This is a genomic window from Arthrobacter sp. ov118, assembly GCF_900116495.1.
In the GTDB taxonomy this organism is placed as follows: domain Bacteria; phylum Actinomycetota; class Actinomycetes; order Actinomycetales; family Micrococcaceae; genus Arthrobacter.
In genome coordinates, this window is sequence record NZ_FPAY01000007.1 from 1 (window position 1) to 114,509 (window position 114,509).

At 66.0% G+C, this 114,509-nt stretch carries 105 protein-coding genes, 1 tRNA gene and 2 pseudogenes (1 of these 108 running past the window's edge); 44 read left to right on the forward strand and 64 right to left on the reverse strand.

Going from position 1 to position 114,509, the window contains the following annotated elements:
• The 5 genes and pseudogenes from BM372_RS20870 to BM372_RS13395 form a co-directional block, all read right to left on the reverse strand.
• Positions 1-279 (reverse strand): annotated as a pseudogene (locus tag BM372_RS20870) (hypothetical protein); the annotation flags it as partial.
• Between the two features lie 157 nt (positions 280-436).
• Positions 437-2,125 carry a cytochrome bc1 complex cytochrome b subunit gene (locus BM372_RS13380; RefSeq protein WP_090955952.1) on the reverse strand — a complete coding sequence of 563 codons (1,689 nt, stop codon included), beginning with the start codon at positions 2,123-2,125 and terminating at the stop codon, positions 437-439.
• The gene (locus tag BM372_RS13385; protein WP_090955953.1) at positions 2,103-3,176 is read right to left on the reverse strand and encodes a cytochrome bc1 complex Rieske iron-sulfur subunit; all 1,074 of its coding nucleotides are present in this window, start codon (positions 3,174-3,176) and stop codon (positions 2,103-2,105) included. Before BM372_RS13385 ends, BM372_RS13380 begins: the two co-directional genes overlap by 23 nt.
• Positions 3,177-3,275: 99 nt before the next feature.
• Positions 3,276-4,064: a cytochrome bc1 complex diheme cytochrome c subunit gene (locus BM372_RS13390; RefSeq protein WP_090955954.1), complete on the reverse strand. Its 789-nt coding sequence runs from the start codon at positions 4,062-4,064 to the stop codon at positions 3,276-3,278.
• Between the two features lie 86 nt (positions 4,065-4,150).
• The gene (locus tag BM372_RS13395; protein WP_256214250.1) at positions 4,151-4,825 is read right to left on the reverse strand and encodes an aa3-type cytochrome oxidase subunit III; all 675 of its coding nucleotides are present in this window, start codon (positions 4,823-4,825) and stop codon (positions 4,151-4,153) included.
• Between the two features lie 112 nt (positions 4,826-4,937).
• Between BM372_RS13395 and trpD the strand changes: the two genes are divergently transcribed.
• Complete coding sequence (gene trpD / locus BM372_RS13400) at positions 4,938-5,996, forward strand: anthranilate phosphoribosyltransferase (protein WP_090955956.1); 1,059 nt, start codon at positions 4,938-4,940, stop codon at positions 5,994-5,996.
• A gap of 164 nt (positions 5,997-6,160) precedes the next feature.
• On the opposite strand, the gene BM372_RS13405 is transcribed toward trpD, so the two are convergent.
• Both BM372_RS13405 and BM372_RS13410 read right to left on the reverse strand, forming a co-directional pair.
• A complete protein-coding gene (locus BM372_RS13405) occupies positions 6,161-6,442 on the reverse strand; it encodes an Lrp/AsnC family transcriptional regulator (protein ID WP_090955957.1) in 282 nt (93 codons plus the stop codon).
• A gap of 87 nt (positions 6,443-6,529) precedes the next feature.
• Positions 6,530-6,973: a DUF3054 domain-containing protein gene (locus BM372_RS13410; protein ID WP_090955958.1), complete on the reverse strand. Its 444-nt coding sequence runs from the start codon at positions 6,971-6,973 to the stop codon at positions 6,530-6,532.
• A gap of 115 nt (positions 6,974-7,088) precedes the next feature.
• Here BM372_RS13410 and BM372_RS13415 point away from each other — a divergent pair, with 115 nt between their 5' ends.
• The 3 genes from BM372_RS13415 (at position 7,089) to BM372_RS13425 (ending at position 8,484) form a co-directional block, all read left to right on the forward strand.
• Positions 7,089-7,301 carry a hypothetical protein gene (locus BM372_RS13415; protein WP_090955959.1) on the forward strand — a complete coding sequence of 71 codons (213 nt, stop codon included), beginning with the start codon at positions 7,089-7,091 and terminating at the stop codon, positions 7,299-7,301.
• 256 nt (positions 7,302-7,557) lie between these two features.
• Positions 7,558-7,932 (forward strand): PLDc N-terminal domain-containing protein, encoded by a 375-nt coding sequence (locus tag BM372_RS13420; RefSeq protein WP_090955960.1) that lies wholly within the window; start codon positions 7,558-7,560, stop codon positions 7,930-7,932.
• A gap of 159 nt (positions 7,933-8,091) precedes the next feature.
• Positions 8,092-8,484, forward strand: coding sequence for an SHOCT domain-containing protein (locus BM372_RS13425; RefSeq protein ID WP_090955961.1), 393 nt, complete (start codon positions 8,092-8,094; stop codon positions 8,482-8,484).
• A gap of 148 nt (positions 8,485-8,632) precedes the next feature.
• Here the strand turns inward: BM372_RS13425 and BM372_RS13430 are convergent, their stop codons facing one another.
• Entirely contained in the window at positions 8,633-9,382 is a 750-nt protein-coding gene (locus tag BM372_RS13430; RefSeq protein WP_090955962.1) for an SRPBCC family protein, read from the reverse strand.
• A gap of 249 nt (positions 9,383-9,631) precedes the next feature.
• Here BM372_RS13430 and BM372_RS13435 point away from each other — a divergent pair, with 249 nt between their 5' ends.
• Complete coding sequence (locus BM372_RS13435) at positions 9,632-9,925, forward strand: YqfO family protein (protein WP_371261742.1); 294 nt, start codon at positions 9,632-9,634, stop codon at positions 9,923-9,925.
• A 34-nt stretch (positions 9,926-9,959) separates the two neighbouring features.
• Here the strand turns inward: BM372_RS13435 and BM372_RS13440 are convergent, their stop codons facing one another.
• From BM372_RS13440 to BM372_RS13485, 10 genes are all read right to left on the reverse strand, one after another.
• Positions 9,960-12,674, reverse strand: coding sequence for a PEP/pyruvate-binding domain-containing protein (locus BM372_RS13440; protein WP_090955964.1), 2,715 nt, complete (start codon positions 12,672-12,674; stop codon positions 9,960-9,962).
• Between the two features lie 241 nt (positions 12,675-12,915).
• Positions 12,916-14,292, reverse strand: coding sequence for an MFS transporter (locus tag BM372_RS13445; protein WP_090955965.1), 1,377 nt, complete (start codon positions 14,290-14,292; stop codon positions 12,916-12,918).
• A gap of 144 nt (positions 14,293-14,436) precedes the next feature.
• Positions 14,437-15,177 carry a FadR/GntR family transcriptional regulator gene (locus BM372_RS13450; RefSeq protein WP_090955966.1) on the reverse strand — a complete coding sequence of 247 codons (741 nt, stop codon included), beginning with the start codon at positions 15,175-15,177 and terminating at the stop codon, positions 14,437-14,439.
• A gap of 10 nt (positions 15,178-15,187) precedes the next feature.
• A complete protein-coding gene (locus BM372_RS13455) occupies positions 15,188-16,315 on the reverse strand; it encodes an L-talarate/galactarate dehydratase (protein WP_090955967.1) in 1,128 nt (375 codons plus the stop codon).
• A gap of 121 nt (positions 16,316-16,436) precedes the next feature.
• Entirely contained in the window at positions 16,437-18,257 is a 1,821-nt protein-coding gene (locus BM372_RS13460; RefSeq protein ID WP_090955968.1) for an HNH endonuclease signature motif containing protein, read from the reverse strand.
• Between the two features lie 83 nt (positions 18,258-18,340).
• Entirely contained in the window at positions 18,341-19,261 is a 921-nt protein-coding gene (locus tag BM372_RS13465; RefSeq protein ID WP_090955969.1) for an AEC family transporter, read from the reverse strand.
• Between the two features lie 150 nt (positions 19,262-19,411).
• Positions 19,412-20,740, reverse strand: coding sequence for an enolase C-terminal domain-like protein (locus tag BM372_RS13470; RefSeq protein WP_090955970.1), 1,329 nt, complete (start codon positions 20,738-20,740; stop codon positions 19,412-19,414).
• Positions 20,737-22,356, reverse strand: a complete 1,620-nt coding sequence (locus BM372_RS13475) for an aldehyde dehydrogenase (NADP(+)) (protein ID WP_090955971.1) — start codon at positions 22,354-22,356, stop codon at positions 20,737-20,739. The genes BM372_RS13470 and BM372_RS13475 overlap by 4 nt, the downstream gene beginning before the upstream one ends.
• Before the next feature lie 65 nt (positions 22,357-22,421).
• Positions 22,422-23,336: a 5-dehydro-4-deoxyglucarate dehydratase gene (gene kdgD, locus BM372_RS13480; protein WP_090956151.1), complete on the reverse strand. Its 915-nt coding sequence runs from the start codon at positions 23,334-23,336 to the stop codon at positions 22,422-22,424.
• A gap of 160 nt (positions 23,337-23,496) precedes the next feature.
• Positions 23,497-24,381 (reverse strand): LysR family transcriptional regulator, encoded by an 885-nt coding sequence (locus tag BM372_RS13485; RefSeq protein ID WP_090955972.1) that lies wholly within the window; start codon positions 24,379-24,381, stop codon positions 23,497-23,499.
• 143 nt (positions 24,382-24,524) lie between these two features.
• Between BM372_RS13485 and BM372_RS13490 the strand changes: the two genes are divergently transcribed.
• The 6 genes from BM372_RS13490 (at position 24,525) to BM372_RS13515 (ending at position 30,494) form a co-directional block, all read left to right on the forward strand.
• On the forward strand, positions 24,525-25,526 hold the full coding sequence (locus BM372_RS13490; protein ID WP_090955973.1) for a Bug family tripartite tricarboxylate transporter substrate binding protein: 1,002 nt from the start codon (positions 24,525-24,527) through the stop codon (positions 25,524-25,526).
• 98 nt (positions 25,527-25,624) lie between these two features.
• Positions 25,625-26,152: a tripartite tricarboxylate transporter TctB family protein gene (locus BM372_RS13495; RefSeq protein WP_256214273.1), complete on the forward strand. Its 528-nt coding sequence runs from the start codon at positions 25,625-25,627 to the stop codon at positions 26,150-26,152.
• 9 nt (positions 26,153-26,161) lie between these two features.
• Positions 26,162-27,691 carry a tripartite tricarboxylate transporter permease gene (locus BM372_RS13500; RefSeq protein ID WP_090955974.1) on the forward strand — a complete coding sequence of 510 codons (1,530 nt, stop codon included), beginning with the start codon at positions 26,162-26,164 and terminating at the stop codon, positions 27,689-27,691.
• On the forward strand, positions 27,688-28,095 hold the full coding sequence (locus BM372_RS13505; RefSeq protein WP_090955975.1) for a universal stress protein: 408 nt from the start codon (positions 27,688-27,690) through the stop codon (positions 28,093-28,095). Before BM372_RS13500 ends, BM372_RS13505 begins: the two co-directional genes overlap by 4 nt.
• Positions 28,096-28,205: 110 nt before the next feature.
• Positions 28,206-29,162: a D-2-hydroxyacid dehydrogenase family protein gene (locus tag BM372_RS13510; protein ID WP_090955976.1), complete on the forward strand. Its 957-nt coding sequence runs from the start codon at positions 28,206-28,208 to the stop codon at positions 29,160-29,162.
• A 579-nt stretch (positions 29,163-29,741) separates the two neighbouring features.
• Positions 29,742-30,494: a C2 family cysteine protease gene (locus tag BM372_RS13515; RefSeq protein ID WP_090955977.1), complete on the forward strand. Its 753-nt coding sequence runs from the start codon at positions 29,742-29,744 to the stop codon at positions 30,492-30,494.
• Positions 30,495-30,565: 71 nt separating this feature from the next.
• Here the strand turns inward: BM372_RS13515 and arr are convergent, their stop codons facing one another.
• The 5 genes from arr to BM372_RS13540 all read right to left on the reverse strand — a co-directional run bounded on the left by arr (position 30,566) and on the right by BM372_RS13540 (position 36,281).
• Positions 30,566-30,991, reverse strand: coding sequence for an NAD(+)--rifampin ADP-ribosyltransferase (gene arr / locus BM372_RS13520; protein ID WP_090955978.1), 426 nt, complete (start codon positions 30,989-30,991; stop codon positions 30,566-30,568).
• Positions 30,992-31,091: 100 nt separating this feature from the next.
• Entirely contained in the window at positions 31,092-31,355 is a 264-nt protein-coding gene (locus BM372_RS13525; RefSeq protein WP_177236009.1) for an antibiotic biosynthesis monooxygenase family protein, read from the reverse strand.
• Positions 31,356-31,604: 249 nt separating this feature from the next.
• Positions 31,605-32,345 (reverse strand): WD40 repeat domain-containing protein, encoded by a 741-nt coding sequence (locus tag BM372_RS13530; RefSeq protein ID WP_256214275.1) that lies wholly within the window; start codon positions 32,343-32,345, stop codon positions 31,605-31,607.
• Positions 32,346-32,350: 5 nt separating this feature from the next.
• On the reverse strand, positions 32,351-35,602 hold the full coding sequence (locus tag BM372_RS13535) for an nSTAND1 domain-containing NTPase (protein WP_090955981.1): 3,252 nt from the start codon (positions 35,600-35,602) through the stop codon (positions 32,351-32,353).
• 46 nt (positions 35,603-35,648) lie between these two features.
• Positions 35,649-36,281, reverse strand: a complete 633-nt coding sequence (locus BM372_RS13540; protein ID WP_177236010.1) for a hypothetical protein — start codon at positions 36,279-36,281, stop codon at positions 35,649-35,651.
• Positions 36,282-36,601: 320 nt separating this feature from the next.
• Here BM372_RS13540 and BM372_RS13545 point away from each other — a divergent pair, with 320 nt between their 5' ends.
• From BM372_RS13545 to BM372_RS21285, 3 genes are all read left to right on the forward strand, one after another.
• A complete protein-coding gene (locus BM372_RS13545; protein WP_090955983.1) occupies positions 36,602-37,102 on the forward strand; it encodes a DUF4231 domain-containing protein in 501 nt (166 codons plus the stop codon).
• A gap of 143 nt (positions 37,103-37,245) precedes the next feature.
• Complete coding sequence (locus tag BM372_RS13550) at positions 37,246-37,707, forward strand: phage tail protein (protein ID WP_090955984.1); 462 nt, start codon at positions 37,246-37,248, stop codon at positions 37,705-37,707.
• Between the two features lie 84 nt (positions 37,708-37,791).
• The gene (locus BM372_RS21285) at positions 37,792-37,980 is read left to right on the forward strand and encodes a DUF5956 family protein (RefSeq protein WP_371261743.1); all 189 of its coding nucleotides are present in this window, start codon (positions 37,792-37,794) and stop codon (positions 37,978-37,980) included.
• A 150-nt stretch (positions 37,981-38,130) separates the two neighbouring features.
• Here the strand turns inward: BM372_RS21285 and BM372_RS13555 are convergent, their stop codons facing one another.
• The 4 genes from BM372_RS13555 to BM372_RS13570 form a co-directional block, all read right to left on the reverse strand.
• Positions 38,131-38,769, reverse strand: a complete 639-nt coding sequence (locus BM372_RS13555; protein ID WP_090955985.1) for a hypothetical protein — start codon at positions 38,767-38,769, stop codon at positions 38,131-38,133.
• A 44-nt stretch (positions 38,770-38,813) separates the two neighbouring features.
• Complete coding sequence (locus tag BM372_RS13560; protein ID WP_090955986.1) at positions 38,814-39,518, reverse strand: DUF2306 domain-containing protein; 705 nt, start codon at positions 39,516-39,518, stop codon at positions 38,814-38,816.
• Positions 39,519-39,630: 112 nt separating this feature from the next.
• The gene (locus tag BM372_RS21090; RefSeq protein WP_371261744.1) at positions 39,631-40,503 is read right to left on the reverse strand and encodes a DUF4389 domain-containing protein; all 873 of its coding nucleotides are present in this window, start codon (positions 40,501-40,503) and stop codon (positions 39,631-39,633) included.
• A gap of 287 nt (positions 40,504-40,790) precedes the next feature.
• Positions 40,791-41,393, reverse strand: a complete 603-nt coding sequence (locus BM372_RS13570; protein WP_256214251.1) for a TetR/AcrR family transcriptional regulator C-terminal domain-containing protein — start codon at positions 41,391-41,393, stop codon at positions 40,791-40,793.
• 272 nt (positions 41,394-41,665) lie between these two features.
• On the opposite strand from BM372_RS13570, the gene BM372_RS13575 reads away from it, so the two are divergent.
• Both BM372_RS13575 and BM372_RS20500 read left to right on the forward strand, forming a co-directional pair.
• Positions 41,666-42,634 (forward strand): NAD(P)-dependent alcohol dehydrogenase, encoded by a 969-nt coding sequence (locus BM372_RS13575; RefSeq protein ID WP_090955989.1) that lies wholly within the window; start codon positions 41,666-41,668, stop codon positions 42,632-42,634.
• Positions 42,635-42,737: 103 nt separating this feature from the next.
• A complete protein-coding gene (locus BM372_RS20500) occupies positions 42,738-42,911 on the forward strand; it encodes a DUF4386 family protein (protein WP_143111486.1) in 174 nt (57 codons plus the stop codon).
• A gap of 819 nt (positions 42,912-43,730) precedes the next feature.
• On the opposite strand, the gene BM372_RS13585 is transcribed toward BM372_RS20500, so the two are convergent.
• Positions 43,731-44,228 (reverse strand): hypothetical protein, encoded by a 498-nt coding sequence (locus BM372_RS13585; protein ID WP_177236011.1) that lies wholly within the window; start codon positions 44,226-44,228, stop codon positions 43,731-43,733.
• Between the two features lie 492 nt (positions 44,229-44,720).
• Here BM372_RS13585 and BM372_RS13590 point away from each other — a divergent pair, with 492 nt between their 5' ends.
• The 4 genes from BM372_RS13590 to BM372_RS13605 all read left to right on the forward strand — a co-directional run bounded on the left by BM372_RS13590 (position 44,721) and on the right by BM372_RS13605 (position 48,680).
• On the forward strand, positions 44,721-45,887 hold the full coding sequence (locus BM372_RS13590) for an NAD(P)/FAD-dependent oxidoreductase (protein WP_256214253.1): 1,167 nt from the start codon (positions 44,721-44,723) through the stop codon (positions 45,885-45,887).
• Between the two features lie 4 nt (positions 45,888-45,891).
• A complete protein-coding gene (locus BM372_RS13595) occupies positions 45,892-46,782 on the forward strand; it encodes an RNA polymerase sigma-70 factor (protein ID WP_090955991.1) in 891 nt (296 codons plus the stop codon).
• A 100-nt stretch (positions 46,783-46,882) separates the two neighbouring features.
• Entirely contained in the window at positions 46,883-47,488 is a 606-nt protein-coding gene (locus tag BM372_RS13600) for a dihydrofolate reductase family protein (protein ID WP_090955992.1), read from the forward strand.
• 94 nt (positions 47,489-47,582) lie between these two features.
• Positions 47,583-48,680, forward strand: a complete 1,098-nt coding sequence (locus tag BM372_RS13605) for an ATP-binding protein (protein WP_090955993.1) — start codon at positions 47,583-47,585, stop codon at positions 48,678-48,680.
• A gap of 51 nt (positions 48,681-48,731) precedes the next feature.
• Here BM372_RS13605 and BM372_RS13610 read toward each other — a convergent pair.
• From BM372_RS13610 to BM372_RS13625, 4 genes and pseudogenes are all read right to left on the reverse strand, one after another.
• Positions 48,732-49,157 (reverse strand): annotated as a pseudogene (locus tag BM372_RS13610) (HIT family protein); the annotation flags it as partial.
• Positions 49,158-49,201: 44 nt separating this feature from the next.
• Positions 49,202-51,592, reverse strand: coding sequence for an ATP-binding cassette domain-containing protein (locus tag BM372_RS13615; RefSeq protein ID WP_090956153.1), 2,391 nt, complete (start codon positions 51,590-51,592; stop codon positions 49,202-49,204).
• 140 nt (positions 51,593-51,732) lie between these two features.
• Complete coding sequence (locus BM372_RS13620; protein ID WP_218160883.1) at positions 51,733-52,152, reverse strand: VOC family protein; 420 nt, start codon at positions 52,150-52,152, stop codon at positions 51,733-51,735.
• Positions 52,149-52,598 carry a helix-turn-helix transcriptional regulator gene (locus BM372_RS13625; RefSeq protein ID WP_090955995.1) on the reverse strand — a complete coding sequence of 150 codons (450 nt, stop codon included), beginning with the start codon at positions 52,596-52,598 and terminating at the stop codon, positions 52,149-52,151. The genes BM372_RS13620 and BM372_RS13625 overlap by 4 nt, the downstream gene beginning before the upstream one ends.
• 151 nt (positions 52,599-52,749) lie before the next feature.
• Here BM372_RS13625 and BM372_RS13630 point away from each other — a divergent pair, with 151 nt between their 5' ends.
• Genes BM372_RS13630 through BM372_RS13650 form a run of 5 tightly spaced genes read left to right on the forward strand, consistent with a single transcriptional unit; the run spans position 52,750 to position 57,732 of the window.
• Positions 52,750-53,991 carry a type III polyketide synthase gene (locus tag BM372_RS13630; RefSeq protein WP_090955996.1) on the forward strand — a complete coding sequence of 414 codons (1,242 nt, stop codon included), beginning with the start codon at positions 52,750-52,752 and terminating at the stop codon, positions 53,989-53,991.
• A 26-nt stretch (positions 53,992-54,017) separates the two neighbouring features.
• Positions 54,018-54,764, forward strand: coding sequence for a class I SAM-dependent methyltransferase (locus tag BM372_RS13635; RefSeq protein WP_090955997.1), 747 nt, complete (start codon positions 54,018-54,020; stop codon positions 54,762-54,764).
• Complete coding sequence (locus BM372_RS13640; protein ID WP_090955998.1) at positions 54,757-55,920, forward strand: FAD-dependent oxidoreductase; 1,164 nt, start codon at positions 54,757-54,759, stop codon at positions 55,918-55,920. The genes BM372_RS13635 and BM372_RS13640 overlap by 8 nt, the downstream gene beginning before the upstream one ends.
• A gap of 51 nt (positions 55,921-55,971) precedes the next feature.
• On the forward strand, positions 55,972-57,015 hold the full coding sequence (locus tag BM372_RS13645; RefSeq protein WP_256214254.1) for a hypothetical protein: 1,044 nt from the start codon (positions 55,972-55,974) through the stop codon (positions 57,013-57,015).
• A gap of 9 nt (positions 57,016-57,024) precedes the next feature.
• Positions 57,025-57,732: a peptide deformylase gene (locus BM372_RS13650; RefSeq protein ID WP_090955999.1), complete on the forward strand. Its 708-nt coding sequence runs from the start codon at positions 57,025-57,027 to the stop codon at positions 57,730-57,732.
• Here BM372_RS13650 and BM372_RS13655 read toward each other — a convergent pair.
• A complete protein-coding gene (locus tag BM372_RS13655; protein ID WP_090956000.1) occupies positions 57,693-59,819 on the reverse strand; it encodes a S9 family peptidase in 2,127 nt (708 codons plus the stop codon). The genes BM372_RS13650 and BM372_RS13655 overlap by 40 nt on opposite strands.
• A 174-nt stretch (positions 59,820-59,993) precedes the next feature.
• Between BM372_RS13655 and BM372_RS13660 the strand changes: the two genes are divergently transcribed.
• The 4 genes from BM372_RS13660 (at position 59,994) to BM372_RS13675 (ending at position 63,396) form a co-directional block, all read left to right on the forward strand.
• Positions 59,994-60,935 carry a putative RNA methyltransferase gene (locus tag BM372_RS13660; RefSeq protein ID WP_090956001.1) on the forward strand — a complete coding sequence of 314 codons (942 nt, stop codon included), beginning with the start codon at positions 59,994-59,996 and terminating at the stop codon, positions 60,933-60,935.
• 206 nt (positions 60,936-61,141) lie between these two features.
• Positions 61,142-61,603 (forward strand): NfeD family protein, encoded by a 462-nt coding sequence (locus BM372_RS13665; protein ID WP_090956002.1) that lies wholly within the window; start codon positions 61,142-61,144, stop codon positions 61,601-61,603.
• A 92-nt stretch (positions 61,604-61,695) separates the two neighbouring features.
• Positions 61,696-62,652, forward strand: a complete 957-nt coding sequence (locus BM372_RS13670; protein WP_090956003.1) for an SPFH domain-containing protein — start codon at positions 61,696-61,698, stop codon at positions 62,650-62,652.
• 396 nt (positions 62,653-63,048) lie between these two features.
• Positions 63,049-63,396 (forward strand): RNA polymerase-binding protein RbpA, encoded by a 348-nt coding sequence (locus tag BM372_RS13675; protein ID WP_090956004.1) that lies wholly within the window; start codon positions 63,049-63,051, stop codon positions 63,394-63,396.
• 127 nt (positions 63,397-63,523) lie between these two features.
• Here BM372_RS13675 and BM372_RS13680 read toward each other — a convergent pair whose 3' ends face one another.
• The 18 genes from BM372_RS13680 to BM372_RS13765 all read right to left on the reverse strand — a co-directional run bounded on the left by BM372_RS13680 (position 63,524) and on the right by BM372_RS13765 (position 84,741).
• On the reverse strand, positions 63,524-64,258 hold the full coding sequence (locus tag BM372_RS13680; protein WP_090956005.1) for a polyprenol monophosphomannose synthase: 735 nt from the start codon (positions 64,256-64,258) through the stop codon (positions 63,524-63,526).
• Positions 64,259-64,745: 487 nt separating this feature from the next.
• Positions 64,746-66,446: an amidohydrolase gene (locus tag BM372_RS13685; RefSeq protein ID WP_090956006.1), complete on the reverse strand. Its 1,701-nt coding sequence runs from the start codon at positions 66,444-66,446 to the stop codon at positions 64,746-64,748.
• A 120-nt stretch (positions 66,447-66,566) separates the two neighbouring features.
• A complete protein-coding gene (locus tag BM372_RS13690; RefSeq protein WP_090956007.1) occupies positions 66,567-69,494 on the reverse strand; it encodes a DEAD/DEAH box helicase in 2,928 nt (975 codons plus the stop codon).
• 24 nt (positions 69,495-69,518) lie between these two features.
• The gene (tatC, locus tag BM372_RS13695) at positions 69,519-70,313 is read right to left on the reverse strand and encodes a twin-arginine translocase subunit TatC (protein WP_177236015.1); all 795 of its coding nucleotides are present in this window, start codon (positions 70,311-70,313) and stop codon (positions 69,519-69,521) included.
• 48 nt (positions 70,314-70,361) lie between these two features.
• The gene (tatA, locus tag BM372_RS13700) at positions 70,362-70,631 is read right to left on the reverse strand and encodes a Sec-independent protein translocase subunit TatA (protein ID WP_090956009.1); all 270 of its coding nucleotides are present in this window, start codon (positions 70,629-70,631) and stop codon (positions 70,362-70,364) included.
• Between the two features lie 35 nt (positions 70,632-70,666).
• Positions 70,667-71,044, reverse strand: a complete 378-nt coding sequence (locus BM372_RS13705) for a hypothetical protein (RefSeq protein WP_090956010.1) — start codon at positions 71,042-71,044, stop codon at positions 70,667-70,669.
• 5 nt (positions 71,045-71,049) lie between these two features.
• Positions 71,050-73,068 carry a helix-turn-helix transcriptional regulator gene (locus BM372_RS13710; RefSeq protein ID WP_090956011.1) on the reverse strand — a complete coding sequence of 673 codons (2,019 nt, stop codon included), beginning with the start codon at positions 73,066-73,068 and terminating at the stop codon, positions 71,050-71,052.
• 247 nt (positions 73,069-73,315) lie between these two features.
• On the reverse strand, positions 73,316-73,711 hold the full coding sequence (locus BM372_RS13715; protein WP_090956012.1) for an FKBP-type peptidyl-prolyl cis-trans isomerase: 396 nt from the start codon (positions 73,709-73,711) through the stop codon (positions 73,316-73,318).
• 39 nt (positions 73,712-73,750) lie between these two features.
• On the reverse strand, positions 73,751-74,686 hold the full coding sequence (locus BM372_RS13720; protein ID WP_090956013.1) for an FKBP-type peptidyl-prolyl cis-trans isomerase: 936 nt from the start codon (positions 74,684-74,686) through the stop codon (positions 73,751-73,753).
• Between the two features lie 111 nt (positions 74,687-74,797).
• Positions 74,798-76,162, reverse strand: a complete 1,365-nt coding sequence (gene pafA / locus BM372_RS13725) for a Pup--protein ligase (protein WP_090956014.1) — start codon at positions 76,160-76,162, stop codon at positions 74,798-74,800.
• Between the two features lies 1 nt (position 76,163).
• The gene (gene prcA / locus BM372_RS13730) at positions 76,164-76,871 is read right to left on the reverse strand and encodes a proteasome subunit alpha (protein WP_090956015.1); all 708 of its coding nucleotides are present in this window, start codon (positions 76,869-76,871) and stop codon (positions 76,164-76,166) included.
• A 1-nt stretch (position 76,872) separates the two neighbouring features.
• Complete coding sequence (gene prcB, locus BM372_RS13735) at positions 76,873-77,715, reverse strand: proteasome subunit beta (RefSeq protein WP_090956016.1); 843 nt, start codon at positions 77,713-77,715, stop codon at positions 76,873-76,875.
• An 83-nt stretch (positions 77,716-77,798) separates the two neighbouring features.
• Positions 77,799-78,002, reverse strand: a complete 204-nt coding sequence (locus tag BM372_RS13740) for a ubiquitin-like protein Pup (protein WP_090956017.1) — start codon at positions 78,000-78,002, stop codon at positions 77,799-77,801.
• Positions 78,003-78,093: 91 nt separating this feature from the next.
• The gene (gene dop / locus BM372_RS13745; protein ID WP_371261745.1) at positions 78,094-79,767 is read right to left on the reverse strand and encodes a depupylase/deamidase Dop; all 1,674 of its coding nucleotides are present in this window, start codon (positions 79,765-79,767) and stop codon (positions 78,094-78,096) included.
• Positions 79,764-81,563 carry a proteasome ATPase gene (gene arc, locus BM372_RS13750; protein WP_090956018.1) on the reverse strand — a complete coding sequence of 600 codons (1,800 nt, stop codon included), beginning with the start codon at positions 81,561-81,563 and terminating at the stop codon, positions 79,764-79,766. Before arc ends, dop begins: the two co-directional genes overlap by 4 nt.
• A gap of 84 nt (positions 81,564-81,647) precedes the next feature.
• Positions 81,648-82,685 (reverse strand): tRNA (adenine-N1)-methyltransferase, encoded by a 1,038-nt coding sequence (locus BM372_RS13755; protein ID WP_090956019.1) that lies wholly within the window; start codon positions 82,683-82,685, stop codon positions 81,648-81,650.
• A gap of 114 nt (positions 82,686-82,799) precedes the next feature.
• Positions 82,800-83,987 (reverse strand): site-2 protease family protein, encoded by a 1,188-nt coding sequence (locus tag BM372_RS13760; RefSeq protein WP_090956020.1) that lies wholly within the window; start codon positions 83,985-83,987, stop codon positions 82,800-82,802.
• A complete protein-coding gene (locus BM372_RS13765; protein WP_090956021.1) occupies positions 83,980-84,741 on the reverse strand; it encodes an HAD family hydrolase in 762 nt (253 codons plus the stop codon). Before BM372_RS13765 ends, BM372_RS13760 begins: the two co-directional genes overlap by 8 nt.
• A gap of 153 nt (positions 84,742-84,894) precedes the next feature.
• On the opposite strand from BM372_RS13765, the gene BM372_RS13770 reads away from it, so the two are divergent.
• Positions 84,895-85,800, forward strand: coding sequence for a PAC2 family protein (locus BM372_RS13770; RefSeq protein WP_090956022.1), 906 nt, complete (start codon positions 84,895-84,897; stop codon positions 85,798-85,800).
• A gap of 9 nt (positions 85,801-85,809) precedes the next feature.
• On the opposite strand, the gene mshC is transcribed toward BM372_RS13770, so the two are convergent.
• Both mshC and BM372_RS13780 read right to left on the reverse strand, forming a co-directional pair.
• Positions 85,810-87,111 carry a cysteine--1-D-myo-inosityl 2-amino-2-deoxy-alpha-D-glucopyranoside ligase gene (mshC, locus tag BM372_RS13775; RefSeq protein WP_090956023.1) on the reverse strand — a complete coding sequence of 434 codons (1,302 nt, stop codon included), beginning with the start codon at positions 87,109-87,111 and terminating at the stop codon, positions 85,810-85,812.
• Between the two features lie 15 nt (positions 87,112-87,126).
• Entirely contained in the window at positions 87,127-87,960 is an 834-nt protein-coding gene (locus BM372_RS13780) for an undecaprenyl-diphosphate phosphatase (RefSeq protein WP_090956024.1), read from the reverse strand.
• 52 nt (positions 87,961-88,012) lie between these two features.
• On the opposite strand from BM372_RS13780, the gene BM372_RS13785 reads away from it, so the two are divergent.
• Positions 88,013-88,948, forward strand: coding sequence for an aldo/keto reductase (locus BM372_RS13785; protein WP_090956025.1), 936 nt, complete (start codon positions 88,013-88,015; stop codon positions 88,946-88,948).
• Positions 88,949-88,986: 38 nt separating this feature from the next.
• Here BM372_RS13785 and BM372_RS13790 read toward each other — a convergent pair whose 3' ends face one another.
• Positions 88,987-89,262 carry a hypothetical protein gene (locus BM372_RS13790; RefSeq protein ID WP_090956026.1) on the reverse strand — a complete coding sequence of 92 codons (276 nt, stop codon included), beginning with the start codon at positions 89,260-89,262 and terminating at the stop codon, positions 88,987-88,989.
• A 39-nt stretch (positions 89,263-89,301) separates the two neighbouring features.
• On the opposite strand from BM372_RS13790, the gene BM372_RS13795 reads away from it, so the two are divergent.
• Positions 89,302-89,535 (forward strand): DUF5703 family protein, encoded by a 234-nt coding sequence (locus tag BM372_RS13795; protein WP_018772920.1) that lies wholly within the window; start codon positions 89,302-89,304, stop codon positions 89,533-89,535.
• Between the two features lie 18 nt (positions 89,536-89,553).
• On the opposite strand, the gene BM372_RS13800 is transcribed toward BM372_RS13795, so the two are convergent.
• Entirely contained in the window at positions 89,554-90,717 is a 1,164-nt protein-coding gene (locus BM372_RS13800; protein ID WP_090956027.1) for an acyl-CoA dehydrogenase family protein, read from the reverse strand.
• A 16-nt stretch (positions 90,718-90,733) separates the two neighbouring features.
• Positions 90,734-92,050: a M20/M25/M40 family metallo-hydrolase gene (locus tag BM372_RS13805; protein ID WP_090956028.1), complete on the reverse strand. Its 1,317-nt coding sequence runs from the start codon at positions 92,048-92,050 to the stop codon at positions 90,734-90,736.
• Positions 92,051-92,214: 164 nt separating this feature from the next.
• Between BM372_RS13805 and BM372_RS13810 the strand changes: the two genes are divergently transcribed.
• Positions 92,215-92,297, forward strand: a tRNA-Leu gene (locus tag BM372_RS13810).
• Positions 92,298-92,556: 259 nt separating this feature from the next.
• On the opposite strand, the gene malQ is transcribed toward BM372_RS13810, so the two are convergent.
• On the reverse strand, positions 92,557-94,785 hold the full coding sequence (malQ, locus tag BM372_RS13815; RefSeq protein WP_090956029.1) for a 4-alpha-glucanotransferase: 2,229 nt from the start codon (positions 94,783-94,785) through the stop codon (positions 92,557-92,559).
• 158 nt (positions 94,786-94,943) lie between these two features.
• Between malQ and BM372_RS13820 the strand changes: the two genes are divergently transcribed.
• The 4 genes from BM372_RS13820 (at position 94,944) to BM372_RS13835 (ending at position 98,410) form a co-directional block, all read left to right on the forward strand.
• Entirely contained in the window at positions 94,944-95,297 is a 354-nt protein-coding gene (locus tag BM372_RS13820; RefSeq protein WP_090956157.1) for a TraR/DksA family transcriptional regulator, read from the forward strand.
• Positions 95,294-96,100 (forward strand): M50 family metallopeptidase, encoded by an 807-nt coding sequence (locus BM372_RS13825; protein ID WP_090956030.1) that lies wholly within the window; start codon positions 95,294-95,296, stop codon positions 96,098-96,100. Before BM372_RS13820 ends, BM372_RS13825 begins: the two co-directional genes overlap by 4 nt.
• A 9-nt stretch (positions 96,101-96,109) precedes the next feature.
• Positions 96,110-97,177 carry a glutathione S-transferase family protein gene (locus BM372_RS13830; protein ID WP_090956031.1) on the forward strand — a complete coding sequence of 356 codons (1,068 nt, stop codon included), beginning with the start codon at positions 96,110-96,112 and terminating at the stop codon, positions 97,175-97,177.
• A gap of 156 nt (positions 97,178-97,333) precedes the next feature.
• Positions 97,334-98,410 (forward strand): FUSC family protein, encoded by a 1,077-nt coding sequence (locus BM372_RS13835; RefSeq protein WP_256214282.1) that lies wholly within the window; start codon positions 97,334-97,336, stop codon positions 98,408-98,410.
• On the opposite strand, the gene BM372_RS13840 is transcribed toward BM372_RS13835, so the two are convergent.
• The 3 genes from BM372_RS13840 to BM372_RS13850 are packed head-to-tail and all read right to left on the reverse strand — an operon-like array spanning position 98,407 to position 102,099.
• The gene (locus BM372_RS13840) at positions 98,407-99,321 is read right to left on the reverse strand and encodes a MaoC family dehydratase (RefSeq protein WP_090956033.1); all 915 of its coding nucleotides are present in this window, start codon (positions 99,319-99,321) and stop codon (positions 98,407-98,409) included. The genes BM372_RS13835 and BM372_RS13840 overlap by 4 nt on opposite strands.
• Positions 99,318-100,658, reverse strand: a complete 1,341-nt coding sequence (locus BM372_RS13845) for a 3-oxoacyl-ACP reductase (RefSeq protein WP_090956034.1) — start codon at positions 100,656-100,658, stop codon at positions 99,318-99,320. The genes BM372_RS13840 and BM372_RS13845 overlap by 4 nt, the downstream gene beginning before the upstream one ends.
• Before the next feature lie 10 nt (positions 100,659-100,668).
• Complete coding sequence (locus BM372_RS13850; protein ID WP_090956035.1) at positions 100,669-102,099, reverse strand: acetyl-CoA C-acetyltransferase; 1,431 nt, start codon at positions 102,097-102,099, stop codon at positions 100,669-100,671.
• A 61-nt stretch (positions 102,100-102,160) separates the two neighbouring features.
• Between BM372_RS13850 and BM372_RS13855 the strand changes: the two genes are divergently transcribed.
• Positions 102,161-102,907, forward strand: a complete 747-nt coding sequence (locus BM372_RS13855) for a TetR/AcrR family transcriptional regulator (protein ID WP_371261746.1) — start codon at positions 102,161-102,163, stop codon at positions 102,905-102,907.
• Positions 102,904-105,039, forward strand: a complete 2,136-nt coding sequence (locus tag BM372_RS13860) for an acyl-CoA dehydrogenase family protein (protein ID WP_090956036.1) — start codon at positions 102,904-102,906, stop codon at positions 105,037-105,039. Before BM372_RS13855 ends, BM372_RS13860 begins: the two co-directional genes overlap by 4 nt.
• 121 nt (positions 105,040-105,160) lie before the next feature.
• Here the strand turns inward: BM372_RS13860 and glgA are convergent, their stop codons facing one another.
• The gene (gene glgA, locus BM372_RS13865; protein ID WP_090956159.1) at positions 105,161-106,369 is read right to left on the reverse strand and encodes a glycogen synthase; all 1,209 of its coding nucleotides are present in this window, start codon (positions 106,367-106,369) and stop codon (positions 105,161-105,163) included.
• A gap of 102 nt (positions 106,370-106,471) precedes the next feature.
• Here glgA and glgC point away from each other — a divergent pair, with 102 nt between their 5' ends.
• The 4 genes from glgC to BM372_RS13885 all read left to right on the forward strand — a co-directional run bounded on the left by glgC (position 106,472) and on the right by BM372_RS13885 (position 110,886).
• Positions 106,472-107,878, forward strand: coding sequence for a glucose-1-phosphate adenylyltransferase (glgC, locus tag BM372_RS13870; protein ID WP_090956037.1), 1,407 nt, complete (start codon positions 106,472-106,474; stop codon positions 107,876-107,878).
• A 61-nt stretch (positions 107,879-107,939) separates the two neighbouring features.
• The gene (locus BM372_RS13875; protein WP_090956038.1) at positions 107,940-109,433 is read left to right on the forward strand and encodes an SDR family NAD(P)-dependent oxidoreductase; all 1,494 of its coding nucleotides are present in this window, start codon (positions 107,940-107,942) and stop codon (positions 109,431-109,433) included.
• Between the two features lie 116 nt (positions 109,434-109,549).
• Positions 109,550-110,017, forward strand: a complete 468-nt coding sequence (locus BM372_RS13880) for a pyridoxamine 5'-phosphate oxidase family protein (protein ID WP_090956039.1) — start codon at positions 109,550-109,552, stop codon at positions 110,015-110,017.
• Between the two features lie 137 nt (positions 110,018-110,154).
• Complete coding sequence (locus BM372_RS13885; RefSeq protein ID WP_090956040.1) at positions 110,155-110,886, forward strand: response regulator; 732 nt, start codon at positions 110,155-110,157, stop codon at positions 110,884-110,886.
• Between the two features lie 107 nt (positions 110,887-110,993).
• Here the strand turns inward: BM372_RS13885 and BM372_RS13890 are convergent, their stop codons facing one another.
• The gene (locus BM372_RS13890; protein ID WP_090956160.1) at positions 110,994-112,694 is read right to left on the reverse strand and encodes a GAF domain-containing sensor histidine kinase; all 1,701 of its coding nucleotides are present in this window, start codon (positions 112,692-112,694) and stop codon (positions 110,994-110,996) included.
• Between the two features lie 157 nt (positions 112,695-112,851).
• On the opposite strand from BM372_RS13890, the gene BM372_RS13895 reads away from it, so the two are divergent.
• The gene (locus BM372_RS13895) at positions 112,852-113,349 is read left to right on the forward strand and encodes a pyridoxamine 5'-phosphate oxidase family protein (RefSeq protein WP_090956041.1); all 498 of its coding nucleotides are present in this window, start codon (positions 112,852-112,854) and stop codon (positions 113,347-113,349) included.
• An 83-nt stretch (positions 113,350-113,432) separates the two neighbouring features.
• Here the strand turns inward: BM372_RS13895 and BM372_RS13900 are convergent, their stop codons facing one another.
• Both BM372_RS13900 and BM372_RS13905 read right to left on the reverse strand, forming a co-directional pair.
• The gene (locus BM372_RS13900; RefSeq protein WP_090956042.1) at positions 113,433-114,284 is read right to left on the reverse strand and encodes a transglutaminase family protein; all 852 of its coding nucleotides are present in this window, start codon (positions 114,282-114,284) and stop codon (positions 113,433-113,435) included.
• On the reverse strand, positions 114,281-114,509 hold the end of the coding sequence (locus BM372_RS13905; protein WP_090956043.1) for an alpha-E domain-containing protein. The gene runs 698 nt beyond the window's last position; only the last 229 of its 927 coding nucleotides appear in the window; the start codon falls outside the window, past its right edge; its stop codon occupies positions 114,281-114,283. Before BM372_RS13905 ends, BM372_RS13900 begins: the two co-directional genes overlap by 4 nt.

Consider the following 114,509-nt stretch of genomic DNA (forward strand, 5'->3'; position numbering starts at 1 on the left):
GGTGCGCGGGTTAACGCCCACCGCGCTGGCAGCTTCCCTGCGTGTGCTGCCGGCCTTGCGCAGCCGGAAATACTCCCCGAGCCCGGGATGAACCGGGCCGCCGGGCCTGCCCCGGAACCCGGCACGCCTTGCCCATTTCCGGCACGTGTACCGGTTAAAGCCCAGTGACTCGGCAGCCCGGGCCACATTACCCAACCGATCCAGAACCGAGAAGAACTCGTCCTTCTGCTCCTGCGTGTATTTCCTGCTGGTTCGTGGTGCTTCCGCTAAAGACGACACGGTCGTTGCAACTCCCAATTTTCATTGAGTGTTGCAACGACCGCTAGAACTCGCCGGGTCGGACGGGCGCGAAGTGACCCCGCGTTTTCCTTTGGAGACGCAGGAAGGCCCGGTCCCTTTGGGGACCGGGCCTTCCTGCGTGACTATGCTTTGCCGGTTAGTGGCTCAGCGTCTTCCGCGACTCTGCCGCTTCGATCGTCTCGATCGGCTCGGGGGCGGCGTGGTGGCCGTGAGCGGCCTCCAGTTCAGCCGGAGTAGCCGGGGCAACCCGGTCCTCGAAGAACCAGCGGGAGAGGGCAGCGCGCCGCTTTTCCTTGCGGTCCACGACGCCGTGTTCGTTCGGCACGGCGGGCAGCGGCTCGGGGGACTCGAAGCCCACCAGCCGGTAGCGCTTGTACTCGTCCAGCGGGGCGTGGACTTCGATGAACTCACCGTGCGGCAGCCGCACGATGCGGCCGGTTTCGCGGCCGTGCAGGGCGATCTCGCGGTCCTTGCGCTGGAGAGCCAAGGCAACGCGCTTCGTCACGATGAATGCGATCACCGGGCCGATGAAGAACAGTGCGCGTAGCCAGTAGGTCACATCGTTCAGAGCCACGTGGAAGTGGGTGGCGATGAGGTCCGAACCAGCGGCGGCCCACATCACGCAGTACCACACGAAGCCGGCCATGCCGATCGCCGTCCGGGTAGGAGCGTTGCGCGGACGGTCCAGGACGTGGTGCTCGCGGTCGTCTTTGGTGATCCAGCGTTCGATCCACGGGTAGGCGAACATGACCGTGAACAGGATGCCTGCAGGGACAAGAGCCGGAAGCAGGACGTTGAACGTGAAGACGTGACCGAACCAGATCTGCTCGACCTTCCAGTCCCCGATCGTGCCAGGCATCAGGCGCAGGGCGCCGTCGACGAAGCCGATGTACCAGTCAGGCTGCGTGCCTGCCGAAACGGGGGAGGGGTCGTACGGGCCGTAGTTCCAGATCGGGTTGATGGTGAAGAACGCCGCCATAATGGCGACCACACCGAACACGATGAAGAAGAAACCGCCAGCCTTGGCTGCGTAGACAGGTCCCAGGGGATAGCCGACGACGTTGCCGTCATTGCGGCCGGGGCCGGGGTACTGCGTGTGCTTGTGCACAACCACCATGAAGAGGTGCATGACGATCATCAGCAGGATGAGCGCGGGAACCAGGAGGATGTGGAGCGTGTACAGGCGGCTGATGATCATGGTGCCGGGGAACTCGCCGCCAAAGAGGAAGAACGAGATGTAGGTACCGATGACCGGGATGGACTTGATGACGCCGTCGATGATGCGCAGGCCGTTGCCGGAGAGCAGGTCATCGGGGAGCGAGTAGCCGGTAAAGCCCGCTGCCATGGCCAGGATGAGCAGGACGCCGCCTACCACCCAGTTCATTTCGCGGGGCTTGCGGAACGCGCCGGTGAAGAACACGCGCAGCATGTGCACGGCGACGGAAGCCACGAACAGCAGGGCTGCCCAGTGGTGCACCTGGCGCATGAAGAGGCCGCCGCGGATGTCGAAGGAGATGTTCAGCGAGGAGCTGTACGCCACTGACATTTCAACGTTCTTCAGCGGCGTGTAAGAGCCCGCGTAGTGGGTTTCCGCCATGGACGGATCGAAGAAGAACGTCAGGAAGGTGCCCGAGAGGAGCAGGATGACGAAGGAGTAAAGCGCAACTTCGCCGAACATGAACGACCAGTGGTCAGGGAAGACCTTCCGGCCGAATTCGCGGAGGATTCCGGAGCCGCCAACACGCTGGTCGACGAAGTCGGTGATGCGGCCGCCCGAAGTCTTGGCGACGAAGACGGGGGCATCAGGAGTTAGGGATGAGGACATGCTGCTCACGCTCCCAGTAGCTCGGTCCAACGGGTTCATGGAAGTCGCTCGTGGCGACCAGGTAGCCCTCGGCGTCGACTGAGATCGGCAGCTGCGGGAGAGGACGGCTGGCCGGGCCGAAGATAACCTTGCATTCCTGGGTCAGGTCGAAGGTTGACTGGTGGCACGGGCACAGCAGGTGGTGGGTCTGCTGCTCGTACAGGGCAACAGGGCAACCAACGTGGGTGCAGATCTTGGAGTACGCGACGATGCCGTTGTAGCCCCAGTCCTCGCGACCCGGGGAAGGGTGCAGCTCCTCCGGGTTCAGGCGCATGAGAAGAACGACGGACTTGGCCTTTTCGTTCAGTTTGCCTTCGCTCAGTTCGTTCAGCCCTTCCGGGATGACGTGGAAAGCGGAGCCCAAGGTGACATCCGCGGCCTTGATGGGAGTGCCATCGGGGTCGCGGGTCAGGCGCTTGAGCTTGCCGTCCTCCGGTGCCCACATCGTGTGGGCCAGCTTGTCGTCCGGGCGTGGACCGAGGTCACCAAAGATGGCCAGGGCCGGCAGGGGCGCGAGGGCGACGGCGCCGAGCAGTGTGTTGCGGATCAGCGGCCGGCGCTTGATGCCGGTTTCTTCCACAATGTCATCGACGATCCGCACGGCCGCCTGGCGGTCGTCCTCGGTGCGGATGGCGTGGCGCTCTTCCGAGACCTCGTGGTCCGGCATGAGGGCCTTGGCCCAGTGAACGATGCCGGTGCCGATGCCCAGCATCGCGAACGCGGTGCCGATGCCCAGCAGGGCATTTTGGAGGCGGATCGTGGCGATGGAGGAATCGGGTCCCCCCAGATCGATCGCGAAGTACGCCACCAGGAATATCAGGGTGCCAACGACCGAAACACCGAACAGAAGGGCTACCTGCCGTTCTGCTTTCTTTGCGGCCCTCGGGTCCGTGTCAGCCAGGCGCAAACGGTGCGGGGGAATTCCAGGATCCTGGAACTTCTCCACCTCATTCTGACCAGCCGTAGCTACGGTGCCCGAGTGGTTCGGACTGCCGTCACTATGGTTGCCCATAATTCGCCTCATCCTTCTCTCGTCCCGGCTATGCCGGGTTAGGTTTCAATTCAAACTGCTGACGTGCCAGCAGAAAATTCTTACAGGTGCAAGGTCCGCTTAGGAGGTGCGGGATGTGAGCCAGATCGTGAACGCGATGATGACGCCCAGGCCGGCAATCCAGACAAACAGACCTTCGGAGACCGGACCCAAAGCACCAAGATCGGCGCCGCCGGGTGAACCGTTGGTTTCAATCTGCTTCAGGTAGGTGATGATGTCGCGCTTGCCCTCGGGAGAGATGTTCGCGTCACTAAAGACCGGCATGTTCTGAGGGCCGGTGACCATGGCTTCGTAGATGTGCTGGCCGGAGACATCCGCAAGGGCCGGGGCGAACTTGCCCCGGGTCAATGCGCCGCCGGCGGCAGCAGCGTTGTGGCACATAGCGCAGTTGGTGCGGAAGAGCTCGCCACCCTTGGCGGCGTCGCCCTTCTCATCGAGGACTCCCGCCTCGGGGATGGCCGGGCCGGGGCCGAGCGAGGCAACATAAGCCGCCAGCTGCTTCGTCTGCTCTTCATTGAACTGGGCGGGCTTCTTGTAGGCCTGCGGGCCATTCATCTGCATGGGCATACGGCCAGTGCCGACCTGGAAGTCAACAGCAGCCGCGCCGACGCCCACAAGCGACGGTCCGGACTGCGAGCCGCTGGCACCCATCCCGTGGCAGGTGGCGCAGTTGGCGGCGAAGAGCTTGCCGCCCTCCTCTACGTCGCTTGCGCTATAGGTTGTGGTGTCGGCCTTGGCCTGGTTGACGGTGGTGGCAACGGCGTACAGCCCACCCGTGACCAAGAGGCCCATCAGCAGCAGTGCAATCGCTGCCAGTGGGTGACGTCGCTTCTGCGAGAGTGCCTTCACGTGGTGGTTCCTTTATTCGATCCTGCGGTGGCTCCGGGAGCCGCTTCTGAAATTCTGCCTCTTGTAGAAAAAGAGTCAAGTCGGGGCTACTTGAGGACGTAGATGACCAGGAAGAGGCCAATCCAGACGACGTCCACGAAGTGCCAGTAGTACGAGGTGACGATCGCCGAGGTTGCTTCAAAGTGGCCGAACTTCTTCGCCGCGAAGGAACGGCCCATGATGAGCAGGAAGGCAACCAGCCCGCCGATGACGTGCAGGCCGTGGAAGCCCGTCGTTATGTAGAAGGCTGAACCGTAGGCGTTGGAGGACAGCGAGACGTGCTCGGACACGAGCATGGTGTACTCGGTCGTCTGGCCGGCCACGAAGAAGGCACCCATGAGGAACGTCAGGATGAACCATCCGTTCATCCCCCAGCGGGTGAAGCTGAAGACTCCGCCGGTCCGGCGCGGCTGGAGCCGCTCGGCAGCGAAGACGCCCATCTGGCAAGTGAAGGAACTTGCCACGAGGACGATCGTGTTAACGAGCGCAAAGGGGAAGTTGAGCTTGGCTGTCTCTTCGGCCCACATCTGTCCGGAAGTCGAACGGAGTGTGAAGTACATGGCGAAGAGACCGGCGAAGAACATCAACTCACTGGACAGCCACACAACGGTTCCAACAGAAACCATGTTCGGGCGGTTCAGCGTCGGGTGCGCCGGGGTACTGGGGGCATGGGTCGCAGATGTCACATAGACATTATGTCTATAAAAGTCCGTCCTGCCCAACGCAAACCGCCATTTCGGAGGACTTTTTCTACAAAGACGCGAAATCGCGCGGAAAAGTTCCCGGAGGGGTTCACATTGGTCTTAGCGGGGGCGACCTCGATAGCATCGGGAGGTGACTTCTCCGGCATCTGCACAGGCGGCAGGCAACACCTGGCCGCGCCTCATTAACGCACTCATCAGTGGCGTGGACCTCACCGCCGGGAGCACCGAATGGGCCATGAACTCCATCATGTCGGGCGAGGCGACGCCGGTCCAGGTCGCCGGATTCCTGGTGGCGCTGCGCTCCAAGGGTGAGACCGTGGATGAACTGTCCGGTTTGGTGGAGGCGATGATCGCCAACGCTAGCGCCGTCGAGATCGCTGGCGAGAAGCTAGACATCGTAGGCAGTGGCGGCGATCAGCAGAATACGGTGAACATCTCAACGATGGCAGCGCTGATCTGCGCCGGCGCGGGCGCCAAGGTGGTCAAGCACGGAAACCGGGCGTCGTCGTCGTCCTCCGGATCCGCCGACGTCCTGGAGGCGCTCGGGGTCAGGTTGGACCTGCCCATTGAACGCGTGGCGCTCAACGCCGAGGAAGCCGGGATCACGTTCTGCTTCGCCCAGGTGTTTCACCCTTCCATGCGGCATGCCGCCGTCGCCCGCCGCGAACTTGGCGTCCCGACGGCATTCAACTTCCTGGGCCCCATGATCAACCCGGCCCATGTCCAGGCCTCGGCGGTGGGGGTGGCCCATGAGCGGATGGCCCCGCTGGTGGCGGGTGTGCTGGCCAAGCGTGGGAGCCGCGGGCTTGTGTTCCGCGGAAACGACGGGCTGGATGAGCTCACCACCACCGGCCCGTCACGGGTGTGGGAGATCCGCAACGGCGAAGTCACCGAAAGCGTCTTTGATCCGGGCAGCCTCGGGATCCGGCGGGCCACCATCGAGGAACTGCGCGGCGGCGACGCCGTGGCCAACGCTGCCGTCGTCCGCGCCGTCCTTGCTGGCGCCCCAGGGCCGGCCCGCGACGCGGCGCTGCTCAATGCCGCCGCCGGGCTGGTGGCGTTCGACCTCGACGCCGTTGGTCCGCTCGCCGAGCGGATGGCAGCGGCGTTGAAGCGCTCCGAGGAATCAATCGAGACCGGCGCGGCCGCGGCGGTCCTGGACCGTTGGGTGGCCTTGTCCCAGGCCTGAGCGCGCCGGCCTCGCTTGCGGTGCTCGGAACGAGGAAGTACTGAAAAGGACGTACCAAAAAGCGTAGTGAAACTGCGGGCCCGGCAGATTGAACTGGTCAAATCTGCCGGGCCCGCCGCTTCAATACCTCTGGTACTTCTGGTACTTCTGGTGCTTGCTGCGGGCTACTGCTCAAACCCGAGGGCAAAGGCCGCGTCGAGATCGTGCTGGGAGTACGCCCGGAAGGCAATCTGGGTAGTGGTGTGCACCACGCCCTGAACCTTGGAGAGCTTGTCCGCAATGGCGTCGGCCAGGTCTTCGTGCTTGGCGACGCGGGCGATGGCGATCAAGTCCCATTCGCCGGTGACGGAATAGACCTCGCTGATGCCCGGGATGGCGGAGATCTCCTCGGCGGTTTCCGGGATGCGTGAAGCGTCTGTCTTGATCAGGACGAATGCGGTGACCACGTATGAGCCTTTCCGGATCGGTTGCGCCGTGTGCGGCCTGTCGGCGGCCCCATCGCGGGCCCTGCCATGTCCTGCAAGCCTAGTGCATCAGGCCCGGGCGCGGCGTGAGCGCAACCGGCGGACACCGGCGACCACAAGACGGTAGCCGAGGAGGAAAACGGCGAGGCTCACCAGGGCAACAATTACGAAGGCCAGCACCACGGTCTGCCCGGTGACGGCCCGCAGGATCATGCCGACGCCTACGGTTCCGAGCCACACCGCGACGCCGGCCGGCCACACCCGGAGGGGTGCGCGCCACAGGCGCAGCGCGAGCCAGGTAAGCGCCGCGCCGGCCAGGAACGGCCACGCGGTCGCGAGGACTCCTGCGACGGTCTCCCCGCGCTGGTGCGCGTCACGGCCAATCGCCGCGAAGAGCAGAATCAGCAGGGCATCGGCGCAGGCGGCCAGGACCACTGTCTGCCCGGGCCGCAGACCCGGTCCGGAAGCGTCCCGGGCAGCCGGGCGGGGGAGTTGGGGGGTTGAAGAAGGCATACATCCAAGCCTAGTCCCGTCCTGACGAGCCCATGCCACTGGTGCCCCCGGTGGTCCATCGTCCTGGTCGGCGTGGCCGCCTCGCCCGGGGACGATCCGCACATATGATCGTGGCATGAGTACCGATGCCGTCCCGGAGACTGCTGTTCCGGAGGCTGCCCCGGAGGCCGGTGCCCCGGAAGCTGATCTCCTGAGCGCTGCACTCCCGGCGCGACTGGATCCGCAGTTGGACGGCCAGCTGAGCATCAATGACATCCTTCTCGAACTCGGTCAGGCTCCGGTGGTCCATCCGTCTCCGGATGCGGCCAGCGAACTCCACTTCTTTTAAGTGCTGCTATGCGTTCTAAGTGCTGCTAGGCGCCGTCTGGGCCGACCGCTCGTGGGGTGCACTGAACAGGCGCGTTATTTTGTCTTCTCGTTGACAAAGCAGCCCCTGTGCGTAGGCTTGTGGCGAGCTGAGTCGGTGGCCCGATTTGGCCCGCCCGGGTATCCCATTTGCGTGCAGCGGAATGGCACGCAGCGTTTGCCCGGCATCGCCGCTTAACAGCGTTGCCACATCACCGGTGTCGTGAAAGGCGAAGGTAATGGGATTCTGGGATGTCTTTTGGCTCATGTTTTGGTTCGTCATGTTCGTGGCGTATCTGATGGTGCTGTTTCGCGTCATCACGGATATTTTTTCGGACAGCCTGCGGCCGGGGTGGGTAAAAGCGGTGTGGGTACTCGGTGTCCTACTGTTCCCGTTGCTGGGTTGCCTTGGCTACCTGTTGTTTTACGGGCAGCAAATGGCCATCCGTCGTTCTGCGCGGCAGGATGTGGCCAAGGACGACATGGCCGACTATATTCGCCGGACCGCCAATGCCAATCCCTCGGAACAGATCGCCGCGGCGAAGAAACTCCTTGACGACGGTACGATCACCGGCGAGGAATTCCAGATGCTCAAGGCCAGGGCGCTGGGATAGGAACCGGCGGCGGTGCCCCGACCGGCCCGGGAAATTTTACCGGAGCAGGAGAGCGGCTAGGCCCGGCCCAATACAGGACTTATGGTCCTAATTGCGGCGGACCGGGCAGGGTTACCTTGACGTTAGGGAATGCCAGCAGGGCTTCCTCGGAACGAAAGGATGGCTCCCGTGGAGCAATTCTGGAGCGTCATATGGCTATTCTTTTGGTCATTCGCGTTCATCGCGTACCTTTTCGCACTGTTTGCGGTTATCGGCGACGTTTTCCGCGATCATGAGCTCAACGGCTGGCTCAAGGCCGTGTGGATTATTTTCCTGATCTTCGTGCCGTTCCTTACGGTTCTTGTCTATCTCATCGCGCGCGGGCGCAGCATGGCCGAACGCCAGGCCAAGAGTGCGCAGCAGGCGGAAGCCGCAACGAGCGAGTACATCCGTTCCGTTGCCTCTGCGTCGCCGACCCAGGAAATCGTGAAGGCCAAGGAGCTCCTCGATGCCGGCACGCTGACCCAGGGTGAATTCGAAGCTATCAAGGCTAAGGCGCTGAGCCGGGCCTGACTGGCGCATTCGGCATCCGGCCCGACAAAGCGGCTTCAGCGCTCAGCTGGGCTTCTTAGGTGGGCTTCTTAGGGTGCGAACTCCGGCGCTTGCGTCAGAAGATGAAGTGGCCACGAGCACAATCGTTCAGGTGATCGGAAGGCTGCGCTCAGGACCGGCGATCAGTGTCATCCGAAGTCGAGTCCTGGGGCAGGCCCTCCCCGGGGAACACGCTGCCCGTAGTGCCCGTGGGTGGCAGGGGCGTCGGTAGCCTGACTTCCGCGGTTTCGGTTTCGGTCTCGGTCTCGTCGGCGGGGCCTTGGCGTCCGGCTGCTGCCGCAACGCCCGCGGCCGCCGCGGCAGCGAGTCCGGCTCCGGCAATGACTTTGCCCGAAAGGCCGGCTTTGCCGCTGTCCCCGCGTGACTTTGCCGCAGCGTCAACGCTTGGTGTGCCAGCCGGGGCGCCTTCGCTGACAGAACCGCGCCAGGCGCCTGTAGCGTAGCCTGCATCCTCGATGAAGGCCTTGAACCGGTTGAGGTCATTCTCAACCTGCCTCTCCAGGATGTTCAGCTTGTCGCCGACCTTCTCCACAACGCCCTCGGGCTCAAATTCGAGGGACAACCGCACGGACGTCTGCCCGCCGCCGAGGTCTTCGAACACTACGGACCCTGCGTTGGTGGCGCCTTCGGTCGCGGCCCACGCGACTTTCTGGTCCGGTACCTGCTCCAGGATTGCTGCCTGCCACTGCCTGCGCACCCCGCCGATTTCTGCGACCCATTCGAGCCGGTCGTCGCTGAGTTGCTTGACGCTTTTCACCCCGCCCATGAAGTGGGGAAATTCCTCGAACTGGGTCCACTGGTTGTAGGCCACGCTAACGGGCACATTGACAAGAACTTGCTTTTCAACCCTTGTGCTCACGGTGTCTCCTAATGACTGGCATGAGAACTGACATGCGGCCAACAAATAATCAGTATGCTTACTTTACCCGCCGGTGCCCCGCTCTACCAGAGGCGCCACGGGCCAGTGAGACGTACGTCCCGCCGTCGTGCGGGAGGGGCGAGCGCAGGGGCGTGGGCTCGCCCGTCGTCGGTGCCCGGTGGCAGACTTTCTGCCATGGAGCCCATGGACTGTCTGGTCATATACGTTCCGACTGAATCTGCTCGAGCTGTGCGGCAGGCCATTGGCGACGCCGGGGCCGGCCGGCTAGGCCACTACTCGCACTGCTCTTTCAGCCTCGACGGCACCGGGAAATTCACGCCGCTGCCAGGTGCGAACCCGGCCGTCGGCGTCGTCGGTTCCCCCGAGGAGGTGTTGGAAACCCGTATCGAGGCGATTTACCCGCGCTCCCGGCGCAACGCCGTCGTCGCGGCCGCCCTGTCCGTGCATCCCTACGAGACGCCCGCGTTCATGACCTTCCCGGTCGATGCCAGCCTGCCGGACGGAGCAAGCAGCCTTGAATAGCCATCTCAGAGCCCTGCCGTTCCAGAACCGGCCGTCAGGGCCGCCGGGCGTCGACCGGACGCTCGATCACGACCGTGCCGGCGTCCCCATCTACGCGGATCTGCTGGTCGCTGGTCAGCCGCTGCGTCGCGACACCAGTGCCGAGCACGGCCGGGATGCCGTACTCCCGGGCCACGATCGAGCTGTGGCTTAAGGGGCCGCCGACGTCGGTCACCACGGCCGAGGCCATCGCGAATAGCGAGGTCCAAGCGGGGGTGGTGATACGGGCGACCAGGACCTCTCCAGGCACCATCAGGGCGAAATCCTGAGGCCCTCTCAGGACGCGGGCCGGAGCAGTGACGCGGCCCGCGCTGGCGCCGATGCCCTTGATGGTGTCGCCGACTTCGGTCTGTGAGCCTGCCGGCATCATTTTCCCGAAAGCCCGTTCCATCCATTTGGCTTCCGGAAGCAGTTGCGGGGCTGCGGCCCTTGCCTGGCCGCGCCAAAGCATTTTGCGCTCCTCGACGGCGGCGGCGCGGACGGGCTGGTCTGCTCCGGTAATGGCCACGGTCGCCGGTGCCGGTTCGGGAACGTCCCCGGTTATCCGTCTCTCGGGCGCTTTTCGGGCAGCAGGTGCGGCGAGACCGAACTCGACGGCGGTTTGCAGCTCCTCGCGGCGCAACCAGAACACATCGGCTGGCCGGGCGATGACACCGGAGTCAACCAGCCGCCGTCCAAGTTCGAGCAGCATCCGCCGCAGCAGCGGCCACGCCAGGCCGACGTCTGCCAGCGCATCCTCCCGGATAGGGGCGGCGCTCTGTGCCCACCGGAGCAGCCGGATAAACGTGGCCCGGCGCCGCGGCCCGAGCCGGGTGATCATGCGGCTGGTTTGGTCCTCCCTGCGGGCGGCCGACTGCTGCTGGCGCTCGTGCGGGTCGTTGCCCTGTCCTCGAAGGTAAAACTTCACCGTCTCCAGCAGGGCCGAGGGATCGTCCGCCGGGACCGGGCTGACGAAATCCAGATTGTAGACAGCATGGCCGAACCGGCCGAGATGGTCCTGGAAGCGTGGATGCCACTGGTGCCACAATGCCTGGTCGAAGCCGGCAGGCGGGGACCCTGCGCCTTGCGACTGGACCAGTGCCGCCGTGGGTTCATTAAGGAGGGCTGAGGCCAGCCCCGGCACTCCCCGTGCCCACGCTGCTAGCCCGTACAGCGACTTCTCCGCCCGGATGGGTTCGCTATCGTAACCGAGCAGGAACGTCTGGGCGGGGGGATCTCCGTCGCGCCGAACGACTTTGTCGTAAAACGCCCGGAAGGAGATTTCGCTCGTCGCGGCAATCGGAATGATGGACTGCACGGCTGTGTAGTACACGGTGGCGGCGTCCAACAGCGCCTTTACGCCCTCAAGCAGTTCCTCTCCGGAGAGCTCCGCGACGGGCTTCGCCGACCAGTCCTCGATCACCCTCTCATACCGGGGATGCGAAAACTCCCGCCAGCCGGCCACTCCCATGTGCGCCTTGCCGCGGAGCAACGCGCGGAAGGCGGTCAGCGACTTGCCCATGATCCGCCACATGCCCGAAGTGCGGTAGTAATAGTAGGCGTAGCCGTTGATGGTGGGCAGTCCCACGTCGCCCTCCCGGACGACGTTCTTGCCGACGGCGTCGGCCATCAAGGTCCGCAGCGACCGGGCCACCGAGCCGTCAATGAGGTCGGCGAACAGCGGCGAGAGCGGGTCCGGCAGCTGTTCCACGATGCTCGCCCGGAAGTAGAGCCCGTTCGCGTAGGGCACCGTCCAGGAGTCCGGGGTGTCAGCCACCGGTTCGGGCAGTGCGGTGATGGGCCGGGACTGCAGGATGAAGTACTCGTCACGGGCCAGTGCCCACTCGATGTCCTGCGGTGCCCCGAAATGAGCCGCAATCCGTGTTCCGTAGCTGGCCAGTGCGGTTGCCGCGCGGTCGTCCAACACGGGCTGATGGCGGCGCGCTGCCGGCACCGGCTGTTCCCGGGTGCCGCGGTCGGCGTAGACAGTCATGACTTCCTTGTCAGCTGTCCGGCGTGACAGCACACGACCCGTCCCTGCTTCGACAACGACGTCATCCGTGGTGACCGTTCCGCTGACCACGGACTCGCCCAGGCCCCACGCGGCGCTGATCACGATCTGGTCGTGGCGACCGTTAGCCGGATTGGCAGTGAACATGACCCCGGCTGCCTCGGCCTCGACCATCTGCTGGACCACCACCGCGAGGCGCACTGTGTCCGGGGCAATGCCTTGGCGGGCCCGGTAAGCCATGGCCCGGGCTGTCCACAGGGAAGCCCAGCAATCCGTGACGGCCGCGGCCAGGGCCTCCAGCCCAAGGACGTTAAGGTACGTGTCCTGCTGCCCCGCGAAACTGGCCGAGGCGAGGTCCTCGGCCGTCGCGGAGGAGCGAACCGCGACCGCCGGCTCCCCGTCACCAAGGCGGCCGTAGGCAGTACCGAGTTCTGCTGCGATCAAAGCCGGCATGATGCCTCCGGCGAACAGGGCACGGATCCGCTTCGAGGCGTCCTCGTATCTTTCGGGCGGCGCCTGCGGGGGCAGCGAGGCCAGCTCCTTGATGCCGGACTCGAGGTGATTGGCTTCCACAAAATCCGCATAGGCCGCCGTGTTCAGCACAAACGCCGGGGGAACAGGCAGTCCTGCCGCAATGAGACTGCCCAGTCCGACGCCCTTGCCGCCAGCCATTGCCACGTTCCCTTTTCCCACATCGGCGAGGCTGTTGATGTAGGTCATGACCGTGGCGTCCTTTCTGCCCGGAGTGGCGGCCCCCGGCGAGCTTGGTTCCCAACATACTGGCACTGCCGCCGGCAAGAGGCCATAGGTGCGCGGCGGGTGCTCCTAGCCGCAACTCCGCGACGAGAACCCTTCGCGCACGAGAAGAACCGCACCCCGAAGGCCGGTCGCTCCCTTGGAGGTCCAGCTTTCGGGGGTGCAGTTCAGAAGGTGCCTGCCCTTCCCCTGCTGCGGCAGGGGCTTATCTGGAGGTCACGGCGTATGGGGAGGCTTGCTCAGAGGTGGTCGCCTCAACAGAAGCTTCCTCGACCGTGGCTTCGGTTTCCGGCCCGGTCTTGCGTTCCTTCAACCAGTACACGAGCCCCGCCGCGATGGCCGAGGTTGCCGCCAGGGCGAAGAGCCCGGGGACGACACTGCCCGTCTGCTCCTTGATGATTCCGAAGCCAAACGGGGCCACGAATCCGCCGAGGTTGCCCAAGGAGTTGATGATGGCGATGGCCGGCGCCAGGACCATGGGGTGGAGCCCCGACTGTGGAATGGTCCAGAACAGCGGGGACGCGCTCTTGAATCCCATCGCCGCGATGGCCAGGAATACGAGTGCCGCAACGGGGGAGGCGATGGCCGCGGCAAAGGTTCCCGCAGCCGCGACCAGCAGGGCAAGGGCGAGTAGGGGCCGTTTGGACTTGGCCCGGTCCTGCCACTTGGCGGCGAAGTACATGGCGAAGACGGCGCACACCCAGGGGATGGAGGACAGTAGTCCCACGGTCAGATCGGTGGTGCCGGGAATGTGCTTGACGATGCTGGGCAGCCAGAAGGTGTTTGCATAAATGGAGAGCTGAACGGAGAAGTAGATCCCGCACAGGAGGAGGATCTGCGGGTTGAGGAGCATCTTCCAGCGGTTGAGTTTCCCGCCGGCAGCGGTGGCGTGCTCCGCATCCTCGGCAGCAATGGCCGACAGGAGCGCGGTCTTCTCGTTCCCGTTCAGCCACTTGGCGTCCTGGATCTTGGCATCAAGGAGGAAAAACACGATCACGCCAACAACCACGGACAGCACGCCTTCGAAGCCGAACAGCCACTGCCAGCCGCGGAAGCCCAGAACGTCGTTCAGGCTGAGGAGCAGTCCTGCGATCGGTCCGGAGAGGGCGGCGGCAACGGACGAGCCGGCGATGAAAATGGCGGTGGCCTTTCCGCGATGGCCTGCGGGCACCCAGCGGGCGAAGTAGAAGATCACTGCCGGGAAGAAGCCGGCTTCGGCCGCGCCAAGGAGGAACCGTAGCATGTAGAACATCACGTCGTTCTGGACGAAGGCCATTAGGAAGGACACGATGCCCCAGCTGACCATGATCCGAGCCAGCCAGACCTTGGCGCCGTACTTCTCCATCATCACGTTGCTGGGCAGTTCGAAGATCGCGTAGGCGATGAAGAACAGGCCAGCGCCGAAGCCGTATGCTGCGGCACCGATGCCGACGTCGGCCTGCAGGTGCTCCTGGGCATAACCGATGTTGGAGCGGTTGAGCTGGTTGCACACCAGCATGATCAGCATGATGGGCAGGACGCGTTTGAAAAATTTCTTCGTGGCTGCGGCCACGTCCGTGACAGCGGTGTCTACAGACTGCATGGGGTAATCCTCTTTGAATTGGCGAAGCGGGCCGGGGGACGGCCGGGGCGGGGCGGGCGATTGTGGCCCGCGCCACTACAACTCCTCCACTTTATTCGTGGCCGATCATGCACGTCCAACACACTTTTGGCATGGCCGGATACCTTACGGGACTTGTTCGGTTGCTGGACGGCCTGTGTCGGGCCTGCTGCCGGTCGTGACGGCGCGGAGCCGCCGTCGTGAGTTTGCCAAATGGGTGCGAATGGCGGCCGCCGCCGACGCCGGGTCGCCGTCGGCGATGGCAGTGACGACGGACTCGTGCTCGTGCACCACCTGGTTAAAGTGTCCAGACGCGTAGTGCTCTGCGTCCGCGAGCAGGCGGGCGCGCGGCATGGCGATCATGGTCGGGCCCAGCGAGGCCAGGCAGCTGGAATAGAAGGGATTGCCGGAGGCTGCCGCGACGGCCTGATGGAACTCGAAGTCGGCCTTCAGTGCGTGGGCGGGATGTCCGGCGCTGGCAGTGAAGTCAGACAAGGCCTTTCGCACTGCCTGCAATTGCCGTTCAGAACGGTGGAGGGCTGCCAGTGCTGCTGCTTCCGACTCAACGCCCATGCGGAATTCGAGGAGTTGGACCCGGTCCTCCAAGGTCGCTACAGCCCGTCCGCCGGGTCCAGGCTGCAACCCCTCCGGGGGCGGGGTCAGCACGAAGCTGCCCCGCCCGCGCTCCGTCTCCACGAGACCTTCAGCCTGCAGGCGCGTCAGGGCTGAACGCACCACGGTCCGGCTCACCCCGAACTCACTGATCAGCGCATTTTCACTGGGCAGCTTGTCGCCGGGCTGGATCACGCCGTCGACGATGCGCATGCGAAGGTCGGCGGCGAGGTCCGCGGTCAGGTTCCGGCTCATGGGTTTAAGGTTACTTGCCGAATTCCACCGAGTCGGTCGTCCAGGCGCGGGCCTGGTCGCTGAGGGTGATGCCGAGTCCGGGGCGGTCCGGAACGAGCATCCGGCCGTTTTTGGTCTCAAGGCGCTCGTTGAAGAGGGGGTCCAGCCAGTCGAAGTGTTCCACCCAGGGCTCGCGCGGGTACGCCGCTGCCAGGTGCAGGTGGATTTCCATGGCGAAGTGCGGGGCGAGGCCGAGCCCGCGCTCGTCCGCAAGGGCGGCCAGGCGGAGGAACTGGGTGATGCCGCCGACGCGGGGTGCGTCCGGTTGGATGATGTCGCAGCCCTCGGCGTTGATCAGGCCCTTGTGCTCCGCCACCGAGGCCAGCATTTCGCCGGTGGCAATGGGGGTGTCCAGGGCACGGGCCAGGTGGGCGTGGCCCTCGAAGTCGTAGGCGTCCAGCGGTTCTTCGATCCAAATGAGGTTGAATTCCTCCAGTTGGCGGCCCATGCGCAGGGCGGTGGCGCGGTCCCACTGCTGGTTTGCGTCGACCATGAGCGGCACGTCCCAGCCGATGTGCTCGCGGATGCCAGCCACGCGGCGCAGGTCCTCGGCCGTGTCCGGCAGGCCGACCTTGATCTTGATGCCGCCGATGCCTTCCTCGACGGACTGGGTGGCGCGGGCCTTGACCTCGTCCAGGGTGGCGTTGAGGAAGCCGCCGGAGGTGTTGTAGGTCTGGACGGAGTCGCGGTAGGCGCCCAGGAACTTCGCAAGCGGCAGGCCCGCGCGCTTGGCTTTGAGGTCGTAGAGCGCGATGTCGATGGCTGCCAGGGCCTGGGTTGCCACGCCGGAGCGGCCCACGGAAGCGCCGGCCCACAGGAGCTTGGTGTAGATCTTGCCGATGTCATTGGGGTCCTCCCCGATGAGGCCGTCGGCGACTTCCCTGGCGTGGGCGTACTGGGCAGGTCCGCCGGCGCGCTTGGAGTAGCTGAAGCCGATGCCGCTGTGGCCCTGCTCGGTGCTGATCTCGGCGAAGAGGAAAACAACTTCCGTCATGGGCTTTTGGCGCCCGGTGAAAACCTTCGCATCGCTGATGGGCACGGGGAGGGGGAGTCGTGCGGTGGAAAGCTTTACGTGGCGGATCAGATCAACGCTGGTCATAGATTCTCCTTGGGAAGTGGGGCAACATCGCCGCTTACTTATTATACAAGTCCCATACTTGTAATACAAGTGAACCCTGTGTCAGCGAAAGAGGATCCCACGGGTCGCATGGCCCGCGTGGTCATGTCTGGTGGTGGTGGTTTTGCCGGGGTTTTTGGCGAGGGTCGATGTGGGGTGGTGGCGTGAACCATGGAATGCCGGCTTTGACGTGGATTTTCCATTGCTCTTTGTGGACGAGGTGATGGTGATGAGTGCAGAGAAGGACGCCGTTATCCGTGCTGGTGGTTCCGCCATGTGACCAGTAGGTGATGTGGTGGGCTTCGCACCAGGGTGCGGGGATGGTGCAGTTGGGGAAGGCGCAGCCTTGGTCGCGGGCGGTGAGGGCTTTGCGGATGTGGGGCGGGAAGATGCGGGTGGTGCGGCCGATGTCGAGGATGCGGCCTTCGCTGCCGAGCAGGACGGGGATGATCTCGGCGTCGCAGGCGATTTTGCGGATGGTGGAGGCAGTGATGGGTCCGGTGTAGGTGAAGGTTCCAGTGCCCACCCCCGTGCCTGGTTGGGGGTTGCCGGGGATGGCTGGCCATCTACTGGACGGGGAGGTGTGGGTGGCGTATCGGGGCCCTTGGGCGGCGGTGGTCTCGAGGCGGTTCAGGAGGTCCTGATAGTTGATGGTGACCATGACCTGGGGGCGGAGTCCGCCGGTGGCGGGCAGGGTGCCTGTGGCGAGGGCTGCCTTGCAGCCGCCGACGAGGCCGTCGAGGAGTTGCTGGGCTCGGGTGCGGCGGTCCAGCTCCGGCGGGGCGTCGTTGAAAACCGGGTCCGGTCTGGCGGTACGGCCGACGTTGCTGTTGTCGCAGGTGGCGGTGCCGCCGTCGTTACTGCCGTCGCCGCCGGAGTTGGCGGTGACGCGGGGGTTGGTGGCGGTGTTCATGACGGTGAGCAGGTGTTCATATTGGTCAGTGGTGGCGAAAATTTCGACGTGGTGGAGTCCGCGGCGGGGGCGTCGGAGGAAGGCGCCTTGGCGGTGGCGGAGCTCTTCTTCGTTGGGTTCGGTGCCGTCCTGGTCGATGGCGTCGACCCAGCGGTGGGCAATGCGGGCGAGGAAGTCGTGGTCAGTCTCGATCGCGGTGCGCACGAGGATGGCTTCCATGTGCTGGACCGTGTTCGTGTCCGCAATCGGGCGGACCTTGTCCAGGGCGGTGGTAATGATGGCGCCGGCGCGCGAGGCGATCGTCCCTGCGGCCAGGGCCAAGCCGGTCGCCTGGCATGGTGGGGTGGACAGACCGGCGATGCCGGTGCGGGGAAGGGCTGCGGCGGCGAGGGCGAGGCGGCTGCGGGCTTCCCCGACGCTGATCTGCAGCCTGACGCGAAGGAACTCGGCGGTGTTCCGGCACCCGTCATCCGCCGGAGACCAAACGGCCGTTGTACGCGGGGCGGCAGCTCCATTCGTGCTAGCCGTTTCGCCGGCTAACGCCGCGCTGGCTTGCGCCGGACCGCTGCTCGGCGGCGTAGGTAGGGCGGGTTCCGTGCCCCAGCCCGTGGTCCAGCCAGTGGTACCGCTGGGGGGTCCGGCAGCGTTGATCCCTTCGGCCCGGGTCCTGTCCACCGCCGCGGCAGCGAGTAGCTGATAGTACTCGACTCGGTGGGCCAGCTCCTCGGCCAATCCCGCAAAGTCGGCCGCTTCATCGAAGTCCGATCGTGCCAGCTCCTCGATCACGCCCTCGGCTTCGGCGTCCAGCAGGGCCAGACACCGGCTTAGTGCGTCGGTAGCTTCGCCACTGCGGGCCGTTTTGTCCAGGGGGCCACGCCCTTGGACAACCCTGAAACCGGAAGCGTCAGTCTGCGCTGCAGTGTCCTCCAATGCACTGTCCTCCAACGCAGTGTCCTCCAACGCACTGTCCTCCAATACAGTGTCCGCGTCCTGTTGCCCATTGGCTTCCATGGGACAACTTTGTCAGAGGGGTCCGACAGTTTTAGGGGTGACCGAGGACACGCGATAAGAACGAGGTGTCGCAGATCGAGTCCCTAGCCGGCGGCCCAAGCAATTACCAGGAGCGCCCCGCTGCACAGGACCGTGGTGCAGAGGATGACGTCCCTAGCCACGGTCATTCCCCGGCCGTAGGGGGAGGCGAAGAGGAAGACGTTCTGCGCGGTGGGGAGGGCCGCCATGATCACGATGGCGAGCAGGTGCTGGCCCTCCAGCCCGAAAACAAAGCGGCCCAGCAGCCACACGACGGCGGGCATGCCGGCGATCTTGAGGAAAGTGGCCACCAGTGTCTCGGTGCGGCCGTCGTCTTTCTGCAGGGGCGCCCTGCCGGCAAGGGACAGGCCGAAGGCGAGAAGCACCATGGGTACAGCGCCGCCAGCCAGCATGTCAATGGGTTTTTGCAGCAGATCCGGTTCCTGCCAGCCTGTCAGCGCCACGACCGCGCCGAGGCCGGAGGCGATGATCATGGGGTTGGACAGTGGTTGGAGCAGCATCCTGTTCCACGAGATCCGGGCGCCGGAGACGAGGCCCAGAATGGTGAGGTAGGTAGGGGCCAAAACCAGCAGTTGCACAAGCAGGACCGGTGCCACGTGCTGGGCGGTGCCCACCGCGTAGAGCGACACAGGAATGCCGATGTTGTTGGCGTTGGCGTAGCTACTGGCCATCGCGCCCACAGCGGTTTCCGCTGCGGGCCGACGGAAGAACAGGAAGCTCAGCAGCCAATACAGAAGCCCCACTGCCGCTGCTGAAAGCAGCGCCAGCGGGGCATCTGTTCCGAGTGCCGCCCGGATGTCCGAGCCGGCCACCACGGTGTAAAGAAGAGCGGGATTGGTGATGTAGAAGGCAGTACGGGTCAGTGCACCCTGGACCTCAGGTCCCAGAATGCCGAACCTGGCAGCGAGGTAACCGACGGCGATGACTGCGGCAACGATGAGTATTCCTGAGATAACGCCGCCCACAAATATCGCCTTTCGATACAACAAACGCCTCCGGCGGGCCGAAGGTGGTCTCCGCACGGCCGTCTCCTGTTGCGTGGGGAGTGCCGGCCGTGCGGAAGGGTGGGGATCCTTTAGTGGACTAGCGGACCGGGTCTTTAGCGGACCGGATCTTTAGCGGACCAGGCAGGGCCGCTTGGGATCAAAGGTCCAGCCGTCGATGTAGTACTGCATCCCGACGCTGTCGTCCCGGGCGTCCAAGCCGTGCTCGAGGTACAGCCGGTGCGCCTTGTCCAGAGCCTCCCGGTCCAGTTCGATGCCGAGGCCGGGCGCGTCCGGAACTTCGATGGCCCCCTCCCGGATTTGCAGTGGCTGTTTGGTCAGGCCCTGGCCGTCCTGCCAGATCCAGTGGGTGTCCAGCGCCGTGATCTCGCCGGGTGCCGCAGCGCCCGTGTGAGTGAACATGGCCAAGGAGATGTCGAAGTGGTTGTTCGAGTGCGAACCCCACGTCAGGCCGAATTCGTTGCAAAGCTGGGCTACCCGGACGGAGCCGTGCATGGTCCAGAAGTGCGGATCGGCCAGGGGAATGTCGACGGCGTTGCTGCGGATTGCGTGGGACATTTCGCGCCAGTCCGTGGCAATCATGTTCGTCGCGGTTTTCAGTCCGGTGGCCCGGCGGAATTCCGCCATGACCTCCCGTCCTGAGAAACGCCCTTCGGCACCGCAGGGGTCCTCGGCGTAGGCCACCACGCCTTGCATCCTCTTGCCGAGCCGGATCGCCTCCTCCAGCAGCCAGCCGCCGTTCGGGTCCAGCGTGACGCGGGCCTCCGGGAAGCGCTTGGCCAGTGCCGTGACCACGTCCACCTCGTCGTCGCCGGACAGCACGCCGCCCTTGAGCTTGAAGTCGCTGAAGCCGTAGCGCTCCTGGGCCGCTTCGGCCAGGGCAACGACTGTCTCGGGCGTCATGGCCTCCTGGCGGCGAAGCTGCTCCCACCGGTCCTTCGGCGCGTCCTCCACGAGGTAGGGCAGGTCCGTCCGGCCGGGGTCGCCGATGAAGAAGAGGTAGCCAAGCATCGGCACGGAGCTGCGCTGCTGGCCGTCGCCGAGCAGCTCGGCGACGGGGACGCCGAGGAACTGTCCGTGCAGGTCCAGCAGCGCTGATTCGACGGCGGTGACGGCGTGCACCGTGGTGCGGAGGTCGAACGTCTGCAGGCCGCGGCCGCCGGCGTCGCGGTCGGCGAACTCCGCCGCGACCTGGCGCAGCAGGGACCGGTAGCGTGCCACCGGCTGGCCGGCGATCAGCCGGCCGGCCTCCTCGATGGTGGTCCGAATCTTTTCCCCACCGGGTACTTCGCCGAGCCCGGTCCGGCCGTCCGAGTCGGTGACGATGACGACGTTGCGGGTGAAGAACGGTCCGTGGGCGCCGCTGAGGTTCATCAGCATGCTGTCGTGACCGGCGACCGGGACAACTTCGACCCGGGCGATGGTGGGTTGCGTGCTCACGCGTTGACCTCTGCTTTCTGGGCTGCTTCCGCGCTCTCGCTCACGCCGTCGATCCGGCGGAACAGGCGCCACGGGTTAGTGTCCTGCAGCGGGGCCGGAAGCAGCTCCTGGGGCAGGTTCTGGTACGCCACTGGACGGAGGAACCTGTTGATGGCCAGGGTTCCGACCGACGTGGTGCGGGTGTCGGAGGTGGCCGGGAAAGGACCGCCGTGGACCATGGCGTGGCCAACTTCGACGCCGGTGGGCCAGCCGTTCACGATGATACGCCCGACCTTCTGTTCCAGCGCGGGGATCAGCCGTGCCGCCGTCGGGTAGTCCTCTTCGGCGAGCTGCAGGGAAGCGGTGAGCTGCCCCTCGAGCCGGTTGGTGGCCTCGATGAGTTCCTCGGCGGAGGAGTAGCGGATCACCAGGCTGGCTGCGCCGAAGATCTCCGCGTGCAGCACCTCGTTGGTGATGAAGTCGCGGATTTCCGTGCCGTAAATGGCCGGTGCCGGGGCGTTCTCGGTGGGGCCGGGGGTTCCGGTCCCGACGACGGTCACGTTCTCGGCAGCGCCGAGCGCCTCCGTTCCGGAGTTCCAGGAACCGGCAATGCCCGCGGTCAGCATCGTCTGCCCAGCGCAGGCGGAAACAGCGCGGCCGACGGCGGCAGCCAGTTTGTCGCCCGGCGCGCCGGCCGGGGCGAACAGCAGGCCGGGGGAGGTGCAGAGCTGGCCGGAGCTGCCGGTGACGGCGGTGACGTACTGCCGTGCCAGTGCGTCAATTTCGCCGGCGTCGCCCTTGAGGGCGCCGGGGAAGACGAAGACCGGGTTGAGGGAGGACATCTCCGCGTACACGGGGATGGGCTCCGGCCGTGCGGCGGCGGTGCGCATCAGGGCGATCCCGGCGCTCTGGGAGCCGGTGAAGCCCACGGCCTTGATGGCCGGGTCAGCCACGAGCGCCTGGCCGATGCTGCTGCCCGGGCCGTAAATGAGCGAGAAAACGCCCGGGTGAAGACCGGAGTCCGCAACGGCCTTGGCGATCGCCTGGCCCACCAGTTCGCTGGTGCCGGGGTGGGCGTTGTGGGCCTTGAAGACCACCGGGCAGCCTGCGGCGAGGGCCGAGGCGGTGTCCCCGCCCGCCGTCGAGAAGGCCAGCGGGAAGTTGCTGGCGCCGAAGACGGCGACGGGACCCAGCGGGATCTGGCGCTGACGGATGTCTGCGCGCGGCAGGGGCGTGCGGTCCGGCAGTGCCGGGTCGATGCGGACGCCCCGGAAGTCGCCCTGGCGGACCACGTTGGCAAAGAGCCGCAGCTGGCCGATGGTGCGGGCCCGTTCGCCTTGCAGGCGCGCGGCCGGCAGGCCGGTCTCCTGCCCGGCGCGGACGATCAGTTCGTCGCCGATGGCTTCGATGTTGTCTGCAATCGTGTCCAGGAACGCGGCGTGGGTTTCGGGGTCAAGCGCGCTGAAGGACTTGAAGGCCTCGGCGGCCGCGGCAGTGGCGGCCTTCAGCTGCTCCTCGGTGAGCAGGGTGTAGGCAGGCTCGAGCTGTTCGTTGGTGGCGGGGTTGAAGGCGAAGGTGGTCTTGCCTTCGCCGGCGACGGTCCGTCCGGCGATTAGGGAGTGTCCGGTAAGGGTCACGATTGTTCCTCCTGGTGGTACGGGTGGGAGCTGGCGGGCGGGCCGGCAGTTAGGAGACGGTCCAGCTAGGAGACCTTGGCGATGAGTGCCTTGAGGTCGGCCAGGTCCTTTTCCGCCATGTTCTGCAGCGGGGGACGGACGCCGCCGGCGGAACGGCCGATCGCGTCGAGGCCGCCCTTGACGATGGAGACGGCGTAGCCCTTCACGCGGTCGCGGATGTCCAGGTACGGGATCACGAACTCGTTGAGCTTCTTGTTGACGGCCACGCGGTCGTTGTTGCGGACGTCCTGGTAGAAGTCGAGGGCAAACTGCGGAACGAAGTTGTACATCGCGCTGGAGTAGGTGCTCATGCCCAGCTGCAGGAGCGGCAGCGCGAAGGTCTCGGCCGTGGGCAGGCCGCCCAGGTAGAACAGGCGGTCGCCGAGCTTGGCGTACACGCGGGCATCGTGTTCGAGATCGCCCACGCCGTCCTTGAAGCCAATGAGGTTCTCGTGGCGCTCGGCCAGCGTGGCAACCGTGGTGTCCTTGTAGATGGCGTTGGCACGGTTGTAGATGATCACGCCAAGCGACGTGGCGCTGCAGACAGCGCTGACGTGGTCGATCAGGCCGCCCTGGTCCGCTTCCGTCAGGTACGGCGGCAGCAGCAGGATGCCCTCGGCGCCGGCGGCCTCCGCGGCCTGGGCGTTTTCGATGGCCTGGGCGGTCGAGCCGCCGGCGGAGGCGAGGACCGGCACTGTTGTGCCGACTTCCTCGACGGCGGCCAGGACAACCCGCGCCGACTCGGAGGGCGTCAGTGAGAAGCCCTCGCCCGTGCCGCCTGCGGCAAAGAGCCCTGCGACCGGGAAGCTGGCCTGCCAGGCGAGGTGCTTGCGGTAGTTCTCTTCGTCAAACTGCAGGTCTGCATCGAATGACGTGACGGGAAAGGAGAGCAGGCCGTCTTTGAGGGTGTCGGCCAGCTCCTGGGGTGTGTACTTTGCCACGGTGGGTTCCTCCGGATGGGCGCCGAAATCGGCGTAGGTGGTGTGCTTCCGTCCCAGACTAGGAGCGGCCACTCATGCCTGTCCAAGTGCTTTTTTGTATGTTTTGATACCGTTCGTGCATTGCTGGCGCCCGTGCCACCTTCTTGCGCGGCCCGCGTACTTATGCCCGCGCGAAGTCCAGTTCCCGCAGCAGCCTGCCAAGCGCCGGGTTCTCCACCTTGCGGCTCCAGATGGCGTGCAGTTCCACTGGCTCTCCGCGGTCGCCTCCGAGCTGTAGGTATTCGACGCCGTCGATGCCCAGGGCGGTGGCGGAGCGGGGAACGAACGCGACGCCGCGCCGTGCTGCGACGAGCGAAACCATGGTCAGGATCTGGCTCACCGTATGGACCACGTTGCCGTGCTGGACCGGCAGGGTGCGGACCACAAGGTCGTAGAAGTAGCGCGCCTGCAATGGCGAATGCATGATCAGGGGCTCGTCTCTGAGGTCCTCGTTCTCGACGTCGCGCCCGAGCCTGGTCAACGGATGGCCGGCCGGAACAGCTACCACCATCGCCTCCCGGTAGAGCAGGCGTGAATCGAAGATCTCGCCGTCGAAAGGCGGCCTCGCCAGCCCGAGGTCGAGTTCGCCGGTCAGCAGGGCCTGGATCTGCTCGCCGGTGACCAGCTCCTGAAGGTCGATGTCGACGTCGGGCAGCGCGGCGGAGATTTCCTCCAGAAGCGGGCCCAGAATGCTGAAGCCGCTGGCGGCAGTGAAGCCGATCCGGAGCACGCCGGACCGGCCCGAGGCGATGCGGCGGGCGGTGGCCGGGGCACGCTCCGCCAGCGCCAGCAGGCGCCGCGCCTCTTCCAGGAAGGCTTGCCCGGCGTGGGTCAGTTGGACCCTGCGGTTGTCGCGTTCAAGCAGTTCCGCGCCGACGCTTTTCTCCAGTTTCTGGATCTGACGGCTCAGTGGCGGCTGGGTCATGTTGAGCCGTTCCGCGGCGCGGCCGAAGTGCAGTTCCTCGGCGACGGCGATGAAGCCAGCCAGCTGATCAAAGGTAAACATGATGCCTTCCGGGTATCACTTGATGCATATTTGGGCTTAGACATGCATCATAACCCGTTCCTACACTCGATTCAGCGAGCCGCAAGTGAGCCGGTTCACATCCTTCCGGGGTTTCCGCCCCGCAGTGTCAACGAGGAGTTCCAATGATGCAGTTCCCCACCCGCCGCGCCGTTCTCGGAGCGGCATCGGCCGTTACCCTGCTGGCCCTCACGGCCTGCGGCAACGTCGCCGCCGGCAGCACCAGTTCGGCGAATTACCCTAGCGGCCCCGTGAGCCTGACCGTCGGCCAGGCGCCGGGCGGCAGCACCGACTTGATTGCCCGGGCCATCTCTGAAGGCTCGGCCAAGACGCTTGGGGCACCCGTCCCGGTGGTCAACAAGCCCGGCGCCAACGGGTCCCTCGCCACGAAAGAAGTGGCGGGCAAGCCGGCCGACGGCCAGAACCTGCTGCTGATCAATGCCTCCCTGATCACCATCACGCCGCTGGCTGTGGCCAAGGACGAGGCGGTCAACATCGATGACTTCGACGTCATCGCAGGCCTGTCGCAGGACGACTACGTCCTGGTCGCCAGCCAGGGCTCCGGGTTCAAGTCCATCAAGGACCTGACCGGGGCGGGCCGCAACATCACCTTCGGCACCACCGGCGTCGGCACCGGCAGCCAGCTGGCCCAGAAGGTGTTGTTCAAGCAGGCCAACGTGCAGGGCACCGACGTTCCGTTCGACAGTGGTAAGCCCGCCCTCACCGCCGTCCTCGGCAACCAGGTGGAAGTCACCACCATCCAGCTCGGGGAAGCCATGCCCCAGATCCAGGCCGGCAAGATCGCACCGCTGCTCGTGTTCTCCGAACAGCGGAACTCGTTCCTCCCGGACGTCCCCACGGCCAAAGAGTCCGGCTTCGACGTCCCCGTCGCGCAGTACCGCGCCGTCGCCGCGCCCAAGGGAACGCCCAAGGAGGTGAAGGACAAGCTGCTCGCCGCCTTCCAGGAGACTTTCAAGTCCGACGCCTACAAGGAGTTCAACAAGAAGAACATGCTGACCCCGAAGGAAATTTCGGGCGAAGAAGTTGTGACCCAGTGGAAGGACTACGCCGCCAAGTACAAGTCCCTCGTGGAGAAGTACAGCATCAGCCTCAGCGGGACGAAGTGATTCGAGTGCAGGAAACAAACCGAACGTCCGGCGGAGAGGACGGCATCCACTCCCGTCGCTCCGCCGGGCAGTCGGCCCCCGCACGCGACACCGAGGTACTGCCGGACAGCGCCGACGTGCTGGCCGGCCCCGAAGATGATCTGACCCCCGAACAACTGGCCGCCCAGTGGGAAGAGGAAAAGCCGCCGGCCGCCGGTCCGCTCGCCAACGCTGCCTCGTCACTGGTGGTGCTGGGCATCGGCGTCGGGTCGCTGGTCCTGTCCGTGGCCATGGGCCTGGGCACCCCGGAAGCGCCGCAGCCCGGGCTGTGGCCGTTCCTGGTCAGTTGCGTGATGGTGGCTCTGGCGCTGTTCCAGCTGGTGGCAGGCAGGCACAACCGGGATGCGGAAAAATTCACCCGCATGTCCATGGCCCCGGTGACCGGACTGGTCACGCTGGCTGCCATGGTGTCCCTCATGCCCGTCATCGGCTTTGAACTGCCCGCGCTCGTAATGTGCATCGTCTGGATGCGCTTCCTCGGTGGCGAAACCTGGCGTTCAACGCTACTGGTGAGCGCCGTCGTCGTCGTGTCCTTCTACGGCATCTTCGTGCTGGCGCTCAATACTTCCATTCCCCACCTCTTCTAGGAGACCACCGTGGATTTCCTGAATCCCGTGCTCAACGGATTCGTAGTCGTCCTGGAGCCCATGAACCTCCTGTACTGCCTGATCGGCGTCGTTATCGGCATGCTGATCGGTGTGCTGCCGGGTCTCGGACCCGCGGCCACGATCGCCATCCTGCTGCCATTGACCTACAACGTCGAACCCGTGACCGCGATCATCATGCTTGCGGGCATCTTCTACGGGGCGCAGTACGGCGGCACCATCACCTCCGTGCTGCTCCGGTTGCCGGGCGAAGCATCCTCCGTGGTCACCGTCTTTGACGGCTACCAGATGGCCAAGCAGGGCAAAGCAGGAACCGCCCTGGGCCTGGCCTCCATTGGCTCGTTCATCGGCGGCACCGCGTCCATTGTCGGCCTGACCTTCCTGGCTCCCATCGTGGCCAGCTTCGCCCTGGACTTCGGCCCCGCCGAATACTCGGCACTCGCGCTGCTGGGCATCCTCCTGGTGGCCACCATCAGCAATGGCGCCAAGACCAAGGCACTGATCGCGGCCGCTTTCGGGCTGCTGCTGGCCACCGTGGGCCGGGACATCTTTACAGGCGAAAGCCGGTTCACCTTCGGCAGCCTCGAACTGGCAGACGGAATCGACTTCGTCCCGATCGCCATGGGCATCTTCGGCCTGGGCGAGATCCTCTACAACCTGGAGGAACGGCACCGGGCGGCCAAGGCGCCGTCGACCGTCACGAACGTATGGCCCTCTCGCAAAGATCTGTCCCAGGCGTCCGGGGCGATCGGCCGCGGCTCGGTCCTGGGGTTCTTCCTCGGGATCCTGCCCGGTGGTGGCGCCACGATCGCCTCGATGGCCTCCTACGCGATGGAGAAGAAGCGGGCCAAGCAGCCAGAGCGCTTCGGCAAGGGCGCCCCCGAGGGTGTGGCCGGACCGGAAACCGCCAACAACGCCGCCGCCACCTCTTCCTTCATCCCGCTGCTGACCTTGGGAATCCCCGCCAATGCCACCATGGCGCTGATGTTCGGGGCCCTGCTGATCCAGGGTGTCACGCCGGGCCCGCAGCTGGTGGAGCAGGACCCAGGGCTCTTCTGGGGCGTCGTGAACTCCATGTACATCGGCAACATCCTGCTGCTGATCATGAGCCTGCCGCTCGTCGGGGTGTTCGTGAAGATCCTCCGGGTCAGGGCGGCGATCCTGGCCCCGGTCACGGCCCTGATCACGCTGTTGGGCGCCTACACCATCAACAACAGCATGTTCGACGTCACCTTGGTGGTGGTGTTCGGCATCGTGGGTTACCTCATGAAGAAGTTCGGCTTCGAACCCGGTCCGCTGGTTCTGGCCTTCGTCCTGGGCTCCCTCCTGGAGAGCTCCCTGCGCCGCTCACTGCTGGTCTTCGGCGGCGACCCGACAGGATTCTTCAGCCGGCCGATTTCGGCCACGCTCCTGGCTGTCTTCGTCCTGGTCGCGGTGCTCCCGGGCCTCCGGAGCCTGCTGGCCAAACGCAGGGCCGCGACCGCGGACCCCGCCACAACGAAAATTAAGGAAACGGTATGAGCATCGTGGTCGGATTCGTCCCCACCCCAGCGGGGGAGGCTGCCCTGACGGCAGGCATCGCCGAGGCGCGGCTGCGGCAACAGGACCTGCTGATCGTCAATTCGGCCCGAGAAGGGGCTCTGGTTGATAAGTCCGTGGCCAGCAGCGCCGTCCTGGACGACGCTGCCAGCAGGGCAAGGACGGCAGGGGTCAAGGCAGAGGTCATCCAGCCTCCCTACCAGTACGACCTCGCCGATGAATTCCTCGACATCGCCCGGGAAGCTGGGGCTTCCCTCATCGTCATCGGCCTGCGGCACCGCAGCCAGGTTGGCAAATTCATCCTCGGCAGCCACGCCCAGCGGATCCTCATGCAGGCCGACCGCCCCGTCCTTGCCGTGAAAGCCGACGGGCCAGGCTTCGCCTGAGCCTCCAGTGGCCGCCGACCCGAAACGGTCGGCGGCTTCTGCGTTCCCTCCCGCCGGTAGCCGCTGCCGCCGCGTATGGTGTTGCTCACCAACAACCGGAAGGACTCTTCGTGGCTCTGCGGTGCGCAGTGATTGACGACTACCAGGAGGCAGCGCGCCATTTTGGCGACTGGAACCAACTCGCGGGCAAGGTCGAGCTGACGGTGTTTACCGACCATCTGGATGAGGAGGAAGCTGTGGCCGAACGCCTGGCCCCCTTCGACGTCGTCGTGATCATGCGTGAAAGGACGCCCTTTCCTGCCGCTTTGCTGCAACGCCTGCCCCAGCTGAAACTGCTCATCACCAGTGGGATGAGAAATGCTGCCATCGACCTGCACGCGGCGCGGGAACAGAGCATCACAGTCTGCGGCACGGCCAGCAATTCACAACCGCCGGCAGAACTGACATGGGCGCTGATCCTGGGCCTGGCCCGTCACATACTTCCCGAAACCGCTGCCTTGCAGGGGAGAGGCCCGTGGCAGCACACCGTAGGCGGGGATCTGTATGGATCCACCCTTGGCCTGATCGGACTGGGAAAGATTGGCACTCAGGTTGCCCGCATCGGGGCCGCTTTTGGCATGGACGTGGTGGCTTGGAGCGAGAACCTCACCGCCGAGCGGACCGACGCCGCGGGTGTCCGCCTGGCACCGTCGAAGCACGCGCTACTCACCGAGGCTGACATCGTCTCCGTCCACCTTGTGCTGGGTCCCCGGAGCCGCGGTTTGATCGGCGCCCCGGAATTGGCGCTGATGAAAGAGACTGCGCTACTGATCAATACCTCACGGGCCGGCATCGTTGACCAAACAGCCCTTCTGACTGCCCTGTCCGAACACCAGATCGGGGGTGCCGGACTGGACGTCTTCGAGGAGGAGCCGCTGCCGCACGACTCACCGTTCCGGGACCTGCCAAATGTGCTGGCGACTCCACACCTGGGATACGTCACCGAACGCAACTACAGCGGCTACTTTCAAGAAGCGATAGAAAACATCGAGGCCTTTCTGAACGTGCGCCCCATCCGCGTTCTTTGATCCTGTCCCCACGTCGGCGGCCACGATCGGCTTCAGGCCCGGGAATCCGAGCGAGGAGTCACGACAACATCAGGGCCGGGGCGGACAGGGAAAGCCCGCCTGAGGACCGCCTGCTCTCTGTGAGTTTCATTTGTTTTGCCTGTGCATCGTCCGCCGCTCCTTGCGCCTTCTGGTTGCCCGGAGCAAGCTGTTGCTCACATGGTGAATTGATCCATGACGAGGGGACCAGGGCGAGGGCGCCGCGGACCTTGCTGGGGGCGATCCCGCAGCAAGGGCGGGAGCCCGCAGAACGGGAGGCACGTAATGAAGCGTGCAGTATCCAGGCCGACTAGATTTCGAACCGTCGGCATTTACTCATTGATTGCCGCGGTTGTAGTTTTCGGAATTGCGCTTGTCTATTTTTTCCGGGCGTCCGTCACTCCGCCCACTGCTTCGCCGCCGGGAACCTCTATGCCTCCCACCACGACGGGAGCCTCCACGCCTCCCACGTCGACGACGCCTTCTACCTCGACGCCTCCTAGTGCGGCGCCCGGAACTTCGGCGCCTCCTACCTCGACGCCGGGACCCTCCACACCTCCGGTGAGCAATCCGACGGTGAAGCGCGCGACTTACCAGCAGGTGCCGAACCAGGTGCTGTTTGCGCTGGACAGCTCCGGAAAGCCGAACATTTCCGGAGACCTGACAAATATCGTGCAGGGTGACGCGGGAGATTGTTATTTCCTGGCAGCCTTGATGACGGTCGCCGCTCGAGAGCCCGAAACCATCATGAACATGGTCCGCGACAACGGCGACGGCACTTACACCATTTCATTCCACAGCAGGTATGACGGGGTCGCCAATCCCGTGACGGTAACCGTTGACGGTGATCTTCCGTATCGCCGCGGCAAGCCCTTCGAAAATGGCATCGAAAACATCGATGGCAAGAACGTTTCCTGGGCGGCGATCATCGAGAAGGGGTGGGCCGCCGCGAACGGCAACAGCTATAACAGCATCGATGGCACCGATCTCAGTAATCTCCAGGACCACGATGTGCACAATGCCCTTTATGCCATCACTGGCAAGGAGGGCGTCGACCGCAATCCCGGCGGCCCCATGACGGGAGTGAGCTTTGATCAGATGCAGCAGGATTTCTCGAATGGTCTCGTCACACTGGGGACGTCCAACTCCGAGGGCGAGCTGGTAGCCGACCATTCCTACGCATTGCTGGGCGTAAATACCGCAGACCAGACAGTAGTGGTGGGGAACCCGGAAGGCGGCCAATCGACGCTGACGTTTGACGCCTTCCAGTCCTCGAACATCAACCAGTACATTGCCTTACCGACCTATCCCTGAGGGGACTGTTGAACGGACGACGGCGGCGAATTTCAGTTGAGTTATTGGGGGCTTACCTGCGAGCGCGGGGCTCAGTCGTTGATTGCCTCGATGCCAAGCCGCTTGAGCTTTTCAAGGTGCTCAAGCATGGCTCGGCGCACGTGAGGGGAGTGGCCCTCCCAGTCCAGGACTTCGCTGAGTACTCGTAGTGGCCTTCGGGTGCGGTAGGACCTGGTCGGGTTGCCCGGAAATTTCTTGTCGGTCAGGTTGGGGTCGTCCTCGATGGGGCCGGTGGGTTCCACGCAGTAAATCCTGCCGTGGCCCTCGCCCATGGCCAACTCCGCTCCCCAGATGGCCGCATCCATGGTGGCGGTCAGGTAGATGAAGTTCGCTTTGGTCCGCTCGCCGTAGTTGGAGCTGTAGCCGGGTTCCAGGAGATCACCGGGCTTCAGGTCGGCTTTGGTGCCGTGGTAAAACGGTCCGGCGTCCTGCCTGTGAGCAGTGTTGGTGAGGTCCATCTGTCGAGTCTGCACGATCCTGAGGCATTCCTCACCTGATCCCCCCGCGGGATGCTGCAGTCCGGCCCGCACGAGGGCCGGTCCCGTCCGGTCCCGAGGGCTAGGCAACCACCTTGTTCATCAGCTCGTTCTTCTCCGGGGTGACCTCTACCGGCAAATTGGGCCTGACACTTTCGTTGAACCAGGCATCGTGCTGCTCGGCGCTCTCCCAGATTTCCACGACATTCACCCCGTTTTCACGCTCCCATGCGTAGTGCGCAATGAAACCGGGGGAGGCCTTCAGCTTGTCGACGAGCTTGGCAGCGATTGATTCATATTGTTCCCGGGTCAGGCCGGGAACAAGGCTGTTGGTCAGGATAGTCATGACAGACTCCTTAGGATCCATACGCCGGCCGGGCGGACGGATTCCGCGGACGGGCTGGCACAGCTGAATGTACGCCCACAGGGACAGTGCCGGCAGGGTCGTTCCGGACTGGCGGGAACGAGATTTATAAGTGCGAGGTCTGTTCTTCCGCGGTAATTGTCTGGGGGTGCATTGAGCGGGTGCGGTAGGGGACTAAGGAGAGTGACGCCCCGGCCTACTTGCGAAGGCACGCGCCATTCGCCACAAGGGTCATCGGATACTAGGGGCGCCGGGCGGTGCCCCGGGGCCCGACGGCAGATTCGGGCACGTCCGCTCGTACGGTCGGCCGGGTAGTAGGGCAGTCCACTCGCTCATCGACATGTTTCGATTGACCAGGGCACAGCCGGTTTGGGCCCAAGACGAGAAGCCCGGGTCCCACAGGCGGGCGTTTCTGTCCCAGCTCGAGGACGCGACGAACTTGCTGTCGGGGGTGAACGCCACACCGGTTACCTCAGCGTTGTGCCCGCTGAGGGTTATGGGGGGAGACTGCGTCGAAGCGACGTCCCAGACCCGGACCGTCCGGTCTTCGCTCCCGGAGGCGAGCAGGCGACCGTCGGGGCTGAAAGCGACGCTTCGCACGACGTCAGTGTGCCCACTGAGCGGCGCACCGATCCTCTTTCCGGTCGCCGCGTCCCAGAGCAAGACGTTGTTGTCGGAGCCGCCGGAGGCCAGCACACGCCCGTCCGGGCTGAAGGCCACCCCGTAGACGGGTCCTTGGTGCCCGGTCAGTGGTCCGACGGATCGCCCCGAGGCCGGGTTCCAAATACGGACTGTGCCGTCAGCCGACGCGGATGCTATCGAACCGTCGGGGCCGAACGCGATGCTGTTTACGGCGTCCAGGTGGTTGAGCTGCGGCACCGTATGGTGCTCGCGCGACGTCACGCTCAGGATCTGCACGCTGCCGTCGTCGACGCCTACGGCGACGTGCTGACCGTCCGGGCTGAATGCCACATCGGTCAAGACCCCGCTGGCCGCGATGGGGGGCCCTGGAGGCGCCCGGTCCCGGCATTCCAGAGCTTCAGCACGCCATCGCCGCCGACAGAGGCGAGGGTGTGCCCGTCCGGGCTGAACGCCACGGCGTTCACCTCCGAGTTATGAGGTAGGGCCGGGCCGCGGGGTCGCATGGAGGGCACGTCCCAAAGTTGCGCAGTACCGTCCACACTGGCGGTGGCCATCACGCCACCAACAGCACTCATCGCGACGTCTTGGACGTAGTCCATGTGTCCGGGATACGCGCGGCTGACCGAATTGGTCTCGGCGACATCCCAGAGCCGCACCGCGCCGTCCCACCCTGCCGTGGCCAGTGCAGACCCGTCGGGACTGAAGGACACTCCCTCGACGTCTTGCGTGGAACCGAGGAGTGGCAGGCCTGCGGCCTGGCGGCTTGCCACCGTCCACAAGGTGACGGTGTGGTCCGCATTCGATGAGGCGACGAGCCGACCGTCCGGGCTGAAGGCCAGACCGCGCACCTCCTCGCCGTGGCTCGCCAGCGGCCCGCCCAGAGCCTTGCCGGTACGGGCCTCCCACAGCCGCGTGTCTTTGCCAGTTCCGCCAGCGGCAAGGATCCGGCCATCCGGACTGAACGCGACCGCCAGGACCTTCTCGCCGTTCACGAACTCCTTCAGGAGTTTGCCGGACTCGGGGTCGTACGTCCGAACGATCCCGTCCTCTCCCGCCGCGGCCACCACTCCGGTCCGGCTGAACGCCACGCCGTACACCGCGCCGTCCGTGCCGGTCAGAGGGCTTCCGCGGAGACGGTGGGACGTGATGTCCCAAACCTTCACCTGGCCGTCACCACCTGCCGACGCGAGGAAGCGGCCGTCGGGGCTGAATGCCACATCCCACACCCAGGCCCCATGCTCCAGAGCCGCACCTTCCGGGCGGCCGGTGCCCGGGTCCCAAATCCGGATGGTCCCTCCGCTGTCTCCGGCGGCGAGCAGGTGCCCTTCGGGACTGAATTCGACTCCCCACACTTCCGCCTTTCCCGGTAGCGTGTGACGCTCGTGGCCCGTCGCGGCGTCCCACAGGCGCACGGTCGTGTCGCCCCCGCCGGACGCCAGCAGCTTGCCGTCGGGGCTAAACGCCACGCCGTGCACCTGGCCGGTGTGTCCAAGGAGCATTTTGGAAGGGTGGGTGACACGCGCCAACGCCGTGATCAAGCCCGGTGCTGGCTCTGCGGATTCGGCACCGACACCGAGGCTGTGCAGTCCGGCGAGGATCGCGGTATGAGGCTGTGAGTCAACCAGCCGATCCGCTGCCGCCGCCAGTTGTCGGCTCAGCGCGAGATCGGCCTGTTTCTGTGCCTCTTGGTTCTGTTGCCACGCAATTGCACCCGCGCCGAGCGCGAGAACGAGGAAGACGGCGAGGCCGCCTACAAGGGTTCGCAGGCGCCGGTTCGACCGCTGCGCTGTCTGCAGCTCTCGCGCGGCAAGTTCGCGGCTTCTCTCGAGGAAACGGCGTTCGAGGGGGGTGAGGTCTCGCAGGCGATCCTCGGGCCAGCGGTCGAAAACGGCCAGCCGCCTGCCGCGCAGAAGAAAGGACTCGTCCGCGCCGGCCTGCTCCCAGTCCGCGGCGAGGCGATCGAGCTCCGATCGAAGCTGCAGCCATTCCCGGGCCGCGTCAATCGCCGTGCGTAGCGGCGGCCACTGCCGCAGCAGCGCCTCGTGTGCCACGTCCACCGCGCCCTGCACACCGTCGTCTGCGCGGTGCCCGTCGTCGGTCGTTGTTGTGTCTGCCGCGCTGGTGAGCAGGCGTGCCTCGACGAACGTGTCGACGACGGTACGTTCGTCCGGCGCGAGGCTTCGGCGCTGCACCCGCCGCCGGGTGGGCTCACCGTGCTGCTCCACCGACACGAGTTTGAGCAAGGTGGGTAGGACCTTGGCGCCAAGCCCGCGCCGGGTTAATTCGTCGAGGATCTGGTCGGCGCGTCTCGTCAGGGCGCCGACGACGCCTCCGACAGTCTCGTAGTCGCTGCCGTCGATCCTGCCATCTACTCCAATACGCTCGTAAAGCACCCTGAGCGTGTAAGCCAGCAGCGGCAGCGCGTCGCCCTGCTCCGCATCCTGCGCAATTCGTTCGATAAGCCCGGGCTCGAAATCCACGCCGGCACGTTGCGCAGGCCCTGCAATGACTTGGGACAGCCGTGACCGGCTGAGCGGCTCCACCACCAGTGAGTCGTTCATCGCCTCGCAAAGTCCGGCCCGCCCAGGAGCGGTCGACAGAAACTCCGAGCGGACCGTCGCGACGACCCACAGCGGGGAGCGTTCTCGCGTCACAGCTCCCGCGAGCAGCTGCAGGAACGCTTCCTGCTCACGTGGCCCGGTGAGCGTCAGCAGTTCCTCCGCCTGATCGATGACCACGAGCACTTTCGGCCGCTCCGAGCCGGGGCTGCCGTTCAGTTCGGCGAGCTCTATGGCCAGGTCGAAGAGAGCCTTGGGGCCCTGCTCGAGGCGGGTCGCCAAATCGACGCGGGTGTACATGCCTCCGTGGACGCCGAAGCTGTCCGCCAGACAGGCGGCGAGTTGCTGCCTGGGATTTGAACCGGGTCGCAGTGGTGGCAGGATCACCCAACGCTGGTTGAGCCGCGCCATGCGGGGCAACAGTCCCGCGCGCATTAGCGAGGACTTGCCGCTGCCCGAGGGGCCAACGATCCCGATGAACCGGCCGGTTCCGCGTTGCAGCGTCGGTTGCAGCAGCTCGAGGAGCCTGCCGACCTCCGGACCACGGCCAAAGAAGACCGCGGCGTCCTCAGCCTCGAAGGGCCTCAGCCCCGGGTATGGGGCTCGATTGGGATCCCACGCGAACGACTCAAACGGGTCGAGGCCGGCAGCCAGCAGGCCGCGCCGCAGGCGGCTCAGGGCGGGGTCTCCGTCGGCCAGATCAATCCATTGCACGTCGTCGAGCAGGTCGAGCCTCGCGCCTGGCTCCACACGGACGGGGATCACGGCCTTGCCCAGCGCCCGGGCCAGACTTACCTCCGCGAAGCACCATCGCGACGTGGTCGACGCCGCGCTGGCCAGAAAGACGACACCGTCGCATTTGCGCAGTTGGGCGTAGAGTTCGCGCTCCCAGTCCCGGCCTGCGCGGATGCCGTCGTCGGGGTCGAAGTCCACAAACAGGGCAACGTACCCCTCGGCTCTCAGCCAGTCGCGCACCTTCTCGGTAGGAACGCGGTCCCTCGAGCTGTGGCTCACGAAGAGCGACGTCATGGCTACCTCGGTGCCTGTATGGGGGCCGAACGCCGCTCCATCCGCGTCACTTGCGGGGTGGCAAGACGAATTCGATGCACTTCGGGCTGCTGGAATCGCAGTTCTCCGGGGAGATCACGTACACCATCTGGTTCAAGAAGAACTTATGGCTGGAATCGGAGCACTTATAGTCGCTTGGTCTAATGGTGCTTGGATCCTTTGGCGGCATCCGCTCGCAGGAGAACTCGTGGGGATTCACGACGCCGCCCCCGAGATAGTTGGAGCCCCGCGGTAGATAATCTTTGTTGTCGTCTTGGGGCTTCGTAGTGAGGGGTTCACTGAAGTTCTTACCCCGACAGTTGTAGGTTTCGTACTTGTCCGACCAGACACACGTAATCTTGCGCGGGGGCACCGTTCGACCCGCTTCGAGGTTAAACTCATTTGCCACCACGGAGATCTTTGAGCCTTTCTTGTGATGGTTGGCGGACGCCGAGTCGGAGGTCGTCAACGCAACAAGACCTGCCACCAAAATTGCGATCAGGGCCGTGATGAGCATGAAGAACGACCGTCCCCTTGCCGTGGGCCCTGGCTTGGTCTTCCCCCTCCCACGGTGAAACGTTTCATTCGGAGGGTTGGAAAGAGCGTCATGTCTGGGTGTGGGGGACTTGGCGGGGGCCGTTTCCACCGAAGAATCACGCATCTCTTGCTCCAATCTGAGGAGTTACCTTCTGAGGGGTTACATAAGGCGCCTTTAGCGTGACGCTATCGGACCGACGTTATTCCAGCGTTACACCTGAGGCCTTTTCCAGCACTGCAGAATTGAGCAGCCCGGCCCAGGGGAGCGATCAAGAAAGGCGTTGTTGTCCAGTAAAGTGGGCAGGCCTTAGACTCCTGTCACACGCGGTGGTGCCCGCCACACAAAGTCTTCGCCGGACAGGCCTCCACCCGCCATGGCCGCCATATTCAGCAGGAACAGGCCCGGGATTCTCACAACTGGGAAACTTCAGTCAGGAGCCTGACGTGGATCAAAAAGATGTCGCGTCCGAGAAGACCGAATGGGCAAAGATGCAAGGATCCCTGCCACAGCCCATCGATCCCGCTGCGACAGGCCTGGTTTGGCGAGAATTTTGTGCCCAGTTCCAATGGTATGACCATGCGGCCACTCGAAACCGCAGGGCATACCAAATCCTCAAATTCCTGGCACTCGGCGCAGGGGCCGCTGTAACAGTGCTGGCCGCCCTGGGTGCTCCGGCACCCATCACCGCCAGCTTTGGGGCCGCCATTGTTGTCATCGAGAGCGGCCAGCAGATCGGGCAGTTCCATCCCAATTGGATTAACTACAGGACCAGTGCCGAAACGATGCGCCAACACGGCTTCTTTTATGCCGCCGGCGTGGCCCCTTACAACGATCCGCACACCCGCTGTGACCGCTTGGCCCAGGTCATGCGCAAGACCATCACCGCCGAAAGCGGCACGTGGGCGGACACTGTGCGGAAGACGATTCGAAATGGCGAACAATGAAGCACCGGTATGCCATGGACCGGACAGGGGAGCTGCTCACATCAATGCGAATGTTCCGTCCCGACCGAGCAGGAATAGAGAAGCCGGGCCGCAGCGCTGGACGTAGGGTGAAATGCGCGATGAATCACTATCCAGGAGGGCGTATGCCATACACCGTAGATTTCCAGAACGTATCCACCGTCGGGCTGGAATCGTCCCCAGTGGCGGAGGCGCTAGCAGGATTGCGCGCCAACGAGGCGCGCTATTACAAGAACAAGTACGACCACGCTCTCACGGTCATGCCTGCAAGTGAGGAGCCGGAGACGCTCGACTGGGTAAACCGTGTCCTCAGCGAGCGCAACATCGTCATTTCAGCCCGTCCGTTGGAAGTCACTTCCTTCGAAGCGGACGGTTTTCGGATGGCTTACGTGTTCTACGAGTCCGGCCTGTCTGTAAACGTGATGTACGGCATCGAGGACGGGGCGAAGCGTGCAGTGGGGTTCAAGCTCTCAGAGGGCATGGAAGTTCCCGATGAGCTGGCGTCCAGCTTCAAGTTCGCGCGTCAGAAGTCGAAGCTCGCCGGGGTCATCCGCGGCTCCTACTTCGTGATCAAGGGCGAGTACTGAGCTTGGGGTGAAAGGCAGACATGTTGCCACCTCGCATGAGCCTGCGGACACGGCTACGAGGGCCCCTGGCGGTACGGTGAGTTCATGAGCGGCCATGAAGGGGACGTCCCGTGGGGTGACGTGCAAACAGCCGGGCCCTCCGCATCCTGGGCGGAGCTGCCCGAGAATGGCTGGGGAGCGCTCATGGGATGGTCGGCAGGCCACGGCAACCTGGGCCGCCACCGGGGGAGGCTGCGGGCTGTGCCATGGTCAAGATCCTTCGATGGTTGCTAATCCGTCCCAAGGAAGCGTTGCCGGTGGCCTCTTGGAGTAGCCCTCCATTTGTCGGAGCCTCTGGATGGCTCCCCCTGCTTCCGCATGATTCAGTGCGGCGGCTGCCTTCAGAGCCTTGGGGAATGCCGGTTTTCCGAGGAGCACCTGAACCTAGCCTGAAATCACGCCTGTTGCCGGTCCCCGGGCCGCGGTCCCGTCGGCCGTTTCGTGAGGGACGTTCCGGAGCATCCAGGAGGCAAACCAGATGATAGCCGCGGCCAGACCGACCAGTCCCAGCTGCAGCACCGTCTCTGGAAAGACCGTCCGCAAGGCGATGGGAATGGCACTCGCGGTGTAAAGGAGGACCGCTCCCTTAGGCACGCTTGAGTCGCGCCAAAGCGCCACCATGAAAACCACCGTGCCGAGCAGGAACAGCACTGATACCGCTGTCAGGGCGATACCGAGCGGGCCCGCACGCAACGCCATGATTACACCCGGATCAACGTAGGGAAAGACAAGGTTGAGAACAAACTCGACCCCGACGAGGCCAGCCAGCGAAATTACCGTCAGCGCGGCACCCGAGGCGCCCAGCGCCCCGGTTTTGCGGGAGGTCACCAAATAGATTCCGATTACCAACCCGATAGCGGCCATTTGGGCAACCGGTGCGGCCAGCTGCGTGAAGGGCGACGTCGGGATGACCCCAGCCCGCTTGGCCGCGTTCACCACCAATATGGCTCCTGAGAGAAATCCGGCGAACGCGGAGACCTTGATCAGCACGGTGGGTAGGAATACCTGGATTTTCGAGGACATTTGAGGCTCTTGTCTGTGTGGGTAATGCGAGAGATAACGAGTGTTCAATGTGCCTGAGCGGGGCGGGCGGAAGGGTGCGAGGTTCGCACGGGTCCTTGGGCGCGCCGGTAGATGAAGTATTCGGCCACCGCCAGGCTGATCACCCATGAAGCCCCTATCAGTAGCGCACGGGTAAGCTCGTCTACCGGTCCTACCAATAGAACCCAGGGAATAGTCACTACAACGATGGTTCCCTGGGCAACGCCGATGGCGTACGCCCGGGACATCCACTCACTGTGACGGACGTAGTTCCGGCGCCGTACAGCGATGAATCCCAGGACAAGGCTCGCCACCATGGCTGAGCCAAAGACCAGTCGAAGGACGAGAAGAAGCGTCCCGTCCAGGGGCGGGAGGTCGTAGAAGACCGCCATCCAAAGGCCGGACAGGGCGGCGAGCAGGCCGGCGGGGACGAGAATGCGCCCGGCGATGCGGTGCCAGCTGGGCCCGCCGCGCTTGCCCCGGCGAAGCGAGGGAGCGAACTGCAATGCCCCGAGCAGCAGGTACACGGTGACAGCGGGTATGTGGATGAGCACGGGGGTGGGCGAATCGAAGAACCGCGCGTTCTCCGGTGATATTTCACCTCCCGTCAGGTCGGCCAGGCGCACCGCACCGGCGATCACCGGGACGAGGCTGAGGAAGATCAGGGCGGCGGGCACGATCCACCGGACCCGGGGCTTTGGCCGGGGGCGGGGAATGGTTGCGGGTGTCATGATTTCGCTCTCTGGTCGATGCGCTCTCACGCACCCGCCGGGCTGGATTAGTCCAGGAACCCGGAGTCTTTGCTCGGGCAAGAAGCCCGGTGGGCCGTGGCGGCCGTCGGCATCACGCAGTCGTGAGCGTTGCTGCCGGGTTCAGTGGAGGATCGAGCGGGCCTTGGTCGAGCCGGAATGGCGGGTACTTGTCGCTCATCAGGGCCGCATACGTGATGGTGCGAAGGGACCAGCGGTTGATGCCCATAAGCAGGTCGAAGATTCCGAGACGGTAGACACCGGTGAAGAGCAGGATGACTCCTGCGATGCACACCAGCAAGCTGAGCAGTGAGATGCTCGTCGTTGATGAGGATGTCAGGCTTCCGGTGAGGGCGGCGACTATGAGCAGCTGGGGCAAGGCGAACAGCCAGGACTTGAACAGCACCTTCCAATGGGAGAGCTTCACTGGGTAGGCAACGTCGAACTCCGCGGGATAGTCGCTGCGGGCCAGTGTGAAGGGCGGATAGTGGTCTGTCCCAAGAACGCCGTATGCGTAAAATGCCACCCGCCAGTTCCAACGGAGGACTCCCACCGAGAATTGGAAGAGCGACGCCGGATAGCGGCCGGTGAACAGAATCGTAAATCCCGCGGCCACTGTCACAACGAGGAACGCGATCCACAGCAGGGCCAGGATGATGTAGTGGGGGATGACGAGGATCCACTTGACCAGCCAGAGCCACCGTGACAGGCCTGGGTCAAGATGCCCGGTGAGTTGTGCTGGCTCGTTTCCGACCCGGTCGGCTTCCTGTGAAGCCCCGGGCGCGATGCCTCTTCCCAGGCCTGCAGCTCCGACGATGATCAAGACCACGGCGGCCCCAATAACGACCCATGCGGTAGCGGGAGCGTCCACGCCCCACGGAAGGGAACGGTAGGCCGACAGCATACCCACCGTGGCGAGTCCGAAGAGGACGCCCACCACAACGAGGGCCATGGGCAGCGCGGACATTCTGGCTGTAGGCGAGTCAGGTCCCCGGGGAGAACGGCCGGGCGTTGACGTTGACATGGCTTTCTTCTTTCCTGAAGGGCCGAGGGCTGGAGTGCCAAGGGTCGGCCGGGCCCAGGGGCCCCCACAGCACCCTTTCGTACGACGTACGGCCAAGTTAGCGTACATCGTACGAATAAGCGATAGGCGGAGGCCTCTAGACGGGTAGCGACGGGACGTTCTCCCTTGCCGGCGGAGGGGCAGACCCTGCGCCTATTGCGCCTACTGAGGTTGACGGGCGGGAGTTCCGCTTACGCGCCGGGCGGCTGGTGCGTGGCGTCGTCTTTTGGATTGGGAATCGAGCGGGCGAGCCCGTCGAGTATGACGTTCAGTCCGAAGTCGAACTCGTCCGCGAAGTCGTAGCCGGGCTTGAGGACGTGCTCGGTGGCAATTTCGACCAGGTGGGGGTACTGCCCGTCGGAAAAAAGCTCAACGATCGATGTGGCCACCTCGGGCGCGGCGTCCGGGCCGTGGAAAGGCAGGGCGGCTTCCTGGAGGGCGGCTCCGTAGATGTAACTGTCGAGCAGCGCGTAGGCATGGGCTGTCATCTGAACCGAGAATCCCGCGGCCCGAAGGGTGGCCAGGGTCGCCTCATGATGGCGCAGGGTCGCGGCGCCGGGGGATGCCCGGGTTTCCAGCAGTCCGACCGCCCAGGGATGGCCTTTGAGTGCGCGGCGCACTGCGTGGGCCCGCCGGTACATTTCGTCCCGCCACTCACCTTCCGGGGATGGCAGATCGATTTCGTCGAAGACCATGTCCACGATGCCATCCAGGATCTCATCCTTGTTGGCCACGTAATGGTAGAGCGACATTGGCTTCGTTCCCATGCTGATCGCCAGGGAGCGGATGGTCAAAGCCCCAATTCCAAATTTGTCGGCGAGGTTCAAGGCGCAAGCAAGGACCCTCTCCCTGCTGAGCGGAATGCGTTGCGGCGACAGGTTTCGTGCGGTGGGTGACATCAGGGGCTCCCGGCCGTAGCAGTTTCGTACAGCGTACGTTACCATAATCGTACAGCGTACGAAGATGCGGTGCAGTCCCATTCGAATGGAGAACGGCCATGACACCCCACGGTCAGAGAGTTGGAGAAAGTTCGTCCGCAGGCGGAGCGTCCGGAGGGGAAACGTCGATGCGGGCAATTGTGCAGGAGACCTACGGGTCCGCCGATGTCCTGCACTTGGCGTACATTGCCCGCCCCGGAATAGGGGAGAAGGAAGTTCTGGTCCGTGTGCACGCGGCTGGACTGGACCGGGGCACCTGGCATGTGACCACGGGTCTGCCCTATGCGTTGCGGCTGGTCTACGGGATCCGCGCCCCTAAAAACCCTGTCCCGGGACTGGATCTGGCCGGCACTGTCACAGCAGTCGGGGCAGCAGTGACCAGGTTCTGCGTCGGGGACGAGGTCTTCGGTTTCGGAAAAGGCCCGTTTGCCGAGTTCGCCGCGGCGCCGGAAAACAAGCTCGGCCGTAAACCTGCCAACCTCACCTTCGCGCAGGCATCCGTGGTCCCCGTCTCGGCCAGCACCGCCCTGCAGGCGCTCCGCGCCGCCGGCCCGGTGACGCCGGGGCAGAAGGTTCTGATCCTTGGCGCCTCGGGCGGGGTGGGCAGTTATGCGGTGCAGTTGGCCAAGGCTGCCGGTGCCGTGGTCACGGGCGTGAGCAGCACCGCCAAACTGGACCTGGTTCGCTCCCTCGGCGCAGACCACGTCATCGACTACACGCATCAGGACTTCGCCGACGGCAGCGAACGCTACGACCTGATCCTGGACATCGCAGGGAACCCCACCCTTGCGCGGCTCCGCAGCGCGCTCGCCCCTTCGGGAACGGCAGTCATCACCGGCGGGGAGGAAGGCGGATCCTGGACCGGCAGCCTGGACCGGCAGCTGCGGGCTCTGGTCCTCTCCCCGTTCATCAGCCAGCGGCTGACCATGGTTATGGTCAAGCAAGGCGCAGCGGATCTCGAGAACCTCCGCGGACTCATCGAAGCCGGGAGCCTCAAACCGGTCATCGACCGCACGTACACCCTGGATCAGGTCCCGGAAGCCATGCGGTACTTCGACGCCGGCAAGGCTCGCGGAAAAGTCGCCATCACTATTTAAGCCCAACAAGCATAAGAGAGAAGCATGCCATGTCAGTTTCAATGCCGTACCGCTCTGTGCCCGCACCGGCAACCCACCCACCAAATCCCTGCGCGCACCGAGCTTGAGCGCCGGAATTGCCCTGCTGGTCATGGCAGTACTGTCCGCGCTGGCAAACTTCGGTGCCTTGGAAAACCTCATCACCCCCGATGACACAGCCAGCACCGTCGCAAACATTTCCGCCTCCGAACCGATGTTTCGGATGGCCATCGCCGCCTGGCCGCCATATCAGCGATGACCAAGCCGGGGGAGTGGCCCCGGTCTTCGCAGTAGCGGTTGAACCGGCGCTTCAACGCAAGTTCAGACACGAGCGTGCCACATTCGGACGGAAAGAGATCCAGCCAGTCGGTCATATGTCCGTGGCCGCGTTCCGCCGTCAGGACTCGAGTCAAAGCAGACTTGCGAGGGATGCGCCCGGAAATACTGTTCGCAGGCGGTCGTCCGAATGTCTCCCACAGGATGCCTCACAACACCCGTCGTCGAAGCATTTACGCGGGTCAGAGTGTTTGACCGAGCGAAACGGTTCCTTCATGGGAGAGGGGCGGAGTCGTCGGCGATATCGCAACAGATGCAATAATCAAAGTTCTACTTGACATAATGTCGATTATCGGCGTTCTACTAGGGCACGTGGAAGCAGGTGAGAACCCGCCTCACAGCGGCTCACGAGGTGTCGTCGTTAGTCAGGCGTGGCTTTGGGATCACCCGCGCCCACCTAACGGCGCGCCGCGGTTTTCGTGCCGGCCGCCGAAGTAGTTTGCGTTGAAGGATGAGCAGAAAGGCTGTGACCATAGCTGCGAAGATTCCGCCCGGAAGATACGCCGCCGCGGCGAACTCGACCCGTGAAACTCAGCCGACATACTGTCTGTCATGGCCATCGGACTGAAATTAGGCATCACCTAGGAACCGGGCAACGGGCACCACGCCAACCGGTTCCGTATCTCAGGGTCGCTGTTCCACGGCGGGCCGGCGGACCAGGATGCTGATACAGGCAGGCGCCTCACGAACATCGCGGGGCAGAGTCCGCGGGACCCATTCGCCGGCCGTGGGCCTCCCGGAATCATGTTGCCTCAGGTCGGACTTCGGCTGGGGCGGTGTCCGCATCGGGGTTCGCGCCGGTCCGCTGCACCTTCACGAACGGCGCCGGTTTGTCATCGGCCGGCCGAAAAGAGAACCAGACGGCGACTGCCGCCGTGACCCCGACGGCCACCGCCCCGGCAATCAACCATGCTTTTCCGGACGCCGTCCGCCTCGACTTAGCCGCGCGGGTGGCCCTACCTGCCGGGACAAACTTCAGCGCACCCCGCTTCCGGCCCTCGTGAACACGGGGAGCCAGAGTTTCCACTCCGCCGGCGAGTTCGTCAGCGAGCCGTCGCAGGCCGGCCTGGATCCTCGGGGACGCAGATTCAATCCCGGCATCGAGCCCCGCGACCACTTTTTGCAATGTCGCCTCGACCTCGGGAGTGGCCCACTCCCTCCCCTTGGTGAACTGGGACACGAGATTATCTGCAAGATGGCGGACCTGTTCGGCCTGGGACTGGGGTGTTGCCGTGCGCATGGGTGCCTCCTAGGTGTGACGGATGCCCATAGCTTACGGCGGCTGGCGCCGTCGAAACAGATCCTCCCGGACGCGGCCCCCAAGAACGCCCGGCGTCCCCGCCTTCCTGTGCGAATCCGGTCTGCAGATTGGTACTTGAGATGCGTCTCCCAAGCAACCCGGACCTACGACACGACGACGCCCGCGGCACCTTTGCGCTACGAGATCGAGAAATAGGCGAATACGGACTTGGTCCGAACCCGCGCAGTACCGGACGATTCCGGCCTTCCCGGAGTTCGGTCGGGTGGCGGGGATTCCTTGATTACTGGCTCTCCCCCGCCGGTCCGGAACGCTTCAGACCAGTCAGCCACCCTATGGCGCGCTACGGCTGCCGTATCTTCCGTCACCTTCGCGATCACCTCGACCGGATGCGTCAACTCCCCCGCCGTGTCACAATTCGGGGCTCGGCGGTGTCCTATGTTCAACGGACGGGTTTTAGCGAAGGGAGTTGAAGTGTCAGCACGTTTTCGGGTCGTCATTATCGGGGCGGGGTATGCCGGGGTGATGGCGGCGAACAGGCTCGCGGGGAGTAAGCAACTTCCCGAGTCCCTCACTGTTACCATCGTCAATCCAGTTGCCGACTTCCTTGAACGAATCCGCCTTCACGAGGTTGCCGCCGGGAGCAGGGCGTCAGCGGCGGTGCCGATGCGGTCAGTTTTGAATCAGCGTGCGGACGTCATTGCGGACTCTGTTTTGAAAATCGACCCAATAAACCGTCAGGTGTACTTTTCCAGCGGCCGCGCACCGCTCAGCTATGACGCCTTGCTCTACTCCGTTGGCAGTACCCAGGCCGCCAAGGCACCGGTGGGGGCGTATGGATTGCAGGACGCAGAATCCGCAGGCCGTTTACGGGCCAGGCTGTCCCAACTGGAAGAGGGCGCACGCGTCAGCATCATCGGAGGTGGCTTGACCAGCATCGAGCTCTCAGCGGAAATTGCCGAAAGGTATCCAGGGTTGCAGGTCCGCCTCGTTTCGCGGGGGGTCATTGCCGACACGCTTTCCCACTCGGGCCGACACGCGGTGCGGAAGCGGCTTTCGGCGCTCGGCGTCGAAATGATGGACAATACCGATGTGCAGGCCTGCGACAGCTCGTCCGTAAGAACTTCAGGCGGGGACACTCTGACGTCTGACTGCACGATCTGGGCCGCGGGGTTCGGCGCGCCGGCCCTGGCTCGTGACAGCGGATTGCCGACGGATGCGGAGGGCAGGCTCATGGTCGACGAATCATTGTCCTGTCCGCAATATGCTGACATCTTCGGGGCGGGCGATGCTGTTCGAATCCCGGACTCGGTAGCCGGTCATCTGCGCATGAGCTGCGCGGCAGCCTTGCCGCTGGGCGCCCATGCTGCGGACAGCATCCTCGCCCGCCTGCAAAAGCAGGCCCCTGCTCCTCTCTCGGCGGGGTACGTGCTGAAATGCATCAGCCTTGGACGCAAGTCGGGGCTGATCCAGACGGTCACTGCCGATGACCGGCCACGATCGTTAGTGGTTCGAGGCCGCCTTGGCGGGCTGGCGAAGGAGCAGATCTGCCGAATGACGCTGGGCTGGATCAGAGGCGAGCTTCGCCGCAGCGGTTCGTACAAGTGGGCCAAGGGTCCGCTGCCGACGGCAGCCCGGTAAGACCGTGGGAGCCGCAAACGTCTTTGAGGAACACCGATCCCTGCTTTTCACCATCGCCTACGAAATCACCGGAACAGTGACAGACGCCGAGGATGTGGTTCAAGACAGCTACCTGAGGTGGTCGGGAGTGGATGCCGACGCCGTCGGAAACCCGCGGGCCTATCTGGCCAAAACCGTGACCCGCCAGGCACTGAATTCGCTGCGCACGGCGCAGCGGCGCCGGGAAGACTACATCGGCCCTTGGCTCCCGGAGCCGGTGGTGACCGTCCCTGATGTTGCCGAGGACGCTGTACTAAGTGATTCACTGTCAATTGCCATGCTCGTGGTCCTTGAGACCCTCTCCCCTGATGAGCGGGCCGTGTTCGTCCTCCGCGAGGTGTTCGATTTTTCCTATGCCGAAATCGCGGAAGCCACGGACAAGTCGCCCGCAGCAGTCCGCCAGATTGCCAGCAGAGCAAAAGCGCACGTACACGCGCGGCAGCCGCGCTTCGAAGTGGACGCCCAACGGCAGAAGGCGGTCACTGACCGGTTTATCTCAGCGACCCTTGGCGGGGACGTCCAGGCACTCATGGACGTCCTTGCTCCCGGGGCCGTCCTCTTCTCAGACGGTGGCGGAAAAGTCACAGCAGCCCGGAAACCCGTGATCGGCGCAGACAACATCACCCGATTCCTCGTGGGTATCTCCAAAACTCCTGTCCCCAACATGCGCATCGCACTCTCAGCAGTGAACGCGATGCCGGCGATCATCATCTACAGCGGAGATGTCGTTGACCTCGTCGTCATAGTGGAATCCAACAATGAACACGTGACCGGTCTCTACCTGGTCAGAAATCCGGACAAACTCGGTGAGGCCACTAGAGCCCGCCAGCTCAGCAGGATGCTTCCGCGGGCCTGAATGGAAACGTCCTTGACACCTTGCCGGTTGCCCTGTCGAATCGGTCCCAGACTGCTCGTAGAAAAGAGAAAGGCCCGGACCAGACCAAGGAGAACCGGATATGAGCACGATCGTGGTGCAGGCGTTCATCACCCTCGACGGCGTCGTCCAGGCGGGCGGCGGCCCGGAGGAGGACCCTGAAAACGGCTTCGAGTACGGCGGCTGGCAGAACTGGTACGACGCCCCGGAGATCGGCGAGATCGTTGCGGAATGGGAGGGCAGGACTGAGGCGCTGTTGCTCGGCCGCAAAACGTACGAGATCTTTGCTGGCTCCTGGGGCGTGTGGGACGAGAGCGCCGAGGGCCTGCAGGGGGAGCTGACCAGAAGGTACAACAGCATCCCCAAGTACGTTGCGTCGCGCACGCTGAGCGAGGTCAATTGGAAGAACACGCGGCTTCTTGGCCCCGACGTGCCGGCCGCGGTGGAGAAGCTGCGTGCGGAGCCAGGCGGCGAAATCCGGGTGTGGGGCAGCACCCAACTGATCAGGACCCTGGCTGAGCACGACCTGGTCGACGAGTATCGGCTCTGTGTCTACCCGCTCGTGCTCGGCGCCGGCAAAAAGCTGTTCTCCGACGGGTTCGCGCTGACCAAACACACGCTGGTCGAGTCCCGCGCCCTGCCATCCGGAGTCCTGGTCAACACCTACCGGCCCTCCCGCACGGGCTGAGCGGGATAGGCTCACAAAACTCATTGAAGCTCACAAAACTCGGTAGAGTCGATCAAGAAACTCACAAGACACACACCGACTCACAGGAGCTTCCTTGGACAACCCATTCCGCCCTTCGGCTGGTGCCACTCCCCCGGAAATCCTCGGGCGAAGCGGAGTGCTGGACGAATTCGAGTATGGGTTGCGCCTCGGCTCCGGGGCTCCTGGACTGTTGACGATCTTCACGGGAGCCCGGGGCATCGGTAAGACCGTCATGCTTGGGGCGGCCCACGACGCGGCCCGCGAGCAGGGCTGGGCGGTCATTTCCGAAACAGCCACAGAAGGCTTCATGGGCCGCATCGGCGAGTCCATGCGAGGTCTCGCCGAAGAACTAGGCACCGGTCCGCAGTCCCGACGCATCACGGCGATCTCGGCAGCGGGTTTCAGCATTACCACCCAGCTCCCACCCGAGCGTCAGGTCGCCTGGCGGACCCTCGGCGTCGAACTCCTGCGCCTCCTCGACGAACGCAAATCAGGCTTAATCATCACTGTTGACGAGATCCATGCGGCAGACCGCAATGAAATCGCGCAACTGGCCGCTAGCGTCCAGCACTTCATCCAGGACGGGCTCCCCATCGGCCTGGTCTTTGCCGGCCTGCCGGCCGCCGTGTCGGACTTACTCAATGAGGGGGTTGCGACCTTCCTCCGGCGGGCGGACAAGATCGACCTTCACGCTGCAGCCGTCCGGGAAGTCGAAGACTCCTACACCGCCACCTTCGGCCAGGCAGGCGTGTCCGTCTCCCCCGGACTCGTCCGCTACGCCGCCGAGGCCACCGGCGGTTACCCGTTCCTGATCCAACTCGTGGGGTACTTCCTTTGGCGCGAAGCCGAAAACAACGACCGTGCGCTTACAGCCAATGAAGTCGATCTCGCCATCCGGGCAGCGCACCGCCGCCACGCACGGACCGTGATCGAAGCAGCTCTTTCCGTAGCCTCCCCCCGAGACATGGACTTCTTGCGCGCCATGGCCGACGACGACGAACCCTCCACCGCGGCGGATATCGGCCGGCGCATCAAGGCCAAGACCAACCTCGTCGCCAACTACCGCTCCCGCCTCCTGGCGGCGGGCCTCATCGAAGCAGCAGGCCACGGCAAGGTCGACTTCGCCATTCCCGGCCTGCGTCAGCACCTGAGGGCCCAAACCGGGACCTAGTCGAGCCGGAGGGAGGGCGGCCGATTTGGAGGGCGGGCGTCCGGGAACGCGTCAGGGACGGGCGAGTTCTTCGCGGATCCGGGTGGCCAGCGCCTCCTGGGCGTCATCGGAAGCGTCCTCACCGCCGGGCCAGAAGTCCCCCATCCGGTCGCCCTTCCATCGCGGGACGAGGTGGTAGTGGAGGTGGAAGACCGATTGGGTGGCTGCTTCTCCGGCAGAGGTGATCAGGTTCATTCCTTCGGGCCGCAGGGCGTCCTGAAGGGCGGCACCGACTGTCCGGCAGGAGGCCGCCAGTCGGGAGGCAGCCGAGTCGGGGGCGGCCAGGAAATTGGCGATGTGGGTGACGGGGACCACCAAGGTGTGCCCGCGACCGACGGGCTTGCGCGGGAAGAACGCAATGGCGTCCTCACTGCGGTACACAATGTGCGCCTTTTCGGTGCCCTCAACGATCGCGCAGAAATCACAATGCCCCATGTACGCCTCCTTCCGCTCTCATGCGTGCCTTTGAACCGATGCCGCCATCAGGCTCCCACATAGGCAGCCAGGTGCTCGCCGGTGAGCGTGGAGCGGCCGGCGACGAGGTCTGCGGGAGTTCCCTCGAAAACGATGCGGCCGCCGTCGTGCCCGGCGCCGGGGCCGAGGTCGATGATCCAGTCCGCGTGCGCCATGACCGCCTGGTGGTGTTCGATGACGATGACCGACTTGCCGGAGTCGACGAGCCGGTCGAGGAGGCCCACCAGGTTTTGGACGTCGGCGAGGTGCAGGCCGGTGGTGGGTTCGTCGAGGACGTAGACCTCACCCTTTTCCGCCATCTGCGTGGCCAGCTTGACGCGCTGCCGCTCCCCGCCGGACAGGGTGGTGAGCGGCTGGCCCAGCGTGAGGTAGCCAAGCCCGACGTCCACGAGCCGGTCGAGGATTTTGTGGGCCGCCGGTGTGCGGGCCTCCCCTTCGCTAAAGAACGCCTCGGCCTCCGTCATGGACATGGCCAGCACTTCGGCGATGTTCCGGCCGTTCAGCGTGTACTCCAGCACCGACGCCTGGAACCTCTTGCCCTCGCAGTCCTCGCAGGTGGATTCGACGGTGGCCATGACGCCCAGTTCGGTGAAGATGACGCCCGCGCCGTTGCACGTGGGGCAGGCGCCTTCGGAGTTGGAGCTGAACAGCGCCGGCTTCACCCCGTTGGCCTTCGCGAACGCCTTGCGGATCGGCTCGAGAAGGCCCGTGTACGTCGCGGGGTTGCTACGCCGCGACCCCTTGATGGCGCCCTGGTCGATCACCACGACACCGTCACGGCCGGCCACCGAGCCGTGAATCAGCGAGCTCTTGCCCGAACCGGCGACACCGGTGACCACACAAAGTACGCCGAGGGGAACGTCGACGTCGACGCCCTTGAGGTTGTGCGTCGAGGCCCCCCGCACGCCGAGCGTGCCGGACGGTGTACGCACTGACTGCTTCACGGTGGCCCGGTCGTCGAGGTGGCGGCCGGTGATGGTGGCGCTCCCGCGCAGCCCCTCCACGCTTCCCTCGAAGCAGACGCTGCCACCCTCCGTGCCGGCGCCCGGCCCAAGGTCAACCACGTGGTCAGCGATGGCGATGGTCTCCGGCTTGTGCTCGACGACGAGCACGGTGTTGCCTTTGTCGCGCAGCTGCAGCAGCAGCTGGTTCATCCGCTCGATGTCATGCGGGTGAAGCCCGATGGTCGGTTCGTCAAAGACGTAGGTGATGTCCGTGAGGGACGAGCCCAGGTGCCGGATCATCTTGGTGCGCTGCGCCTCTCCCCCGGACAGGGTCCCCGCAGGACGGTCCAGCGAGAGATAGCCCAGCCCGATTTCGGCGAACGAGTCGAGCAGGTGCTGCAAGCCTTTCAGGAGCGGCGCGACCGATGGCTCGTTGAGCCCGCGGACCCACGCGGCGAGGTCGCTGATCTGCATCTCGCACAGGTCGGCGATGTTCTTGCCCTGGATTTTCGATGATCTGGCCTCGGGGCTGAGCCGGGTGCCGTCGCACTCGGGGCAGGCCTGGAACGTGATGGCCCGCTCCACGAACGCCCGGATGTGCGGCTGCATCGCGTCGACGTCCTTGGAGAGTATGGATTTCTGGATCTTCGGGATCAGCCCCTCGTAGGTGAGGTTGATGCCCTCCACCTTGATCTTCGTCGGTTCCTTGTAGAGGAGGTCGTTCATTTCCCTCTTGGTGAACTTCGCAATCGGCTTGTCCATGTCGAAGCCCGCGCCGCTGAAGATGCGGCCGTACCAGCCGTCCATGCTGTAGCCGGGAATCGTCAGCGCACCCTCGGCCAGTGACTTGGTCTCGTCATACAGCGCGGTGAGGTCGAAATCCGAGACCGAGCCCATGCCCTCGCAACGCGGACACATGCCGCCCAAGTAGACCGCACCGTGCACTACGCTCTTCTCGACCCTGCCGGCTTTCTCGGTGCTCATCACCCCGCTGGCCTTGCGCGTCGGAACGTTGAAGGAGAAAGCAGTGGGTGGCCCCACGTGCGGGGACCCCAGCCGGCTGAAGAGGATCCGGAGCATGGCGTTTGCGTCGGTGGCGGTGCCGACCGTGGACCTGGGGTTGGCGCCCATCCGCTCCTGGTCGACGATGATCGCCGTCGTCAGCCCCTCGAGGTGGTCCACCTCGGGCCGCGACAGGTTGGGCATGAAGCCCTGCACGAAGGCGCTGTAAGTCTCGTTGATCATGCGCTGCGATTCCGCGGCGATGGTGCCGAACACCAGTGAGCTCTTGCCCGAGCCTGAGACGCCGGTGAACACCGTCAGCCGCCGCTTGGGGATCTCGATGCTGACGTCCTTGAGGTTGTTCTCGCGTGCGCCCTGCACGCGGATCAAATCGTGGGTGTCCGCAACGTGGTGCGCAGCCGCTTCCGTGTCCGCCGTCGTGGCCATGCTCATGGTTTCTCCATCTGTTTCGCGGGCCGCGTTGCGGTCTCCGTCAGCGTCACTTTGTTCCATCTAACCAGTTCCGGATCCAACCAGCCTCGGGACCACCCAGATTTGAGCCCACGTCCGGCCTTGCCCCACCGGCGCACGGCTTAACTGGGTGCCTGGATGCGGATCAGGTTGCCGGCGGGATCGCGGAAGGCGCAGTCGCGCACCCCGTACGGCTGGTCCATCGGTTCCTGGACGACCTCGGCGCCCCTGGCCTGCAGCCGGTCGAAGGTGCCATCGACGTCCTTGGTGGCCAGGAGGACCCGGGCGTAGGTGCCCTTGGCCATCATCTCGGCGATGGTGCGGCGCTCGTCGTCGGTTATGCCGGGGTCGGCGGCCGCCGGCTCCAGCACGATGGAGGTGCCGGGCTGGTCTGCAGGGCCGACCGTGATCCAGCGCATCCCGCCGTATCCGACGTCGTTGCGGACCTCGAAGCCGAGAGTGTCACGGTAGAACGCCAAGGCAGCGTCCGGGTCATTGTGTGGGAGGAAGCTCGCGTGAATGTTGATGTCCATGGGACTCATGCTAGCTGCGGCTCCCGGGCCGGCACTTCTCGATTCCTGACCGGTCTGGTGACCTGTTTCGCCACGCATGATGGCATCCCCGACGTCGTGCGGGCCGCCTGGCGCCGGTACACGCTGGGCGGCACGCCGACCAGCTCGCTGAACCGGCTGCTGAACGTGCCCAGCGACGAGCAGCCAACCGCGAAGCAGACTTCGGTGACGCTGAGGTCACCGCGTCGCAGCAGCGCCATCGCGCGTTCGATGCGCCGTGTCATCAGGTAGCTGTAGGGCGCCTCGCCGTAGGCGATGCGGAATTCCCGGCTGAGATGCCCGGCCGACATGTGCGCGCCGCGTGCGAGCGCCTCGACGTCCAGGGGCTGCGCGTACTCCCTGTCGATCCGGTCGCGGACGCGGCGGAACAGCGCGAGATCGCGCAGGCGTTCCGCCGAGGGTGCTCTGGTGCTCACAAGTGAGATGTTGCTACGGCACGGCAGCGTTGTCTAGCTCAGATGGCCAGCGTCCGCAGCCGCCCATGAATGACCGTCCACGTCATGGTCTTTTAGACGTCTGTCCTTTGGATGCCATTGTCTTTGACGGCGGGCTCGCTGAGAATGAACCATGACGGTCTACCTGAGGTCCTTGGAAACAGCAGTCCCGCCAACCATCCTGATCCAGCCCGAAGCCAGGTCCGTGTTCGCGGCCCAGCCGGGCCTCACACGGCTCGGATCCCGGCTCGTCAACACCTGCTTTGACTCCGCGGCGATCGACACCCGCCATACCGCCGTCGAAGAACTCACCACAGACAGCCGCGCGGAAAATCCCCAGTTCTTCGACCCGGCGACCGGCCTGCTGCTCAGCCCGAGCACCAAGGTCCGGAACGACATCTTCGCCACGGAAGCCACCAAGCTCTTCATTGAGGCCGCCCAAAAGGCCCTGGACGCGTGTCCGGCCGTGAACCTGATGGACGTCACCCATCTGGTCACCGTGTCCTGCACCGGATTTTTCAATCCCGGCCCGGACTACAAGATCGTGCGGGCTCTCGGCCTGAATCCTGCCGTGCAGCGGTATCACCTCGGTTTCATGGGCTGCTACGCCGCCTTCCCGGCGCTGCGAGCCGCCAAATCTTTTTGCGAGGCGGATCCCGAAGCGGTGGTGCTGGTGGTCTGCGCCGAACTCTGTTCCCTCCACGTCCGGACCTCCAACGATCCGGACACCATCATGGGATCGGCTTTGTTTGCCGACGGCGCCGCGGCGGCCGTCATCACCGCCCGGGACCTACCGGGGGAACCCGCCCTGCTGCAGCTGGATCACTTTGAAACCGTCCTGACGCCCGTCGGCGAGGAATCCATGGCCTGGAACATCGGCGACGAAGGCTTCGAGATGGTGCTGGGCAACTATGTTCCGCACATCATCGACGATCACATCATCGGCGCCCTCGAACCGCTCCTCTCCCGCGACACCTCGCTGCACGGGCTTCCCTACCGGGATATCCAGCACTGGGCCATCCATCCGGGCGGCCGGAGCATCCTGGACAAGGTCCAGTCCCGGCTGGACCTCAGCGATGAACAGCTGGTCCCTGCCCGCGAGACCCTCCGCAACTACGGCAACATGAGCAGCGCCACCGTCCTGTTCGTCATCAAGCACATCCTGGACCTGCCGCCGGCGGACGACGGCGGGGACAGCACCGGCGACCGTGCCGGCGCCCCCGGCAGCGAACGGATCTGCTCGATGGCCTTCGGCCCGGGCCTCACAGTGGAAACGGCGCTCTTCACCCGGCTGCGGGCCCCGAAGCCCGCCGTGGCGGAAGAGGCCGGAACGGCCGCGGCGGAATCGGCGCAACCCGTCCCGGTGCGGGCCTGACGGCGGCCACACTGAAACCGCTAGGCATGGGCCCGTTCAGTTCGGCGCAGCTTCAGGCGGCCCTTCTGCGGGACCGCGCAGCAGACGCCGTCGAGGAAATGGACTTGCCCGGCTGCGATCCCGGGCGGCTGGAGCGCACGTATGCCCAGTTTGCGCTCGTCAACCGGGCGGTCGCCGGCTGGCGCGGCATCTACCGGAGCATCATCCGGCCGCGGCTGTCCCCCGACTCCCCCACTTCGCTGCTGGACATCGGGTGCGGCGGGGGCGATGTGCCGGTGCTGCTGGCCAGGTGGGCTGCCCGGGACGGACTGCGCCTCGAGGTCACCGCCATTGATCCGGATCCACGGGCCAGCCTGTTCGCCAGGGGCCGCCACGCATCTTCCGGCGTCACGTTCCGGCAGGCAACTGCCGCGGAGCTGGTCGAGGAGGGCCGCCGCTACGACCTCGTGGTGTCCAACCACGTGCTGCACCATCTCGACGGGCTGGGACCGTTCCTGGCCGAGTCGGCCCTGCTGTCCCGCGGAACGGTGGTGCACAACGACATCCGCCGCAGTGCCGCCGCCTACGTGCTCTTCTTTGCCTCGTCTTGGGTGTTCACCGGCTCCTACATCCGGGAGGACGGGCTGACCTCGGTCCGGCGCAGCTACACTGCGGCGGAGCTGGCCGCGGCCGCTCCCGCGGGCTGGACGGTGGCCCGCCACGCCCCCTTCCGGAACCTGCTGCTGCTCGACACCGGGGGCGACTACCCCAGAGGGGCCGCTGCCAGTGGCTGATGTGCTGATCATCGGCGCCGGCCCGGTGGGGCTGTTCATGGCTGCGCTGCTGCTGCAGGACGGCGTGGAAGTGCAGGTCCTCGAGCAGCGGACCGTTCCCGAAGCGCATTCGCGTGCCATCGGCATCCACCCGCCGGCCCTTGCCGCCCTTGCCCGGACGGGGGTTGCGGAGGCCGTGGTTGCGGAGGGCGTTCAGATCCGCCGGGGAGTCGCCCTGGCCGGCGGGAAGACTCTTGCCGAGATGTCCTTCGCCGGGGTCTCGGACCGCTTTCCATTCGTCCTTTCCTTGCCCCAGGGGCGCACCGCGGCGATGCTGGAACGGCGGGTCAATGAGCTCGACGCCGGCGCCGTGCACCGCGGCGTCCGGGTCACCCGGATCTCCGACGACGGCGGATGTCTCACGGCAGAGGCCGCATCGCCGGGCGGAGAACCGCAGCGCGGTGAACTGCACTATGCCGCGCCGCTGGTCATAGCCGCCGACGGCGTGCGGTCGGCCGCGCGGGCACAGCGGGGCGTTCCTTTGCGCGCAAAGGATTACCCGGACAGCTATTTCATGGGTGACTTCGCGGACGCCACCGGGTTTGGTCCGGACGCCGCGCTGTTCCTGGCCGGCGCGGGCATCGTGGAATCATTCCCCCTCCCGGGCAAACGGCGCCGCTGGGTGGCCCGGCTGGGCCGCGACGAGCTCGCTGCCGTCCGCCAGGGAGGCGACGCCCTGTGGCTGATGGATTGCGTGCGGGCGCGGACGGGACTGGAGATCGACCCGGGGTCCAACAGCATGCTCAGCAGCTTCGGTGTGCGGACGCGCCTGGCCCGCCGGATGGTGGCCGGCCGGACGGCGCTGATCGGCGATGCGGCCCACGAGGTTAGTCCGATCGGCGGACAGGGCATGAACCTGGGCTTGCTGGATGCCGCGGCACTGGCACCGATCGTGACGGCGGCTGTGCGCGGCCAGGATGTCGCGGCTCGTTTGCGGACTTTTGAACGGGACCGGATGAGGGCGGCGGTCAAGGCGGTACGGCAGGCGGAAATCAACATGGCCCTGGGCCGGCCCCTCGCGGACAGCCTCCTCGCGGTGCGCAACCAGGCCATCGGTGGCGTGGCCGCGGTTCCGGCGGTGAATGCCTGGATCGCCCGCCGGTTCACGATGCACTGAAGATCCTGGCCGCCCAGCCGCAGTAGTCCGCACCGGTAATAGACTGTGCGCATGGACGGCCTCCCCGTGACGCACCGCCACCGCCTTATGGTGCGTGCCTTGGGCGCGCTGGCTGTCGTGGCTGTACTCGGCGCTGCTGTTTCCTGCAGCGCGGGCGACGCCGGCGGGAAGACCAGCCCCACGGCGAGTGCCACCGCCGCCCCCGGACCCGTGGTTGCTGAAATCAACCAGTTCCGTGACAACTACAGCAAGCAGATCATCGAAATCCAGCTGACGAACACCACTGGCAGTGCACTGACCGTCGTCGGTGCGGAACTGACCACTCCGCTCTTTGCCGCGCCCATCACCTGGCCGGGGCGCGCGGCCGGGATCGAACTTCCGGCCGGACAAACGAAGAGCCTGGCGGCACAGTTGCCCGCGCCGGAATGCGGCAGTCCGCGCCAAAGCACGCCGCCAGCCGGCCCCGGCGGGGACCAAGCACCGGCCGTTGTATCCGTCCGGGTGGCGGTGCCCGGGATGACGGTGCCGGACACTAGCGGGGCCACCACAGCACCGGCTGCAGATCCCTTCGGCGTCCTTGCCCGGAACAACGGCGAAATGTGTCTGGCCCGGGCGGCCTCGGCCGTGGCCACGATCAGACTGGCTCCGGAACTGGAAGCCGCCGCCGACGGGCGGACCGCCGTCGTGCGTCTGATGATCACACCCCGCGCTGCCCCAAGGGCAGATGGCCGGACAACTGATGCAGGGGCAACAGATGCAGCGGCAACAGATGCAGGAACAGCAGGTGCCGCCGGCGGCAGGACAGACGAGCTGGTCATCGACCGGGTTCAGGAAACCACACTGCTGGCGGAGGCCCCGGGTGCGCCGTGGCCCCGGGCGCTGACAATCCGCGCGGGCGGCTCCCCAACGGAACTGCGGATGGCGATCCGGCCCGCCCGCTGCGACCCCCACGCCGTGGCGGAGGACAAGGTGGGCACGCTGCTTCCACTGCAAATCAGGGTGGCGGGCCGGAGCGGTGTGCTGAAGATCGACGCCGGCGGCACGCTGCGAGGCCGGATCTACGATTTTGTTACAACGGCGTGCGCCCGCCAGTAGTCTGGGGACATGTCCTTTGACGCCATCCCCACCGACTACAGCGTCGCCCGGATTGTCGAGACGGTCCAGCAGATTCTAGGCGCGGGTGTTCTTCCGCCGATTATCCAGGCCGGGCATCCGGTCCTGCGCCATGTGGCAGCGCCCTACGATGGCCAGTTGAGCGATGCCGAACTCGGTCACCTCATCGACCTGATGCGCAGCGTGATGCACAAAGCCCCGGGCGTCGGACTGGCAGCACCGCAGCTGGGGATTCCGCTCCAGCTCGCCGTCCTCGAGGACCAGTTCGAGGTCGACCCCGAGGTAGCTGCCGTGCGCGGGCGCGAACCGCTGCCGTTCTTCGCCATGCTGAACCCGCGCTATCAGCCCCTCGGCACGGCCACCGCGGCGTTTTACGAAGGCTGCCTCTCCATCGGAGGCCTGCAGGCCGCGGTGTTGCGGCCCGAGTCGGTCCGGCTCGACTATACGACGCTGGACGGCACGCAACTCGAACGGTCCTTCTCCGGCTGGCAGGCCCGGATTGTCCAGCATGAGTCCGACCACGTGCATGGGGTCCTGTATCTCGACCGGGCCGAATTGCGCTCCCTCAGTTGCAATGCCGAATACGCCGCCCGTTGGTCGCAGCCGGATATCGACCGCGCCCGGCAGGAACTGGGGTTCCTGCCGGACCCGGCGGAAGACTACGGCAGCGGCGCCGGATTCCCGTCCGTCGGCAAGTAGCGGGCCCACCACTTCAGGATTTCGTCGAACCGCTGCTTGCGGTGATGCGGGGTGCCCGAGCGGGAGAGCTCGTGGTTCTCGCCTGGGAAGACGAGCAAACCTGTCTCGATGCCCAACTGCTTGAGGGCGGTGAAGTAGCGCTGGCCCTGCTCCACAGGACACCGCAGGTCCTCTTCGCTGTGGATTACCAGGGAGGGAGTCCGCACCTTGTCCACCCGCGCCATGGGACTCTGGGCCGCCATCTGCTCGGCAGTAGGGCCCGTGTATTCGCCGCCGAAGAACCAACCGATGTCGGAGGAACCCGTGAAGCTCACAGGATCCAGGAAACCGCGCTCCACGATGGCTGCCCGGAAGCGATGGTCGTGGCTGATGGTCCACGCGGTCAGGTAGCCGCCGTAGGATCCGCCCATGATGCCGACGTTTTCAGCGTCCAGGTCGTCGAATTTCTCCCCGGCCCCGTCCAGAAAGGCCAGGACGTCCTGCATGTCTACGGTGCCCATCCGCTCCTTGATGGACCGGCCGTGGCTCTGGCCGTAACCTGCCGAGCCCCGCGGATTGCACATGAGCACGGCGTAACCGGCCCCGGCGTAAACCTGCGCTTCGTCAAACAACGCCGCGCTGAACTGGGCGAACGGGCCGCCGTGGATGTTCAGCAGCATCGGGTGCGGTCCGGGGCCAGCGGGCTTGACGAGCCAGCCGTGAACGGGGTAACCGTCGGCCGAGGGCAGAGTCAGTTCCTGCGGCTCGCTGATGCTCGCAATGGTGCGCAGGGGTGCGGAGAAATCCGTCAGGCGGCGGAGCTGACCGCGGTCCAGCACTCCCACGTCGCCGGCCGTCGAGAAGTCGCTGAAACACACCACGAGCCGCCCTCCGCCCTCCGCGGCGCCGGTCACCACCCGGTTGCCGTCCAGGAGCACGGTATGACCGCCTGCTGCGCCGAATTCGTGCAGCTCCACGGTCCCCCGGGCATTATTCAGAACCAAGGCGCCCGCGCCCCCGCGCAGTTCGATCCGGTCGCTCCCGGACAGGTCCAGCGTTTCGACGTCGCTGAGCGCCGTGGCGTCTCCCCCGGCGGCCGGCATGGCAAACAGCGCGGTGTTCCTCGCGACAAAGTCCTGGCCGGACTCGCCCAGCTCCTGGGCCAGGAAGAACAGCCACTGCCCGTCCGCGGACTGGCGTACGGCGCTCACGGTTTGCCGACCGGTGTTCGCCGGAATGACGGGCTGCGGCTGCCCTCCGGCGGCAGGGATGGAGTAAATGCCGCTGACGAGGTCGCTGTCGCGCCCTTCGTGGAGGGCGGCGGTGAAGTAGATGGTGCCGCCGTCGGCGCTGAAGCTGGCGCCGTCGTGGTCGGATGCCGCGGTGGTCAGCTGCCTGGCGGCCGGCAGCAGGCCGACGTCGGCCACCCCTGAATCGGACGCTGCTGAATCGGATGCTGCTGAATCGGACGCTGCGCTACTGCGTGCAGTTTCGGGTGCCGCGGCCCGCGCCTTCAAGGCGCGTCCGGTGGGGGCAACCTTCGGTTCGGCGTCCAGCGGGGGAATCTCGACGATGAACAGCTGCAACGGCTTGTCGGCGGTGTAGCCCACACCGTTCATCCGGTATTTGAAGTCGGTGATCAACCGGGCGTCCTCGCTGCCGGCACCGATGCCGTCAACACTGCCGTACCCGCCCTCCTCCGGGGTCCTGGCGCTAAAGACAATGCTTCCCGAATCCGGTGACCAGGCAAAGGAAGCGACTCCCAGCGGTGCTGCCGTGAGGGGCTGCGGTTCACCGCCAGCAGCTTCCACCACGTAGAGCTGCGGCTTCCCTCCGGGGGCCGCCCGGAGGAAGGCGAGAGCCCGGCCGTCCGGCGAAAAATACGGCGACGTGTCACGGAAGCCGCGGGTCAGGCGGCGGGGCCGCTGGTGCGAATCGGGGTTGGCGGGACTAGGTTGTCCTTGGTCCAGCGGGACGGTCCACAATTGGCCCACGTAGGCATCGGCGTCGAAGTCGGGGTGAATCACCGAGACGACGGCGCGCGTGCCGTCGTGGTGCACAGCCGGGGCGGAGACGGAATTAAGCAGCGGGAGATGTTCGGATTTCACGATTGCGAGCCTAACCCGCGGGGCGCAGCCTGTGAACCATCTCACGTCCGGCCGGTGCGGCGCGGCCGGACTGCTGGGCAGGGACACTCGCTAAGCACGCTCGGTCCTCGAGACACCGCCACGGCAGGTGCGCCTGCAGCCTGCACCCACGCCATCCGCACTTAGGATGGACGCATGCCTTCCGCCCCCGACTTCCCCCTGCTGTGCCCGGTATGCCGGAACAGTCTGCGGTCCGGCGGTGATGGCGCCCGAACCCTCGTGTGCGGCGCCGGCCACAGCTTCGATGCGGCGAAGCAGGGCTACTTCAACTTCCTCGTGGGCAAAGGCACGGCGTTTGAGGCTGATACAGCGCAGATGGTGGCGGCACGTTTCGATTTCCTCTCCGCCGGGCACTACCAACCGCTGGCCGACGCCGTAGCCGAGCTCGCCGCGCCCGCGCTCGCAGGGGTCCGGGAGGGTCGTCCCGCGGTACTGGACGCCGGAACAGGCACCGGCCACTATCTGAGGACCCTGCTGGACCGTTTTGTACCAGACCGTTTTGAACCAGGCTGTGTTGAATCAAACCCTGTTGAAGGTGGCGGACGAGCGGTGGATGCCGGTTCGGGAATTGTGCCGACGGCCATCGGCCTGGACATTTCCAAGTTCGCGCTCCGAAGGGCCGCCAGATTGAACCCGGAGGCCCTGAACGTGGTTGGGGATGTCTGGCAGCCGCTTCCGGTCGCGGACAACGCCGTCGACGCCATCACCGTAGTCTTTGCCCCGCGCAACGCCCCCGAGTTCGCGAGGGTGCTCAGGCGCGGGGGCCGCCTGGTGGTGGTGACGCCCCGCCCCGGGCACTTGGCGGAGATTGCCGGCCAGACCGGCATGCTGGGCATCGAGCCGGCCAAGGATGAGCGGCTGGCTGCCTCCCTTGGCGGGCACTTCGCACCCGTCGAGGCGCGTGATCTGGACCTGGCGTTGGCCCTGAGTCCGCGCGACGTGACCCGTCTAGCTTTCATGGGGCCGGCCGGTCACCACCTGGATCGTTCCGCACTCGCTGCCCTCGAGGCCGCCCTTGCGCCGTCGACATCCGTCTCGGCACGGTTCCGCATCAGCGTATTTGCACCCCTCGCCTAAACCCCATCGCATAAAGCGGCCGGACCGACCGATCCGGCGCTCCCCGAACGCCTGCTCGGGCCGGTAAATCAACCAATCACGTAACGACTTGGCCACTTTGTCCATCAATTTCCGGTCCCCGGGTTCAGCCTGTGCCCTTCCGCTTAGGATGGAAAGACAGTACTGGGGAACTGTGCCTTCAGCTCCCGATACTCAAGGGGGAATTGATGTCTCAATGGCTGGCCGAAAACTGGTGGGCGCTGTGGCTCACCATCTTCCTCCTGTTTGCCGTGGTCGAGATGCTCACACTGGACCTGTTCTTTATTATGCTCGCCGGCGGCGCCCTCGCCGGACTGGTGGCCGACTTCGCCGGGGCAGATCTGTGGCTGCAAATCATCGGCTTCTGCGTGGTGTCCCTGCTCATGATCGGCTTCGTCCGGCCGGTGGCCCTCAAGCACCTCCATAAGGGCCCGGCGGACCGGCGCACCAACATCGAAAGACTCATCGGCGAATCCGCGCTCGTCATGGAAGCGGTAAGCGAAAGCGGCGGACTGGTCAAGATTGGCGGGGACGTCTGGAGTGCACGGTCCGAATCCGGACTGCTGGCACCCGGCCAGCAGGCCGTCGTGAGTGCCATCGACGGCGCCACCGCGATCGTGACCGGACAGCCGGAATCGGCAATCCAATAGGCGGCGGCACAACGTTTTGCACATGGCAGCAGGCCAAACCGCGGAACTGCCACAGCGGGACGTGAATCAAACAACTGGGGAATAGGTGATGTATGGATATCGCAGTCGCAATTGTGCTGCTAGTACTGATTGTCTTTGTAATTATTGTGCTGGTCCGCTCGGTCCGGATCATTCCGCAGGCCCGCGCCGGCGTCGTTGAACGACTGGGTAAATACCAACGCACCCTGAACCCCGGCCTGACCCTGTTGATTCCGTTCGTCGACCGGCTGCTGCCGCTGCTCGACCTCCGAGAGCAGGTGGTTTCGTTCCCGCCGCAGCCGGTGATCACTGAGGACAACCTGGTGGTTTCGATCGACACCGTTGTCTACTTCCAGGTCACCGACGCCCGCGCCGCCACCTATGAGATCGCCAACTACATCCAGGCCGTCGAGCAGCTCACCACCACGACATTGCGCAACGTCGTCGGCGGGCTCAACCTTGAGGAAGCGCTGACGTCGCGCGACCAGATCAACGGCCAGCTCCGTGGCGTCCTCGACGAGGCGACGGGACGCTGGGGCATCAGGGTCTCCCGGGTGGAGCTCAAGGCGATCGATCCGCCGCATTCGATCCAGGATTCGATGGAGAAGCAGATGCGTGCCGAGCGTGACCGCCGGGCCGCCATCCTGACTGCGGAAGGCACCAAGCAGTCCGCCATTCTCACCGCCGAAGGCCAGCGCCAGTCGTCCATCCTGAAAGCCGAAGGCGACGCCAAAGCCGCGATCCTGCGGGCTGACGGCGAGGCGCAGGCCATCCAGAAGGTCTTCGACGCGATCCACAAGGGCAATCCGGACCCGAAGCTGCTGGCATACCAGTACCTCCAGACCCTTCCGAAAATCGCGGACGGCTCCTCGAACAAGCTGTGGATCATTCCCAGCGAGGTTGGCGACGCCCTGAAGGGCATCGGCAGCGTTCTGGGAACCGGCGCAACGCCGGAACCGCCCCCGGCTCCGGCACAGGGAGTCGATCCGCTGTCTGCGCCCGGCGCCGACAGGCCGGGCAGCCGACCATAGGCGCCCTGGAAGGCTAGGTGCGCGCCCCTGGTTGGGCCCCGCGACATGGCCCCGCGGCCCGGACCTTCCGTCCCGGCCGCGGGGCCCTGTCGGCTTAAGGGGATCCGGCGGGTACACGATACGCAGCTCACACCCGCGGGCCACTCGCTTTACCTCGCGTGCACCACTCCCGTATACTTGAATATTTGTCCGGGCGGTTCAGCCGACCGGAACAAAAACGCTTCGCAAGGCGTTCATTTATATGACGTCACCAATCAGTTTTGCCACTGCGGACCAGCCTCTCGCCCGACCACCCCGGGCCGTTGCGGTACAGCGCAGTGCAACCAGAAGTCCGGCGCCTGACGGTCCCCGGATACCGCAGGGCTGGACCCTGCGAACCGAATAGAGGGAGAAAAGATGAGCGATCGCAGCCTGCGGGGAATGCGCCTTGGCGCACAGAGCATGGAGACCGAATCCGGCGTCGAACCGGCTCCGCGCCAGCGGGTTGAATACCGTTGCGAGGACGGCGAGCAGGTGTTCGTGACGTTCTCCTCCGAAGCTGAAATCCCCCCAGTTTGGGTGTCGAAGACGGGCAAGGAAGCCTTGCTGGTGGATGGCGAACGCCCCACCAACAGCAACGAAAAGGCAGTGCGCACGCACTGGGACATGCTGCTGGAGCGCCGTAGCCTCCCCGAGCTTGAGCAGATCCTCGAAGACCGCCTGACGATCCTGCGTGAACGCCGCGGCGAACGCCGCTCGGCCTAGCCGCCTGGCCGGCCAGCGAATCCGCTGAGGCCAGACAAAAAGGACCGGGCCCGCATCACCTGATGATGCGGGCCCGGTCCTTTTCTGCTGCCGGGTGCCGTCCGATTCGGCGCACGTCTCCGGTCTGCTAGGCGTCCTTCTTGCCCCTGAGCTTGTTCCAGCGCGCGGTAAGGCCCCATTTCGTGACGTTGACCATGGCCTCCACCACGATGTTTCCGCTCATTTTCGAAGCGCCGAGTTCACGCTCAACGAACGTGATGGGGCGTTCGACGATCGTCAGGCCGAGCTTGGCCACGCGCCAGGCCAGATCCACTTGGAAGCCGTAGCCGACCGAGTCCACCGCATCCAGATTCAGTTTTTCGAGAGTGGTCCGGCGGAAGGCCCGGAAACCGCCCGTGACATCCTTGATCTTTACGCCCAGCATGATCCGGGCGTAGGTGCTGCCTACGCGGCTGATGGCCTGCCGGTACACGGGCCAGTTGACGACCCGGCCGCCGGGAACCCAGCGTGAGCCCATGGCAAGGTCCGCGCCCTGCTCCACGGCCTCGATCAGTTGGGGCAGCTGCTCGGGCTGGTGGGAGCCGTCGGCGTCCATCTCCACGAGGATGTCATAGCCGGCATCCAGGCCCCATTGGAAGCCGGCGATGTACGCGGCTCCCAGCCCGGCCTTTCCGGCCCGGTGCAGGACATGGACCTGCCCGTCTTCGGCGGCCATGCTGTCCGCCAGCTGCCCGGTGCCGTCGGGGCTGTTGTCGTCGACAACCAGCACGTCGGAGGCCGGCACAGCAGTGCGGAGGCGACCGAGGGTCTTGGGCAACGATTCCAGCTCGTTATAGGTGGGGATGATGGTGAGGACACGCACAGCGAGGCCTTTCCTTGAAGGGAGCAGTCGGGGCGCCCGCTAAGAACTGTCGTGGAGTTCCAGGCGCAAGTTCCCATTATAGAGAGTCGCACGCGGTCCCGGGCCCGCTGACCCCCGGGCAGGTCCACCCGCTTCGGGCCAGTACCGGCAGGCCACGAAAATTGTGGCGCCGAACCGTTTTCTGCTGCGAAGTGGACCCGCCCCTCGGGGTTCCCATGGTCATGACCACAAGAGCTACCGCGGTGGCGGCAACTTGGAATAGACCGGGGACTGCCGGAGCCTGCGCGAACGCAACCCTCCGTTGACCCTCAATGCTACGGGGGCGCCAAAATCTGTCAACCAAGCTGTGACCTGCCGATTTGTCCATCGTCGCAGTTCAGGACTGACTCGCCCAGGTCAATGTTTCGGGCGCACCGACCAATGAGGTCGCCGGATGACGGGGACGGCGGAGGCCGCCGGATGACATGCTCCCGCGTCCGCCCGCGGGTCAGGCGCCAAGGGCGCCGCTGGCGTAAAGTTCCTGGCCGTCCCGGACTGTTTGGAGGCACAAAGGATCGTTGCCCGTGTCCAGCGCCGGCAGGAGCGGAGTGCGTGCCCGCGGATCCGTGCTCCAGGACTGCACCCGTCCGTCGGCAACCTGGACCATGAGTTCCTCGACTTCCCAAACCGCGAAGCTGGCCGGGGCGCCGGGCACCAGCTGCCCGGCCATGGGGTTGCGGTAACGGGCTGCACGCCAACCGGCACGGGTGTGGCCCAGGAACGCGGCGCGGGCGGAGATCTGTTCTGCCGGATTATTGTGCTCTAGGCACGCGCGAACGCTGGACCACGGGCGCAGCGGCGTCACGGGGCTGTCACTGCCGAAGCAAATCGGCACGCCGGCAGCATAGAAACTTCCAAAGGGATTCATGCCCAGTTGGCGGGAGCCCAGGCGCTGCTGATACAGGCTGTCCGCGCCTCCCCACAGGGCGTCAAAGACGGGCTGGGCGCTGACCGTCACGGAATAGCGTGCCAGCCGGCTGATTGCCGCGGGATCCGCAAGCTCCACATGTTCGAACCGGTGCCCCGCCGCCCGGATACGTTGCTCCCCTACTTCGGCGGCGGCCAGATCGAGAGCATCGAGGGCCGCGTCGAGGCCGGCGTCGCCAATCACATGGAAGCCGGCCTGGATGCCCAGGAGCGAGCACGCGGCAAGATGGGCGGCTGCCTCGGCCGCGGAAAGGTACCGGCTGCCCCGCTCCCCCGGCGCGTCAGCGTAATCGGCGCGCAGGGCAGCCGTCCGTGAGCCGATCGAACCGTCGATGTTGAGGTCACCGGCAAGGCCCAGAACCGATACGCCCAATCCGTCCAGGATGGACCGGGCATGGTCCGCAGAGGTGGCCAGCTCGCCCCAGTAAGGCAGGACCTCGGGCACCGCCGTGTCGTTCGCACCGCCGCCGTTCACAGCGGTGCCATTCACACCGCCGCCGGGGCCGCTGTTCCAGGCCGCCGCGGCCCGCAGGTCCTCGACGCCTCCGATGTGCGGAGCCGCCATCTCGGCGACGGCCACATATCCGTTGGCGGCCGCCTCGGCGAGGGCACGCTGCTGGTAGCCGCGGAGCGTCTCGGCAGGCAGCATGCGGGCCACACGGCGGGCCGCGGTGTGCGCGGAGCGCTTGACCTGGCTGCCGGCGTCGTGGCCGTCCAGTGCTTCCAGCCCCGCCGCAGCGGCAAGCGAACTCGACACCAGGGCCGAGTGCGCGTCTACCCGGGAGAGGTAGACCTGCCGGCCGCCGGCTGCGCGTTCGATTTCCTCCCGGCTAGGCAGTGCTGGATCGCTCCACGTGGTCTCGTCCCAGCCGTGGCCCAGCACCGTTCCGCCCCCACCAGAGGCCGAGGCGGAAGCGGCGGCGACGGCGTCGAGCAGTTCGGCGGCCGAGCGTACGCCTGCGAGCTGGATCGAGCCCAGCGCGATGCCGGTTTCAGTCAGGTGCACGTGGGAATCGACAAAGCCCGGCGCCAAAAGCGCCCCCTGCAAATCGATCACCGCCATGGAGGAATCCGCGATGGAGGTGGCGGCCTGCTCCGAACCCACCCAGGCGACGGTGTCGCCGTCGACGAGCATCGCCGTCGCAAACGGATCGGCCGCCGTGTAGACGGAGCCGTTGCGGTACAGCGTGACCTTGCGGGGGGCGGCCGGTGAAGCGGTCATGGGACGGGAACTCCTTGAGGCTAGCGGCCGGCTCGCGGCCGGCAATTTGCGAAATAGGCACATGAAAAATACTGGAAGACCTGGTGGGCGCCCGGAGCGTGCCGGACGGCACGGCGCCCCTTACGCCACCGAGGAATAAGCGACGACGCCGCGTTTGATGAGTTTGATGGACTGCGCGCAGAGCCGCGCAATGCGGGGGTCGAGGGTCGGGATGTCGGCCAGCTGGTCCAGGAGGTCGATCACCTGTTTGACCCACCGGACAAAGTCACCTGCGGCCAGGTCCGTGCCGCTCAGCACCTCCTGGAGGTGGCGGCCCTTGGCCCATTTGAAGATGGGCCAGACGAGGCCGAGTTCCGGTTCTCCGGTGAGCGGCAGTTTGTTGGCCTCCTCCACGTCCTCCAGGGCGGACCACTCGCGGACCACGGTGTCCACCGCAGACTCCAGCGAGACGCTCGGCATCTTCGGCCGCAGGCCGCGGTCCTCGCGTTTGGCCTGGTAGACCAGCGCGCTGGCCAGCGCGGCGATTTCGGCGGCGTCGAGATCGTTAAACGCGCCCATCCGCAGGGACTGCGAGATCAGCAGGTCCTTTTCACCGTAGATCCGCCGCAGCCGCTGACCGTCCGGGCTGATAGAGAGCCCCCCGCCGTCCGACGTGTCCAGGTAGCCATAGCTGGTCAGGACGCCGCACACGCGGTCGAACGTTTTGGCGATGGTGTTGGTCCGGCCCTGAATTTGACGGATCAGCCCGTCGGTTTCCTGACGAAGCTTCCACCAGCGTTCGGACCACCGGGCATGGTCCTCACGTTCGCTGCAGCCATGGCACGGGTGGGCGCGGAGCTCCCGGCGCAATTCCGCGATCCGCTTCTCCTGGTTGGGGGCGGCCGCGGACCGGCCAAAGTCGTCGTCGCGGCGCGGAGGAGCCGGGGGCCGTTGCTCGCGGATCGCGTTCCTGGCCGAGGACGCGAGGTCCCGGCGGGATTTGGGGACCTTCGCGTTGAAGGACTTGGGAATCCTGATCCGGGTGATCGGCGACAACGGTCCTTCCACGTCCTGCAGACCGATCCGGCGGAGCTGGTTGTCCAGCGTCATGACGGCCGGACGCGGTTCCCGGGACAGGTGGTCGGAGCTGAGCACCACCGCGAGTCCCGGCGACTTCCCGGAGGGAACGTCCACCACATCGCCCGGAAGCAGCCGGCTCAGGGAGTCCTCCGTAAGGGACTTTGCGGCCCGTGAGCTGGTCCTGGACGCCACCTTCTCGGCGTCGGCGAGGGCCCGCCGCAGCCGTGCGTACTCGGTGAAATCGCCCAGGTGGCACGTCATGGCCTTGCTGAACCCGGCGAGGGATTCCTCGCGGCTCCTGACCTGCCGGGCCAGGCCGACCACCGAGCGGTCCGCCTGGAACTGCGCAAAGGACGACTCGAGGATCTCCCGGGCACGGGGGCGGCCGAACTGGGCCAAGAGGTTGATGGACATGTTGTACGTTGGGCGAAAGCTTGAGTTGAGCGGGTAAGTCCGGCGGGAGGCGAGCCCGGCGACGGCGGCCGGATCAGTACCCGGCTGCCACAGGACCACGGCGTGGCCCTCGACGTCGATGCCGCGGCGGCCTGCCCGGCCGGTCAGCTGCGTGTACTCCCCCGCCGTGATGTTGACATGCGCCTCGCCGTTGAACTTGTCCAGCTTCTCCAGCACGACGCAGCGGGCCGGCATGTTGACGCCCAGGGCCAGTGTTTCAGTCGCGAAGACAGCTTTGACCAGGCCGTCAACGAACAGCTTTTCCACGACTTCCTTGAAGGTGGGCAGCATGCCGGCGTGGTGCGCGGCGAGTCCGCGCAGCAGTCCGTCGCGCCAGCTCCAAAAACCCAGCACGTCGAGGTCATCCGAGGGGATGTCCTGGGCAGCTTCGTCGACGCGCTGGGCAATGATCTGCTGTTCCCGCTCGTTGGTCAGCCAGAGTCCGGCCGAAACGCACTGGGCCACCGCCGCGTCGCAGCCCGCGCGGGAAAAGATGAACGTGATGGCCGGCAGGAGATCCTGCCGGTCCAGGCTGGCGATGACCTGGGGCCTGCTGGCCTTCCGCACCGGGCTGCGCTGGCCGGCCTGGGGCTCGTCGCGCTGGTTGCGCTGGTTGCGCTGGTTCCGCTGGTTCCGCCCGCCGTGGCCAAAGCGGCCGCGGAAATTCATCTGGCTCTCGGCCCGCGCCATGGAAAGCAGTTCCGGGTTGACCTCGAAGCCGGCCTGTCGGGGCAGCCCGGCGGGAACGGCGGCAGTGACGGCGGTCGCGGTCGCGGCCGCGGCAACGGCCTCACTTCCCTCTACTTCAGCGGCAGGAGCGATTTCGTCAAACGTGGTATCGCCGGCGAACAGGTCGACGATCTTCCGGCCCACCATGACGTGCTGCCACAGGGGCACCGGTCGGTGTTCGGAGACGATCACGTCGGTCTGCCCGCGGACGGTATCGAGCCAAGCACCGAACTCCTCGGCGTTGGAGACCGTGGCGCTCAGCGAGGCCACCTGGACTTCGCTGGGCAAGTGGATGATGACTTCTTCCCACACCGCGCCGCGGAACCGGTCGGCCAGGTAGTGAACCTCGTCCATGACCACGAAACCGAGGTCATCCAGGGTGTCCGAATCCGCGTAGAGCATATTGCGGAGCACTTCGGTTGTCATCACCACCACCGGTGCGTCGCCGTTGATGCTCGTGTCCCCCGTCAGCAGGCCTACCCGGTCAGCGCCGTACTTGGCGGCCAACTCGGAGTACTTCTGGTTGCTCAGCGCCTTGATGGGCGTGGTGTAGAAGGCCTTGAGCCCGCGCTGGAGAGCCAGATAGACGGCGAACTCACCGACGATCGTCTTCCCGGCGCCTGTCGGGGCAGCCACCAGCACACCCCGGCCGGCCTGCAGGGAAAGGCACGCCTCACGCTGGAATTCGTCGAGTTCAAATTCGAGGGTGCGGATGAAACCGCCCAAATGGGTCTTGGCTTCCGCAGCCCGCTCGACGCTGGCGCGGTAACGTTCGGATGGCGACTCCGGCCCGGAATGTGACGACATACTTCCAGCCTAATGCGCGAAAGCCTAGAGATTCTCCAGCTCGGAGCTGGGGGTGGCCTGGTCGGCTGTGGCTTCGGTCTCGGCGTCGCGTTTGACGGCGCGCCGTTCGCGCCGGCGGTCGTTGAGCAGGCAGAGCCCGATCGCGGCGAAGAACAGGACCAGCATGGGTCCGGCCAGGTAGAACATGCTCATGGCGTCGGCGCCAGGGGCGGCCATCGCAGCGAACAGGCAGACCAGGAACACCGTGATCCGCCAGCTCTTGACGAGCTGCTGGCCTTTGATGATGCCGGCCAGATTCAGCCCGAACAGGACCACCGGGAGGAGGAACGCGATGCCGAAGGCGAGCAGCAGCCGCAGGACAAAGGACAGGTAGACCTGGGCGCTGATGAAGTTCGAGCCGCCCGACGGCGTGAAATCGGTCAGGACGCGCACGGCGTTCGGCAGCACGAGCCAGGCCATCAGCACGCCGCCGATGAACAGCGGCACGGCCGCGGCCACGAAGGACAGGGCAAGGCGCCGTTCCTTCTTGTGCAGCCCGGGGACAATAAAGGCCCACAGCTGGTAAAGCCAGACGGGGCTGGCGATGATCAGGCCCAGGAACACTGACACCTGGATCATGAGGTCGAAGGAGCTCGCGACGCCGTCGAAGTTCAGGGTGGCCTGCCGGCCCTCGTGCTGGTTCAGGTCACGGATCGGTTTGATCAGCGCCGCCAGCATCGGCTGGTAGACAAGGAAGCCCACCACGGTTCCGAGGACGACGGCGATTGCCGCCTTGAAGAGCCGGTTGCGCAGCTCCCTGAGGTGGTCAAGGAGCGCCATCCTCCCCTCGGGGTTCGATCGACGGCTCATGGTTACTGCCATGCGGTCTTAGGCGCGGGTGGACGGCGGAACGTCGGTTCCGTCGCCGGTGCGGCTTTCCGGCGGGGTAGCCTGCGGGTGGTTGACGACCCTGCCCTCAACCGGTTCGGAGCCGTCCTTGGCGTCGGAGCCGCCGTCCTTTTTCATTTCGCGGACTTCGGACTTGAAAATGCGCATCGACTGGCCGAGGCTGCGGGCCATGCCCGGAAGCTTCGGTGCAGCGAACAGCACCAATGCCAGAACGATGATGATGATGAGATGCCAGCCTTCAAGCCTCATGACAGAAGGTCCTTTCGTTAAATTTCATCCTATGTCTAACCCGCTTCGATGTCCCGCAGAGCCTGGGGCTGCCCGCGGTCCTTCTTGCGCTGCATGCGGCGCAGCCGGCGGGCTTCCTGCCGGGCGAACTTGGATGCGTGGTAATCATGACGCATGCGGGCAGGTGAGGCAAAAACGGCGTCGCCGGGGGCCGGCCGCAGGGCCGCACCGCCAGCGCTGCCGGCGTCGGCTGTTACGGGCACGGCGTCGGGACCCGCCGGTGCGGGCAAGTGCGAAAACCTGTCCGCGGCTTCGCTCAACTCCCTCAGCGTGGTCGTAAATTGCCGGAACAAGCGCACGCCGAGCACGCCGTAGAACAACAGCGAAACCGCGACGAGCGCTATCCAAATCAGGATCCAAGACCACCAAGGCATGCTGTTCAGTCTATCGGCCCGGCCGGTGAGTCTTTGTATTGCGCCAGGGCGGCCGCGATCCACGCCCGGGAGGCGTCCGCGAGCGAGTCAGGCTCCAGGATCCGCACCATGCCGCCGTGCTGGGCTACGAACATCGGCAGCCAGTCCGTGCTGCCGAACCGGATTTCCGCCAGCATGCCGCCGCCTGGCAGGGGTGCGGTGCGTTCGGCATAGTAGTCGTCAGCGAGGCCGGTGCCGCGCGGCGCCAGTTCCACCACCACCAGCGTGTCGTCGTCGTTCGGTGTGAACAGCTTCACCGGGAAGCTGTCCGCCGGTTTCGCCGTCCTGGCCGAGGGGCGCCCGTTGGGAGCAAGGGCCTCGATCCGGTCCAGGCGGAAGTTGCGCAGTCCCACGGCCGAGTGGCAGTACGCCTCGAGGTACCAAGTGTTGTCGAGCGAATAAAGCCGCAAGGGGTCCACGTCGCGTTCGGACACGGCGTCGCGCTGCGGCGAGAAGTACACCAGGCGCAGTTGGGCGCCCGAGCGGATGGCGGCGCGGGCGGTTTCCAGGGTGGCGGCGTTGCCGGGTGCCACTTCGGGACCGGAGAGCGCGGCGGCCTTGAGGCCCGCTTCCCCGGCCGCGGCCATGAGCTTGAGCGTCACCGATTCGAGCGCACCGCCCTCGGCGAGTTCGGGCAGGCCGTTCAGGGTCTCCAGACCGGTCAGCAGCGCGCAGGCCTCGTCCACGGTGAAACGGACGGGACGGGTCAGGTCCAGGGCCTGGGTAATGAAAACGTGGTCATCGTCCCATTGAATGTCCAGCAGATCGTCCGGATAACCTTCCGGCAGGCCCGAGCAGATCAGGATCCGCAGGTCGTCCTCGAGCGCCTTGCGGGTGATCCCGAACCTGGCCGCAACCTCGCTGATGTGCAGTCCCTGATTGTGGACCAGGAAGGGCACGAGCTGCAGCATCCGCTTCAGCTGGTCCTCGGACGTGCCCTTGCGCGTCCGGCCTGGGCGTCCGGCGGCCGGGAAGGCGACGGCGGGAACCGGTGCGGCGGCGAACGCGGCGGCCGCGGTGAGGCGGCGGCGGACGACGGAGGCCAGCTCGGGCGGCGACACCACGGCCACGCGGGGGCCGTAGGAGGCGAGCTCCTCCCCCAGCGTCTCAGCGTCGCGGAAGGACACCGCGATCCGGTCCCTGCCGGCCGCGGGTCCCTGTGTGCCGGGTTGCTGTGTCCCGTCGGCGGCCGGTACGGCGCGTTTGCGCAGTCCCAGCAGCCTCCCGCGGTCCACGTCGATGACGGCGGTCTGGAGGGGCAACTCTGGCAGGGCCGCGAGTTCGGCGCGGACGTTGAATCCGGCCGGTGGCGTGAAGCTCTCCTTGTCCAGCACTGTCACGGCGGAGGTCAGCCGGGTCAGCCGGAAGAAGCGTTTGTCCCCCCGGGCCCGGTCGTGGCCCACGAGGTACCACTGGCCGAAGCGGCTGCCGAGGCCCCACGGCTCCACCAGCCGTTCCTCCTCCTTGCCGGTGCTCCCGGCGAGGTAGCGGAAACTGACCGGGTGCTGGGCGTGCATGGCGGCCACCAGGTCTTCGAAGGCCTGGCCGGCAGGGCGGATCCGTGGCTGGACCCCGGTGGGGAGTTCGGCGTCGGCCAGACCACCGGCGGCCTGCAGCTTACGGACCGCTTCCGCGGCGGCGGAACCGAGGGCGGCGTGTTCCCAAAGCTGCGCCGCCAGGATGAGGACCGTGCATTCCTCGGGGGTGAGGCTGACATCGGGCAACCGGTTCGATTCCTTGCCGATCCGGTAGCGGGTGGTGGCCGGGTCGTCGGAGCCCCACCCCTTGTCCGTGACGGTCTCAACGTCGAAGCCGAACTGGCGCAACTCGCCCTTGTCGCGTTCGAACATGCGGCCGAAGGCGACGTCGCTGCTCGTCGTGTCGTGGTACACCTTTTCCCGCAGTTCGCTGCGGCGCAGGCCGTACTTGGTGTTGAGCAAAGCGATGAGCAGGTTCAGGAGGCGTTCTGTTCGTGAGGCGGACACCTCGCAAGGGTACTAAAACAGATCCCCGAAAAAGACGAAAGCGCGGCAACAGCCGGAAGAAGGTTTCCGATTGTTACCGCGCTCCGTGCATGTCTGCAGCTTATTCTGCCTGCTGGTACCACCGGCGGGTGGTGGGCCCACGCCCGCCGGGTTCCCTGTCCGAGCTTGCGAGGATAGGGGGCGGGTGGTGGGCCCACGCCCGCCGGGTTCCCTGTCCGAGCTTGCGAGGATAGGGGGCGGGTGGGGACTAGCGGACGGCGACGAGGTCCACGACGAAGATCAGGGCCTCGTTCGGGCCGATCGCCCCGCCGGCGCCACGGGAACCGTAGGCGAGCTCGGAGGGGATCTCGAGGCGGCGGCGGCCGCCTACCTTCATGCCCAGCAGGCCCTGGTCCCAGCCCTGGATGACCTGGCCGACGCCGACCCGGAAGTCCAGCGGTGCGCCGCGGCCCCAGGAGGCGTCGAATTCTTCACCCGTGGACCAGGCGACACCCACGTAGTGGGTGGAAACGGTGTCGCCCGCCTTGGCCTCGGGGCCGTCTCCTTCGATCAGGTCGGTGATGACCAGTTCAGTGGGAACGTCTCCTTCGGGGAAGTCGATTTCCGGCTTTTCGCGGTCAAGCTTGCGCTCTCCAAATGACATGGTTGCTCCTTTGGGGTGATGTGCGGTGGATGCGGTGGATTATTTGACGCCGAGGATGTCGACGACGAAGACGAGGTCGCCCTTCGCGTCGCCCTGGCCCTGATCACCGTAGGCGAGGTTCTTGGGAACCACCAAGAGGACGCGGGAGCCGACCGTCTTGCCGGTCAGGCCTTGGGTCCAGCCCTTGATGACGCCGGTGAGGGGGAAGGTAGCCTTCTTGCCACTGTCAAAGCTGGAATCAAACACCTTGCCGGTGGCGAGGGCAACGCCGACATAGTTGACGGTGATGGTGTCGGTTTCCTTGAGGGCCTGGCCCTTGCCTTTGATGAGGTCCTGGGAGACCAGCGCGGTCGGCGCCGCGACGCCTGCCACCGAGATCTGCGGCACGCCCTTGTCGTTTTCCGTGACGGTCGGCAGACCGGCCGGCGGGGTGACGGCGTCGCCTTCGGGCTTTTCCAGGACCGGCGGGGCGTCCTTGGCCGAGAGCACCTTGACGACCAGGAGCTGGGTCGGCTGGGCCTCGGTGCCCTCGGCTGCGGCCTTGCCGGGAACGGCCAGGGCAATGTGGGAGCCAATCTTGGCGCCCACGAAGGCGTTGTAGATCACGGGGCTGCTGGTCTTGAGCTCTTCGTTCAGCTCCAGCGGCTCGGGGTCGTTCGGGAAGGTGTCTTCGAGGGTGGATCCGTCAGTGCCCTTGAAAGCCACGATCGAGATGTTGGCGATCTGGTTGGCCTTGACCCGGTCACCGCTGCCCTCGGTGATTACCTTGATGGTGGGTTCCTTGACGTCGAGCGGCTTGGTGAATTCGACGCCTGGGGCCAACTTGTCCCCCTTCTCCGTCAGTTTGACCGAGTCCAGCTTTGCGGTCTCACCCGCGGACTGGCTGGTGGGTTCCGGGGCCGGCGGCGCCTCGCCGCCGCCGCAGGCGGTCAGCAGCAGCAGTCCGGGCAGAAGAATGGCTAGTAGTCGGCGCACTTAAAAACTTTCGTCGGGGCAGGATGGACGCCTCGCCGGGCAGTTGCCAGCGGCAAAGTAAGCGTTGGCCGTGAAACGGCACTCCTCCAGACTAACGCGGAAAGCTGGGTATCAGCCCATAGAGTCCAGCAGCGCATCCACACGCTCGTCCACGCTGCGGAACGGATCCTTGCACAAAATGGTCTGGTGGGCGCGGTCGTTCAGCTTCAGATGGACCCAGTCCACGGTGTAGTCGCGGCCCAGTTCCTGGGCGCGGCGGACGAAGTCGCCACGGAGTTTGGCCCGGGTGGTCTGCGGCGGGGCATCCACGGCGTCCTTTACTGCCGTGTCATCCACAACCCGCCGCACGGCCCCGCGGGCCTGGAGCAGGTAGAAGAGTCCGCGGCCGCGGGAAATGTCATGGTAGGTCAGGTCCAGCTGCGCGATGCGGGGTGCGTCAAGCCCCAGCCCGTGCCGATTCCGGTAGTTGTCCATGAGCTTCTTCTTGATGGCCCAGTCCACTTCGGTATCGATCGTGCTGGTGTCGCCGCTTTCGATGGCATCCAGGGTGCGCTCCCAGAGGTCCAGGATCAGCGGCACGTGCGGGTTGTGTGCCCCTTGCTCGGCCACGAAAGCCGTCACCTTGCTCAGGTACTCGCGCTGGATCTCCAGCGCCGTGAGCTGCCGACCGTTGGCCAGCCGCACCAGGGCCCGGCCGCTCAGGTCGTGCGAGATCTCCCGGATGCTGCGGATCGGGTTTTCCATCCGCATGTCACGCATGATCACCCCGGCCTCGATCATCCGCAGGATCAGGTCCACCGTGCCGATCTTGAGCAGGGCTGTGGTTTCGGACATGTTGGAGTCCCCCACGATCACGTGCAGTCGCCGGTAGAACTCCGCGTCCGCATGTGGCTCGTCCCGGGTGTTGATGATGGGCCGGGAGCGGGTGGTGGCTGAGGAGACGCCCTCCCAAATGTGGTCGGCCCGCTGGGAGAAGGCGAAGGTCGCCCCGTGCGGGGTCTTCAGGATCTTGCCCGCCCCGGCGATTAACTGGCGGGTTACGAGGAACGGGATCAGGATCTCGGCGAGCCGGGAAAATTCCCCCCGGCGCGGAATGAGGTAGTTTTCGTGGCTGCCGTACGAGTTCCCGGCCGAGTCGGTGTTGTTCTTGAACAGATACACGGTCCCGTTGAAGCCCTCGGCCGCCAGCCGCTCCTGGGCTTCGTCCACAAGGTCGCAGAGGATCAGTTCCCCGGCACGGTCATGGGAGATCAGCTGGGCAAGGTCGTCACACTCGGCCGTGGCGTACTCCGGGTGGGACCCGACATCCAGGTAAAGCCGGGAGCCGTTGGTCAGGAAAACGTTGGAAGACCGTCCCCAGCTGACCACCTTACGGAAGAGGTAGCGGGCCACTTCCTCAGGTGCCAACGGCCGGGACTCCGGACTTGAATAGGAAATTCCGAATTCGGTTTCGATGCCGAAAATGCGCTTGTCCATCTCACTTCTCCTCAGCCAGCAATGCCACGATGTCCGCGTCCTCGAGCCGCCGGAAGGCCCGGCGGGTCCCGCGGCTGCTCTCCGAACCGCGGTCCAGGACGGCGACTTCCAGCGCGGATGCCGGCAGGGTGGTTGTTTCTTTGTCCGCCACGAGTCCGGCGAGGGCCAGCCGGATGGCTCCGGCGAAATCGAGTTCGCCCTCCCAGCCAGCGGCGACCGCCTCGGACACCCTGTCCGCCTGGCCACCCATGACGATGAAGCCGTGTTCATCGGCTATGGACCCGTCGAAGGTCAGCCGGTACAGGTGGTCCGCCTCCTGGACCCGGCCGACCTCGGCCACGGCAAGTTCCACCTCGAAGGGTTTCTGCTCGGCCGTGAACACCGCGCCGAGGCTCTGGGCGTACACGCTCGCCAGGCCGCGGGCCGTGACGTCCTCGCGGTCGTAGGAGTAGCCGCGGACATCGGCATACCGCACCCCCGCCTGCCGCAGGCTCTCAAACTCGTTGTACTTTCCGACGGCGGCGAAGGCGATTTTGTCGTAAATCTCGCCGATCTTGTGCAGCGACGGGGACGGGTTCTCCGCCACGAGGGCAATCCCCTCCCGGCAGCTGACCACCACCACCGAGCGGCCGCGGGCGATGCCCTTCCGTGCGAAATCCGCACGGTCCTTCATCAGTTGTTCGGGGGACACATAGAACTGCTGGGTCATCTCAGGCCTCCCGCTGGGCGACGGCCCGGGCATCGACGATGCGGCCGGCCACGGCGGCGAGCTCGCGTTCGGGGACCCGGAAGGCGCCCGACCGGTTCACCACGTAAACCACCGGCCATAGCTGCCGGACCGGATCCGGGCCGCCCGTGGCGGAGTCGTCGTCGGCGGCGTCGTACAGTGCTTCCACGGCGACCGCTACGGCGTCCTCCTCGGAAAGGCCGGGACGCCAGAGCTTCTTCAGGGCACCGCGGGCGAACATCGAACCGGACCCCACGGCGTGGTGTTCCTGCTCCTCGTAGCGTCCGCCCGTGACGTCGTAGGAGAAGAGCCTGCCGAAGCCGGCGGGCCGGTCGAATCCGGCGAACAGGGGAACGACGGCGAGGCCCTGCATGGCCATGGGCAGGTTGCCGCGGACCATGGCGCCGAGCCGGTTGGCCTTGCCGTCCAGGCTCAGGAGCGTACCCTCGATCTTCTCGTAGTGCTCCAGTTCGACCTGGAACAGCCGGGTGATGTCGAGGGCGATTCCGGCGGTCCCGGCGATGCCCAGCACCGAGTACTGGTCCGCCGGGAAGACTTTTTCGATGTGCCGGCTCGCGATCACGTTGCCCATCGTGGCGCGGCGGTCACCGGCCATCAACACTCCCCCGGCGTAGCTCATCGCCACGATGGTGGTTCCGTGCGGGGCCTGGAGGGGCGTTGCGGGCTGGGCGGCCTGCCCGGCGCCGGGCAGCTGGTTGAAAGGTGCCTGGCCGAAGGGCATTAAGTCGGGCCGTTCGCGCCGCAGATGCTCGGTGAATGAGGACGTCGCATTGGCCGCTACACGGTTGGCTGTTGTTTCCTGCAATGACGCTCCCTCAACGTGGTGGATCAACGACTCTTCCGGCCCTTAGTCCCTCCGCCCCTTTCATGCGGCGGCCGGCGGCGCTCCTACTGGCCGCCCTTTTGGACGAATGCGCGGACGAACTCCTCGGCATTGGACTCCAGCACGCCGTCGATCTCGTCGAGAAGATCGTCAACGCCCTGCGTTGCCGCCGAGGCCTGGGCGTCCGCCGGGGCGGGCGGGGCGGCGGGGATGTCCTCGTCAACCTCGGTGTCCCGGGACTGCGGCTGCTGCTGCTCCTGGCCTGCCATTGTTCTCTCCTTCATGTCCGTCCCCATTTCTAATAAGGGACATCCTGTAGCAATAGTGCCACGCCAGAGGCGCCTGCGGGGGCCTTTGTTCCTAGGAACCGGGGCTAAGTCCGAGCAGTTCGGCCAGGAACGATCCTGCGTCGCGGTGGCGGGCGAAAAGGCCGCCTGTGAGGGCTTCCGTTCCGCGCAACGGCTCCCGGGTGGGGACCCGCTGGAGCCTGCCGCGGCCGGGAAGATCGAAGATCACCGAGTCCCAGCTCGCGCCCGCGAGGTCGGACCCGAAACGGCTCACACATCGTCCGCGGAAGTATGCGCGCGTGTCCGACGGCGGTTCGGTCACGGCACGGCTGATTTCGGCGTCGTCGACCATGCGCTGCATCCTCTGGCGTGCCAGCAGCCGGTAGTAGAGCCCCTTTTCGGGGCGGATGTCGGCCCATTGCAGGTCCACCAGGCCCAGCCGCGCACTGTCCCACTCGAGCCCGTCGCGCTGGCGGTAGCCCTCCAGCAGGGACAACTTGGCGAGCCATTCCACCGAGGAGGCGGCGGCCGCCCGGTCATTGCCGAGCTCCGTCAAGGTGCTGGACCACCGTTCCAGCACCTCGTGGGTGTGCCCGTCACCGTCCACCGCGTCCGCGACGCCGGTGTCCTGCGCGTGCTTCGAAGCGGCTTCGAAGTAGATCCACTGCAGGTCCAGGGCCGTGATCCGGCGGCCGTCGGCCAGGCGCAGCGTGGCCGAAAGCGAGGTGTCGTGGCTGACGGACTGCAGCGCGGCGACGGGCTCGTGGACTTCGATCCGCGGCGCCAGGCCGGCTTCGATCAGGCTCAGGACCATGGCGGTAGTGCCGAATTTGAGGAAGTTGGACGCCTGGCTGAGGTTGGCGTCACCGATGATGACGTGGAGCCGGCGGTATTTGTCCGCGGTGGCGTGGGGTTCGTCCCGGGTGTTGATGATGGGCCGGCGGATGGTGGTTTCCAGGCCCACCTCCGTTTCAAAGAAGTCGGCCCGCTGGCTGATCTGGTAGCCCGGCCGGCTGCTGTCCTGACCGAGTCCCACCCGCCCGGCACCGCAGATGATCTGCCGGGTCACGAAGAATGGCGTGAGTCCCCGGACGATCTCGCCAAAGGGCACCGCACGGGGCATGAGGTAGTTCTCGTGCGAGCCGTAGGAGACCGACTTGTTGTCCGTGTTGTTCTTGTACAGGTTGACCGGCGGCAGTTCGGCATCTGCGGCGAGGCGGCGGACGGCGGCGAGGGCCACCAGATCACCGGCGGCGTCCCAGGTCACGGTCGCGCGGGGGTTGGTCACTTCCGGGCTGGAATACTCCGGATGGGCGTGGTCGACGTACAGCCGAGCGCCGTTGCCCAGGACCATGTTCATCAGCAGCGAGCCGGACTCGTCCTCGCCGTCCGCCTCCAGCTCCTGCCGTCCGTAGGCCAGCGCTATGGCCTCGGCGTCCAGCACCGGAGGCTGGTCGGTGAGCTGTTCCGGGTCCGCGCTGCTGCGCTCCAGGGTCCAGCCCCGGGCGTCATGCAGGGGCTCCTCGTCCGTGTAGTCCCAGCGGGTTTCGGCGCCGCCGGCGGCGCGCTGCCGGGTCACCTGGGCGTAGGCCTGGATGACCCGGGCAGACATCATGGTGGCGTTGGCGCCCGGGGCGGAGGGGGCGTGGATGCCGTATTCGGTCTCCGAGCCCATCACCCTCATCGCCCCGCCCACGGGCAGGCCGCCGGCCGTGTCGGCCGGCCGGCCCGGGACAGGCGCCGTCACAGGTACTGGCCCGTGCTGGGCATCGTCTCGATGGACTTCCCGGGTTCCTGGCCGGCCTTGCCCTGGACAATGGTGCGGATGTAAGTGATGCGTTCACCTTTCTTGCCGGAGATCCGTGCCCAGTCGTCCGGGTTGGTGGTGTTGGGCATGTCCTCGTGCTCACGGAACTCGTCCACCACCGCCCGGAGCAGGTGGTCGATGCGCAGGCCTTTCTGGCCGATCGTCAGCAGGTCCTTGATGGCGTACTTTTTGGCCCGGTCCACGACGTTCTGGACGACGGCGCCGGAGTTGAAGTCCTTGAAGTAGAGCATCTCCGTGTCGCCGTTGGCGTAGGTCACCTCGAGATATTCGTTGGACTTTTCGGTGGAGTACATCGCCTCGACGGTCCGCTGGACCATGGCGTCCACGGTCCCCTGGACGTCGCCCTTGTGCTCGGCGAGGTCGGACTCGTGGAAGGGCAGGTCCGTGGTGATGTACTTGGCGAAGATGTCGGCCGCCGCTTCGGCGTCGGGGCGCTGGATCTTGACCTTGACGTCCAGCCGGCCGGGGCGCAGGATCGCGGGATCGATCATGTCCTCCCGGTTGGAGGCGCCGATGACAATGACGTTGTCCAGCCGTTCGACGCCGTCGATCTCGCTGAGGAGCTGCGGAACGATGGTCGTTTCGACGTCTGAGGAAATGCCGGTGCCGCGGGTGCGGAACAGCGAATCCATTTCGTCGAAGAAGACCACCACGGGGCTGCCTTCGGAGGCCTTCTCACGGGCCCTCGCGAAGATCAGACGGATGTGCCGCTCGGTCTCACCGACGTACTTATCGAGCAGCTCGGGTCCCTTGATGTTCAGGAAGTAGCTCTTCATGTCCGTCTTGCCGGCGCGCTCGGCGGCCCGGGCGGCCAGCGAGTTGGCCACAGCTTTGGCGATCAGGGTTTTGCCGCAGCCCGGCGGCCCGTACAGCAGGATGCCTTTGGGCGCCTTCAGCCCGTGCTCGCGGTACAGGTCGGGGTGCAGGAACGGCAGCTCGACGGCGTCGCGGATCTGTTCGATCTGTGGGCCCAGGCCGCCGATGTCCTGGTAGGTGATGTCCGGGACCTCTTCCAGCACGAGGTTCTCCACCTCGGAGCGTGGGATCTTTTCCAGTGCGTAGCCGGTGCGTGAGTCGATCGAGAGCGCGTCCCCCACCCGGAGCCGCTGGGCGAGCAGGGCCCCGGACAGCCTGATGACCCGCTCCTCGTCGGCGCGTCCCACCACCAGGGCGCGGTCCGGCCCCAGCATTTCCTTCAGTGTGACGAGGTCTCCGGCCCGCTCGTAGCCGAGCCCGGCGACCACCATCAGGGCCTCGTTCAGCAGGACTTCCTGACCGACCGCCAGCTGGTTGATGTTGACCAGCGGGCTGATGCCCACCCGCATCTTGCGGCCGGCGTTGAAGATGTCCACGGACTCTTCCGTGGCGGCCTGGCCGCTGTTTCCCGCTGTGGGCTGGCGCTTGGGGTTGAGCTGCAGGACCGTGCCAAAGCTGTACGGCGGCTGACCCTCTTGGTCTAGGGCGTTCTTGAGCCGCATGATCTCGGCCTTGGCGGTTTCCAGCATGCTGACCAGTTTGGAATTGTTCTGCGTCGCGGCGGCGAGCTGGCGGTCAATATGCCGGAGCTTGTCCCGGAGGATATTGACCTGCCGCTCGGCGACGGAAAGTTCGGCGGCGGCGTACCGGTCGCCGTCGCCGGATCCGGCGGCGCGTGCTGCAGCTTCGGCTGCGTCCTCGGCCGGTGTGCGGCCCGGGTCAGTGTTCGGAGTCTCCATCGTGCATCAGCCCCTTCCTGCTCTTCTGTTAAGACCATAGCCCTAAGAAGGCGGGTGCCGCTGGAGGCATCCGAAATATGCTGCCTAGTTCGTTATGTCCGGGGCGTCCACAACGTTTGTCCCGGCGATCGCGTCACGGGCGGCGCGGCGCAGTTTCTTGTCCGAGACCGCCCGCTCCCCGACAGCGCCCGGCGTCCAGGCATTGACGTCCTCTTCGTTGAAGTCGGTTTTGGAGGGGCGGCGCTTCACGGAGATTCCGGTGACGCCGTCGGCGAGCCGGCGGGTCACGAGCAGGAAACCGGTGTGGGCCACCATGCGGTGATCCGGGCGTACGGCGAGGCCTTCGAGGTGCCAGCCGCGGACCATGGATTCCCACGCGTCCGGTTCGGTGAAGCGACCGTCGGCGCGGATGGCTTCGGCTGTCCGCGAAAGCTGCGTCACAGTCGCGACATAATTGATCCACACGCCGCCGGGGGCCAGGACGGTGGCGACGGCGTCGAGGCATTCCCAGGGGGCGAGCATGTCCAGGACCACCCGGTCCACGGAGCCCGGCTCTTCGGTGCGCACCACTTCTTCCTGGAAGTCTCCGAGGGAAATCTTCCAGGCCGGGTGCGGTCCGCCGAAGATGGTCTCGACGTTGCCGCGGGCGATGTCCGCGAACTCCTGGCGGCGTTCGAAGGAATGCAGGTAGCCGTGGTCCCCCACCGCGCGAAGCAGGGAGATCGACAGGGCGCCCGAGCCAACGCCGGCCTCGACGACGCGCGCGCCGGGGAAGATGTCTGCCATGGTGACGATCTGGCCGGCGTCCTTGGGGTACACCACGGCCGCGCCGCGGGGCATCGAGAGCACGAAGTCCGAGAGCAGCGGGCGCAGGGTCTGGTACTGCTGTCCGACGTTGTTCACGACGACGGAACCGTCCGGCTTGCCGATGATCTCGTCGTGGTTCAGGAAGCCCCGGTGGGTGTGGAAGGCCCCGCCCACCTCGAGCGTGATCGTGTTCATGCGGCCGCGCTCGTCCGTGAGCTGGACCCGCTCGCCCTCGCGGAACGGTCCGCGGCGGCGCCCCGCACCGGTCGCGCCGGTGGTGGCGGTGGTGGTGTTGGCGGCAGTGTCGCTGCTCATGAAGATGTTCCTCGCTCCTGTAAAGCTGTGTGGAATGCTGTGTCGCCGGGGACGTGCCGGCGGGCACCGGTTCTTGCGTGTGGGGGCCGGAAATTTCACGGCCGACCAGTAACTCTACCGGTTCTGGCCCTGGTTCTGGCGTTCGGAAGGGTACTTGCCCGTAATCGCGCCTAGGACCGCGGACTGGCGCAGCAGTCCGGTGACGGCGCCTTCCCGGTCCACGACGGCGTACTCCTGGCCTTCCAGCTGGGCCAGGTACTGGACGAGCTCCTGGCCCTTGGACCATTCGGGGACGTAGGCGCCGGGCCCAAGGGCGTAGGAGACGGCCGAGACAGGGGTCGATGAGACCAGCGAGGCAGGCACGGTGGCGGCCGCGCCGGCGTCGACGACGGCGACGGGCCGCCCGTCCCGGTCGCACAGCACCACGGCGGGCTTGCCTGCGGGCGCCCGGTCCAGGATCTCGGCGACCGTGGCGCTGGAGGGCAGGCCGACGGCCGGCTCGGCGAGGGCCGCGGCGTCGACGAGGTGCAGCCTGCGCCGCAGGCGGGCCTGCTGGATCGACGCCGAGGCGCCCATCCACAAGAAGCTGCCCACCAGGGCGGTGACGAGGGTGAAGGCAATGTCCGGCCGGGCGCCCCTGATAAATGGCAGGACAATGAACCACAGCGCAAGGGCCACCACGATGATCCGCCCGGCCCAGCCGGCGGCAATGGTGCCCTTTTCCTGGCTTCCGGTGGCCTTCCAGACGGCGGATTCGACCAGCCGGCCGCCGTCCAGCGGGAGCCCGGGCAGCACGTTGAAGATGCCGATCAGCAGGTTGGCCCAGACGAAGATGTTGGCGAGGATATCGCCCACGCCCCTGAGCTCCCCATACGAGACCAGCAGCCAGCCGGCTCCGGCGAGAACGAAGTTCGCCGCCGGGCCCGCCATCGCCACCAGGACCGAGCGGCCCGGTGAGGCGGTGAAGCTTTGGAACTGGGTGTGGCCGCCCCAAAGGTTGAGGACAATTTTCTCCGTGGGCCAGTGGAACAGCTTCGCGGTCAGGGCATGGGCGAGTTCGTGCGCCAGCACCGAAATCAGCAGCAGCAGCGCGTAGGCGAAGGCGACGAAGAAGGCGGTGAGGCCGAGACGGGGATTGTTGGTCTGCAGGACAGGCCCGTAGGCGATCACGGTGAATGCCGCGATGATGAACCAGGAGTAAGCAAGGAAGACCGGGATGCCGGCGATGCGGCCCAGCGGGATCCCTTCCCTGCGGGTGGTTGTGTTCTTGCCGGGCTGGCCCGGGCCGCCGGTGTCAGCCACGGACGTGGCCCGCGTTTGAACGGGCAGTTGCCACCGCGGCGGACCCGAATGTGGCGTCCGGGAATTCGTGCCGTAAGGCAACCAGCTCTTCCAGGTCCGCCACCGCGCGGCCCTCGAGGGTGTCCCAGGTGGTCCGGCGCGGGTCATCCGGGAGGGGCAGGATGTGCGGGATGGCGACGGTGACAACGCCGGAGGCCACGGCGGCGGCGGCGCCCGGCGCGGAATCCTCCAGGGCCACGCAGTGGTGGTGGCCGAGTTCGGGGTCCTGCTGCTGCAGGAGCTCAACCGCTGTGAGGTAGGCCTCCGGATGCGGCTTTCCCTGCGAAACTGTATCCCCCGTGACCAGGAACTCGAAGTACGGCTTGGGCAGGCTCGCAACGATTTCCCGGGCCAGCGGGGCCTCGGACATGGTGACGAGCACGCAGCGGATGCCGGCGTTGTGCAGTTCGTCGAGCAGTTCACGGGCACCGGGCCGCCAGGGAACGGATTTCCTGACCTGGCTGAGCACATGGCCGGTGAGGGTGTCGATGATTTCGCGTCGTTCCATCTTCACCCCCGCCTCCTGCAGGATGCCGGCGGAAAATACCAGGGACTGCCCCACGAGCTGAAGGGCCTGCTCATGGGACCACCGGCCGCCGTGCGCTTCGACGAGCGCACGTTCGGCTTCGATCCAGTACGGTTCCGTGTCGACGATGGTGCCATCCATGTCCCATAGCGCTGCTTTGAGGAGGGGCCCGGAGGCTGAGGATCGCATGCCTTCCAGTCTACGGGGAAGCCTGCAGCCGGGCGCCGGCGCTACGCCTACGGCGAATTTTGGCCGCCGGTGCTCTGGATGCCGGCGGAGATTTGCCTACTTGCGGCGCTTCATTGCCTGCACTGGGAAGCGTCTTAGACGTAGGGTGATGGCATGAACAGCTTCGAGGCAGACCCCACCGAACCAGGCGCCGTCTCCGAGCCGGAGCGGCTGCTGCAGCCCGTCCCCGAGGGCCGGCGCATCACCGTCATGCTTGCCGCCTTTGAGGGCTGGAACGACGCCGGGGAGGCCGCCAGTGATGCCCTGCGGTACCTGAATAAACTCTGGGGCGGCAAAAAGGCCGCGTCGATTGACGCCGACGAGTACTACGATTTCCAGTTCACCCGGCCCACCATCCGCCGCACGGCGTCCGGCGAGCGGAAGATCAAATGGCCGTCCACGCGGATCTTCAAGGCCAGCGTTCCGGACTCGAACGTGGACGTAATCTTCGTCCAGGGCACCGAGCCGTCCTATAAGTGGCGCGCCTACACGGCCGAACTGCTGGTCCATGCCGAAGCCATGCGCGTCGACTACGTCATCCTGGTCGGGGCGCTGCTGGCCGACGTGCCGCACAGCCGGCCGATCCCGGTCAGCACGTCCACCGACGACAACGCCCTGCGGGAGCGGATGGACCTCGAGGCATCGCAGTATGAGGGCCCGGTGGGCATAGTGGGTGTGCTCGGCGAGGTGTCGCTGCTGGCCGGGCTGCCGACGGTCTCGCTGTGGGCAGCCGTGCCGCACTACGTGGCCCAGGCGCCGTCACCGAAGGCCCAGCTGGCGATCTTGCACCGGATCGAGGAGCTGCTGCAGGTTCCCTTGGACACCCAGGAGCTGGTGGAGGAGGCCGACGCCTGGGAGCGGGGCGTGGACGAGCTCGCCACCGAGGACCCCGAGATCGCGGCGTATGTGCGCCAGCTGGAGGAGGCCAAGGACACCGCCGAACTCCCCGAGGCCAGCGGCGAATCGATCGCCCGCGAATTCGAGCGTTACCTCAAGCGCCGCGGCAAGGACAAGCCCTAAAGGGCTCGCCTAGAGTTCTACGCCGAGCAGGGCGTCGACGGCGTCGCTCACCAGGGCGGCGTCCGTCGCTGAGCCGGCTGCGGGAGTGTCCTTTACTGTCTTAGCCAGTGCCGTCCTGGCCCAGGCGTCAATGGCGGCCAAGGCACCGGGCGCGTTGAGATCGTTGGCGAGTTCGGTGCGCAGCCGGCCGAGGAGGGTGCCGGCGGAGCCTTGGGGTGCCACCGCGAGGGCGTCGCGCCAGGTGCGGAGGCGGTCTTTTGCTTGGGCGAACCCGGCTGCGGTCCAGGACCAGTCCGTGCGGTAGTGATGGGCGAGGATCGCCAGGCGGATTGCGGCCGGCTCTTCCCCGTCCGCGCGGAGCCGGGACACCAGGACAAGGTTGCCCTTGGACTTGCTCATCTTCTCGCCGTCCAGGCCCACCATGCCGGCGTGTGCGAAGTGACGGGCCAGCGGCACGCCGGCCAGTGAGTACGCGTGGCCGGCGCCCATTTCGTGGTGCGGGAAGATGAGGTCGGAGCCGCCGCCCTGCACGGTGAACGGCTTGGGCAGGTATTCCTGGGCGATCACGGTGCATTCGATGTGCCAGCCGGGCCGCCCCTCCCCCAGTTCGCCACCGGGCCAGCTGGGCTCGCCGTCGCGGGCCACCCGCCACAGCAGCGGATCCAGCGCCTGGCGCTTCCCGGCCCTGCCGGGGTCGCCGCCGCGTTCGGCGAAAAGTTCCAGCATCTCGGCGTCGGACAGTCCGGACACGGAGCCCAGGGTCCAAGCGTCGTCGGCGGCGGTGTTAATGGAACGCTTCCCGGCGGCCTCGACGTCGTAGTAGACATCGCCGTCGGGCTCTGCGCCGGTGCCGGGAACCCGGTACGCGAGGCCGGTGTGCAGCAGGCGCTCGATGGCCGGAACAATTATCGGAACAGCCTCGACGGCGCCGACGTAGTGATCAGGGGCGAGCACGTTCAAGGCCGACATGTCCGTCTGGAAGAGCTCGATCTGGCCAGCCGCGAGGTCGCGCCAGTCGACGCCGGTGGCCGTCGCGCGCTCCAGGAGGGGGTCGTCGACGTCCGTCACGTTCTGGACATACGAGACCTGCTGGCCGCCGTCGCGCCAGCTGCGGTTAAGGAGGTCGAAGGCTACATAACTGGCCGCGTGCCCCATGTGCGTGGCGTCGTAGGGGGTAATGCCGCAGACGTACATGGACTGCTCACCCGAGGCTTCCAGGGTGACGATCCCGCCCTTAACTGTGTCGAAGAGGCGCAGGGCCGGCATGCTGCCCGGGAGCTGGGGAACAGGGCGGGAGATCCAGGACTTCACAGCCCAAGCCTAATGCTAGGCGCTGATGACATTGAAACCGAGCAGCAGGTACAGGGCCAGGCCCAAGAGGATCCGGTACCAGACAAACAGCCGGTAACCGCGGGTTGAGACGTACTTAAGGAACCAGCCGATGATGACGTAACCCACAATGAAGGCGATCACGGTAGCCAGGGCCGTTTCCGGGAGACCGTACGGGCCGGTGATGCCTTCCTTGGTGACCACTTTGTACAGCTGGTACAGGCCGCTGCCGAACACGGCGGGGATGGCCAGCAGGAATGAGTAGCGGGCCGCAGCTTCGCGGGTGTACCCCATCAGCAGGCCGGCGCTGATCGTGCCGCCGGAGCGGGACACGCCCGGAAACAAGGCCAGGGCCTGGGCGAGCCCGTAATAAAGGCCGTGCTTGTAGGTCAGCTGCGTGAGTTCGCGGTCCTGCCGACCGGTGGCGTCCGCCACGGCAAGGACCATGCCGAACAGGATCAGCATGGTCGCAACGCCCCAGAGGCTGCGAAGCACGGATTCGATCTGGTCCTGGAACAGCAGGCCGAGGACGATGATCGGGATGCTGCCGAGGATCACGAGCCACCCCATGCGCGCGTCCGGAGCCTGCCGGGATGTTCTGCCCGTGAGCGAACCGGCCCAGGCACGGATGATCCGCAGGATGTCGCGCCAGAAGTACACGATCACGGCCGTCTCGGTGCCCAGCTGCGTGATGGCCGTGAAAGCAGCGCCCGGGTCCGACCCTTCCGGGAGGAAAGCGCCGGCGATCCGCAGATGGGCGCTCGAGGAAATCGGGAGGAACTCAGTCAGTCCCTGTACCAGGCCCAGGAAAGCCGCTTGTATCCAGTTCACGTTTATAGACCCTACGTTATGAAGCAGCCCGAATCCCCGTAAGCTTGCAGACATGCAGCAGCGTTATGTCGGCAACAGTGGGTTGCGCGTGTCCGCCCTGTCCCTTGGCACGATGTCCTGGGCCCGGGAAACTGAGGAACAGGATGCAGCCACCCTGCTGCGGGCCTTCGTCGATGGCGGCGGGACCCTGATTGATACCGCGGCGTCCTACGCCGACGGGCAGGCCGAGGCCATGCTGGGTGGCATGCTGGGCGACGTCGTCGCCCGCTCCGAGGTGGTGATCTCGACAAAGGCCGGCTTAACGACGTCGGAGGGGCGCCGCAGCGTCGACACCTCCCGCAACGGGATGCTTTCCGGTCTAGATGCGAGCCTGGCCCGGCTGGGGACCGACTACGTGGACCTCTGGTTCGCTCACGCCTGGGACCACAACGTGCCCCTGGAGGAAACCCTGTCCGCGCTCGATTACGCAGTGCGGTCCGGCCGGGCGCGCTACGCCGGCGTGTCCAATTTCAATGGCTGGCAGACGGCCAAAGCCGCCGCCATCGCCGGTTTTCCCCTGGTGGCCAACCAGTCCGAATATTCTCTCCTGCAGCGCACTGCGGAGATTGAGCTGATTCCGGCCATCGAGGACGCCGGACTCGGACTGATGGCCTGGGGTCCGATAGGACGGGGGGTCCTGAGCGGCAAGTACCGCGGGCACATCCCTGCGGATTCCCGAGCCGCGCAGCAGCGGCTCGCCACGTATGTGGAGCCCTACCTTGAGGGACCGGCGTCCAGCGTGGTGGAGGCTGTTGCCATGGCGGCGAAGGGCCTGGGCCGGACGGCCCTGGACGTGTCGCTGAGCTGGCTCCTGTCCCAGCACGGTGTGGCCACGGCCGTTGTGGGCGCCCGGACGCCGGTGCAGCTCAAGGAAATCCTGGATTCTGCCCTCACGCCGCTCCCGCCGGAGATCGCGCAGGCCCTCGAGGACGTCTCCGACCCTGCGTGAGGCCGTCCCGAGGTCAATGTCCGGGAGCTACGGGCCGCCTAGTTCTCTGAATTCTGCAGGATCTCGAGGTCTTCTTCGTCGTCAACGTCCTCGTCCTCTTCGTCCTCATCGTCGCCGTCGATCACTTCGAGAGGCGTCACTTCCCCATACGCTTCGTAGAGTGCGTCGTCATAGACTTCAAAGGCATCAGCAACGGCGAAGAACGCCGCTTCGACCGCAGGATCCCCGTCGCTTCTGCGGGCGGAAGCAGCCGCCAGGTGTTCTTCCAGGGCAGAGGTCAGGGACTGAAGCGCGACACGCGGATCGATGCTCATGACTTCACGTTAGTCGGAAAAAGATGAAAATGGAGAGCAATGAAAGAACATTTTCTGAGCAGCTCGGTCCGGCGGGAACGGGACTATGTGAAGCAGTACGAGTACCTCGTACTGACGGTCGGTCCTGAGGATTCCCTGCCTGAGGCCCGCCGCCGGCTCGTGGAGCATTCCGAGTACGGCAAATGGGAACTGGAACGCAGCCGCCTCTATGTGGGCGGCGGCCGGCGCTTCTGGCTGCGCCGGAAGGTCATCCAGGTCCAGCGCACCGTGTAGGACGCCCCCGCAGCGGTTCTAGGGTGTCTCCAGCGGGCCCAGCCAGGCGTTCGCCACGGTGTTGTGCGCGGATTCGTCGTCTGAGGGGTGGAACATGCCGGCGAGCACGTCGCGGTAGAGCCGTTCCAGCTCGGAGCCACGGAAGTAACTGGAGCCCCCGGATACCCGGATGGCTAGATCCACCACGGCGCGGGCTGTTTCCGTTGCCCTGACCTTCAGGCCCACCAGCCGGGGGAACCACTGGCTGCCGTGGTCCACGAGATCGTCGACGTCGGCCGCCACGCGGGACAGCTGGGGATAGAGCGCATCCATCGCCATCGCCGCTTCCGCCACCTTCCAGCGGATATCCGGGTCCTGAGCATAGCTGCGGCCGCCGTTCTTGAACGACGTCCGGCGCTTCACTGCCTCCACGCCGAGCGTGAGGGCCCGCTCCCCAATGCCCGTGTACACCGCGGCGAGCAGGGTCTCGAAGCACGCGAAGATCGCGAAGATCAGGGGGTCGGCATTTGGGCCCACTGGCAGTTTCTTGAAGATCCGCTCTGCCGGCACCACGGCGCCGTCCAGGACCGTCGTATTGGACTGGCTCGCCCGCATGCCGAGCGTGTCCCAGTCCGGCAGGATCGTGTACCCGGGGGTTTCCCGGGCGATGAACCCGTGGACGAGCTCCCCCGCGCCGTCCCCGGCGGTGGCGTCCTTCCCGAAGATCCCCAGCCGCGTCCAGGCCGGTGACAGGCTCGTGAAGATCTTGCGGCCGGTAAAGCTGTAGCCGCCGCCGGGCACTGGGACAGCCTCGGTGCGGGAATCGAAGAGCACGGAGTCGTTGCCGGCCTCCGAATTACCGAAGGCGAATACCTCTCCTTGCGCGGTTTCCCGAAGGATGAAATCCAGCGAGGTGTCACCCCGGGCGCCCAGTACGTGCGCGACACCGGTCCAGACCAGGTGCATGTTGACGGCCAGTGCGGTGGCCGGCGCCGCCGTTGCGAGCCGGCGTTGCAGCTGGGCTGCCTCCGCCAGTCCGAGTCCGCCGCCGCCGTCGGCAGCGGGGACAAACATTTTCAGGTAACCGGCGGCCTTCAGCTCCGCGAGGTCCTCGTCGAAGAAAGCGTTGTCCCGGTCATAGCCGGCGGCTCGGCCGCGGATCCGCTCGAGCAGCGGTTGGGTAAGAATGTCCTCGGGCGTCATGCCTGCGTGTCCGCTTTCAGTAGTTGGTGAGCAGGGTGTCCAGCACGCGTGCACCGAATTTGAGGGAGTCCGCCGGGACGCGCTCGTCGACGCCGTGGAACATGCCGGTGAAGTCGAGCTCGTCCGGCAGCATCAGCGGGGCGAAGCCGTAGCCTGTGATGCCGAGCCTGCTGAGGGACTTGTTGTCGGTTCCGCCGGAGAGCGTGTACGGCAGGACCTTGGCGCCGGGATCCTCGGCGTGCAGGGCATCGATCATCGCGTCGACGAGGTTCCCGGCGAAGGGCACCTCGAGCGAGACGTCGTTGTGCACGTAGCTGATGTCCACGCCGGTCCCGGCGAGCTCCCGGACGATCTCGAGCACGTGCTCCTCCTGTCCGGGCAAGGTACGGCAGTCGACGAGCGCCTCGGCCGATTCCGGAATGACGTTGTGTTTGTAGCCGCCCTTGAGCAGCGTGGGGTTGGTGGTGTTCTGCAGTGTGGCGCCGACGAAGCGGGCCACCGTGCCGAGTTCCTTGAGGAGCTTGTCCGGATCGTCCGGGTCGAACTCGACGCCGGTGAGTTCGGTGACCCCGTCGAGGAATTGCCGGGTGGTGGGCGTGAGCTCGATCGGCCAGTTGTAGGCGCCGATACGGGAGACCGCGCCGGCGAGCCGCGTCACGGCGTTGTCCGTGTTGATCTGGGAGCCGTGGCCTGCCCGGCCGTGGGCGACGAGGCGGAGCCAGGAGAGGCCCTTCTCGGCCGTCTGCAGCAGGTACGTGCGTTGGCCGCCGATGTTGGCGGAGAAGCCGCCGACCTCGGAGATTGCCTCTGTGGCGCCCTCAAAGAGCTCGGGCCGCTTGTCGACGGCGTAACGGGCACCGTAAGTGCCGCCGGCTTCCTCGTCGGCGAAGAACGCGAAGATGAGGTCTCGTTTGGGTTTGCGGCCCGTGCGGGCAAAGTTGCGCAGCACGGAGAGGATCATGGCGTCCATGTCCTTCATGTCCACGGCGCCGCGTCCCCAAATGAGGCCGTCTTTGAGTTCGGCGCCGAAGGGGTCCACCGACCACTGCTCGCGCAGGGCCGGAACAACATCAAGGTGGCCATGGACCACAAGGGCGCTGGCGGAGGGGTCCTCCCCCGCCAACCGGGTAACCACGCTGGCGCGACCCGGGGCCGATTCGAAGATTTCGGCGTCCAGCCCGACTTCCGCCATGAGCCCGGCGCTGTACTCGGCGGCCGCGCGTTCACCGGGACCGGAGCCGTCACCGTAGTTGGACGTGTCGATCCGGATCAACTCCTGGCAGATCCTGACGACCTCGTCCTCGGCCCTGATTTCAGTCCGGTTCTCACTCATTGCGGCTCCTCGTGGCGGGTGGCTCATTGCTTGCTTCAGCCTACCCACACACCCCCTGTGAGCCCCGATTATTTGTTTCCCGAAAAGTCGTGCTAGAGTCTTTCTCGCTGCTTCCGAGAAAAGCAAAACGCTGAAAGGCGAAAACGATCCCGGAATTACCACCTGCGCGGGTGGCGGAATGGCAGACGCGCTAGCTTGAGGTGCTAGTCCTCGAAAGGGGGTGGGGGTTCAAGTCCCCCTCCGCGCACAAGGGAAAACCCCTGGAATCCATTGGATTTCAGGGGTTTTTTTCTGTTTCCAGGGCTGTTGGGTCCGGGCGCGTCAGGATGCGCCGGAGCCAGCGCGGCGCACGTGGCGAAGCTCCGGCCAAATAGCGGTTGGCCGGAGCTTCGGGACCATTATGGGCGCCGCTTCCTGTGTGTTGGCCGGGAGGTTCCGGGCCGTTGTCCTGAGCCGGTTGCACGTCCCGGCATTCTTCCGCGCGCCCCGACCTGGTGGAACCCGCCTCAGCTCCCGGGCTGGAGTGCGCTCCGGACGGTGCCCGCGAGGGAAAGGAACCGCTCGTTGGCGGCCAGGTCATCGATCAGAACCACGCCGTCGGGACCGGCCAGCGGAACGCGCCAGTTGGGGTACTCCGTGCTGGTGCCGGGCTGGTTTTGGGTCCGGGACTCCCCCACGGCGTCCACCAGCGCAACGCCCAGCAGTGAGGACGGTGCCAGCGCCGTGTAGGCATAGAGCGCCTCGACCGTCGCCCGGACGTCAATGCCGTTAGTGCTGTCAGTGCCACCAGTGCCGCCCAGCAGTCCACGCTCCCGGACCCGGGACAGCACTGCCTCCTGCTCGGCCGCTGCCTCCGCCCGTTCTTCCTCCACCGGGCGTCCCAGCAGGCCCAGCGATTCGCGCAACGTGACGTGTTCGCCGGCGAGGTAGCCCGCCGTCGGGGGCAAATCGTGGGTGTTGACGCTGGTCAGGCACTGCTCGCGGTAGCGTTCCGGCGGGATGGGGCCATCCGCGTCGTGTTCGAACCAGAGGATCGATGTCCCGAAAATGCCCCGCTCGGCCAGGTAATCCCGCACCCACGGCTCGAAGACGCCCAGATCCTCTCCAATCACGATCGCCCCTGCCCGCTGAGCCTCCAGCGCCAGGATGCCGATGAGAGCCTCGTGGTCGTAATAAACATACGTGCCGTTGCCCGGGCCGGCGCCTTCCGGGATCCACCAGAGCCGGAACAGCCCGAGGATATGGTCCACGCGGATGCCGCCGGCATGCCGCAGCACGGTCCGGAGCATGTCCCGGTAGGCGGCATAGCCGGACTCGGCAAGCCGCCCCGGGTGCCACGGCGGCTGGGACCAGTTCTGGCCCTGCTGGTTGAACATGTCCGGCGGTGCGCCGACGCTGACGCCCCGGGCCAGGACGCCCGCCAGGGTCCAGGCGTCGGCGCCGCCATGTTTCACGCCGACCGCGAGGTCATGGACGACGCCGATTTCCATCCCCGACTGGCGCGCGGAGCGCTGCGCCGCCTCAAGCTGCTGGTCGCAGAGCCACTGAAGCCAGCGGTGGAATTCGATCCGGGGGGCGAGCTTTGAGCGCTGCTCGGCACAGTACGGCGTCGCGGGGTTGGCCGCCGCTCCGGCCCACTCCGGCGCTGACGGCGGCAGCTGTTCGGCGAGCGCGCACCACAGGGCAAAGTCTTCGAGTCCCTGCCCCTGCCCGGCGCAGAAGTCCGCGAACTGCTTGTTGCGGGCCGGGCCGCGGCGGACCGCAAAGACGAGTTCCAGTGCGGCGAGCTTCGCCGCGTAGCTGGCGTTGCGGTCCAGCAGGTCCCGCGACCGGTTGGCCGCCGCCAGGCCTTCGGCCAGGCGGGATACTTCGGCCCGACCGGCCGCGTCGAGGTAACTATATTCGGGGATTTCCTCGATCCGCAGGTACAGCGGATTGAAAAAGCGCCGTGTGGCGGGCAGGTACGGGGAGTCTTCCACGGGCGGTGCCGGCTCGGCGGCGTGGAGCGGATTGACCAGCACAAAGTTCGCTCCCTGCTCGCCGGAGACTGCGGCGAGGTCGGTGAGGTCTGCAAAGTCGCCAATCCCCCAGGACCGGGATGACCGCACGGAGTAAAGCTGGGCGGTCAGCCCCCAGGTGCGACGCCCGGCGAGCCGCGCCGGGGTCTGCAGCCGGGCGGGCGTCACAATCAAGGCACATTGTGCCAGGGTGCCTTCGGCGTCAGCCATCAGGGTGTGCCAGCCGAGGCCTAGCCGGGATGGGATGGCAAACGTCGCCCGGCCGGTGAGCACACCGTCGACATCGACCGGCTCGTCCCAGTTCTCCTGCTGTTGTGCCTCATGCCTGGCGCCGTCCTCGGCGTCGATCCAGACGCGGACGCCGGCTCCGTGCGGGACGTGGACATTCACCTGGGCCTCCTGGCCCTCCCTCAGGACAAGGACCGGCGGGAGGAGGCGCCGCCACGGCGCCAAACGCGTCTCCGCAAGGGAGCGTTGCTGCTCCTCGGACCCGTTGGCCGGTACTCCCAAGGCCGCCAGGACGCTCCGGAGGGTAGCGGCGGCCACAGCGTGCTCCGCTCCGTCCCAGCCCCAGTAACTTGTGCCGACACCATGGGCTGCGGCAAGTTCGCGCAATAGGGCGATGTCGGGACTTGCGGGGTCAGTGTTCCCGGGCTGTCCGGCGTTGCCGGTCGTCGAGGAAAGTTCGGGGTTTTCTTGGTACGTAGGGTCCGCCATGCGCCCACTCTAGACGCTGGCCCCGCGCCTCCTCCATGGATATGGGCTGCATTTCCCAGTTCCTCGGATCCCTCCACGGCCCCGCGGTGCGGACTGCGCTGTCGGTCCGGTCGCCCTGTTTAGACGGCGCTACGGTGCCCGCGCTAGCCTTGCACCCTATGGTTGACGTCGAACGGTTCCGGATCCTCCTGCACGAGGAGCGCGACCGGAAGCTTGCCCTCCTGCCCGCCCTCCGCGGAGACATCGCCGGGGTGAGTGCCGCCCGCCGGGACTCCAACGTCGACGACGAGCACGACCCCGAGGGCTCCACGATTGCCTTCGAACTCTCCCAGGCGTCCGCGCTGCTGGAGCAAAGCAGGGCAGGGCTGGCGCAGATCGACGCTGCCCTCGGCCGAATGGAACACGGGACGTACGGGATCTGCGAAGTGTGCGGCGCTGCGATCCCCGACGGCCGGCTGGAGGCCAGGCCTTGGACCCCGTACTGCATCCAGCATGCCGCGGGCAGGGCATGATCCCGCTCGGCGGGACCGGGGACCCCAACCTCGCCCAGACGTGGTGGGAGCGGATCCTTGCAGGCTTCACCCACGCCCCCGATCCGCACGTGACCAGCACCGAGCTCGCCGTGGTGATCCTGCTGGCCGTTGCCGTGTCCCTGCCCCGCCTCACTTGGCGCTATTTTGGCCTGCTCGCCACCGTGACCCATGAACTGGGCCACGCCTTTGCCGCCCTCACCACCGGCCAGCGCCTCGGCGGCATCCACCTGCGCCTGGACCATTCCGGCACCACCACCACGTACAGCAGGAGCCGGCTCTCCGCCGTCTGGTCCACCTTCTGGGGCTACCCGGTGCCCGCCGTCGTTGGCGCCGCGATGGTGTGGTGCGGCTTCAACGGCTGGGGTCCGGCGGCGATGTCAGTGGGCACGCTGGTCCTTCTGGCCTCATTCCTGTTCCTCCGCAACGGCGTGGGGCTCCTCATCACCGGCGGCGCGGTGCTCGCCGCGGCGTTTCTGGTGCTGCTCGTGCCGCCGGCGTTCAACGGACACATCATGATCGTGCTCGGGCTGGCACTCCTCGTGGCTGCCCTCAGGGATCTGGGAAAACTCGCCAACGTGCATCTGCGCCACCGCGAGAGGCTCCCGACGTCGGATGCGTACCTGCTGGCCCGGGCCACCTCTGTCCCCGCCGCGGTGTGGATCGCCCTCTTCGCGGCTGTTGTGGCCGGCGCCTGGTGGTTTGCCTGGCAGCCCATGGCGCCGGTGTTTACCGCCTTGCTGGGAGAGTTCAATTCAGTTCGGGCAGTGCAATTCCGGCCGTAGGCTGGGACCATGAGCCAAATCAGCCACCCCAACGATCCTGGATTCAGCACCAAAGGCGCCTACGTGACCGGCGGTGCGGAATTCACCCGCGACACCAACTACATTGAGGACCGGATCACCCGGGACGGCGCGCCGGGCAGCAACGGCGAACCCGGCTGGCCGGTGGAGCCTGGCCGGTACCGGCTCATCGCAGCGCGTGCCTGCCCCTGGGCCAACCGCACGGTGATCGTGCGGCGGCTGCTCGGCCTCGAGGACGTCATCTCCCTTGGCCAGCCCGGACCCACCCACGACGCCCGATCCTGGACCTTCGACCTGGACCCGGACGGCAAGGATCCGGTCCTCGGGATCGAACGCATCCAGGACGCCTACTTCCGCCGCTTCCCGGACTACCCCCGCGGGATTACCGTTCCGGCGATTGTGGACGTCCCCACCGGCCAGGTGGTGACCAACAACTTCCCCCAGATCACGCTGGACTTCTCCACGGAGTGGGCACAGTACCACCGGCCCGGCGCGCCGGAGCTGTACCCGGAGCCCCTGCGGGAAGAAATCGACGCCGTCAACAAGAGGGTCTTCACGGAAGTGAACAACGGCGTCTACCGGTGCGGCTTCGCCGGTTCCCAGGAAGCCTACGACGCCGCCTACAACCGGCTCTGGACCGCCCTGGACTGGCTTGAGGAACGCCTTGCCGGGCAGCGGTACCTCGTGGGCGACACCATCACCGAAGCAGATGTCCGCCTTTTCACCACTCTGGTCCGCTTCGATGCCGTTTACCACGGGCACTTCAAGTGCAACCGGCAGAAGCTCAGCGAGATGCCGGTGCTTTGGGCCTACGCGCGCGATCTCTTCCAGACCCCCGGGTTCGGCGACACCATCGATTTTGTGCAGATCAAGCAGCACTACTACATCGTCCACGAGGACATCAATCCCACCGGAGTGGTCCCCCGCGGGCCGGAGCTGGGCGCCTGGCTCAGCGGGCACGGCCGCGAGGCTCTGGGCGGGCGGCCGTTCGGCGAGGGCACCCCGCCGGGACCGGTCCGGGCGGGCGAAGAGGTCGCCCCGGGCCACGGCGCGGCCTGACGCCGGCGGTGGCCGCGGTCAGGTTCGTCCATTTGTAGCAGCAACCCCCCGGCCCTAGGGTGAACCGGGATGCTCACTCCAGAAAAGACAGCCAGTAGTCCGCCCTCCGCGCCGCGCAGATGGGCCCGAAAATTGTCCAGTGCTGTGTCCGCCGCGATGCTGTGGCCGCGGCTCCACCTGGCCCTTAAGGCTGCACTGGCCGCGGGCACCGCCTTCGCGATCGCTCCCTTCATGCCAGGCTCCGCCGCTGAATACCCCTATTACGCGCCGCTCGGCGCCCTGGTGGCCATGTATGAAAACGTCGCCGGGTCCATGCGCCAGGGCCTGCAGACGCTCGCCGGCCTGGCGATCGGGATCGGGCTCGCGTTCGTGCTGTTCAGCCTCGGCGCGCCGTCGCCGCTGACCGTGGCCGTGGTCATGGGTCTGGGCGTGATCCTGGCCGGACTCCCGAGAATCGGTTCGGGCCGGGACTGGATCCCGACGGCGGCGCTTCTGGTCCTGCTGGTCGGCGGCCACAATCCGGACACGTTCTCGTTCGGGTACCTCGTGCAGATGGGCGTCGGCGTCACGGTGGGCATCATCGTGAACCTCCTGGTCTTCCCGCCGCTGCACTTCCGGGCCGCGGCCGTCAGCATCGCGGAGCTGCGCCATGCCCTCGCCCAGCAACTGTGGGACATGGGCCAGGCGCTGAAGGAAAGCTGGCCGCCGGAACACGAAGACTGGTCCCGGCGCTCGGATGCGCTCGCGGCGCACGCCCGTTCCGTCCGCCTCGCAGTCGAAAAGGCGGACGCCAGCCGCCAGGCCAATCCCCGCCGCCGCCTGCATCCGCGCGACCTGGACCTCGACTACCGGAATTTGCGGGACCTGGAGCGGCTCACCTTCCACATCCAGGACGTGACCCAGGTCCTTTCGGATGTCATCTGGGCAGACGGAACCCCGTTCGTGATCCCTCGCGCCAGCACGGAGCCCCTCGGCGACGCCGTTACCTCCGTCGGCGACGTGCTGGACGCTACGGAGGACTCGGATCCGCAACGCCGGGCCGAGCTGGTCGACTCAGCTGAGGCGGCGATCAGCGCGCTCGCAGCACGCGCTGGCTCCGAGCCCCACAGGGAGGACGCCCCGAGCGCTGTGGAATCCATTCTTGTGAGCCTCCATCGCATGCTGCGTGTGGCCAGGCCTGCCCTGCCGGAAGCACCTCAGGCTGACCCCTCAGGAACCCGGGCTGCCGGCTAGGGCAGCGACGCGACGGTACCGCTGAAATGCCGGCGGCCCGACAGCGGATTCCACGCCACGTAATCGGAGCGCTGCCATGCGCCGCCGTCGGCCTGCACCGTGCTGATGTCCAGCGCGACGCGGGCCGGCAGGAACACCGGCGCCTCGAAGGCCACGTCCCAGCTGAACGCGTCACCCTTGGCGGCACCGACGTCGGCCAACGCCCGGGACGCCAGGTACATGCCGTGGGCAAGGGACCGGCGCAGCCCCAGCGCCTTGGCAGTCAGGACGCTCAGGTGAATGGGATTGAAGTCCCCGGACACGGCGGCGTAGGCACGACCCGTATCGACGCCCAGCTGCCAGAGGGCCGTGGGATCCGGTGCCGAGAACGGCGGCGGCGTCGCGGACACCGAGGGTTTGTCGATCCCGGGGAGGAAGACACCCTTGGCCAGGTATGTCGACACCCCGTGCCAGCGGACTTCTTCTTGCCCGGTAGCGCGGACCTCCGCAACGACGTCGAGCTGGGTGCCGGCCCGGTGGCCGCGCAGGTTCTCCACTCGGGCGCGGATGTCCAGGGCCTCGGTGAACAGGACCGGCGCGGACTGCACCACCTTGTTGGCCAGGTGGATCATGCCCAGCAGAGGCAGTGGAAAGTCGTCCCGGTTCAGCACGCTCATGGCCAGCGGGAACGCCAGCGCATGGATGAACCCCGCAGGCAGGACGTCGCTCGCAGTCTCGCCGATCAGGTGCTGGTAGGCGGTCAGGTTGGTGACGTCGGGTTTCACACCACGGACTTCGTGGGTGTAGGCCGGCAGTTCGGTGCCGCCGTGGGCGCCCAGGATCCGGCGCCGTGCGGCCGCCGCCGCGGCGTTGACGTAGAGCTTCGACAGGGCCGGCAACTCCCCGAGGACCACCGTCTGGGAACCGCTCATGCGCCCACCAGGTTTTGCCCGCAGACGCGCAGCACCTCGCCGCTGATGCCGCCGGCCGCGTCGCTGGCCAGGAACGCGACGGCCTCGGCCACGTCTCCCGGCCGGCCGCCCTGTTGCAGCGAATTGAGGCGGCGCGCCACTTCACGGGTTGCGAAGGGAATCCGGGCGGTCATGTCCGTCTCGATGAACCCCGGAGCAACGGCGTTGATGGACCCGCCGCGCCCGCCGATCAGCGGAGCCGTGGCGCGGACCATGCCGATCACGCCGGCCTTGGAGGCGGCATAGTTGGTCTGGCCGCGGTTGCCGGCGATCCCGCTCGTGGACGCCACGGACACGATCCGCGGTGCGTCCGGGAGGTGCTCCGAGGCCAGGAGGGCCTCGTTTATCCGTAGCTGCGCGGCGATGTTGACAGTGATCACGGCGTTCCAGCGGGCCGCATCCATGTTCGCCAGGAGCTTGTCACGGGTGATCCCGGCGTTGTGGATCACGATGTCCAGCCGGCCGTGGCGTGTGAGGGCGTGCTCGATGATCCGTTGGCCGGCATCGTCGCGGCTGATGTCCAGCTGCAGGGCCGTCCCGCGGACCTCGTTCGCGACCTCCGCGAGGTGGTCCCCGGCGGCCGGGATGTCGACAAGGATGAGCGTGGCGCCGTCGCGGTAAAGGGTGCGGGCAATCGCGGCCCCGATGCCCCGGGCGGCACCGGTCACGACGGCGACCTTCCCGGCCAGCGGCTTCCCGGCGTCGCCGGGAAGCCGGCCGGCAGCGGAGCTGACGGTCAGGAACTGCCCGTCCACGAACGCCGAGCGGCCCGAGAGGAAGAACTGCATGGCCCCCAGGGTTCCGGGGCTCGTCGTTCCTGCACCATCCGCGAGCAGGATGCCGTTTCCTGTCGCCCCGGCACGCAACTCCTTGGCCAGGGACCGCAAGAGACCGTCCACGCCCTGCCGGGCCGCGGCCGTTGCCGGCTCCGGCGTCGAGGCTGCGGTGCGGGACACGGTGATGATCCGGGCGTTCGGAGCGAGGTCGCGCAGCGAGGTGGCGGCGGTCAGGACCGGTTTCTCCAGGTCCGCGGGATGCGCCAGTTCATCCAGCACCAGAATGATGGCGCCGAGCTTTTCCTTGGGGATCGCATGGCGGCGGACGTCAAGGTTCCAGCCGAGGAGGGCTGCAGCGAGGCTGTCCGCGCCCCTGGTCGACCCCTGGACCAGGACCGGGCCGTCGATGAGGGGGCGGCCGGGCTGGTGCCGACGGAGGACCACCGGTTGCGGCAGGCCGAGCCGCTTGGCGATGTCCCTGCCGAGTCCGTGGCTGACGAACTGGGTGTACTTATCACTCATCCGGTTCTCCCTAGAGTGCTTCGAGGATCGCGACGACGCCCTGGCCGCCGGCCGCGCAAATGGAGACGAGCCCGCGGGCGGGACGCCCGTCGACCTGGCCCGTGGCGTGCAGCATCTTGGCCAGTGACGCCACGATCCGCCCGCCCGTGGCAGCGAACGGGTGGCCCGCGGCAAGCGAGGAGCCGTTGACGTTCAGCTTGGAGCGGTCAATGCAACCGAAGGCGCCGTCCAGGCCCAGCCGGGTGCGGCCGAATTCCTCGTCTTCCCATGCGGCAAGGGTGCTCAGAACCGTGCCGGCGAACGCCTCGTGGATCTCGAAGAAGTCGAAGTCCGCAAGGGTGAGGTTGTGGCGTGCGAGCAGCCGGGGCACCGCGAACGCCGGCGCCATGAGCAGCCCGTCCTTGCCGTGCACAAAGTCGACGGCGGCCGCCTCGCCGTCGACGACGGCGGCGAGCTTGGGCAGGTCGTGCGCGTCGGCCCATTCCTCCGAAGCGAGCAGCACGGTGGAAGCGCCGTCCGTCAGCGGAGTGGAATTTCCGGCGGTCATGGTGGCTTCGGCGCCCAGGTTTTTGCCGAAAACGGGCTTGAGCGTGGCCAGTTTCTCCAGGCTGGTGTCTGCCCGCAGGTTCGAGTCGCGGGTCAGGCCCCGGTACGGGGTGAGGAGGTCCTCGAAGAAGCCGGCGTCGTAGGCCGCGGCCAGGTTCCGGTGGCTGTTGAAGGCGAGTTCGTCCTGGGCCTCGCGGGTAATCTTCCACTGCGCGGTGGTCAGCGCCTGGTGCTCGCCCATCGACAGGCCGGTGCGGGGCTCGCCAGTATTCGGGGCATCGGGGGCCAGATCCTTGGGCCGGAGCCGGCTGAGGACCTGCAGCTTCCGGGAGACGGTCTTGGCCCGGTTGAGGTCCAGGAGCACCTCGCGGAGCCCTTCGCTGACAGCAATGGGGGCGTCGGAGGCGGAGTCAACGCCGCCGGCGATCGCGGAATCGATCTGCCCCAGCTTGATCTTGTTCGCCAGCCCGAGAACGGTTTCCAGGCCCGTAGCGCAGGCTTGCTGGAGGTCATAGGCCGGAGTCTCGGCAGAGAGCGCCGAACCTAGGACGGCTTCCCGGGTGAGGTTGAAGTCCCGGGAGTGCTTGAGGACGGCGCCGGCAGCGACTTCGCCAATCCGCTCGTCCTGGAGGCCGAACCGGGCAATCAGGCCGTCCAGCGCGGCGGTCAGCATGTCCTGGTTGGAGGACTTGGTGTACGCGCCGCCGGTCCGCGCAAACGGAATCCGGTTGCCGCCCACCACCACGGCCCTGCGGAGCCGCGGTGCCGCGGCGGCCTCCGTTGCGTCGCCGCCTTTCGGGCTCTGCGCGGAAGACGTCGCCGCCGGTTCCTGAGGGCCGGGTACTGGCTGTCCCGGACGTGGCTGTCCTGGATCTGACTGGCCGTTGACGGGCATGGGCTGTCTCCTTCGATCAAAGCGGTTACCGATACCCAGCGTACCTGATACGCTGGGTATCGTGAACATCCCCCACCCCGGACCGGCAGAGGACACCAGCGCGGCCGCCGTCGACGGCCGTGCGTCCCGCTGGCAGTCCCACCGCGAGGAACGGCGGCGGGAGCTCATCAAGTCCGCGCGAAAAGCGGTTCACGCGTTGGGCAGCGACGCGTCGATGGAGGAGATCGCCGTGGCCGCGGGAACGTCAAAGTCCGTGTTTTACCGCTATTTCGGTGACAAAGCCGGGCTTCAGCAGGCGGTGGGCGAGGTGGTCCTGAGCCAGATGCAGCACCGCATCCAGGAGGCTGCCCGGAGCGCCCAGACGCCGCGGGAAGGCTTGTTCGCCATGGTGTCCGCCTACCTGCAGATGGCCGAGACCAGTCCGAATGTCTACGCCTTCGTCACACGCCACGCCCCGGGCGAGACGGAGACGGAGGTCCCGTCCGTGTCCACGGCCGGGGCGCTGAGCCACTTCTTCGCGGCCATCGGCGACATGATTGCCCGGCCCATTCGCAGCCATCTCGGCGGCGGCCAGGACAAGGAAGCAGTAATCGGTTACTGGCCGAACGCCGCTATCGGACTGGTGCGAAATGCCGGCGAACAGTGGCTCGCCAGTCCACCAGGACCCGCCAAGCCCGACCAGGAGGCCATGGCGCGGCAGATCACGGACTGGCTCTGCTTCGGGATCGCCCGCGAACTGCAGACGCCGGCCCGTGAATTGACAGCCAATGAACTGAACTTGTCAGAACCAAAGAAGGAAACGACATGACTGATTTAGCCGACCGAACCGCTGGCGGCCCGTCCGGGCGCACCCCCACCCCGGCGGACGGCGCGACGGCTGCCCGATCCGGCATCGCGGGGCTGCCCGCCGTCGACGTCGCTGCCCTTGGTGAACAGCTGCTCGGCAAATGGGCGGACGTACGCCGGCACGCCAGGGCGGTGTCCGGCCAGCCAGAACTGCACAAAATCGAGGGCCTGACGCACACTGAACACCGCCGGCGGGCCTTCGGGCAGCTGGAGCATCTGGTGCGCCATGAGGCCGTCCACCGCGCCTTCCCGTCCTCGCTTGGCGGCAATGACGACCACGGCGGCAACGTGGCAGGATTCGAGGAACTGGTCACTGCCGATCCCTCCCTGCAGATCAAGGCCGGGGTCCAGTGGGGCCTCTTCGGCTCGGCTGTGATGCATCTGGGCACGGAGGAACACCACGCGAAGTGGCTGCCGGGCATCATGAGCCTGGCGATTCCGGGCTGTTTCGCCATGACCGAGACGGGGCACGGCTCCGACGTTGCCAGTATCGCCACCACGGCCACGTACGACCCCTCCACCGAAGAATTCGTGATCCACACGCCGTTCCGGGCCGCCTGGAAGGACTACATCGGCAATGCCGCCATCGACGGCCTGGGCGCCGTCGTCTTTGCCCAGCTGCTGACCAAGGGCGTGAACCACGGCGTGCACGCCTTCTTTGTGGACCTGCGCGACCCCGCCACCAAGGAGTTCCTGCCCGGGATCGGCGGCGAGGACGACGGCGTCAAGGGCGGCCTGAACGGCATCGACAACGGCCGGCTCCACTTTTCGAACGTCCGGATCCCGCGCACGAACCTGCTCAACCGCTACGGTGACGTCGACGCCGAAGGAAATTACACCTCCCCCATCGCCAGCCCCGGCCGGCGCTTCTTCACCATGCTCGGCACCCTCGTCCAGGGCCGGGTGTCCCTCGACGGCGCCGCCGTGGCCGCCTCGAAGCTGGCAGTGACCACGGCCGTCCGGTACGCCACAGAGCGCAGGCAGTTCAATGCCTCCTCCCAGACCGATGAGGAAGTCCTGCTGGACTACCAGCGGCACCAGCGCCGGCTCTTCACCCGGCTGGCCACCACGTACGCGGCGAGCTTCGCGCACGAGCAGCTGCTGGAGAAGTTCGACGACGTCTTCTCCGGCCGGCACGACTCCGACGAGGACCGGCAGGATCTGGAGACCCTGGCCGCAGCGCTCAAGCCGCTGAGCACCTGGCATGCCCTGGACACGCTGCAGGAATGCCGTGAGGCCTGCGGCGGCGCCGGCTTCCTGATCGAGAACCGCTTCGCCTCCCTCCGCGCCGACCTCGATGTGTATGTGACCTTCGAGGGCGACAACACGGTCCTGCTGCAGCTCGTCGCCAAGCGGTTGCTCGCCGACTACGCCAAGGAGTTCCGCAACGTCAACGTCGGTGTCCTGGCCCGCTATGTGGTGACCCAGGCGACGGGAACGGCGCTGCACCGCAGCGGGCTGCGCCAGGTTGCGCAGTTCGTGGCTGATTCCGGCCTGGCACAGAAGGCGGCGATTGCCATCCGGGACGAGTCGAGCCAGCGGGCCCTCCTGACCGACCGGGTCCAGACCATGGTGGCCCAGGCAGGCGCGGCGCTCAAGGGCGCCAACAAGCTCCCGCAGCAGCAAGGTGCAGCCCTGTTCAACGCGCACCAGCATGAGCTCATCGAAGCCGCCCAGGCCCACGCCGAACTGCTGCAGTGGGAGGCCTTTACCGAGGCCCTCGGCAAGGTCGCGGACCCCGGCACCCGCAAGGTCCTGACCTGGCTGCGTGACCTCTTCGGCCTGTCCCTGATCGAAAAGAACCTGTCCTGGTACCTCATGAACGGCCGCTTGTCGATGCAGCGCGGACGTACCGTGGGCGAATACATCAACCGGCTGCTGGTGAAGATCCGTCCGCACGCCCTGGACCTGGTGGATGCCTTCGGGTACGGGCCGGAGCACCTGCGCGCCGAGATCTCCACCGGTGCCGAGAAGGCCCGCCAGGACGAGGCCAGGGACTACGTCCGCAGGCAGCGGGCCAGCGGGCAGGCGCCGCTGGATGAGAAGATCCTGCTCGCCCGCACCGCCCACCACCGGCAGCCCGCGCGTCCCTGACCGGCTTGCCGCAGCCCTGTCCAGCAAGCCTGTCCAGCCGCCAAGTCATCAGAAACGGTTAACTGACGACGGCGCCGGCTCACCGCTCGGGGAGCCGGCGCCGTCGTTCATTCCTTGCTGCTTAGGAGACGGACTCCGGGAGGACTGACCGGTATACCTCGAGGGTGGTCTCCGTGATGGACTCCCAGGAGAAGTGCTCCTCGGCGCGGCGGCGGCCGGCTTCACCCATGGCCCTCGCCCGGGCGGGATCGGACACCACCTCGGTCAGGGCGGCGGCGAACTCAGTGACAAATTTCTCCGGATCGAGTGGGGTGCCAGTGCCGTCGGTGACCTGCTCCAGCTCCACGAGCAGCCCGGTCACGCCGTGCTCGACGACCTCCGGGATGCCGCCGGTGGCGCTGGCCACGACGGCGGCGCCGCACGCCATCGCCTCCAGGTTCACGATCCCCAAGGGCTCGTAGATGGACGGGCAGGCGAACGCCGTTGCGTGGCTGAGGACCTGAATGAGTTCGTTGCGGGGCAGCATCCGCTCCACCACGATCACGCCTGTGCGCTTGCTCTGCAGCTCCTCGATGAGGCGCGCCGTCTCGGCAGCCAGCTCCGGCGTGTCGGCAGCGCCGAGGCACAGCACCAGCTGGACGTTGGCGGGCAGCTTCGCGGCGGCACGGAGCAGGTAGGGCACACCCTTTTGCCGCGTATTGCGACCAACGAACACGACGCTCGGCAGCGAGGGGTCAATGCCGAGGGCCCGGACGACGTCCTCCCCCTCGTCCCGGTTCCACAAACTCACGTCGATGCCGTTGTGGACCACCTTGACCTTGGCCGGGTCAACGTCCGGGTAGCTGCGCAGGATGTCCTGACGCATGCCTTCGGAGACGGCGATGATGGCGGCGGCGGATTCATAGGCGGTCTTTTCCACCCAGGAGGACACCGCGTAGCCGCCGCCCAACTGCTCGGCCTTCCACGGGCGCAGCGGTTCCAGGCTGTGGGCGCTGAGCACATGCGGGATGCCGTGGAGCAGCGCCGCGATGTGCCCTGCCATGTTGGCGTACCAGGTGTGTGAGTGCACCAGGTCCGCGCCGGCGACGTCCGGAACGATCCTCAGGTCCACCCCCAGGGTCTGGATGGCGGCGTTGGCGGAGCCCAAGTCCTCAGGCACGGAGTAGGACGTCACCGTCGCCCCGTGATACCCCCGCTCACGGGGCGCGCCGAAGGCACGCACCTGCAGGTCCACGCGTTGGGCCAGCACTCTGCTGAGTTCGGCCACATGGACTCCGGCGCCGCCGTAGATTTCCGGCGGGAATTCTTTAGTCACAATGTCTATTCGCACAAGCACCAAGGTAGTCGTTACGGTGGAACTGATCTAGTGTGAAGACGTTCGGGCATACCGGACAGTATTGGGGAGTAACGAAGGCGTTCAGGAGCGATCACCATGCCGCATCAAAAGAAAGTCTTGGCAATTGTCCTCGCAGGTGGCGAGGGAAACCGGCTCATGCCGCTGACGGCTGACCGGGCCAAGCCGGGCGTGCCCTTTGCCGGAAGCTACCGGCTCATTGACTTTGCCCTTTCAAATCTTGTGAATTCTCGGTACCTGCAAATTGTGGTGTTGACGCAATATAAATCTCACAGCCTTGACCGGCACATTTCTGAAACGTGGCGTATGTCCACGCAGCTGGGCAACTACATAGCATCGGTTCCGGCTCAGCAGCGCGTCGGCAAGAGTTGGTTCCTGGGCAGTGCCAACGCCATCTTCCAGTCACTGAACCTGATCCAGGACGCCAACCCCGACATCGTCGTCGTGGTCGGCGCCGACCACGTGTACCGCATGGACTTCTCACAGATGGTGGCGCAGCACGTGGCCAGCGGAGCCAAGGCGACGGTCGCCGCCGTCCGCCAGCCGCTGCACATGGCGGATCAGTTCGGCGTCATCGAGACGGACCAGGACGACCCGCAGAAGATTTCCGCCTTCGTCGAGAAACCGTCCTCCACCCCCGGCCTCGCGGCTGACCCCACGCAGTTCCTTGCCTCCATGGGCAACTATGTCTTCAACGCCGACGCCCTGGTCGAAGCCCTGCACGTCGATGCCGAGCGACTCGACACCAAGCACGACATGGGCGGGGACATCATTCCCTACTTCGTCTCCCAGGGTGAGGCCGGCGTCTACGACTTCACCCTCAACGACATTCCCGGGTCCACCGAACGGGACCGGACCTACTGGCGGGACGTCGGCACCATCGACTCGTTCTACGACGCCCACATGGACCTCATCTCCCCCGTGCCGGTGTTCAACCTCTACAACTCCGAATGGCCTATTTACACCCGTCAGAGCATCTCTCCCCCGGCCAAATTTGTCCGCGGCAAGTCCAACACGGTAGGGACGGCGCTGGATTCGATTGTGGCCAGTGGCGTCGTCGTCTCGGGCGGCATTGTTGAAGGGTCGGTGCTCTCCAACGACGTCTACGTCAGCACCTCCAGCCGCGTTCTGGACTCGGTCCTGATGGACAACGTCCTTGTCGGCGAGGGTGCGGTGATCAAACGTGCCATCATCGATAAGAACGTTAAGGTTCCGCCCGGCGCCGCCATTGGCCTCGACGCCGAGTTGGACCGGGCCCGCGGGTTCAAGGTCACCGACTCCGGAATCACGGTTCTGTCCAAGGGTCAGGTTGTCCCGGATCCAAGCGACTCAGAACGGGCGCTCTCCGCGGCCAACCTGCGCCTGGTGCCCGATGCCGTTCGAACCGCCACGGAAAGCTGGCCCGAACTGCGGGACTCGGTGGACAAGGTAGCCGACGTGCAGGCCGCTGCGGTTGGCGGCGATAAGCAATTGCCCAGGGCGTAGTCCGGCGGGAGGCCCGGCGGCGGCGTCGGACCGGGCCTCCGCACCCTGTAAAATGGGGGCAATGAGCTCCCCCGATCCGTCCGCCGATCTTCATCCCGCCGCGTCTGCACCTGCCGATCTGACCGCTGAGGAAATCCGGGCCTGCCTGAAGGTCCTGAACACCATCCACGCCTACGATGAGGAACACCCGGACTACGTGTCCGTCCGGCGCGCCACCGGGAAGATGTTCAAGGCGGTCAAGCGCCACCGGCGGGTCGCCAAGCGGGATGAGATCGCGGAAGCGGACCGTGCCGTGATCGCACAGACCGCGACGGCGGCCCCGGACAGGATCGATGACGAGACGCGCGGCAACAAGCTTGCCCCCTCCGCGACCGGCGAGATTGCCGGCCATCTCATTCGGTCCCGGCCGTGCTACATCTGCAAGCAGCACTACACCCAGGTGGACGCCTTCTACCACCAGCTTTGCCCGGAGTGCGCCCAGTTCAGCCACAGCAAGCGCGATGCCCGCACCGATCTGAGCGGCCGCAGGGCCCTGCTGACCGGGGGCCGGGCCAAGATCGGCATGTACATTGCGCTCCGGCTCCTGCGGGACGGTGCCCACACCACCATCACCACGCGGTTCCCCAAGGATGCCGCCCGCCGCTTCGCTGCCATGGAAGACAGTGCAGACTGGCTGCACAGGCTCCGGATCGTGGGCATCGACCTCCGTGACCCGTCCCAGGTGATGGCCCTGACGGATTCCCTCGACGCCGCGGGACCGCTGGACATCATCATCAACAACGCCGCCCAGACGGTGCGGCGCTCCGGCAACGCCTACAAGCCCCTTGTCGACGCCGAGGACGAGCCGCTGCCTGCCGCCCTCCAGGCCGCGAACGGGGGCCCGGAACTCGTGACTTTCGGCCACGCGCACGACAAGCACCCGCTCGCCCTGGCCACTAGCGTGCTCGACCATCCTGTCCTGGCCGGCGACGCCGTCACCTCACTCGCCCTGTCCACCGGCTCCGCCTCGCTGGAGCGCATCGCCTCGGGGACCGCGATCGACGCCGGCGGGCTGGTCCCGGACCTCGCCACGATCAACAGCTGGACCCAGGTGGTGGATGAAGTGGATCCACTCGAGATGCTCGAAGTGCAGCTGTGCAACGTGACGGCCCCGTTCCTGCTGGTGAGCCGACTGCGCGGCGCCATGAAGCGGTCCACCTCGCGGCGCAAATACATCGTCAATGTCAGTGCGATGGAAGGCCAGTTCTCCCGTGCCTACAAGGGGCCCGGACACCCGCACACCAACATGGCCAAGGCGGCGCTGAACATGATGACGCGCACCAGCGCCCAGGAAATGCTGGACACCGACGGCATCCTCATGACGGCGGTGGACACCGGCTGGATCACCGACGAGCGCCCGCACTACACCAAAGTCCGCCTCATGGAGGAGGGCTTCCACGCGCCCCTGGACCTGGTGGACGGCGCGGCCCGCGTCTATGACCCCATCGTGATGGGCGAGGCCGGCGAGGACCAGTACGGCGTCTTCCTGAAGGATTACAAGCCCAGCCCGTGGTGACGGTCGCATAGGCCCTGACCTGCGCGGACGCTGCCCGCCGCTGCCTGCGGTGCCGGTGCGGGGGCGGGCCTTATGGCCCTGCTAGGGCTACGGGCCAGTAGGTAGCGTGGCTGTCCATGGACACCACGACGCCCCCGCCGGACTACTCGCTCACCATGGACCAGTGCTGGAGCCTGCTCGAAACCGAAACCGTGGGGCGCGTCGCGCTGATCGTCGACAACCACCCGGAAATCTTTCCGGTGAACTTCGTGCTGACACGGCGTGCCATTGTCTTCCGGACCTCCGGCGGCACGAAGATGTGGGGCGCCGTCACGGCCAAGCCGGTCGCATTCGAGATCGACGGGTACGACGCCCCCAATGAGACGGCGTGGAGCGTCATGGCCCGGGGCGAGGCCGAACTCGTCGAGAACCAGGAGGAGAAGGATGCCGCGGATGCGCAGCTCCTGGAGCCATGGCAGCCCGGCGACAAGCCCTATTACGTGCGGGTTGCTCCTAAAGCGCTGACCGGACGACGTTTCAAGGTCAACCGTCCCGACCTGTGGAACACGCGGCTCTCGGACCCGCGCCGTTCCAGCTTCGAGTAGGGTGGCGCAGGGTGGGCAGCCAGGTGAGCCCTACGACCCTTGTCCCCGGCGAACGGGTGAATAAGAATGGCTGTGTGCGGGTAGTCAGGAAAGTACACGAGCGAACGGTCCAGTAAGCGCGGCCGGACAGGAGAATAATGTTTGCCTGGGCAGATGCAGGCCGCAAGTCACCGGATGGCGTTCCGGCGGTTATCCGCGCATTTATCCTTGACGACCACGAACTCGTCAGACGTGGGCTGCAGGAACTCCTCGAAGGCGAAGGTTTCCTCGTGGTGGGCAGCTCCGGATCCGCGGTGGAAGCGACCCGCCGGATTCCGGCCCTGCACCCCGACGTCTGCGTCCTGGATGCCCGCCTGCCCGACGGGACCGGCATTGAGGTCTGCCGCGACGTCCGTTCAGTGGACCCGTCGCTGAACTGCATCATCCTGACCAGTTTCGACGACGAACAGGCGCTGCGTGGCGCCGTCCTTGCCGGGGCTCGCGGCTACGTGCTGAAGGAGATCGGCGGAACGGACCTGATCGGTGCCCTGCGGCGCGCCGCCACGGGCGAGTCCCTGTTCGACGAGGGTCTCGCGGCCGGCATCATGGAGAGCCTCGTGGAGGCTCAGGAAGTGGACCCCCGTACTTCCTCCCTCACCCCGCAGGAACGCAGGGTCCTGGAACTGGTCGGCGGCGGACTGACCAACAGGCAGATCGCCGCCGAAATGTTCCTGGCCGAAAAGACCGTCAAGAACTATGTGTCCTCGCTGCTGGCCAAGCTCGGGTTCGAACGCCGCACCCAGGCGGCCGTCTTCATCGCCAGCCCGGCCTACCCTGTGGCGTCCGGCGGGAGTTCCGGCGACGGGAACCGGCCGCACACCGTTCACTAGAGCAGGCGGGTTAGCTAGCAGACGGGTTCACCAGCAGGCCGACAGGCTGCTGTTGGACCCTTCCATTGGAGCGCGCCTCTATTGGACTGCGCCGTTGGGCCCTGTCGTCAGACCGGGACCGACCATTCCAGACTCGTGCCGGATTCGGGCGTACTCGTGATGACGCACACGCCGTCGAGCATCCGCGCCCTGTCCTCGAGGTTGATCAGTCCGTTGCGCTTTTCCGGATCGGTGAACCCGGAGCCGTTGTCCCTGATGACCACCGTCACCTGGCCCTTGATCACGGCAACAGACACCGAAATCGAGTCCGCCCCGGAGTGCCTGATCGCGTTGCTGAGTCCTTCTGAGACCACGGCCACCACGTTGTCGGCCTTGTCCGCTGGCACGGCGTCGACCGGACCGGTGATGATCAGGCGCGGGGCAAACGGCATGGTCTTCGCCGAACTCTTGGTGACCCGCCGGATCCGCCCACTGAGCAATTCCGTTTCGCCGCTGCTGCTCTTCAGCGAGTAGATGGTGTCACGCAGGCTCCGGATGGCACCGTCGAGTTCGCCCGTGATGGCGCGGATCCGTTCCAGTGCGAGCTCATCCTTGGTGAAGCGGGTGAGGCTCTGCACGCTCAGCCCGGCGGCGAACAGCCGCTGGATGACCAGGTCATGCAAATCCCGGGCGATCCTGTCGCGGTCGGTGAACACGAGGAGCTCTTCGCGCAGCCGGTGCATCCGGGCCAGTTCCAGGGCCAAAGCGACGTGGGAGCCGTAGACGGCGCCCATCTCGATGTCGGTCCGGGCGTAGCGCACGGAGTTCTTGTTCCGGGCCAACAGGAGAAGACCATGGTGGGCGCCCTGGGTGCTCAGCGCCACTGCCAGCAGCGGTCCGGTAACTGCGGCGTCGATCTCCCCCAGCACTTCCGATGCATCGTCAAACAGCACCGGTTCCCCACCCTCCAGTACTCCCTCCAGACGTTCGGACTCCAGTTCGAGGGACCGCCCGGAAAAGACCGGGCCGCGTTCACCGGCGACGCCGATCACCACATGGCCTGGCGACTTCGCCTCCGGCGCCACCAGCAGGGCAAGGTCCGAGGCGGACTCGTGGAGCGCGCGGCCGGCAATGGGGTCCAGACCGCCCGAGGTGTAGTCACGGTCCGTGCTGAGCATCAGCCCGGAGACGTCCATACTGGATTCCAGCCAGCGGGCCCTGCGGCGCGCGTCGTCGTAGAGCCGGGCGTTTTCGATGGCCACGCCGGCGGCGGCGGCCAAGGCGACGGCCAGGGCTTCGTCTTCAGCGGTGAACTCGCCCCCGCCTTCCTTCTCCGTGAGGTAGAGATTTCCGAACACCACCTCGCGGACGCGGACCGGGACGCCCAGGAAGGAGTGCATGGGCGGATGGTTGGCAGGGAACCCGTATGACTCCGGGTGCTCGCGCAGATCGTGCAACCGCAGCGGCCGGGGATCTGAGATGAGCAGGCCCAGGACGCCGTGGCCGGTGGGCAGGGGGCCGATCTGACGGGACAGTTCGCCGTCGATGCCGACCGTGATGAAATGGCTCAGCGCTTGGTCCTTGCCGATGACCCCGAGCGCCCCATACTGTGCATGCAACAGTCGGCACGCAGACTTGACCACACGTTCCAGAACGGCATCCAGACTCAGGTCTTCGGCCACGGCCACAACTGATTCCAGCAGGCCCGCCATGCGCTCTCTGGACTGAAGTAGTTCCTCGGCTTTGGACCCGAAACCCTTCAGCCATTCCTCCAGTCCGGGATTTAGTTCGGACGCGCTCTGCCCGTGGCTTTCACCCGTGGAATGCATGTGCTGCCCCAATCGAATCTGATGCTCGTCAACGCTGACGATCTCATGCCAGAATACCGCGAATCACCCCGGAAGGTCCCGGAAAACCGGCCTTGTTAAGCCCCCTGGGACCTTTTGCCCTTGCTGGCGCCGGCCGTTCCGCCGTAGGCTCGCGGGCATGAGTACTGATGCGGGCCCGGCAGGCCGCCAGCCCCAGGAGCCGCCGCACGCCGTGGAAAATCTCGATCATCACGAATGCTGGCGGCTGCTGCGCAGCGTCTCGGTGGGCCGGCTGGCGGTCTGGGTGGACGATCATCCAGACATCTTCCCCATCAACTACAAGGTTGACCACGGCACGCTGGTATTCCGGACCGCGGAGGGCACAAAACTGCAGGCGGCCACGGGCGACACGCCGGTTGCCGTGGAGACCGACGGCGTGGATGCCGAGGCCGGCGTCGCGTGGAGCGTGGTGGTCAAGGGGCAGGCCGCCGCGGTGCAGAACCCTGAGGAAGTTCTGGACACGGTGGGGCTGTTGCTGTTCCCGTGGCAGGCCGGAAAGAAGGAGCACTTCGTCCGCATCACGCCGGACACCGTCACCGGACGCCGCTTCAAGGTCGCCGCGCCGGCGACGTGGTGGACCCCGCTGGACGACGCAACCCGGTCCGGCCTCGAATAGACCCCACTTGCGCTATCAGATTGGGTTGCTATGAGAGCTTCAAAGCAACCCAATCTGATAGCGCATCGGAGGGGGCAGGGCGGCTAGGCGAGCCGGGTGATCTCCACGGAAACGTTGAGGGCCGAACCCCCGCCGCCCGACAGGATGCCCTTGAGCGGCGGCACGTCGCGGTAGTCCCGGCCCCGGGCCACCGTCACGTGGAAGTCCCCGGCCGGTTTGTGGTTGGTCGGATCCCAGCTGCGCCATTCGCCGTCCCACCATTCGAGCCACGCATGGGACTGGCCCGCCACCGCCTCGCCGAGCTCCGCCGTCGAACGCGGGTGAAGGTAACCGGACACGTAACGGGCGGGAATTCCGCAGCTGCGCAGGGAACCGATGGCGAGGTGTGCCAGATCCTGGCAGACGCCCTGCCGCTGGTTCCAGGCCTGCTCGGCGTTGGTGGTGACGCCGGTGGAGCCCTTCATATACGTCATTTCACCCCGCATCCACTCAAAGACCGCCATGGCGGCCTCGTGCGGCGTCTTCCCCTCGACGACCCCCGGGATGATGCCGAGCACTTCCGTGCCGGGGCCCGTCAGCTGGGACTGCGGAATCCAGTCGCTGAACTGGTTCAGCGTTTCCGGGGCGGCCAGCACGTCCCACCCGACGATGTCGGCCTCGGTGGCGATCTTCTCCACCCGGTGCACCTCCACCGTGGTGGTGGACAGGACTTCGAGGTGCTCATGGGCCATCTGCATGTCGAAGGCCGTCACGCGCGTGCCCCAGTAGTCGCGGTAGCTGCTCTGGGCCGCCTGCGAGGGCGAAACCTTCATGGATGACTCCAGGACCACCTGCTGCGGGTCCGTCAGCGGCGTCATCCGGGCCTCGTTGTAGGACAGGGTGACGCGCTTGTTGTATTTGTACGCCGTCCTGTGGACGATCCTCAGCCGGGTCATGAAACTTCTCCCACCCAGGCCAGCTCGTCGGCCTGATTGAAGTACTTACGGGAAATGGCGTCTGAGGCCTGCGAAACCGCCTTCTGCACGCGCTCCATATGCTCCGGCAGCTCGGCCATGAGGTCATCGGTGCGGTGGAACTCCAGGAAGGTACGGGCCTGGCCGACGATCCGGCGTGCATCGTTGATGAAGCCGACGCGCTGGGCCGAGGGGTCCAGTTTCGCC

Coding starts and splice junctions, on each gene's coding strand:
- BM372_RS13630 (WP_090955996.1), top strand. CDS start 52,750: ATGACGGTCTACCTGAGGTCCTTGGAAACAGCAGTCCCGCCAACCATC.
- BM372_RS13890 (WP_090956160.1), bottom strand. CDS start 112,694: ATGCATTCCACGGGTGAAAGCCACGGGCAGAGCGCGTCCGAACTAAAT.
- BM372_RS13805 (WP_090956028.1), bottom strand. CDS start 92,050: ATGAGTGAGAACCGGACTGAAATCAGGGCCGAGGACGAGGTCGTCAGG.
- BM372_RS13615 (WP_090956153.1), bottom strand. CDS start 51,592: ATGAGCATGGCCACGACGGCGGACACGGAAGCGGCTGCGCACCACGTT.
- BM372_RS13460 (WP_090955968.1), bottom strand. CDS start 18,257: ATGGAAGCCAATGGGCAACAGGACGCGGACACTGTATTGGAGGACAGT.
- BM372_RS13445 (WP_090955965.1), bottom strand. CDS start 14,292: ATGCAGTCTGTAGACACCGCTGTCACGGACGTGGCCGCAGCCACGAAG.
- BM372_RS13820 (WP_090956157.1), top strand. CDS start 94,944: ATGGTTGACGTCGAACGGTTCCGGATCCTCCTGCACGAGGAGCGCGAC.
- BM372_RS13525 (WP_177236009.1), bottom strand. CDS start 31,355: ATGACTATCCTGACCAACAGCCTTGTTCCCGGCCTGACCCGGGAACAA.
- BM372_RS13535 (WP_090955981.1), bottom strand. CDS start 35,602: ATGACGTCGCTCTTCGTGAGCCACAGCTCGAGGGACCGCGTTCCTACC.
- BM372_RS13795 (WP_018772920.1), top strand. CDS start 89,302: ATGAAAGAACATTTTCTGAGCAGCTCGGTCCGGCGGGAACGGGACTAT.
- BM372_RS13690 (WP_090956007.1), bottom strand. CDS start 69,494: ATGTCGTCACATTCCGGGCCGGAGTCGCCATCCGAACGTTACCGCGCC.
- BM372_RS13455 (WP_090955967.1), bottom strand. CDS start 16,315: ATGACCAGCGTTGATCTGATCCGCCACGTAAAGCTTTCCACCGCACGA.
- BM372_RS13895 (WP_090956041.1), top strand. CDS start 112,852: ATGAGTACTGATGCGGGCCCGGCAGGCCGCCAGCCCCAGGAGCCGCCG.
- BM372_RS21285 (WP_371261743.1), top strand. CDS start 37,792: ATGAGCGGCCATGAAGGGGACGTCCCGTGGGGTGACGTGCAAACAGCC.
- BM372_RS13880 (WP_090956039.1), top strand. CDS start 109,550: ATGGACACCACGACGCCCCCGCCGGACTACTCGCTCACCATGGACCAG.
- BM372_RS13835 (WP_256214282.1), top strand. CDS start 97,334: ATGCTGTGGCCGCGGCTCCACCTGGCCCTTAAGGCTGCACTGGCCGCG.
- BM372_RS13900 (WP_090956042.1), bottom strand. CDS start 114,284: ATGACCCGGCTGAGGATCGTCCACAGGACGGCGTACAAATACAACAAG.
- BM372_RS13635 (WP_090955997.1), top strand. CDS start 54,018: ATGGGCCCGTTCAGTTCGGCGCAGCTTCAGGCGGCCCTTCTGCGGGAC.
- BM372_RS13755 (WP_090956019.1), bottom strand. CDS start 82,685: ATGAGCAGCGACACTGCCGCCAACACCACCACCGCCACCACCGGCGCG.
- BM372_RS13715 (WP_090956012.1), bottom strand. CDS start 73,711: ATGTCATTTGGAGAGCGCAAGCTTGACCGCGAAAAGCCGGAAATCGAC.
- BM372_RS13860 (WP_090956036.1), top strand. CDS start 102,904: ATGACTGATTTAGCCGACCGAACCGCTGGCGGCCCGTCCGGGCGCACC.
- BM372_RS13650 (WP_090955999.1), top strand. CDS start 57,025: ATGTCCTTTGACGCCATCCCCACCGACTACAGCGTCGCCCGGATTGTC.
- BM372_RS13850 (WP_090956035.1), bottom strand. CDS start 102,099: ATGCCCGTCAACGGCCAGTCAGATCCAGGACAGCCACGTCCGGGACAG.
- BM372_RS13645 (WP_256214254.1), top strand. CDS start 55,972: ATGGACGGCCTCCCCGTGACGCACCGCCACCGCCTTATGGTGCGTGCC.
- BM372_RS13740 (WP_090956017.1), bottom strand. CDS start 78,002: ATGGCAGGCCAGGAGCAGCAGCAGCCGCAGTCCCGGGACACCGAGGTT.
- BM372_RS13555 (WP_090955985.1), bottom strand. CDS start 38,769: ATGTCCTCGAAAATCCAGGTATTCCTACCCACCGTGCTGATCAAGGTC.
- pafA (WP_090956014.1), bottom strand. CDS start 76,162: ATGGACAAGCGCATTTTCGGCATCGAAACCGAATTCGGAATTTCCTAT.
- BM372_RS13425 (WP_090955961.1), top strand. CDS start 8,092: ATGGCTCCCGTGGAGCAATTCTGGAGCGTCATATGGCTATTCTTTTGG.
- arr (WP_090955978.1), bottom strand. CDS start 30,991: ATGGACCTCACCAACACTGCTCACAGGCAGGACGCCGGACCGTTTTAC.
- BM372_RS13875 (WP_090956038.1), top strand. CDS start 107,940: ATGAGCTCCCCCGATCCGTCCGCCGATCTTCATCCCGCCGCGTCTGCA.
- BM372_RS13660 (WP_090956001.1), top strand. CDS start 59,994: ATGCCTTCCGCCCCCGACTTCCCCCTGCTGTGCCCGGTATGCCGGAAC.
- arc (WP_090956018.1), bottom strand. CDS start 81,563: ATGGAGACTCCGAACACTGACCCGGGCCGCACACCGGCCGAGGACGCA.
- BM372_RS13485 (WP_090955972.1), bottom strand. CDS start 24,381: ATGTTTACCTTTGATCAGCTGGCTGGCTTCATCGCCGTCGCCGAGGAA.
- BM372_RS13560 (WP_090955986.1), bottom strand. CDS start 39,518: ATGACACCCGCAACCATTCCCCGCCCCCGGCCAAAGCCCCGGGTCCGG.
- BM372_RS13380 (WP_090955952.1), bottom strand. CDS start 2,125: ATGTCCTCATCCCTAACTCCTGATGCCCCCGTCTTCGTCGCCAAGACT.
- BM372_RS13505 (WP_090955975.1), top strand. CDS start 27,688: ATGAGCATCGTGGTCGGATTCGTCCCCACCCCAGCGGGGGAGGCTGCC.
- BM372_RS13415 (WP_090955959.1), top strand. CDS start 7,089: ATGAGTACCGATGCCGTCCCGGAGACTGCTGTTCCGGAGGCTGCCCCG.
- BM372_RS13825 (WP_090956030.1), top strand. CDS start 95,294: ATGATCCCGCTCGGCGGGACCGGGGACCCCAACCTCGCCCAGACGTGG.
- BM372_RS13685 (WP_090956006.1), bottom strand. CDS start 66,446: ATGACCGCTTCACCGGCCGCCCCCCGCAAGGTCACGCTGTACCGCAAC.
- BM372_RS13385 (WP_090955953.1), bottom strand. CDS start 3,176: ATGGGCAACCATAGTGACGGCAGTCCGAACCACTCGGGCACCGTAGCT.
- BM372_RS13540 (WP_177236010.1), bottom strand. CDS start 36,281: ATGCGTGATTCTTCGGTGGAAACGGCCCCCGCCAAGTCCCCCACACCC.
- tatC (WP_177236015.1), bottom strand. CDS start 70,313: ATGGCGCTCCTTGACCACCTCAGGGAGCTGCGCAACCGGCTCTTCAAG.
- BM372_RS13675 (WP_090956004.1), top strand. CDS start 63,049: ATGAGCGATCGCAGCCTGCGGGGAATGCGCCTTGGCGCACAGAGCATG.
- BM372_RS13620 (WP_218160883.1), bottom strand. CDS start 52,152: ATGAGTCCCATGGACATCAACATTCACGCGAGCTTCCTCCCACACAAT.
- BM372_RS21090 (WP_371261744.1), bottom strand. CDS start 40,503: ATGTCCGCGCTGCCCATGGCCCTCGTTGTGGTGGGCGTCCTCTTCGGA.
- malQ (WP_090956029.1), bottom strand. CDS start 94,785: ATGGCGGACCCTACGTACCAAGAAAACCCCGAACTTTCCTCGACGACC.
- tatA (WP_090956009.1), bottom strand. CDS start 70,631: ATGAGGCTTGAAGGCTGGCATCTCATCATCATCATCGTTCTGGCATTG.
- BM372_RS13840 (WP_090956033.1), bottom strand. CDS start 99,321: ATGAGCGGTTCCCAGACGGTGGTCCTCGGGGAGTTGCCGGCCCTGTCG.
- glgC (WP_090956037.1), top strand. CDS start 106,472: ATGCCGCATCAAAAGAAAGTCTTGGCAATTGTCCTCGCAGGTGGCGAG.
- BM372_RS13770 (WP_090956022.1), top strand. CDS start 84,895: ATGAACAGCTTCGAGGCAGACCCCACCGAACCAGGCGCCGTCTCCGAG.
- BM372_RS13410 (WP_090955958.1), bottom strand. CDS start 6,973: ATGCCTTCTTCAACCCCCCAACTCCCCCGCCCGGCTGCCCGGGACGCT.
- BM372_RS13670 (WP_090956003.1), top strand. CDS start 61,696: ATGGATATCGCAGTCGCAATTGTGCTGCTAGTACTGATTGTCTTTGTA.
- BM372_RS13575 (WP_090955989.1), top strand. CDS start 41,666: ATGCGGGCAATTGTGCAGGAGACCTACGGGTCCGCCGATGTCCTGCAC.
- BM372_RS13845 (WP_090956034.1), bottom strand. CDS start 100,658: ATGAGTGATAAGTACACCCAGTTCGTCAGCCACGGACTCGGCAGGGAC.
- BM372_RS13550 (WP_090955984.1), top strand. CDS start 37,246: ATGCCATACACCGTAGATTTCCAGAACGTATCCACCGTCGGGCTGGAA.
- BM372_RS13785 (WP_090956025.1), top strand. CDS start 88,013: ATGCAGCAGCGTTATGTCGGCAACAGTGGGTTGCGCGTGTCCGCCCTG.
- BM372_RS13885 (WP_090956040.1), top strand. CDS start 110,155: ATGTTTGCCTGGGCAGATGCAGGCCGCAAGTCACCGGATGGCGTTCCG.
- BM372_RS13600 (WP_090955992.1), top strand. CDS start 46,883: ATGAGCACGATCGTGGTGCAGGCGTTCATCACCCTCGACGGCGTCGTC.
- BM372_RS13490 (WP_090955973.1), top strand. CDS start 24,525: ATGATGCAGTTCCCCACCCGCCGCGCCGTTCTCGGAGCGGCATCGGCC.
- BM372_RS13440 (WP_090955964.1), bottom strand. CDS start 12,674: ATGACCTACATCAACAGCCTCGCCGATGTGGGAAAAGGGAACGTGGCA.
- BM372_RS13800 (WP_090956027.1), bottom strand. CDS start 90,717: ATGACGCCCGAGGACATTCTTACCCAACCGCTGCTCGAGCGGATCCGC.
- BM372_RS13830 (WP_090956031.1), top strand. CDS start 96,110: ATGAGCCAAATCAGCCACCCCAACGATCCTGGATTCAGCACCAAAGGC.
- BM372_RS13790 (WP_090956026.1), bottom strand. CDS start 89,262: ATGAGCATCGATCCGCGTGTCGCGCTTCAGTCCCTGACCTCTGCCCTG.
- BM372_RS13450 (WP_090955966.1), bottom strand. CDS start 15,177: ATGAGCCGGAACCTGACCGCGGACCTCGCCGCCGACCTTCGCATGCGC.
- BM372_RS13765 (WP_090956021.1), bottom strand. CDS start 84,741: ATGCGATCCTCAGCCTCCGGGCCCCTCCTCAAAGCAGCGCTATGGGAC.
- BM372_RS13705 (WP_090956010.1), bottom strand. CDS start 71,044: ATGCCTTGGTGGTCTTGGATCCTGATTTGGATAGCGCTCGTCGCGGTT.
- BM372_RS13665 (WP_090956002.1), top strand. CDS start 61,142: ATGTCTCAATGGCTGGCCGAAAACTGGTGGGCGCTGTGGCTCACCATC.
- prcA (WP_090956015.1), bottom strand. CDS start 76,871: ATGACCCAGCAGTTCTATGTGTCCCCCGAACAACTGATGAAGGACCGT.
- BM372_RS13585 (WP_177236011.1), bottom strand. CDS start 44,228: ATGCGCACGGCAACACCCCAGTCCCAGGCCGAACAGGTCCGCCATCTT.
- BM372_RS13420 (WP_090955960.1), top strand. CDS start 7,558: ATGGGATTCTGGGATGTCTTTTGGCTCATGTTTTGGTTCGTCATGTTC.